Raw genomic sequence first — 101,735 nt, 5'->3', positions numbered from 1 at the left:
CCATATGACCCGAAACTTGCGCTTGCCCGGTGAGGCTCAAGACGGTATCTACAGGTTCCGTGTCGCGCCGTGATATTGCGGCATACACCGCCCCGGTAGGAGCTGCCGCATGCTGCGATCTTTTCAGGGCTTGCGGGTGAGCCGGGTCAGAATCCGGTCCAGCGCATTGGCAAACGCCTGCTTCTCACGCTCGCCAAAGGGTGCCGGGCCGCCGCTCATCTGGCCCTGCTCCCTGAGATCGGTGAACAGATTCCGCACCGCCAGCCGCTCGCCCATGTTCTGCGCATCGAACTCCTTGCCGCGCGGATCCAGTGCCGTCACGCCCTTCTTCACCAGCCGATCGGCCAGCGGAATATCGCTGCAGATCACAAGTTCGCCCGGCACGGCGTGCTCGACCAGATAATCATCCGCGGCATCCGGCCCGCTCGGCACCACAATCAATTTGACGATCGCCAGCCCCGGTTTGATCTGCGGCTGCCCGGCTACCAGCACCACTTCGAACTGGCGCTTTAACGCGAACTTCACCACCAGATCCTTCGCCGCCCGCGGACAGGCGTCGGCATCGATCCATACACGCATGTTCTTGCCTCCAAAAAATTCGCGAGCAGGCTCGCCCCCACAGGATACATACCGAACCTGTGGGAGCGAGCCTGCTCGCGAATAGGAGCGCAGCGAATGCCTTTATGCAGCCGACACCCGACGCTTCTCCGCCACCCAACTGCGCCCATACAGCACAGCAATCGCCACAATCGCCACCACCTGCGCGGTCAGCGAATAGGCGTCGGCATGGATTCCCAGCCAGTCGAATTCAAAGAACGCCACTGGCCGTGTGCCGAAGATCCCGGCTTCCTGCAGGGCCTTGACGCCATGCCCGGCAAACACCACCGACAACGCGCACAGCAGCGCGGCGTTGATACTGAAGAACAAGGTCAGCGGCAGTTTCGCCGAGCCGCGCAGGATCACCCAGGCCAGACCGACCAGCAGCACCAGCGCCGTCGCACCGCCGGCCAACACGGCGTTGTGCCCGGCAGGCCCGGCCTGCAGCCACAGGGTTTCGTAGAACAGGATCACTTCAAACAACTCGCGATAGACCGAGAAGAACGCCAGGATCGCAAAACCGAAACGACCACCGCCGCCGACCAGGCTGCTCTTGATGTAATCCTGCCAAGCCGCCGCGTGACGGCGGTCATGCATCCACACGCCGAGCCACAACACCATGACGCTGGCAAACAGCGCGGTGGCGCCTTCCAGCAACTCACGCTGCGAACCACTGACGTCGATCACATACGCCGCCAGCGCCCAGGTGCCCAAGCCCGCCAGCAAGGCCAGGCCCCAGCCAACGTTGACACTGCGCACCGCTGACTGCTGGCCGGTGTTGCGCAAGAAGGCGAGGATCGCCGCCAGCACCAGAATCGCTTCCAGGCCTTCGCGCAGCAGAATCAGCAGGCCGGAAATGTAGCTCAGCGACCAGCTCAGGCCGTCGCTGCCCAGCAGGCCGGCGGATTCCTTGAGTTTGGCCTTGGCCGCGTCGAGACGCTGTTCGGCCTGTTCGACCGGCAGACCGTCCTGCAGCGACTGCCGGTAAGCCATCAGCGATTTTTCGGTGTCCTTGCGCACGTTGGCATCGACGTTGTCCAGCGAGCTTTCGACCAGCTCGAAGCCTTCCAGATACGCCGCTACCGACAGGTCATAGGCCTGATCATGTTCCCCGGCGCGGTAGGCCGCGAGGCTCTTGTCCAGCGTGGCGGCAGTGTAATCGAGCAACTGCGCCGGCCCGCGCTTGACCTGCGGCGGTTGTGCGCGCTGGGCACGGAACGTCGCCGCGACCTCTGCGCCCTCCGCCGCCTGTACTTCGGCCGGGGTCTGCCGGGCCAGGTCGGCGATGTTGTAGACCTTGTCGGACTTGGCGGCCGCCGCATCGGCACTGAAGCCGGCGATGTAGGTGGCCAGATCCCAGCGCTGGCGATCATCGAGCTGATCGGCAAACGCCGGCATGTCGGTGCCTTCGACACCCTGGCCGAGGGTGCTGTAGATCGCGTACAGACTCAGGTGATCCATGCGCACAGCGTCGCGCAGGTTGGCTGGCGCGGGAGTCAGACCTAGGCCGGCCGGGCCGTCGCCGGCACCTGTATCGCCGTGGCACACCGAGCAGTTCTGCGCATACAACGGCGCACCGCGTGTCGGGTCCGGGGTGATGATCGGCGCCTGGCTGACTTCATAAGCCACCGCCAGTTTGGCCCCCAGCTGTCGGGCCTGACGGGCGACATCAACACCGTCATGCTTCGCAGCGATGGCGGCGTGCAAAGACTCGACGCCCTGTTCCAGCGCGGCTTTTTCCGGTTTGGCCGGTAATGCAGTGATCAAGCCTTGCAGAACCTGGGTGAATTCCAGCTGCTCGCGGTATTCGCCATCGTCGATGACTTTGCCTGCCGCGACCGTTGGCGGGTAATCGGCACTGATGTAATCGAGCAGGTGCAACGCTTGCGGCGCGCCTTCCACGGTATCGGCCAGCAGCGGCAGGCTGCTCAGGGACAATAACGGGAACAGCAGCCAGGCCAGCAATCGGGACGAGGCAGTCATGAACGAATCTCAAATGGAAATGCGAAGTTACATATTGTTCACTTCGAAGACATTTCTCTCAAGCTTTGTCGGCGTTTCGCTTTGATTGGCAGGAAATACCCGGCAGACGGCATCAGCGTTTGTCGCCGAGTATTGCCGCACTGCCCGCTGCCGATTGAGCCTCGACAGGTTCGATCAAGATCGCAGCCATTTGCCATCATCCACTTTATACTGCCCGCCCCAGAGCATTTGCGCGCAAGGAATCAACCTCAATGCGGAGTCTTCCGTTCGTTTTGCTGCTTTGCGTTGCTGTTCAGTTGAGCGGTTGTGCCGCCTATCGCAACTACGATCTTGAAATGCAGCAGACCACCGAGCAAATGACCCGGGGCAATCTGACCGGGGCTCTGGCACTGGTGGAAATGAACAACCCGTGGGAAGACAAGGATCTGCTGTATTACCTGGAAAAGGGCGCGATCCTCAGCGCTGGCAGTGCCCTGCCCGACAGCCAGGACGCCTGGCGCAATGCCGACCGGATGATCTTCCAGCGCGAGGAAGCCAACCCGTCCGGCGCGATGAAATTACTGGCGCGTTTCGGTGATGAAATGGGCACGATGCTGGTCAACGACAAGCTGCGGCGCTATGAAGGCTACGATTACGAAAAGGTCATGTTGACTACGCAAATGGCCTTGAACCAGCTATCCGTCAATGACTTTGCCGGCGCCCGCGCAGACATCAAGAAAACCCACGAACGCGAAGCATTGATCGCCCGCCAGCGTGAAAAGCAATACGAAGCGGCCGAGGAACAGGCAAAAGCTCAGGGCAAAATTCTCCATTACAAAGAACTGGAAGGCTACCCGGTCGCCTTGCTTGATGCGCCGCAGGTCGTTGAGCTGAAAAACGGCTACCAAAGTGCGTTCAGCCACTATCTGGCCGGATTCACCTATGAAGCCCTCGGCGAGCGCGCCCTCGCGGCGGCCGGTTATCGTCAGGCGATCGAACTGCGGCCGGACATGCCCTTGCTGCAAAAGGCCCTGAGCAATCTCGACAAACCGCCAGCGAAAGCCGATGAAAGCGATGTGTTGCTGATTATCCAGAGTGGCCTGGCTCCGGCTCGCAGCTCAGTGCAAGTGCCGATCCCGGTTCGTCTGAACGAAACGCTGGTCATCATAGCGCCCATTTCATTCCCGGTGATGGTGCCGGACGCAGTTACGCCCAACTTCAGCCATATCACCGTAGACGGTCGCAAACAGCCGCTGGTGGTGATTAATAGCGTGACCGATATGTCCATGCGCACACTGCGCGACGACATGCCGCAAATCATCTCGCGGGCGATGTTCCGCGCCAACATGGCCGCCATCGGTCAAGCGCAGGAAAACGAGCGCAACCCGGCGAAAGCCTCGTTGATCGTCACTCAGCATGATCCGTTCGAAGAAGCCGACACCCGCACATGGCGAGCGTTGCCGGACAAGACTCTGGTCGCCCGCCTGCGCTTGAAGAAAGGCCTGCATACCTTCCGTTTTGCGCCTGCGTCCATCGACCACCCTTTTGAAATGCGCGTCGACCAGGACCGCCAGATTCTGCACCTGCGGGTATTCCGGGATCAGGTCTATACCGTCGGATCAGCCTTTGTACCGAATCAAAAACCCGCTTCGGATAAACCCGCTTCTGCGGAGAAGTGATGGCACCGCATCTGAAAATGCACCCAAAAAGCTATTACATAGCCATCACTCCACGTTTATAATGCCGCGCCCTCGCCCAGCGAGCCGGCATCAAAAGCTCCTCACCCATGAGGAATTGGCAGGAGGCCAGCGCCGCCGTCGATAGGTCACACCAGCCCGACCAGCACACGCGGCTGCAAGTTTTGTTACTCAGGGAAGAAGTACCCATGGCATTCCGCGCTCCCATGCTGCTCGCGCTCAGCGCTGTCACGCTGTTGTCCGGCTGCGCAGCGTTTCGCAACTACGATTCCGAACTGGCCCAGACCAATCAGCAACTGGCATCCGGCAACGTCGACGCGGCGCTGACCCTGCTGGAAAAGAACAACACCGGCACCGACAAAGACCTGCTCTATTACTTCGAGAAAGGTGAACTGCTGCGCGCCAAGGGCGACCTGTCGGGCAGCCAGAACGCCTGGGGCAGTGCCGATCAGGTGGTCGGTCAGTGGGAAGACGCGGTCAAGCTCGACTCGGCCAAGTACCTGGCACAGTTCGGCAGCTTCATCGTCAACGACAAGGTGCGTCGCTACGAAGGCTATGACTACGAAAAAGTCATGCTGACCACGCAGATGGCCCTGAACCTGTTGGCGGTCAACGATTTCGATGGCGCCCGCACGGCGATCAAAAAGACCCACGAACGCGAAGCAGTGATCGCCGATCTGCGCGACAAGGAATACCTCAAGAGCGAAGAAGAGGCCGAGAAAGAAGGCATCAAGACCCAGTACAAGGATTTGCAGGGTTATCCGGTGGCCAGCCTCGACGCGCCGGAAGTGGTCGGCCTGAAGAACAGCTACCAGAGTGCGTTCAGCCATTACCTGGCCGGTTTCGTTTACGAAGCCCTGGGCGAGAAGGATCTGGCCGCGCCGGGTTATCGCAAGGCTGCCGAACTGCGCCCGAACACGCCGCTGCTCGAGCAGGCGCTGGTCAATCTCGACAAGCCTTCCAAATCCGATGACAGCGACATTCTCATCGTCGTGCAGAGCGGTCTGGCCCCGGCCCGCGACTCGATTCGCGTGCCGCTGCCGCTGCCGATTTCCAACAACGTGGTGATCACTCCGCTGTCGTTCCCGATCATCAAACCGGACACCTCCACCGCGCCGTTTGCGCAGATCGGTGTCGACGGCAAGCAAGTCGACCTGACCGCACTGAACAGCACCACCGCCATGTCCCGCCGCGCTCTGCGCGATGACATGCCGGGGATCATCGTGCGCACCACCGTGCGCGCAATCACCAAAGGCGTGGCGCAAAAGCAGATCAACGAAACCAACCCGCTGGCCGGTCTCGCCGTGGGGATTTCTTCAGCGGTGCTCGAAGGTGCCGATACCCGTACATGGCGCACCCTGCCGGACAACACCCAAGTGGTGCGTCTGCGCCTGAAAAAAGGTGAGCATCAGGTTACCCTGCCGAGCGCCGTCGGCGGCTCGGTGGTCAAGGTCACTGTCGACCAGCGCTACCAAGTGATCAGCCTGCGTGCCGTGGGCAACCAGGTATTCGCTGGCGGCATCGCTGCTCACGTAATGCCGAGCGCTGCCGCGACCAACGTCGCCAGCCTCAAACAACCTTAAGAACGGAGTCTTTGCAATGCGCTTGAAGATCATCGCCGTTGCCGCCCTCGCCTTGCTGGCAGGCTGCGCCACCCCGCCACCGCCGGAGCCGGGCAGCGCCGCGAGCAAAGTCGTGGCCATGGGCCCGCAGAAACACATCGTCGTCGGCGCCATGCGCGTGGCTCGTGAAAACGGCTTCATGACCGTCAACGTGCAGTTGAGCAATACCCTCAACAGCAACAAGATTTTCTACTACCGCTTCGCCTGGCTTGGTGCCGAAGGTTTCCCGGTTGCCGAAGAAGAAGTGTGGAAAAGCCAGATGATGTACGGCGCCCAGACCAGCTTCATTCAGGCCATCGCGCCGACCCCGAAAGCCGTGGATTTCCGTCTGGAAATCAAGACGCCTTAAGCCCGCCACCCTATTTCTGATTGAGAGAGCTTTCTCATGTTTGCACGCTTTTCCTGCATCGCCGTCATCGCCCTGCTCGCCTCCGGTTGCGCCAACACCTCGCCGACCCTGGGCAGCAAGAACATCAGCTACGGCGACACCAAAGCGGTTGAAACCGTGACCAACGAATTCGGTTCGACCGACCTGCAAATGATCGCCGAGTCGATGACCCGCTCGCTGGCCCAGTCCGGCATTCTGCAGGGCCGTCCGGTGGTTCAGGTCTACGATGTGAAGAACAAGACCAGCGAGTACATCGACACCCGCGAAATCACCACCAGCATCAAGACTCAGTTGATGAAGACCGGTGTTGCGCGCTTCGCCAGCGACAACAATGCGATGCAGAGTCAGGTTGACCAGCTCAAGCTGCAAAACCAGAGCGGCCTGTACAAGAAAAGCACCGTGGCCAAGACCGGCAACATGGTTGCCGCCAAGTACCGCATCGAAGGCTCGATCAGCTCGATCGTCAAGCGCAGCAGCGACTACAAGGACGTCTTCTACAAATTCAGCCTGCAGTTGATCGACGTCGAAAGCGGTCTGGCCGAGTGGATGGATGAAAAAGAGATCCGCAAAACCACGGAGCGTTGATCGATGCGCACATGGATTGGCATGATGGCCCTGGCTTGCGCGTTCAGCGCGCAGGCGGCCCCGAAAGTCGCGGTGACGGATCTGGCGTATCAGGAGCGCGTGGAGCAATACATCCACATCGTTTCGGCGCAGAGCAATCACCGCGAGAGTTACTACAGCGCCAGCGGTTCTTCGAGCTACAACGAGATCGAAGCGACCACCAGCTATATCGAACAGGGCGAGTTGCGCAAATTCACCGGCGACATCAAGGGTGAAATCCTGCGTACCGGCATGTTTCAGCTGGTGCAGGGCACGCCTTATACCGCCTCATCCAAAGGCGATGTGTATGACGTGATCAAGCGCATCAAGGCCGGCAACTTCAAAGGCGCCGACTACGTGCTGTTCGGTACCGTGTCCGACATCGACTTCACCCAGGACATCAACGAGCTGGCGCACACCGACAGCTACTCGGCGGTGCTGGGCCTGACGCTGGTGGCGGATTTCAGCCTGATCAACACCAAGACCTACGAGATCACCTCGGCCTTCACGGCGATGGGCGAAGCGCAGGACACCAAACTGGTGAACCATCGCGACATCAAGATCTCGCTGAACCGTCCGCGGGTGGTGCGTGAGGTGTCGAAGGCGTTGGGCGAGGACGTGGCCGGGCAACTGAGCATGCAGCTCGGTGGCGGTGACGGTTATGAGCAGCCGCGTGAAGCGCCGCAGCGCAATAATCTGCCGCGTGATACGGCGCCGGTGATTTTACGCTGAGCCGGATCTGAGGACTTTTGTGGCGAAGGGCTCTGTGGCGAGGGATTTATCCCCGTTGGGTCGCGAAGCGGCCCTCGCTATTGATTCAAGAAAAGCTCGCTTGCCCCGATGTCTCGGTAGAAATGAAAAAGGCGACCTCTTGAGGTCGCCTTTTTTGTGCCCGAGCGTTTTACGCCGCCGCTTTGCGCAATGTCGCCATGAACGCCGCCGCGCCAATGAATAACCCGGCAAAGGTGCGGTTCATGCGTTTCTGCTGCTTGGGCGTGCGCAACAGGCGCAGCACCTTCGACGCCAGTCCGGTGTAACCGGCCATGACAATCAGGTCGACGAACACCATGGTCACGCCGATCACCAGATACTGAATCAGCAGCGGCGCATGGGGATTGATGAACTGAGGCAACACCGCGAGCATGAACACCAACGCCTTGGGGTTGCTGATGTTCACCAGAAAGCCGCGAAACACCAGGGCCAGTGGCTTGCCGATCGGCCGAACCGCGGCGTCATCGCTCATGTCCATGGGCAGCGCGCGCCATTGCTTGATCGCCAGATAAACCAGATAGGCGACACCGAACCATTTGATCGCATGGAATGCCGTGGCCGAAGCGGTGAGCACAGCGCCAACACCCGCGCCGACAATCGCGATCTGCACCGCCAGACCGATCTGCAGGCCCAGTGCATTCCAGTAGCCGCGCCAGAATCCGTACTGCAGACCGCTGGACATCGACGCGATGGCGCCCGCGCCCGGGGACAGGCTGATCACCCAGCAGGCGGCAAAAAATGCCAGCCATGTTTGAAGCTCCATCGCACACCTCGGCTGATGCTTGTGACAAGTCGTCAAAACTAATGCTGTTTGGGGCTAAAAGCAAAAGATCGCAGCCTTCGGCAGCTCCTACAGGGATCGTATTCCAAATGTAGGAGCTGCCGAAGACTGCGATCTTGCTGAAAAAGCTACTTCTCGAACCCGCTCGACGGCAACACATCGGTCCCGCGCCAACGCCGCACCGATCGCTGGAAGAACAGGCTGTTCGGCACCTGCACCATGGCGCTGCCGGTGCCGAGTTCTTCGGCCTCGACCAGCGTGGTGTAGAGCAGATTGATCGCGATCACCCGGCCTTTGACGCCAGGCTTGTCGGTGGTGTCGACCAGCTCGACCACGTCGCCGAGGCGGAACGGCCCGACGGTGAAGATCAGAATCGCGCAGAGCAAATTCGACAGCACACTCCACATCGCAAAGAACGCGACCGCTGCCACCGCGACAAATCCCGACAGCGCCGTCCACAGCACCGTGGCCGAAACGCCGAGGCGCTCGAGCACGAAGAGCAGCGCGCTGCCCATGATCAGCCAGCGCAACACGCCACGCAGCGGCATCAGCAACTGCGGTGGGAACGGATAGCGCTCACCCAGGCGAGTTAGGCCTTTGGCGACGAAACGCTGGGTCAGGTAACCGGCCAGCAGAATCAGCAGAATCTGCGCGGTGAACCACAGCGGTTCGACCCACACCGCCGCAAAGGGCAGCTTGAAGGCTTCCATCAGGACAACGCCTCCAGCTCCGCCTGCATGCTTTCCAGGGTTTCCAGCGCTTCCATCCAGGCTTCTTCCAGCTCGGCTTCACGCACCTTCAATTTCGCCTGTTCGGCGAGCAGATCACGCAATTCATTCTTGCGCGCCGGCTCGTAGACATCGCTGTCACCCAGGCTGGCATCGACCTTGGCCAGTTTCTCGTGCAGCTTGCCCAGTTCGGCTTCAAGCTTGTCCGCCTCGCGCTTGTGCGGCGCCAGTTGCTGACGCAACGCTGCAGCCGCTTGGCGCTGAGCTTTCTTGTCGGTCTTGTCCGGGTTGACCGGCGTGTTGCTGACCGGCGCATTGCGCTGACGGTATTCCACCAGCCAACGTGCGTAGTCTTCGAGATCGCCGTCGAACTCTTCGACCTTGCCGTCGGCGACCAGATAGAAGTTATCGGTGGTGCTCTTGAGCAAGTGCCGATCGTGAGAAACCACCAGCACCGCACCGCTGAATTCCTGCAGGGCCATGGTCAGCGCCAGACGCATTTCCAGGTCGAGGTGGTTGGTCGGTTCGTCGAGCAGCAACAGGTTCGGCCGCTCCCAGGCGATCAGCGCGAGGGCCAGACGGGCCTTCTCGCCACCGGAGAAATTCAGCACCGGCTCATCGATGCGTGCGCCCCGGAAGTCGAAGCCGCCGAGGAAGTCGCGCAGGGTCTGCTCGCGCTCACCCGGCGCCAGACGCTGCAAATGCAGCAATGGGCTGGCCTTGGAGTCGAGCGAGTCGAGCTGATGCTGAGCGAAGTAGCCGACCACGGTATTTTCGCCACGGGTCAGGCGCCCGGCCAGCGGTTCGAGCTCGCCGGCGAGGTTCTTGATCAGCGTCGATTTACCCGCACCGTTCGGCCCAAGCAGACCGATCCGCGCACCCGGGGTCAGTTGCAGCTTGACCTTCTCGAGGATGGTCTTGTCGCCATAACCCAGGCGCGCATCGGACAGGTCGATCAGTGGGCTGGAGATCTTGGTCGACTCGCGGAAGACGAAGTCGAACGGCGAATCGACGTGGGCCGCCGACAATTCTTCCATGCGCTCCAGCGCCTTGATCCGGCTCTGCGCCTGACGGGCCTTGGTCGCTTGCGCCTTGAAGCGGGCGATGTAGCTTTCCATGTGCGCACGCTGCGCCTGCTGCTTCTCGTAGGCTTGTTGCTGCTGGGCCAGACGCTCGGCGCGGGCGCGTTCGAACGCGGTGTATCCGCCGCGGTAGAGGGTCAGTTTGCGCTGATCGACATGGGCGACGTGATCGACCACTTCGTCGAGGAAATCCCGGTCGTGGGAAATCAGCAGCAAGGTGCCCGGATAACTCTTCAGCCACTCTTCGAGCCAGATGATCGCGTCGAGATCCAAGTGGTTGGTCGGTTCGTCGAGCAGCAGCAGATCCGACGGGCACATCAGTGCCTGCGCCAGATTCAGACGCATCCGCCAGCCACCGGAGAAATCGCCTACTTGACGATCCATCTGCTCATTGGTGAACCCAAGACCGGCGAGCAGCTTGCGCGCCCGCGCATCGGCGGTGTAGCCGTCGGCGCTGTCGAGTTCGGCGTGCAGGCGCGCCAGTGCGGTGCCGTCATGGGCCTCTTCGGCAGCGGCAAGCTCGCGTTGCACCTCGCGCAGACGCAGGTCGCCATCGAGCACATAATCGACCGCCAGGCGTTCGAGCGTGTCGACCTCCTGGCGCATGTGCGCGATGCGCCAGTCGGCCGGCAGCAGGCAGTCGCCCGAATCCGGGTGCAACTCGCCGCGCAGCAACGCGAACAGGCTGGATTTGCCGGCACCGTTGGCGCCGATAAGGCCGGCTTTGTGGCCGGCGTGCAGGGTCAGCTCGGCGTCTTCTAGCAGACGTTGCGGGCCACGCTGTAAAGTCAGGTTCTGAAGTCGGATCATAATGGCGGCGGAGTCTACCAGCTTCGCTCACAACTGGCGCGAGTAGCACGATGTCCTCTGACCTGTGGAGCTTTGCCCTTGATGTCTACGCCCGGCCGGGCGTGGAAGATGCCTGCCTGCAATTGCAAACGGCGGGCGCCAATGTCTGCCTGCTGCTCTGCGGTTTATGGCTGGAGCAGCGCGCGGTGGCGTGCGATGAACCGCGCGTACGTCTGCTCAAGGCCTTGACCGCGCCGTGGGATATCGAAGTGGTGCAGCCGCTGCGAACCCTGCGCATGCAATGGAAAGCGCGGGCCGTCGACGATGCGGTGGTGGCCGGCATGCGCGAGCAGATCAAATCACTGGAGCTTGAAGCTGAGCGCACCTTGCTGTCACGGCTCGAAGGTGTGGCGCAGGAGTGGACGCGCAACGATGCAGGTTCGGTGACCTGGCTGGAAGACCTGGCCGGCAATGCCGCCAGCCTGAACCGCGGCGCGCTGCAAGTGCTGCGCGTCGCGGCAACCGGCACTTAGGAAGCGCTGGTCGGGGTGCTGCTGACGTTCGACGAAGCGGCTGGCGCTGGCGTAGTCGAAGGGGTCGAGTGAGTGGCGGACGACGGTGCCGAGGCAGCTGGGGCAGCCGGGGTCGCCACAGGTGCAGGCTTGGCTGCTGGAGCGGCAGCCGGTTTGGTCGCGGCTGGCTTGGCAGCTGCAGGCTTTTTCACCGCTGGTTTTGCGGCTGGCTTGGCGGCCGGCTTTGCAGCAGCGGTCGCAGGCTTGGCAGCAGCGGGTTTCGCAGCTGGCTTGGCGGCCGGTTTCGCAGCGGTTTTTGCCGCAGGTTTTGCTGCCGATGTTGCGGCTGGTTTGGCAGCCGGTTTTACCGCCACTTTCGCAGCAGGTTTGGCGGCGGCCGGCTTGGCCGCAGTCTTGGCAGCAGGCTTCGCAGCGGCGGTCTTGGCAGCAGGTTTCGCTGCAGGTTTTGCCGCTGCTTTGGCAGCAGGTTTGGCGGCTGCGGTTTTCGCCGGTGCAGCTTTGCTCGCGGCCGGTTTTGCAGCGGCTTTGGCAGGGGTGGCTTTCACTGCTGGCTTGGCTGCAGCAGGTTTGGCTGCGGTGGTTTTAGCCGCCGGTTTTGCCGCGCTCGCCGCCGGCTTCTTCGCTGCAGTTTTCGCCGCTGGTTTGGCAGCCGCTTTCACTGGCGCCTTGGCCGCTGGTTTGGCGGCGGTTTTCGCGACAGCAGGTTTCGCCGCAGCGGTCTTCGCCGGGGCTTTGCTTGCAGCAGGTTTGGCAGCGACTTTCTTCGCTGGTGCTGCTGCCGGTTTGGCCGAACGCGACGACAGAACCTTGCCCACTGCTTCCTGCACGCGGCCAACACCCTGGGCCAGTTTCAGGCTTTCCTGGGCATCGCGCTTGAGTTGCAAAATGTAGCTGCGGGTTTCGGACTGACGATCTTTCAAAGCGTCGAGCAGGTCTTCGAGTTCTTTCACGGCAGCCTTGGCTTTGTTCTGTGCCTTGGCTTTGCCGGCGGTGGCGGCGTCCTGCAATTTGGTGCGCGATTTATGCAGTTTTTCCTGCGCCTTGCCGCGTTGCTTTTCCAGCTTGGCGAGCAGTTTTTCAGCATCAGCCAAGGCTTGCGAGCAAGCGTTTTCCAAATGCTCGAGCAGGCTGCCCGACAACTGTTGGAGTAAGTGCAACGGAGTATTTACAGGCTTCTTGGTGGCCGACATGGTTTACCTCCTGGCTGACGTGAGTGCGGCTCATACTAGACCTCTGCTGATACCGCCGCTAGCGCATGTTGACAGTATCTGCACCGTTGCGTTGCACCGAAGCCGAAATGTTGTGCACGCAGGAAAAAGCAGTTCACCGATGCAGACGTTTGCACTGGCATAATCCCCCGCATCCCAGGTCGGAGAGTGCCCATGTCGCGCTACTTTATTTTGTCCCTCTGCGTGTTTTTTTCGACGGCGCATGCCGATGAAAAAAACACAGCGAACGATGCTCATGATCTGGCTTACAGCCTCGGTGCCAGCCTCGGTGAACGGCTGCGCCAAGAGGTGCCGCAGTTGCAAATCCATGCGCTGATCGAAGGTCTGCAACAGGCGTATCAGGGCAAGCCGCTGGCGCTGAGTGAAGCGCGTATCGAACAGATTCTGGCCGACCACGAATCGCGCAATGCCGAGCAGGCATCACGGCAGTCGAGCGACGCGGCGATGGAAAACGAGCAACGCTTTCTCAGTGCGGAAAAAGCCAAACCGGGGGTGAAGGAACTGGCCGACGGCATCCTTCTGACTGAACTGGTTCCGGGCACTGGCGCCAAGGCCGGCCCGGACGGCAAAGTGCAGGTGCTGTATGTCGGCAAGCTGCCGGATGGCACCGTGTTCGATCAGAACACCCAGCCGCAATGGTTCAACCTCGACAGCGTGATCGCCGGTTGGCGCACCGCCTTGCAGAACATGCCGGTGGGGGCGAAATGGCGGCTGGTGATTCCATCGGATCAAGCCTATGGTGCCGACGGTGCCGGCGACCTGATCGCGCCGTTCACCCCTCTGGTTTTCGAAGTGGAATTGCGTGGCGCGACGAGCTGATCAGGCATAAAAAAACGGTGCGCTTTCGGGCGCACCGTTTTTTCATGAAGGACGTGGATCAGGCCTGAACCGGATCTTCTGCCTTGTGTGCCGTGTGCAGCACTTCGATCAGGCAGTCTTCAAGTTCGAAGCGCTCATGCAGCAAGCCGCCCAATTCCTTGAATTTCTCCGCAACGCATTTGCCTTCATCGCACAGGTCGTTGAACGCGAGCAGCTTCTCGGTAATGACGTCGATGCGCGGGTAGATGGTCTCGGCGAGTTCCAGACCGCGCTTGTCGTTGAACGCCTTGGCTTCGCCAGTCAGCTGTTCATAGATTTCGAAGTGCCCCGCCGATACGTAATCGACCAGCACGCCGCAGAATTCCTGCAAAGGCTTGCGGCTCTCGGACAGCGACTCAGGCTGCGCACCGAGCTTGTCGTAGGCGCCGATCAGCTCTTCACGCTCCTGCAACCAGCGGTCGATCAGCAGATGAACCCCACCCCAACGTTCCTGAGCATTCTGACAACTTTCGAGCATGGCGATCTCTCTTCCCTTGTGGGTCATGCTGCTCTACACCCGCGCCCCTGTTCTGATTTGACTGGAGGACGATCGGGCAGAGCGTCATCGAGCAACATAAATCCAATGACACGTGCCGGCCAGATTATGCCCGCACGCCTATGGCTTCAAGGTACGCAGGAGATAAAGTTCATACAAGTGTTTAATCCCTGACCAGCTGGTGGTGCGACGCTTCGTCGCTGACCGGTCGTTGCAGAGCGCTCCAGATCAGACGCAACAACTGATAAACCGCAAGGATCGACACGCCGACAAAAAACAGCAGGCTCCATTCCGGGATGCTCAAATCGAACAGTGTCCAGGAGATGTCCGCACAATCGGCGCCGCCGTTGAACATCCGTTGCAAGGCGCAGATCCACGGCAGGTCGCTGAACAGTGACTCCACGGTCGGCGAGCATTTGACCAGTTGCAGCATCGAGTCACTCTGGATCAACACCTGCCGCCACGCAGCGGTGGTTCCCCCCAGACTGGCGCCGAGCGCAAACAGCCAGTACCACCATAATCCAACGCGCCGGGGGCCATGCACCGCCGCCACGCCGCAGCCAATGCACAGCAATGTGAGGAACAATCGCTGCACCAGGCACAGACTGCAAGGCGTCAGGCCGACCGCGTATTCGAGGTAATAGGAAGCTCCCAGAGCAAAGGCCCCCGCAATGAAAGCCATGAAGAACAAGGAGCGTGAGCAGGCCAACGACATGGCTTTTCCGTAACAGTAGAGACAGACGGTTACGGTAGAGGAAAGCGTGTCAGCCTTTCAAGGCAAGGGCCTGCCGACAGTTCACCGCAGGTGTAGGGAAAACCCGACAGGCTCGATAGGAAACGGTGAAGAGCTCTGTAGGACTTTGTCTCCAGCGCGCGAAGAAGGCGAATTTTCGGTCATCGAAGTTCGCGAGGGAGCAAACTCCCTCGCCATTCAGACCTTCGCCGCAACCGGCAAAGGCGCCGCGAGCAGGCGTTCATCCAGCAGCCCCAGACCTTCCTGGAACAACTGATTGCTGCGCTCGGTATCGCCAAGCTGTGCAAGCAGACGGGCCAACTCCGCACAGGTCTCCGGATTGCGCTGCACGCGCAGACTGCTTTCCAGATAGTCGCGAGCCTTGCCCCACAGGCTGGTTTGCAGACACAAGCGTCCAAGGGTCAGCAGCAGACTCGGATCGGCCGGGTGCTCCTTGAGCCAGCCTTCGGCAATCTGCAACTGACGCGCAGGATCACTGCCACGAACCAGACCATAAAGCCGCGCCAGATGGCTGTCGTACTTGCGCTTGAGCGCTGTTCGCAGGACCTCTTCGGCCTCGACCTGAGCACCAAGCTGGCGCAATTGCTCGGCATAGGCCAGCACCAAAGGTGCTTCCTGACGCTGCGCCGAAGTCAGCTGTTCCCACGCCCGCTTGAGCGATTGCAGACCCACCGTACCGTCTTCTTCGCGATGCGCTGCCAAGGACAGGTTCTCACCCCAGGCGCGGCGCTCGAGTTCGGCCAGTTCCGCCGGCGGCAGGACCTTGTCCTTGCGCAACTCTGGCAGCAGACGAATCACCGCCGCCCATTCGCCACGCTGCTGATGCAGACGTTGCAATTGACGCAATGTCTGCGCGCTGCGCGGATGCCGTTCATGCATTGCCTGCAAGGTCACCAGCGCACCGTCGGTGTCGCCACGATCAGTCTGCAATTGTGCGTGACTCAGGGCGATCGCCAATTCGGCTTGCGGCTGACGCTCCAGCGCGCGTTCGAGCAAACGATCACTTTCTTCGTACTGACCTTGCTCGTTCGCCGCACGGGCGGCGCCGAGGTAATACAGCAGTGGCTGACGCTCGGCTTCCGCTGCGCGGGTCAGATGCCGTTGCGCGCTGGCCCAGCGACCTTCGGCCAGATCCAACTGGCCGTGTTCGATCGCCACTTGTACGCGGCGGCTGCGATTGCGTCGCGACCACGGATTGACCACGCCGGTGGAGGTCATCACCAGCTCGACCAGCACCTTGATGCCCCAGAACAGCAGCCACAGCACCGCGATCACCGCCAGGGTCGCCCACAGGCTCGATTCGTAGCGGAAGCTCTTGTACGCCACCAGCACGTAACCGGAATGCTCGGCAATCGCCAGGCCCAGCGCTGCCGTCGCGGCGATGACCAGAAACACGATTACATAGAGGCGCTTCATGGGGTCGCCTCCTGCGCAGCATTGGCGGCAGGCTTGGCGAACGGTTTCACCGATTCCTCGGCATTGACGTTACGTCGCTCCAGATATCCCTGCACCGCACTCAAGGTGCCGGCCAGATCCGGCGTCTTGACGGTGACCGGTTCCTTGCTCAGCTCGGCGACCTGTTCCAGCATGACTTTGCTTTGCGGATTGTCCGGGTTGAAATTGCCTTTGAGCACATCGCGTGCCTCGGCCAGCGCCTGGGTGTACACCGCCGCCTGACCGTTGAGCGCGGCCCACTGCGCCTGCTCCAGCGCCAGGCTCAGGGCCAGGCGCACCTGGCTCAGGCTCTGTCCGGCCAGCAGCGGTTTGACGTTCTTGTCAGCGTTGAAGTCGATGCGGATATAGCGCGATACCTTGTCCCACCAAAGTGCCCAGCGACTGGCGCCATCGCCATCGCTGGTCAGGCCCAACAGCGACTCGCCGCGATCCTTGTACTCCGGCGCCAGCTCAGTCAGGTCGATGACCTGATCGCGCAGCGCGCCGAGACGCAGGAACAGCCCGGTGCGATCCGGCTGTTCGGTGCTGCGCAAGGCGACCAGGGTTTTCGCCACTTGCTCGCGCGCGGCGAAGGAACCCGGATCGTTCTGTTCACGGAGAATTTCATCGGCGCCCTGCACCAATGCCTGGGCGCTGCTGATGTCCTGCAACGCTGAAAGGCGCAGGCTGGCCAGACGCAGCAAGTGTTCGGCCTCGGCCAGACGCCAGTCCTTGCGGCTGGCGCCGAGGACGGTTTCCAGACGTTGATTCAGGCGCTGTTGATCGCCCTGCAGTTGCGTGACCAGACGCTGGCGCTCGGCGAGCTCGTCAGCACCGGGCAACTGCGCCAGGCGCTCGGTCAGACGCTGTTCGTTGAGCTTCAGACTCTGCGCCTGATCGTTCAAAGCCTGCACCTGACTCGACTGTTGCTGCGTGTTGTTCTGCAGGTGGCGCACCTGCCAGACACCCCAACCACCGATGGCGACACCGGCGGCGCCGAGCAGCAGGGCGACAATTGCCAGTCCATTGCCTCGGCGCGGCTCTTGGGCCGGTGGTGGAGTTTCAACCTGGGCATCGAGCGCAGGCTGGACGTCATCTTTTGGCAAGGCTGTTTCGCTCACGTATCCATCCTTTGCATTAGAAAACGGCATGGGACATTCCCGTAACGCCGTCAGCAAAGCCGCGGCACTTGCGCCGCGGCAATCCACAACTGTTTGAGCCCCGGCGGCACGTGCCAGCTCGGCGACCCTCGGGCTTGGAACAAACAACGGCAACTGCGCGATCTTCGGCCAGGCATCGCCGGCCATCTGCCGCAGGTGCTCGAAACCCTGTCCACTGCTGACCACCAGCCCGTTCAAGCGTTCCGCTTCGATCCGCCGTGGCAGCTCGTTTGGCGGGTAGGCTGGCAGGTCGCGGCGATACAACTCCAGATACTCGACACTAGCACCAAGCGCGCGCAGGCGCTCGGCGAGCAGTTCACGACCGCCCTCGCCGCGCAGGATCATCACCTGCGCGCCGGACTGGTCGAGCGCCTCGCGCAGACGCGGCAATTGCAGCAGGGCTTCACTGTCATCGCCGTCAGCCGGGAAGCTGACATCGAGACCATGCTCGCGAAGAATGCCTGCGGTCGCCGCGCCGACGCTGAACCACGGCATGCTCAATGGCGCCGTGCCTTGGGACTTGAGCAGATCCACCGCAATCCGCGCCGCCGGTTTGCTGACCACAATCACCGCGCTGCAAGCGGGCAATCGCGAAATCGCCTGGCGAATAGTGTCAGAGAGCGGCAGCGGAACAATGTCCAGAAGCGGCAGGCAACTGCTGAAAATCCCGTGCCCGGCCAACTGTTCGGCCAGCGCCGCGCAGTCGTCTGCCGGGCGCGTCAGCAGCAGGCGCCAGGCCGTCACTCGTGCCCCGCCTCGCCGTACACCGCTTTGAGAATGTCGTCGGCGCCTTGCTTGAGCAGGTCTTCAGCGACCTGCACACCCAAGGTTTCCGCGTCGGCACGCGGCGCCCGGGCTTCGGCGCTGAGCAGCTTGCCACCACTCGGCTCGCCGACCAGACCGCGCAACCACAACTGCTCGCCTTCAAGCACGGCGTAGCAGGCGATCGGCACTTGGCAGCCGCCGTTCAAATGTTTGTTGAGGGCGCGTTCGGCGGTCACCCGCGAAGCGGTATCGGCGTGATGCAAAGGCGCGAGCAAGGCGTGGATTTCTTGGTCGGCGCTGCGGCATTCGATGCCGACCGCGCCCTGGCCACCGGCCGGCAGGCTGTCATCGACACTGATCGCCGATGTGATGCGTTCTTCGAAACCCAGGCGGATCAGACCGGCCGCGGCGAGGATGATCGCGTCGTACTCGCCGGCGTCGAGCTTGGCCAGACGGGTGTTGACGTTGCCGCGCAGGAAACGGATCTGCAGATCGGGACGCCGCGCCAGCAATTGCGTCTGCCGACGCAGGCTCGAAGTGCCGACGATGGCCCCGGCAGGCAGCGCTTCAAGACTGGCGTAGGTGTTGGAGACGAATGCATCGCGCGGGTCTTCACGCTCACAGATGCAGAACAGACCCAGGCCTTGCGGGAAGTCCATCGGCACGTCTTTCATCGAATGCACGGCGATATCGGCCTGGTTTTCCAGCAGCGCGGTTTCCAGTTCCTTGACGAACAGGCCCTTGCCGCCGATCTTCGACAGTGGCGAGTCGAGCAGCTTGTCACCGCGACTGACCATGGGCACCAGCGTCACCAGCAGGCCCGGGTGGGCCGCCTCGAGACGGGCTTTGACGTATTCGGCCTGCCAGAGGGCCAGCGCACTTTTACGGGTGGCGATGCGGATTTCGCGAGGGGACATGGAACAATCCGTACTGAATAGATACGGCGGATAATAACAGCTCAGTCAATTTCGCTTTGACCTGAATCAGAACCGGCGCGGCCTCCCTGGCCTGCCATGCCGGATAAAAGAACTCGAAAAGGCCGGTGAGGACCGGGTCAAAGCCCCTGCATCATCTTGCGCACACCGGCAACGTGCCGCCGGCTGACAATCAGTGCATCGCCATTGAGGCCTTTGAGGAACAACTGGAAATGTCCCAATGGCGTGCGTTGCAATCGCTCGATGCGATCACGAGCGACCAGCGCATTGCGGTGGATACGCACAAAGCGTTCGCCAAATTCGTCTTCAAGGGCTTTGAGGGGTTCGTCGAGCAGCACCTCGCCGGCTTCGTGACGCAGGGTCACGTACTTGTGGTCGGCGATGAAGTAGACCACCTGATCCAGCGGAATCAGCTCGATGCCTTTACGGGTCCGTGCGCTGATGTGGCTGCGTGGGCCGTTGCCACTTTCGGCAGCGGGACGGGTCAGGGCCGAGAGTTGCGCCCGGCTGGGACGTTCAGCCCGCTTCAGGGCTTCATTCAAGTGTTCGGTTCGCACAGGTTTCACCACATAGCCCACGGCGCTGGCCTGCAGGGCTTCCACGGCAAATTCATCGGGACTGGTGCAAAACACCACGGCCGGCGGCGTCTCTCGTTCGCACAGTCGGGCAGCAACCTGCAGGCCATCGAGGCCCGGCATGCGGATATCGAGCAGCACGATATCCGGCTTGTGGCTGTCGATCAGCGCTAACGCCTCCTCGCCATTCGTGGCACTGGGCTCCAGGACTGTGTAACCCTCGAGCTCGCTCACCATACGGCTTAGGCGCTCGCGAGCCAGGGGTTCGTCATCAACGATCAGGACATTCATATTGCGCTGGATTCCTGCGTGAGTCTCGCACAAGGATAGCGTAGACAGGTGTAGTGACCTCCGTCACCGCGATCCACGCTAAGACTAGCCCGAGCGCCAAAAAGTGCCGTACGTCGGCCAGCAATATTTGCCAGCGTCCGGGTCGTACCGCTCGGAGCCCAGTGTTTCCTGCGTTTCTCACGGTGGGTGACCGTTGTACAACTCACCCGCCCCCTCTTCTTATAGCCAGTGGCCGGACCTTTGCATGATCCGCATTCGCACCGACCCTTATGTCCACTGTAGACGTTCGTCGGAACGATATTGCTCAATCAAAAAATATCCTTTTGTAAATTCCTTGCAGACCGCGCCGGACACGCCTGACACATCCGCGAAAAAACGTATCGACCGGTGTCAGCGACAGGATTGGCAACCCTGTTATTATCCGCGCCAGCGTTTCACGCCATTTCTTCAAGCCGATACGAGCGAATTCATGAGCACTGACAAGACCAATCAGTCCTGGGGCGGCCGCTTCAGTGAACCCGTCGACGCCTTCGTCGCCCGCTTCACCGCCTCCGTCACTTTCGACCAGCGCCTGTATCGCCACGACATCATGGGCTCGATCGCCCACGCCACCATGCTGGCCAAGGTCGGCGTGCTGACCGATGCCGAGCGCGACAGCATCATCGATGGCCTGAAGACCATTCAGGGCGAAATCGAGGCCGGCCAGTTCGACTGGCGCGTCGACCTCGAAGACGTGCACATGAACATCGAAGCACGCCTGACCGACCGCATCGGCGTCACCGGTAAAAAGCTCCACACCGGGCGCAGCCGCAACGACCAGGTCGCCACCGATATCCGCCTGTGGCTGCGCGATGAAATCGACCTGATCCTCGCCGAGATCACCCGCCTGCAAAAAGGCCTGCTGGAGCAGGCCGAGCGTGAGGCCGCGAGCATCATGCCGGGCTTCACCCACTTGCAGACCGCGCAGCCTGTGACCTTCGGGCACCACATGCTGGCCTGGTTCGAAATGCTCAGCCGCGACTACGAGCGTCTGGTCGACTGCCGCAAGCGCACTAACCGCATGCCGCTGGGCAGCGCCGCGCTGGCCGGCACGACCTACCCGATCGACCGCGAATACACCGCGCAACTGCTCGGCTTCGACGCCGTCGGCGGCAACTCGCTGGACAACGTTTCCGATCGCGACTTCGCCATCGAATTCTGCTCGGCCGCGAGCATCGCGATGATGCACCTGTCGCGTTTCTCCGAAGAGCTGGTGCTGTGGACCAGCGCGCAGTTCCAGTTCATCGATCTACCAGACCGGTTCTGCACCGGCAGCTCGATCATGCCGCAAAAGAAAAACCCCGACGTGCCCGAACTGGTGCGCGGCAAGACCGGCCGTGTGTTCGGCGCGCTGATGGGCCTGCTGACCCTGATGAAAGGCCAGCCACTGGCCTACAACAAGGACAACCAGGAAGACAAGGAACCGCTGTTCGACGCCGCCGACACCCTGCGCGATTCGCTGCGCGCGTTTGCCGACATGATCCCGGCGATCAAGCCGAAACACGCGATCATGCGTGAAGCGGCACTGCGCGGTTTCTCCACCGCGACTGACCTGGCGGATTACCTGGTGCGCCGTGGCCTGCCGTTCCGCGACTGCCATGAAATCGTTGGCCACGCGGTGAAATACGGCGTCGACACGGGTAAGGATCTGGCCGAGATGAGCCTGGAAGAACTGCGTCAGTTCAGCGATCAGATCGAGCAGGACGTGTTTGCCGTGCTGACCCTCGAAGGCTCGGTGAATGCCCGCGACCATATCGGCGGGACTGCGCCGGCGCAGGTCAGGGCTGCGGTGGCGCGCGGTCAGGCCCTAATCGCCAGCCGCTAAAAGCCAAGAGCTTCGCGAGCAGGCTCGCTCCCACAGGGATTCTGGATGTTCACAAAATTTGTGTTCACCACCGGCTCAATGTGGGAGCGAGCCTGCTCGCGAAGGCATCCTTCAGAGCGCTACAAAATTCACTTCTTGGCAGCAATCATCGCCAAAAACGCCGGCATCGCCGCGTCCTTGTCCGCCGCGATCTTCTGCACATGCGGATTTTGCTCAAGCCGCTCCAGCAGCGCTTTCGCCTGCGGCATCTCGGCCAGCAGATCAATCCCGAACAGCTTCTGCCCGACCGCACAGGCCAGCGGCACGCTGTAGAGGAAATACAAATCGGCAATGCTCAGGCTGTCACCCGCCACGTACGGGGCGAACTTGCCATGACGGCCCAGCGCGGCGAAGCCCAGCAGCAGCTCGGTCCGGGTCTTCTCTTTGATCGGCTCCGGCAATGTCATACCGAAAAACGCCTCGCCATAGCAGGCACGTCCCGGCAACTCGATGTACAACTCGATCTCCTTGGCAATTGCCAATACCTGCGCGCGCTCGAACGGGTCGCTGGGCAGGAGCGGCGTGCCCTTTTGTGCTTGTTCGAGGTATTCGAGGATGATCGCGGTTTCGTTGATATAACCGGCGTCGACACCCAGCACCGGGACCTTGCCACGCGGACTGATGGCCAGTGACTCCGGGGTCTGCGTCGGGTAGTAGGTCACCTCTTCGAAGGGCAGGCCTTTTTCCAGCAGCGCCAGTTTGACCATGTTGTAGTAGTTGCTGACAGCAAATCCGTAGAGCTTGAACATCACAGAGCCTCCAGGCCGTGCGGGGTGGGCAGTGCCTGTTTATAGATCGCCGCGGCGTTTCCCGCCAGCAGCATCACGCCGCTGAATGCGGGTAAACTGGCGCCTTTCCCTGAGGAGCCTGCCATGAGCGAGCCGACAGATATCGTCAACGATGACGACGAAGAAGCATTCACCGAAGCGACGCTGATCGAAGCCATCGAGAACCAGATTGAAAGCGACAACCCGCCGGCGGCCAAGGCGACGTTGAACAAGCTGACTTTGGTCGGCATGGACCGTGAGGAGATCCTCAATCTGATGGCCCACGTGCTGGCTTTTGAAATTGACGCGATGCTCGATGAAGATCGCCCGTTCGACACCCAGTGGTACGAAGCGGCACTGCGCGCTTTGCCAGAGCTGCCACCGGAAAAGCAGTAACCACATTGCTCCTGTGGGAGCGAGCAGGCTCGCTCCCACAAGGTTTGTTACGCATCCATCCAGCCATCTGCTGCCGCCCGACTACACTGGAATTCGCCTCAAGACAAAATCCCCTGATCCGAGCACTGGACATGCTGCACCAGCGGGTTCACCTTAGAGGCGCTGTCGTCCAATTCCTAGAAAGTCTGGAGTCCTTATGTCGCTTACCCCTGAGTTGGTTGCCGAACTGGAAGTCCTTGCACTCTTCAACCTGGACAGTTCCCAGGAAGGTCTGAAAATTCACCAGACCGCTGCCCCGAAACATATCGCTGCCGCCCAGCGCCTCTTTGAAAAAGAACTCACCGACCAGCCCGATGGCGGTTATCTGACCAGCCTCGGTCGCGATGCCGCGCAAAACGTGCAGACCGTACTGACGATTTTGAAAGAACAGCAAACCGCCTGATTTCTCTGACTTTGCCCACGGGAACTCCTGCCACGGGATTTCCGCGGGCCCGCCCGCTCGCTGTCGATAAAAAACTGACGTCAAAAAACAAATTCAGCTTAAACGTCCTGCCGCGCAGCGGCTAAACTGCGGCCATTCCGAGACCCTCTACGTCCGAGCCTGCAAGCCGGTTTGAGCTGACATGACCCGCACCCACGAAATCCGCCCCGACCTGGACGAAGGCATCGACCGCAAGGTACTCAGCCAACTGCGCGCACGTTTTCTCAAACTCAATGAAGGCCGCCTCGGCCGCGCTCTCGAAGGCTTGTCGACGCGCCAGCAAAGCGTGTTGACGCTGTTGCCGCTGTTCTTTCACGTCAATCATCCGTTGCTGCCCGGCTATGTCTCGGGCAGTACGCCGGCGGGGCTTTCGAATTATGAGCCGGACGCCAATGCGCTGACCGAGGCGCAGCGCCTGACTCGCTCGTTCTCTTACAGGCCGCGCCACGGCAGCAACCCGCCGCGACCGATCCACGGCCTGTTCCTGATGGGCAGCCTCGGCACGCTGGCCCAGGCCGATCAGAGCGATATGGACGTGTGGGTCTGCCATGGGCCGGATCTGAGCGAAAGCGAGCTCGCCGAGCTGAGCAAGAAGTGCCAATTGCTGGAAGCCTGGGCTGCGAGCCAGGGTGCCGAAGCGCATTTCTTCCTGATCGACCCGGCGCGCTTCGTCAAAGGCGAACGCGATTCAAGGCTCAGTTCGGACAACTGCGGCAGCACCCAGCACTATCTGCTGCTCGACGAGTTTTATCGCACGGCGATCTGGCTGGCCGGGCGCACGCCGATCTGGTGGTTGGTGCCGGTCTATGAAGAAACAGCCTACGACGCCTACACCTACACCCTGCTGTCCAAACGCTTCATTCGCGCCGACGAAACCCTGGATCTCGGGCCGATGGCGACCATTCCGCCCGGGGAATTCATCGGCGCCGGATTGTGGCAGTTGTTCAAAGGCATCGAATCGCCCTACAAGTCAGTGCTCAAACTGCTGCTGACCGAGGTGTACGCCAGCGAACATCCGCACGTGCAGTGCCTGAGCCTGCGCTTCAAGAAAGCCGTGTTCGCCAATCAGCTCGATCTCGATGAGCTGGACCCGTACATGGTGGTGTACCGGCGTATCGAGGAATACCTGCTCGCCCGGAACGAGCCGGAACGTCTTGAGCTGGTGCGCCGCGCGCTGTATCTGAAGGTCAACCGCAAGCTCACCGGCAACAGCCGCAGCCAGGGCTGGCAACGCACACTGCTCGAACGCCTGGCTGGCGAGTGGCACTGGGATCAACGGCAACTGGCGCTGCTCGACAGCCGCAGTCAGTGGAAAGTCCGCCAGGTCAGCGCCGAGCGCCGCGCGCTGGTCAATGAACTCAATTACAGCTATCGCTTCCTGACCCAGTTCGCCCGCAGCGAACAGACTGTCAGCCTGATCAACAAGCGCGACCTCAATGTCCTCGGCCGGCGCCTGTACGCAGCGTTCGAGCGCAAGGCCGACAAGGTCGAGTTCATCAATCCGGGCATTGCCCCGGATCTGGCCGAAGACACCCTGACCCTGGTGCAGTCGCCGAACAAAAAGGAGCCGGGGCAGACCCAGTGGGGCCTGTACAACGGCAGCCTGACGGCACTGGAGTGGGAACACTTCGCACCGATCAAGCGCAGTCGCGAGCTGCTTGAACTGCTGACCTGGTGCCACCGCAACGGCGTGATCGACAGCAGCACCCGCCTGGCCCTGCATCCGGGCACCAGCGACTTGAGCGAGTTCGAGCTGTTCAACCTGCTTGGCAGCCTGCAGCAGTGCATCGCCCTGCCCTTGCCCACCGTGGCCGAAGAGGCGTTGCTGCGCGCCGCCGTGCCCAGCGAAGTGCTGCTGCTGATCAACGTCGGCGTCGACCCGCTCAAGCATCACCGTGATCTGAACATCCTGATGACCACCGAACGCACCGACTCGCTGAGCTATGCCGGTGTGCGCGAGAACCTGGTGCTGACCCTCGATCAGGTCACGCTCAACAGCTGGAACGAAGTGCTGGTCAATCGTTTCGACGGCCAGCATGCGCTGCTCGACTGCCTGCGCGATTACCTCAACAACCTGCCGCGCGGCCCTGTGCAGCCGTCGCTGAAAGTGCGCTGCTTCTGCCACAACCGCGCGCAATTCATTGCCCGCCGCGTCGAGGAAATCGTCGACACCGCGCAGACCCTGTTGCTCAGCGAGTTGAATCACCGCTACCTGATTCAGGTGCAGCAGCACTATCACGTGCTGGAGCTGGTGCCGGGTCAGGTCAACCATGTCGCCCTCGCCACTCTGCCGGCACTGCTCGATTATCTGGGCAAAGAACAACCGCGCTACAGCCCGCTGCACCTCGACCCGATGGCGCTGGAGGACCATGACCTCGCGCTGATCCTGCCGATGGGTCAGCCGGAGTGCATTCAGGTGTTCTACCGCATCAGCGAACAGCAGGCCGAGCTGTACGTGCTGGATGAATTCAATGCGCTGTGGCAGCAGCAACTGCCGTACCACGACGAGCAGAGTCTGCTGGTACCGCTGCAGCGTTTTCTGCAATCGATCCAGTACCGCCGTGAAGCGCAATTGCCGATGGACGGTGGCCCTGCAGGCAGCCCCGAGACTTTGTATTACCAGCTGTTGCCGTCAGGCCCGGGGCGCTCGCGCAGGGTCGAAACCCGGCCGGCACCGCAGACCCCGGTGAACAAACCGTTCTATGACGTACAGGCGATCATCGGTAAAGCCGCGCCCGGCGAAGTGCAGGTCACCCTGTATTGCAATCAGCGCGAATTCAGCGAGCTGGAGCATGGCGACCAGTTGTTCAGCGTGGTCGCCCGAGAGATCGTCGAGCAGCGCCGCGAGACCGAACGCTATCGCTGCTACATCACCGACCTCGACCTGTCGGGGCTGCTCGGTGACGGGCACAGTTCAAGCAATCTGTATCTGCGCTACAAGGCAGACCTGGAGCGCTCGTTGAATGAAGCGCTCGAACAGGTTTGAAGCGGGAATTTATTCGGGAAAGGCGCCGCCGTTGACCGGTTGCGATTCCACTTCCAGCAAGGTCAGTTTCAGCGACTTGCCACCCGGGGCCGGCCAATCGATGTGCTGACCGACCTTCAGACCCAGCAGCGCACTGCCGACCGGCGCCAGAATGGAAATCTTGCCTTCATCGGCGTTGGCGTCCTTGGGATAGACCAGCGTCAGGTGGTAATCCTTGCCGCTGCCTTCTTCGCGGCAATGCACGCGGGAATTCATGGTCACGACATCGGCGGGCACTTCATCGTGGCCGACCACGGTATCGGCGCGGTCCAGCTCGGTTTGCAGCGCAATCACGCCCGGCGCTGCCTGGTCTTTATCGATCAGGTTGTCGATCAGGCGCTGCAGACGTTGCACGTCCAGACGGGTAAGGGTGATGGAAGGTGCGGTCATGATCCAGGCAGACTCCTTTCTTCTGCACAAAAAAAGCAAAACCCCGCCAAAAAAGACGGGGTTTTCACCGTGCCTCGGTGGTTTGAGGCGTTCGCGGACACTATCACAGCTCAAAAAATATACAAGTCACGCCCTTTTTTGCCTGGGTGAAACCCTTGTGGCGAGGGGATTTATCCCCGTTCGGCTGCGCAGCAGCCGTATAGATTTTGGGGCCGCTACGCGACCCAACGGGGATAAATCCCCTCGCCACAATGGGGTATCAAACAGAATTTTGGCGGGCAGCAGCCTGCTGGCAAATCACCCGGCGCCGTTGATCATCGGCCGAGCGCCATTCGCGAATATCTTCAACGTGGCGCGCGCAGCCGAGACAGACTTTCTGTTCGTCCAATCGGCATACGCCCGTGCACGGCGAAGGCACCGCCGGGCTGACGTTGCTGTAGAGCGGTTTCGGCGGGCGAACAGGCGCGGTATCCGTCACAAATCACAGACCTTCGAAATCGAATTCGGCGCCAGCCTGCTGCTTGACGAGGCGCTGAAGCATTTCGCCCAATTGCTCTTCGCTCTTGTCGCACATCCAGCGCTCGCTTTCTTCGTCATAATCGAAGTGGAAACCACCGGACACGGCCGCCAGCCACAGCTGACGCAATGGCTCCTGGCGGCTGAAGATCAGCTGCGAGCCGTTTTCGAACTTGACGGTCAAGACACCTGCCGAGCTTTCCAGATCGATGTCCAGATCGCTTTCGTCAAATATGTCTTCCAGTTTTTCCTGGGTTTCATCGACCAGATCGTGGAAACGGGCTTCGGACAAACTCATTGCGGCAACCTCAAAAATGTCTGATCAGGCTCAAGCGCCGAAAGATACGGACGCTGCCGGCCGATTGCAAAGATTAACGACCAAGCACCTGTCGGCCCATCCAACACCGCCCCCGTGGGAGCGAGCTTGCTCGCGAAAGCGGTGTGTCAGGCAACAAACATATCGAATGTGACGACCTCTTCGCGAGCAAGCTCGCTCCCACAGGTATTGCAGGTATCCATCCGGTATCCAGCAAGCCCCGCCGGACGGGAACCCCCTCGCATAGGCAAGCTGCCGGGTGGCCGGTATACTCCGGCGCAATTAACGCATTTTCAAGGATTTCGCCATGAAGCGCCTGATCTCTTCCCTTGCTGCGCTCGTCGCGGTTGCCTGCCTGGTTTCGGCCTGTGGTCAAAAAGGCCCGTTGTACCTGCCCGATGACGACCAGGACCCGGCCGAACAAGCCCAGTCTTCGCAGAAGCAGCCATCCAAGGCTCACAAGCACGACGTTTACTAAGGGATCGCCATGGACGCTTTTAACTACCGTGGCGGGGAGCTGTTCGCGGAAGGTGTGCCGCTGTCCGCCATCGCCGACCGCTTCGGCACGCCCACCTATGTCTACTCGCGCGCCCACATCGAAGCGCAGTATCTGGCCTACGCCGATGCGCTGGCCGGCATGCCGCATCTGGTCTGCTTCGCGGTCAAAGCCAACTCCAACCTCGGTGTACTGAATGTCCTGGCCCGTCTCGGCGCCGGTTTCGACATCGTTTCCCGTGGCGAGCTGGAACGTGTACTGGCCGCTGGTGGCAGCGCCGACAAGATCGTTTTCTCCGGCGTCGGCAAGACCCGTGACGACATGCGCCGCGCCCTCGAAGTCGGCGTGCACTGCTTCAACGTCGAATCCACCGACGAGCTCGAGCGCCTGCAAGTGGTCGCCGCCGAGCTGGGTGTTCGCGCCCCGGTTTCGCTGCGCGTGAACCCGGACGTCGATGCCGGCACCCATCCGTACATTTCCACCGGTCTGAAAGAGAACAAGTTCGGCATCGCCATTGCCGATGCCGAAGACGTGTACGTGCGCGCCGCGCATCTGCCGAACCTGGAAGTGGTCGGTGTCGACTGCCACATCGGTTCGCAACTGACCACCCTGCCGCCGTTCATCGATGCACTGGATCGCTTGCTCGATCTGGTCGACCGCTTGGGCGATTGCGGCATTCACCTGCGCCACATCGATCTTGGTGGTGGCCTGGGCGTGCGTTATCGCGATGAGGAGCCGCCGCTGGCTGCCGACTACATCAAAGCCGTGCGCGAGCGTCTCGACGGGCGTGATCTGGCGCTGGTGTTCGAACCGGGTCGCTTCATCGTTGCCAATGGCGGCGTGCTGCTGACCCAGGTCGAGTACCTCAAGCACACCGAGCACAAGGATTTCGCCATCGTCGACGCGGCGATGAACGACCTGATCCGTCCGGCGCTGTATCAGGCGTGGATGGACGTCACCGCGGTGAAACCGCGCGACAGCGCTGCACGCAAGTACGACATCGTCGGCCCGATCTGCGAAACCGGCGACTTCCTCGCCAAGGACCGCGAGCTGGCGCTGGAAGAGGGCGACTTGCTGGCAGTGCATTCGGCCGGTGCCTACGGTTTCGTCATGAGCTCCAACTACAACACCCGTGGCCGTGCCGCTGAGGTGTTGGTTGATGGTGATCAGGTTTTTGAAGTGCGTCGCCGCGAAACCGTGGCCGAGCTGTTTGCCGGCGAAAGCCTGCTGCCGGAGTAACCCATGCTGCTGCGTTTTACCAAAATGCACGGCCTGGGCAACGACTTCATGGTCCTCGACCTGGTCAGCCAGCACGCGCACATTCAGCCCAAACACGCCAAGCAATGGGGCGACCGCCACACCGGGATCGGTTTCGACCAGTTGCTGATCGTCGAAGCGCCGAGCAACCCGGATGTGGATTTCCGCTACCGGATCTTCAACTCCGACGGTTCGGAAGTGGAGCAGTGCGGCAACGGTGCGCGCTGCTTCGCCCGCTTCGTGCTCGACAAGCGTCTGACCGCCAAACGGCAGATCCGCGTCGAGACCAAGGGCGGCATCATCGAACTGGACGTGCGTAACGACGGCCAGATCGGCGTGAACATGGGCGCGCCGCGGCTGGTGCCGGCGGACATTCCATTCCAGGCGCCAGCGCAGGCCAGCAGCTATTCGCTGGACGTCGATGGCACCACGGTCGAACTGGCCGCCGTGTCGATGGGCAATCCCCATGCGGTCATTCGCGTGGACGACATCAACAGCGCACCGGTGCATGAACTGGGGCCGAAGATCGAGCACCATCCGCGCTTTCCGGCGCGGGTCAATGTCGGCTTCCTTCAGGTCATCGACCGCCATCGCGCGCAACTGCGTGTTTGGGAACGCGGCGCCGGGGAAACCCAGGCCTGCGGCACCGGCGCCTGTGCGGCGGCGGTGGCAGCCATCAGTCAGGGGTGGATGGATTCGCCGCTGTTGATCGACCTGCCCGGCGGGCGTCTGTCCATCGAGTGGGCCGGCCCGGGCGAACCGGTGTTGATGACCGGTCCGGCAGTGCGTGTATACGAAGGACAAGTGCGTCTTTGAGCGAGCAGAAATCATGACCGACAAGCCACAGGTACCCGCCCGACCAGTCGACGAATCAGCGTCAGAGAGCCTTGAGGCGGCCGCGGTTGCCGCCTACCTGGAGGCTCATCCGGACTTCTTCGTCGAGCACGAAGAGCTGCTGCCGTCGCTGCGCATTCCGCACCGACGTGGCGACACCGTGTCGCTGGTCGAGCGGCAGATGACCATCCTGCGCGACCGCAATATCGAGATGCGCCATCGCCTTTCGCATCTGATGGACGTGGCCCGCGACAACGATCGCCTGTTTGAAAAAACCCGCCGCCTGATCCTAGCGCTGATGGATGCATCGACCCTGGAAGACGTGGTCATCAGCGTTGAAGACAGCCTGCGTCAGGATTTCCAGGTGCCCTTCGTCAGCCTGATCCTGCTCGGCGACAACCCGGCCCCGGTCGGCCGCTGGGTAACCCACGCCGATGCGCAAACCGCGATTGGCGGCCTGCTCACCGAAGGCAAAAGCGTCAGCGGCAGCCTGCGTGAACATGAGCTGGACTTCCTCTTCGGCGAAGAACAGCGCCAGCAGATCGGCTCGACCGCCGTGGTTGCCGTCAGCCATCAGGGCATTCACGGCATCCTGGCCATCGCCAGCCGTGACCCGCAGCATTACAAGAGTTCGGTCGGCACCCTGTTCCTGAGCTACATCGCCGAGGTCATGGGCCGCGTGCTGCCACGGGTCAACAGCTCGCTGCGCTCGGTACGCTGACCATGGAACGACAACTGGACGCTTACTGCGAACATCTGCGCAGTGAGCGACAGGTGTCGCCGCACACCCTGTCGGCTTATCGCCGCGACCTCGATAAAGTCCTCGGCTGGTGCATCAAGCAGAACATCGGCAGTTGGGCCGCGCTGGACATCCAGCGTCTGCGCAGCCTGATCGCCCGGTTGCATGCGCAAGGCCAGTCCTCGCGCAGCCTCGCCCGCCTGCTCTCAGCGGTGCGCGGGCTCTATCACTACTTGAACCGCGAAGGCCTGTGCGACCACGACCCGGCCACCGGCCTGGCCCCGCCGAAAGGCGAACGGCGCCTGCCGAAAACCCTTGATACCGACCGCGCATTGCAGCTGCTTGAAGGTGCGGTCGAGGACGATTTTCTCGCCCGGCGCGATCAGGCGATTCTCGAGCTGTTCTATTCCTCTGGCCTGCGCCTGTCCGAGCTGACCGGGCTCAATCTCGATCAACTCGACCTCGCCGACGGCATGGTTCAGGTGCTCGGCAAGGGCAGCAAGACCCGGCTGTTGCCGGTTGGCACCAAGGCCCGCGAAGCCTTGGAACACTGGTTGCCGCTTAGAGCCATGACCAACCCGGCGGACGATGCGGTTTTTGTCAGCCAGCAAGGTCGGCGTCTCGGCCCCCGGGCGATTCAGGTGCGGGTCAAACTGGCTGGCGAGCGCGAGCTGGGGCAGAACCTGCATCCGCACATGCTGCGGCACTCGTTCGCGAGCCATTTGCTCGAGTCTTCACAGGATCTGCGCGCGGTGCAGGAATTGCTCGGTCACTCTGATATCAAAACCACGCAGATCTATACCCACCTCGACTTCCAGCATCTGGCGGCGGTCTACGACAGCGCCCATCCCCGGGCCAAACGCATGAAAGGCGATGATTCATGAGCATTCAGTTGATCACCTTCGACCTCGACGACACTCTGTGGGACACCGCGCCGGTGATCGCCAGCGCCGAAACCGTGTTGCGCGAATGGCTGAGCGAGCATGCGTCGAACCTGGGCGCGGTGCCGGTGGAGCATTTGTGGTCGATTCGCGAGCGAGTGCTGGCGGGCGAACCGGGCCTCAAACACCGCATCAGCGCGCTGCGCCGACGTGTGCTGTTCCATGCGCTGGAAGAAGCCGGGTATGCCCACGGCGAAGCGTCGGAGCTGGCTGACAAGGCTTTTGAAGTGTTCCTGCATGCGCGGCATCAGATCGAAGTGTTCCCGGAAGTCGAGCCGCTGCTGGAGCTGCTCGCCAATCACTATGCCCTCGGCGTGGTCACCAATGGCAATGCCGACGTGCGTCGGCTGGGGCTGGCGGATTACTTCAAGTTCGCCTTGTGCGCCGAAGACATCGGCATCGCCAAACCGGATGCGCGGCTGTTTCATGAAGCGTTGCAGCGCGGCGGTGTAAGCCCCGCAGCGGCGGTGCATGTCGGCGATCATCCTGGCGATGACATTGCCGGCGCTCAGCAGGCAGGCTTGCGCGCGGTGTGGTTCAACCCGACGGGCAAGGTCTGGGAAGCGGAGCGCTTGCCGGATGCGGAAATTCGCAGCCTCACTGAACTGCCAGCCGTCCTCTCCCGCTGGAATGCTTCCTCGAACTGATCTACAGCCCTGTGGGAGCGAGCCTGCTCGCGAATGCGGTGTGTCATCCAACATGTATGTCGGCTGACATGCCCTCTTCGCGAGCAGGCTCGCTCCCACAGGGGACTGCATTTGTTTTCAACGGATTTATTTCAGGCATGAAAAAGCCCGCAGCGACGGCGGGCTTTTTCAGCAAGCGAGCGACGCGCCTCAGATAGGGCGGCTGCCGTACTTGTTATCCGGCTTCTTGGGCGGATCGGCGACCACGTTGGCCTCCACTTCCTGCACCTTGCCGCCGCGCGCAAGGAATTCTTCCATGGCCTTGGCCAGGGCGTCACGCTCCTTGTTCTTGGCTTCGATGCTCGGCAACTCGTCGACCGATACCGCAGCCTTGGCTTTGCCTTTGGCAGCCGGGGCCGGCGTGTCGTCACCGCCATCATCTTCGGCAACGTCTTCCGCTGCCGCTTCCAGGCCTTCCTCGGCCTCGTCTTCGTCGCCTACTTCGAGGTCGTCGTTTTCCAGATCATCGTCGCTCATGTTCTACCTCATGACTTGCCAAAAGCAGATTAGTTATAGACCAGCTTTGGCGACTGTCGAAGCCGCCGTTGAAAAATCTTCTGCCGCTGCCCGGCAGCGGCTCATGCCTGTTCACCGTGCAAGGTGGCGAGGACTTTACGGGCACCGCCATGATCACGGTGCTCGCCCAGATAAATCCCTTGCCAGGTACCCAGGGCCAGCCGTCCAGCCGCAACCGGCAGACTGATCTGGCAACCCAGCACGCTGGCCTTGAAGTGCGCCGGGAGATCATCCGGGCCTTCGTCGTTGTGCTCGTAGCCGTCCGTTCCTTGTGGGATCAGACGATTGAAAAATCGTTCGAAGTCGCGACGAACTGCCGGATCGGCGTTCTCGTTGATGGTCAACGACGCCGACGTGTGCTGCAGCCACAAATGCAACAGACCGACCCGACAGGCCTTGAGTTCAGGCAAGCCTGCGAGCAACTCGTCCGTCACCAGATGAAAGCCCCGGGGCCTTGCCCGCAGGGTTATCAGAGTCTGTTGCCACATACAGTTCTCCGCTCGTTCGGGGCGCATTCTAGCGTGCTCTGAAAAAAAACAAAGGCCCTAATATTCCTGCAGCGATGTAAGCGATTGCCCGCAGAAAAAGCCTCGTCGTAAAGACGACCAAAGCCGTAAGAAAAATCCTTTCAGCCGCTCCCTGAATGACAAATCCCGGACAAAAAAATGCCCGGCGAACCGGGCAATTTTTTTATCGCGCGTACTTACAGGTTGTAGCCGCGTTCGTTGTGTTGTGCCAGATCGAGGCCGACCGACTCTTCTTCCTCGGTTACGCGCAGACCCATGACGGCGTCCAGCACCTTGAGGATGATGAAGGTGACGATCGCGGTGTAGATCACCGTGAAGCCGACGCCTTTGATCTGAATCCAGACCTGCGCGCCAATGTCAGTCACGGTGCCGAAGCCGCCCAGTGCCGGTGCGGCAAACACACCGGTGAGGATCGCGCCGAGGATACCGCCGATACCGTGCACGCCGAAGGCATCCAGGGAGTCGTCATAGCCGAGTTTGCGTTTCAGGGTGGTGGCGCAGAAGAAGCACACCACGCCTGCGGCCAGACCGATCACCAGTGCACCCATCGGGCCCACGGTGCCAGCGGCCGGAGTGATCGCGACCAGACCGGCGACCACACCCGAAGCAATACCCAGTGCGCTTGGCTTGCCGTGGGTGACCCACTCGGCAAACATCCAGCCCAGTGCCGCAGCGGCAGTGGCGATCTGGGTAACCAGCATGGCCATACCGGCAGTGCCGTTGGCAGCAGCAGCGGAACCGGCGTTGAAGCCGAACCAGCCGACCCACAGCATCGCCGCGCCCATCAGGGTGTAGCCGAGGTTATGCGGAGCCATTGGTGTGGTCGGGAAGCCTTTGCGCTTGCCCAGTACCAGGCACGCGACCAGACCGGCGATACCGGCGTTGATGTGCACCACGGTGCCGCCAGCGAAGTCGAGCACGCCCCAGTCCCACATCAGGCCGCCGTTACCGGACCAGACCATGTGCGCGATCGGTGCATAAACCAGAGTGAACCAGATACCCATGAAGATCAGCATCGCGGAGAATTTCATGCGCTCGGCGAACGCACCGACGATCAGCGCCGGGGTGATGATCGCGAAGGTCATCTGGAAGGTGATGAACACCGCCTCAGGGAACAGCGCCGCCGGGCCGGTGATGCTCGAAGGCGTGACACCGGCGAGGAACGCCTTGCCCATGCCGCCGAAGAACGAATTGAAGTTGACGACGCCCTGCTCCATGCCGGTGGTGTCGAAGGCAATGCTGTAGCCATAAATGACCCACAGGATGCTGATCAGACCGGTAATGGCGAAGCACTGCATCAGCACGGAAAGAATGTTTTTCGAGCGAACCATACCGCCGTAGAACAGCGCCAGACCGGGGATGGTCATGAACAGCACGAGCGCTGTCGAGGTGAGCATCCAGGCGGTGTCGCCGGAATTGAGGACTGGCGCTGCCACTTCGTCTGCCGCCATGGCGATGCCGGGCATTACGATGGACAACAGGGCGCCTAGCCCTGCGAATTTACGCAGAGTCATATTGTTTTCTCCTGGGGCGTTGGGTTTGTGGCGGCGCTTAGATCGCGTCGGTATCGGTTTCGCCGGTACGGATGCGGATCGCCTGTTCCAGATTGACCACGAAGATCTTGCCGTCACCGATCTTGCCGGTGTTGGCCGCTTTGGTTATCGCCTCGATAACCCGATCCAGATCCTTGTCGTCGATGGCCACGTCGATTTTCACCTTGGGCAGAAAATCGACCACATATTCCGCGCCGCGATACAGCTCGGTGTGACCCTTCTGCCGGCCGAAGCCTTTGACTTCAGTGACGGTAATGCCCTGCACGCCGATTTCGGACAGCGACTCGCGCACGTCGTCCAACTTGAACGGCTTGATGATGGCAGTGACTAGCTTCATGAAACTCTCTCCCGAATTGGTGGACTTGCCCCAGGAAAACAAACCCGTCTCAAGTCTAAGCGCAGTGCCTGGCTTTGTAACGCATCGTTGACGCCAGCTAACCGCATCAGACGAAACTCCCCGCTTCGTCTGCCGCACTGCATTCGTCACAGCGACTGCATCAGTGCATGGGTCGAGGGTGACTAAGCAGAAACCTTGCCAGCTCGGCAAAAACCCTGCATTTCAATCGCTTGGCCCCCGTTGCACGCGCTCGGGCAGAAAAGCTTTTGCCGATACGCACAACAACGGTGCGCCACCGTCCGTCCCCCTGCGCGAAAAGCGTGCATCCGTGCAACGGGATTGACTATAGACACTGCGTGATACACTGCCGGCCATTGTTTCCAGGACATTCCCCATGCTCGCGCCCAAAGACTTCCTCGACGCCCTGAGCGGCACCGCCTCCCGCCTGTTCAGCGGCGATACCCCGCTGCCGAAAGCCGAAATCGAAAGCCAGTTCAAAATGCTGCTGCAAAGTGCCTTCAGCAAACTCGATCTGGTCAGCCGGGAAGAGTTTGATAGTCAGATGGTGGTGTTGGCTCGCACGCGGGCACGGCTTGAGAGTCTTGAAGCGAAGGTGGCGGAGATGGAGGCGAAACTGAATCCGCCGGCTGAATAGCACCACTACTGACAGTGAAGGTTGGGCACGCTCTTCAGCTTTAAAGGCGTCGAAAAAAAACCTTCAAGCGTTTTCCTTCAAGCAGCCTTCAGCTCCACTGCCTAGATTCACTATCAAGCGCAATGTGCCAGCCGCTCGACCTGATCACGGATTGCAGCTCCTCTTTCAATTTCGGCTTTTCGCAGATCGTAGGTCGATTGGAGGTTCAGCCAAAACTCAGGAGTGGTGTCCAGACAGATTGAAAGTCTTAAAGCCATGTCAGCGCTGATGCCCCGGCGCTGTAGAACGATATCGTTCACCGTCGGAGTAGACACGCTCAATGCTCTCGCCAACGCAGCGGCTGTAAGGCTCAAAGGCTCCAGATACTCCTCTTTGAGGATCTCGCCGGGATGGACCGGACGCATACCATTCTTGGTCATATTCACCTCAGTGATAATCGACGATTTCAACATCCTCGGGCCCATTCAGGCCCCAGACGAAGCAAATTCGCCATTGGGCGTTGATACGAATACTGCATTGCCCCTTCCGATCGCCTCCCAGAGACTCGAGCCGATTTCCGGGAGGAGATCGGAGATCAGCCAACGCAGCTGCCGCATCAAGCATCGTCAGCTTACGTTCCGCGACACTCAATATGGCTGACCAGAAACGGGTTTTACCACTTCGGAACAGGTATTCGGTTTCAGGACATCTGAAGCTAACGATCATAGTTTAAAGCTTAACGTTATGCATTAACGCTGAGTTTATTCGTGAAAATCATTAGCGCAAACGGATGATCTTGCGATTTGGGTGTTCTCTCAGGACTTTCAGAAACGGACTACGCATGCTTGCTGGTTCTTACTGAACCCGTTGCTATCTCCTACACAAACTCTCCCCTATTCCCGTTTGCCATGCCCTGGCGAGTTCCTGGCATTTCTTGCGGCAACATCCTGCGAAATTTTTGCGCTCCACTCACCCCACTAAAATGGCATCGCCCTACTACCCTTCAAAAACCCGCAGGAAGCGGCTCCCCGATTCAGCTCAAGGAACGACCATGTCCCTCTCCATTGTCCACAGTCGCGCCCAGATTGGCGTGGAAGCCCCCGCTGTCACCGTCGAAGTCCATCTGGCCAACGGTCTGCCGTCGCTGACCATGGTCGGCCTGCCCGAGGCGGCGGTGAAGGAGAGCAAGGATCGGGTGCGCAGTGCGATCATCAATTCCGGGCTGCAATTTCCGGCGCGGCGGATCACCTTGAATCTGGCGCCGGCGGATCTGCCCAAGGATGGCGGGCGCTTCGATCTGGCAATTGCCTTGGGGATTTTGTCGGCCAGCGTGCAGGTGCCGTGTCTGACGCTGGACGAGGTGGAATGTCTGGGTGAATTGGCATTGTCCGGTGCCGTGCGACCAGTGCGTGGCGTGCTGCCGGCGGCACTGGCGGCGCGCAAGGCCGGGCGGGCGTTGGTGGTGCCTCGAGCTAATGCGGAAGAGGCGTGCCTGGCTTCGGGGCTGAAAGTGTTCGCAGTCGATCACTTGCTGGAAGCGGTGGCGCATTTCAATGGGCATACGCCGGTCGAGCCTTACGTATCCGATGGTTTGATGCACGCGGCCAAACCCTATCCCGACCTCAACGAGGTGCAGGGTCAGACAGCCGCCAAACGCGCACTGCTGATTGCCGCAGCAGGCGCGCACAATTTGTTGTTCAGCGGGCCACCGGGGACGGGCAAGACATTACTGGCCAGCCGTCTGCCGGGCCTGCTGCCACCGCTTTCCGAATGTGAGGCGCTGGAAGTGGCAGCGATTCAATCGGTCGCCAGCGGGGTGCCTCTGACTCACTGGCCGCAACGCCCCTTCCGCCAACCGCACCATTCCGCTTCCGGGCCGGCGCTGGTCGGTGGCAGTTCGAAACCGCAACCCGGCGAAATCACCCTCGCCCATCACGGCGTGCTGTTTCTCGATGAGTTGCCGGAGTTTGATCGCAAGGTTCTGGAAGTCCTGCGCGAGCCGTTGGAGTCCGGGCATATCGTCATCGCCCGGGCCAAGGATCGCGTGCGTTTCCCCGCACGGTTTCAATTGGTGGCAGCGATGAATCCATGTCCGTGTGGATATCTTGGCGAGCCCAGCGGCAAATGCTCGTGCACACCGGACATGGTCCAGCGCTATCGCAACAAGCTGTCAGGGCCGCTGCTGGATCGGATTGATCTGCACCTGACCGTGGCGCGGGAGGCAACCGCATTGAATCCGGCAGCCAAGCCAGGCGAAAACAGCGCCAGCGCTGCGGCGTTGGTGGCGGAAGCGCGGGAGCGCCAGCAGAAACGTCAGGGCTGTGCCAATGCGTTTCTCGATCTGCCGGGGCTCAAGCGTCACTGCAAGTTATCCACAGCCGATGAAAAATGGCTGGAAGCGGCCTGCGAGCGATTGATCCTGTCGCTGCGCTCGGCGCATCGCCTGCTCAAGGTCGCGCGCACGCTGGCGGATCTTGAACAGGCCGATGCGATTACCCGCGAGCATCTGGCCGAGGCACTGCAATACCGGCCGGCGACACCTTAATGCTCAGTCAGATCAACCAGCGGTGCCTGACGCACTTCAGTGTCGCGCCCGGCCTGAATCTCGGTCACGCGCTTGAGGGCCTTGTCCACCGCCCCTTTGTCGGCCAGCAGGCTGTAGCTGATCTGGAACTGTTTATGTTCTTTTGGGGCAATGGTCGGCACCAGATTCAACGGCCGCTGATAGCGACGGTTGTAGGAGAAACTGGTTCCCGGCTCCAGCCCGGTGACGTAGCCCTGCCCTTGGGTGTCGGTGTTTTTCCACAGCGAAAACACTGGCAACTGCTGAATATTGAAGCCAACGGATACGCCGAGGCTACCGGCCTTGTTGTGCAGCACGGTGAGGGTGTCACCCTTGGCGTCCGCATACGGCACGACGTTGTAGACAGTTTCGTCGTAGTCCTTGGTTGGCCCGCGATAGGTCTGCCAGTCGGGCAGATCGCCCTTGGCCTTGTCGTTGAACGGCGACACCTGCTTCACCGGCGCAGCGAATTTTGCCCCTTGCTCAAGAAACGGCGTGCTGAAGTTGCTGTGATACAGCGCCTGATATTCCTTCGCATAGTCGCCGTTGTTGGTCAGGGTGTCGTTGAGGGCGAAGCTGGCGCTGCCCGGTTCGGTGACAAGTTCGGTCGCTACCGAGAAATCGACTTTCTTGAATGCCTGCTCTTTCAGCTCGCCACGCAGCGTGATGGCATACGGCGGCTTCTCGTCGATGTGCAAAGTGACGGTGCTGGCCGGGATGTTGGCGGCGCGACCGTGCAAGGTCAGCAATTCGCCGTTGTCCATGCCGGGATGGCCAACCCACTCGTAACCGCAACGGGTGACCAGTTCATTGAAACCTTCGAGCCAGCCCAGGCCACCGCGACCGTTGAGTTCGATGAACGCCGGGTTGACCACGTCCTTGACCGGCGAATCCCAGCCCATCCGCACGTCGCCCACCGAAGCCTGCAACACGTTCATGCCACGGGTCGGCACTACCGAGAGTTTCATCGTGCCGTTATCGATATCGACAATGCTGACGCCCTCCTGACGACCGCCATGCAGGGTACGCAGGGTCACGGAGAACGGTTTGGCGGTTTTTACGCCAAGTTGCTCGCTGGTGATCGTCCAGTTTTTTGCCGGAGTGTTGGCGTCGAGCAGGACATAGTCCCAGGCCATGGCGTGGGAAGCGGCAGAGAACGCGCCGAGGGCGACGAGGAGTTTGAGCGGGGTCATGGCAGCAGCCTTTATTGGAGTTGTGCCATTTTTATAGCGCTGCGGAAACGTTTCAGCAAGTCCAAAGAAGCTGTCGGTGATAGGCGTTCGCGAGCAGGCTCGCTCCCACAGGGATTTCGGGCCTTCACAATATTTGTGAATTACGCCGACTACTGTGGGAGTGAGCCTGCTCGCGATAGCTGTTTCAAAGATGCATCAACGGAAGCGGTCAACCTCGGAACGCAGATCCGCCGCCAGCTTCTCCAGCTCTTTAGCGGTGACAGCCAGGTTTGACACCACCTCACGCTGCTCGCTGTTGGCCAAGGCGATGCTTTGCAAATTGCTGCTCAGCAACGTCGCAGTGCTGCTTTGTTCCTGAGTGGCGGTGGTGATCGCGGCGAACTGCTGGCCTGCCGAACGGCTCTGCTCATCGATCCGCGCCAGTGCCGAGGCGACATTGGCGTTGCGCGACAGGCCTTCCTGCATCAGCACATTGCCCTGCTCCATGGTGCTGATCGCGTTGCCGGTTTCCTGCTGAATGCTGTGGATCATGCTGGAAATTTCATCGGTCGCCTGACGGGTACGCGAGGCGAGGCTGCGCACTTCGTCCGCGACCACGGCAAAACCGCGCCCCTGCTCACCAGCACGGGCAGCTTCGATTGCTGCGTTAAGTGCCAGAAGGTTGGTCTGCTCGGCGATGGAGGTGATCACACCCACGATGCCGCCGATTTCCTGCGAGCGCTGCCCCAGCGTGTTGATCACGCTGGCGGTGCTGTTCAGCGCGCCAGCGATCTGCTCCAGCGACGACGACGCTTCTTCCATCGAGCTGCGGCCGATCTGGGTCTGCTGAGCGTTTTCCTGCGCCAGGCGCTGGGTCGCACCCATGTTGTCGGCAATGTTCAGCGAGGTGGCGCTGAACTCTTCCACGGCACCGGCCATGCTGGTGATTTCGCCCGACTGCTGCTCCATGCCTTCGTAAGCACCACCGGACAAACCGGACAGCGCCTGCGCACGGCTGTTGACCTCTTCCGAAGCGCGGCGGATGTGCTCGACCATGGTCGACAGCGCCTGGCTCATCTGGTTGAACGCGCGGGACAGCTGACCGATTTCATCGTGGCTCGATACGTTCAGCCGCACACTCAGATCACCCGCGCCCAAGGCTTCGGCCTGACGCACCAGATCGCCCAGCGGTGCGAGTTTGCTGCGCAGCAGCCAGACCACGGAACCGACCGCGAGCAACATCGCCAGCAGGCTGCCGATCGCCAGTTGCGTACCGACGCTCCAGGTCACCGCGCGGATCTCGGCTTTCGGCATGCTCGCCACCACCGACCACGGGCCACCTTCGAACGGCACGGCGATGCTGTAGAAGTCCTCGCCCTTGTCGCTCCAGAACTCACCCTTGCCCGGGGTTTTCACCAGGTTGTTGATGGTCGGGGCGGCTTGATCCAGGTTTTCGACGCCGGCAATCGGCACCAGCCATTTGTTCTGCTCGTCGAGCAGCGCCAGCGAGCCGGTCTTGCCAATGCGGAAGCGCTTGAGATTGGCGAACTGCGCGTTCTGCGCATCGGTGTAGTCGAAGCCGACGTACAGCACGGCGATTATCTTGCCGCCCGCATCGCGCACCGGGGTGTACTGCGACATGTAGTAGCGCTCGAACAGCAACGAGCGGCCGACATAACTCTGCCCCGCCATCAACTTCGCGTACGCCGGGTTGGCATGATCGAGCACGGTGCCAATGGCACGGGTGCCGTCCTGCTTGCTGACGTTGGTGCTGACGCGAATGAAGTCTTCGCCGCTGCGCACGAATACCGTGGCCACACCAGCGGTCATCTGCTTGAACTCGTCAACTTCCTTGAAGTTGTTGTTCAGCACCTCGTTGCCCAGATGCAGGCCCGGAGTCTGCACGCCGGCCACGGTCACTGGCTGATCGGGGTGCACACTCAAACCACTGCCGAAGCGCTTTTCGAACAGCCCGCTCAGGCGCAGGGTGCTTTCACGCAGCGTACCGTGAAAGGTACTCAGTTGATCGGCCAGCAGCCGGGCCTCACTGGCCAGATGCTCTTCACGGGTGGCGAGGTTGGCGGAATCCAGCGAACGCAAGGCGAACACCGTACTGCCGCTGATGACTATCGCCAGTATCACAGCAAGGGCAAGGCCCAGCTGCGAGGCGATCCGAGCACGAGGTTGAGACATGAACAGCTCCTGGCCGAGCCACCGAATCCTCCTTGATCGCGGTAATTGCCCGGAAAATATTCTAATAATGGGGGTAGCGCGGAACCGGCACGACGGTTCCACATGCTCGTAGTCGGCGGAAAATCCGAATACTTGAGCGGATTGCGTGGGTATGGCGCAGTAGTGGCATTGTGCCGGCTCGAACGTTTCAGCTCAAGCGCTCTACCGCCGGCAATTGCATAGCGCGTACTTCGCCTTGGAGAAAATCGCTGAGACGGCGCAAACGTTCACCTCCCGGACGCGGTTTCGGCCACACCAGGTAATAATTCAGGCCACTGGCGACGGCGGTCGGCCACGGCAGGCTCAAGCGTCCTTGCGCAACGTCTTCGGCGACCATCAACAGATCACCCATCGAAACGCCATAGCCGCGCGCCGCGGCGATCATGCCCAGCTCCAGCGTATCGAACACTTGCCCGCCCTTGAGCGATACCTGATCGGACAGCCCCATGCGCTCCAGCCAACTGCGCCAATCGCGGCGATCCGGGGTCGGGTGCAGCAGTTCAGCAGCCGCCAGACGCGCTACGTCCCAAGGTTGGTCATTGAGCAGGTTCGGCGCGCCGACCGGAATCAATTCCTCGGGAAACAGCAGGCTCGCTTCCCAGTCCGGTGGGAAATGCCCGTCACTGAGCAACACCGCGCAATCGAACGGTTCATTGTTGAAGTCCACCGAATCGATATCCATCCATGCGCTGGTCAGTTGCACCTCATTGCCCGGCTGCAAATGGCGGAAGCGACTCAACCGCGCCAGCAGCCAACGCATGGTCAGGGTCGATGGCGCTTTCATGCGCAGGATGTCGTCCTCGGCACGCAAGGTATTGCAGGCGCGCTCAAGGGCGGCAAAGCCTTCGCGGATACCGGGTAACAGCAGCCGCGCCGATTCGGTCAGTTGCAGGTTGCGCCCGCTGCGATGAAACAGCCGGCAGGCGAAATGTTCTTCAAGAGTGCGCATGTGCCGACTGACCGCGCTCTGGGTGATCGACAGTTCTTCCGCCGCGCGGGTGAACGAGCTGTGTCGCGCTGCCGCTTCGAATGCGCGCAGGGCATACAACGGCGGAAGGCGTCGGGACATACACAAAGCTCCAATAGCGGGGATACAGCCAATTCGGCAGGACGATTCAGGATGAGTATTAATCATGCCACCCATCCTTTTTATCCCTTTGTGCAAAGCCTGCCAAGCGCCGAGAATCGACGCTCTTCTGCTTCCTCTGATATTTGGGTGGTGATGACCATGCAGCATCCTGTGCGTACCGAACTCTGGGCCATTCTGCGGCTGGCGGGGCCGCTGATTGCTTCGCAGTTGGCGCACATGCTGATGGTACTGACCGACACCCTGATGATGGCGCGCCTCAGTCCCGAGGCGCTGGCCGGTGGCGGCCTCGGTGCCGCGAGCTACTCGTTCGTGTCGATTTTCTGCATCGGCGTGATTGCAGCGGTCGGCACACTGGTGGCAATCCGTCAGGGTGCTGGCGACATCATCGGTGCCGCGCGCCTGACCCAGGCCGGACTGTGGCTGGCCTGGCTGATGGCCCTCGGCGCCGGGCTGTTGTTGTGGAACCTCAAACCGGTGTTGCTGCTGTTCGGCCAAACCGAAACCAACGTCAACGCCGCCGGGCAATTTCTCATCGCCCTGCCCTTCGCCCTGCCCGGTTACCTGAGCTTCATGGCCCTGCGCGGTTTTACCAGTGCGATTGGCCGGGCGACGCCAGTGATGGTCATCAGCCTCGCCGGTACGGTGGCCAACTTCCTGCTCAACTACGCGCTGATCACCGGCATGTTCGGCCTGCCGCAGCTGGGTCTGACCGGCATCGGTCTGGTCACGGCGATTGTCGCCAACTGCATGGCACTGGCGCTGGCCTGGCATATCCGCCGGCATCCGGCGTATGACGCTTATCCGTTGCGCGCCGGCCTGTCGCGGCCGAACCGGCAATACCTGAAAGAACTGTGGCGTCTGGGCCTGCCGATTGGCGGCACCTATGCGGTGGAAGTCGGGCTGTTTGCCTTTGCCGCGTTGTGCATGGGCACCATGGGCAGTACGCAGATGGGCGCGCATCAAATCGCCCTGCAGATCGTGTCGGTGGCGTTCATGGTCCCGGCCGGGATGTCCTATGCCATCACCATGCGCGTCGGCCAACACTACGGCGCCGGGCAACTGGTCGATGCGCGCATGTCCGGGCGTGTCGGCATCGCCTTCGGCGCCGTGGTGATGCTCGGCTTTGCCTTGGTGTTCTGGCTGTGGCCGAACCAGTTGGTCGGCCTGTTCCTTGACCACAACGATCCGGCGTTTGCCGAGGTGATCCGTCTGGCGGTGAGCCTGCTGGCCGTAGCGGCGTGGTTCGAGCTGTTCGACGGCACGCAGACGATTGCCATGGGCTGTATTCGTGGGCTCAAGGATGCCAAGACTACGTTTCTCGTGGGGCTCGCTTGCTATTGGCTGATTGGCGCGCCGGCGGCGTGGTGGATGGCGTTCCATCTCAATTGGGGGCCGACGGGCGTCTGGTGGGGTCTGGCGTTGGGCCTGGCGTGCGCGGCGGTGAGCCTGACGCTGGCGTTTGAATGGAAGATGCAGCGGATGATTCGGCGCGAGCCGCAAGCTCAAGGTTTCAACATCCCCCAGGCCGAATGAGGGTTTCCTTTGTGTGCGAGCCTGCTCGCGAAGACCGAGTGTCAGGCCCAGATCATTCAGCTGACATAACGCCTTCGCGAGCAGGCTCGCTCCCACGGGGATTTTTGCCGGCCGCAACAATCGTGATCAACCGACGATTTCCAAAGCCGGCTGCTGGTTCGATCCAGACGCCAGATATTCCACCAACTCATCCAACGGCAGCGGTCGGCTGATCAGGTAACCCTGCACCTGATCGCAGCCGAACCCGCGCAGCAACTCCAGTTGCTCCGGCGTCTCGACCCCTTCGGCAACTACTTCCAGGTGCAGGTTGTGCGCAAGGTTGATCATCGCGTGCACCAGTTTGCGGTTCTCTTCGCGCTGTTCCATGCCGCCGACAAAACTCTTGTCGATCTTCAACAAGGTGATCGGCAGGCTGTTGAGGTGCACGAACGACGAAAACCCGGTGCCGAAATCGTCCAGCGAGAAGCGCACACCGAGGCGCCCGAGGGCGTCCATAGTCTGTTTGACCAGATCGCTGCGCCGCATCACGGCGGTTTCGGTCAGTTCGAATTCCAGCCACTGCGCCTCGACGCCGCGCTCGGCGATCAGGCGGCTAAGTGTCGGCAGCAACTGGCTGTCCTGAAACTGGCGGAACGACAGATTGATCGCCATGTGCAGCGCCGGCAGCCCCTGCTCGCGCAAGGCCTGCATATCACGCAAGGCGCGGGAAATCACCCAGTAGCCCAGCGGCACGATCAGACCGCTCTGCTCGGCCAGCGGCACAAATTCACTCGGTGGCAGCAGACCGCGCTCACCGTGGCGCCAGCGCACCAGCGCTTCGAGGCCGACAATCTGGCCGTCTTCAAGATTCAGGCGTGGCTGGTAATGCAGTTCCAGCTCATCGCGGCGCAAGGCCCGGCGCAGTTCACTTTCGAGGTCGGCCATGCTGCGCGCGTTGCGGTTGATGCGTTCGTTGAAGATATGAAAGGTGCAGCCCTGCGTGCTCTTGGCCTGCTGCATCGCGATGTGCGCGTGCCACATCAAAGGATCGGCACCGCCATTGGCACGGGCATGGGCGATGCCAAGGCTGGAGCCGATCAGCAGGCTCTCGCCGTCGACCCAATAAGGTTCGGCCAACGCCTCAGTGATGCGTTCGGCCATCCACTCGGCGCGTTGCGGCGCGCGGCGGGTATCGATCAGCAGAGCGAATTCATCGCTGCCCAGCCGTGCCAGTTGATCGCCGGCCTCCAGCTGACTTTTCAGCCGCGCGACAACTTGCAGGATCAAGCGATCGCCGGCCTGATGACCAAGGGCATCGTTGGCATGGCGGAAGTTGTCGAGATCGAGATGGCCGAGGGCGAGACCGCGACCGTCGCCTTCGGCAAGGCGCGCGGTGAGCAGAGTCTGGAAGCCCTGACGGTTGGCGATACCGGTCAGCGGGTCCTGTTCGGCGAGGCGCTGAAGAGTGTTTTCCAGCACGCCGCGCTCGCGCACATGGCGCAGGCAACGCTGGAGCATGCCGGCGTCGAGGGCGTCGAACACCAGCCAGTCGCTGACACCGACCGGCGCGGTGGCCGGCTCGTGCTCCAGCAGCAGAACGGTCGGCAGGCTGCAACGCCCGGGCGGCGGCTGCAACGCTGGCAGGGTCAGCAGTACCGCGTGGCGGTTGTCTTCGAACAGGCGGCTGACCGAATCCCAGTTCGGCGCGCTGATCAGCACCGCCGCGCTCCCCATCGGAGCCAGACACTCACGCAACAACGCTGTCCACGCTGGCTCTTCGGCCAGTAGCAGCAAACGCAAGGGTTCGACAGGCGTAGACAAGCTGACTCCCTAGACTCTGCAATGATGTAGGCGGGGCATTATGCCGGTGTGCTGAACAATGACCAATGCGTTGTCTGATGACAACGGCATCGAAACGTTATTTTGTGTCACGAATGAGAACATTAGCCGCAAAATCCCCGCGTATCCTGCGTGAAAGTAACAAAACCGGCAAATTTGAATCGCGTGTTGCGTCACAAGTCGGACAGAGCAGCACAAATCGCTGAGCCTGTTAAAATGCCGGCCCATTTCGTCAACGACTCCCGAATTTTCGTATGTCCCGACTCAATCCCCGGCAGCAAGAAGCCGTGAACTACGTCGGCGGCCCTCTATTGGTGCTCGCCGGTGCTGGCTCCGGCAAGACCAGCGTGATCACGCGCAAGATCGCGCACCTGATCCAGAACTGCGGCATCCGCGCCCAGTACATCGTCGCCATGACCTTTACCAACAAGGCCGCGCGCGAGATGAAAGAGCGGGTCGGCACCCTGTTGCGTGCCGGCGAAGGGCGTGGCCTGACCGTCTGCACCTTCCACAACCTGGGCCTGAACATCATCCGCAAGGAGCATGCGCGGCTGGGCTACAAACCCGGTTTCTCGATCTTCGACGAGACCGACGTCAAAGCCCTGATGACCGACATCATGCAGAAGGAATACGCAGGCGACGACGGCGTCGACGAGATCAAGAACATGATCGGCGCCTGGAAAAACGACCTGATCCTGCCCGCCCAGGCCCTGGAAAACGCGCGCAACCCGAAGGAGCAGACCGCCGCCATCGTCTACACCCACTATCAGCGCACGCTCAAGGCGTTCAACGCGGTGGACTTCGATGACCTGATCCTGCTGCCGGTAAAGCTCTTCGAAGAACACGCCGACATTCTCGAAAAATGGCAGAACAAGGTCCGTTACCTGCTCGTCGACGAATACCAGGACACCAACGCCAGCCAGTATCTGTTGGTGAAGATGCTCATCGGCAAGCGCAACCAGTTCACCGTGGTCGGCGACGACGACCAGTCGATCTACGCCTGGCGTGGCGCGCGCCCGGAAAACCTGATGCTGCTCAAGGACGACTATCCGTCCTTGAAAGTGGTCATGCTCGAGCAGAACTACCGCTCCACCAGCCGCATCCTGCGCTGCGCCAACGTGCTGATCTCGAATAACCCGCACGAATTCGAAAAACAGTTGTGGAGCGAGATGGGCCACGGCGACGAGATCCGCGTGATTCGCTGCCGCAACGAGGACGCCGAAGCCGAGCGCGTGGCCATGGAAATCCTCAGCCTGCACTTGCGCACCGACCGCCCGTACAGCGATTTTGCGATTCTCTATCGCGGTAACTACCAGGCCAAGCTGATCGAATTGAAGCTGCAACACCATCAGGTGCCGTATCGCCTGAGCGGCGGCAACAGCTTCTTCGGTCGCCAGGAAGTGAAGGACCTGATGGCCTACTTCCGCCTGATCGTCAACCCGGATGACGACAACGCCTTCCTGCGCGTGATCAACGTGCCGCGTCGCGAGATCGGCTCGACCACCCTGGAAAAGCTCGGCAACTACGCCACCGAGCGCAAGATCTCGATGTACGCCGCCACCGACGAAATTGGCCTCGGCGAACATCTCGACAGCCGCTTCACTGATCGCCTGGCGCGCTTCAAGCGCTTCATGGACAAGGTCCGCGAGCAGTGCGCCGGCGAAGATCCGATCTCGGCGCTGCGCAGCATGGTCATGGACATCGACTACGAGAACTGGCTGCGTACCAACAGCTCCAGCGACAAGGCGGCGGACTACCGCATGGGCAACGTCTGGTTCCTGATCGAGGCGTTGAAAAACACCCTCGAGAAAGACGAAGACGGCGAAATGACCGTCGAAGACGCCATCGGCAAACTGGTGCTGCGTGACATGCTCGAGCGCCAGCAGGAAGAAGAGGACGGTGCCGAAGGTGTGCAGATGATGACGCTGCACGCCTCCAAAGGGCTGGAATTTCCCTACGTGTTCATCATGGGCATGGAAGAGGAAATCCTCCCGCACCGTTCCAGCATCGAAGCCGACACCATCGAAGAAGAACGCCGCCTGGCCTATGTGGGCATCACCCGCGCCCGTCAGACCCTGGCCTTCACCTTCGCAGCCAAGCGCAAGCAGTACGGTGAAATCATCGACTGCGCGCCGAGTCGCTTTCTGGATGAGCTGCCGCCGGACGATCTGGCCTGGGAAGGCAACGACGACACCCCGACTGAAGTCAAAGCCGTGCGTGGCAATAGCGCATTGGCCGACATACGCGCGATGTTAAAGCGCTAGAATCGACTACTTTTTAATCTACCTTCGGCGCCCATCGCGCCAACAGAGGAAGCTGTTGTGGAAGCACTGCACAAAAAAATCCGCGAAGAAGGCATCGTGCTTTCCGATCAGGTCCTGAAAGTCGACGCTTTCCTGAACCACCAGATCGACCCGGCCCTGATGAAGCTGATCGGTGACGAATTCGCCGCGCTGTTCAAGGATTCCGGGATCACCAAGATCGTTACCATCGAAGCCTCGGGCATCGCCCCGGCGATCATGACCGGTCTGAACCTCGGCGTGCCGGTGATCTTCGCCCGCAAGCAACAGTCACTGACCCTGACTGAGAACCTGCTCTCGGCGACCGTCTACTCGTTCACCAAGAAGACCGAAAGCACCGTGGCCATCTCCCCGCGCCACCTGACCAGCAGCGACCGCGTGCTGATCATCGACGACTTCCTGGCCAACGGTAAGGCGTCGCAAGCGCTGATCTCGATCATCAAACAGGCCGGCGCCACCGTTGCCGGTCTGGGCATCGTCATCGAGAAGTCGTTCCAGGGCGGCCGCGCCGAACTGGACTCGCAGGGCTACCGCGTCGAGTCGCTGGCTCGCGTGCAATCGCTGAAGGATGGCGTCGTCACCTTCATCGAGTAACCAGCGGCACCGAGTTATACCCTGTGGGAGCGAGCATGCTCGCGACGGCATTGTGTCAGTCATCCTGTTAAGTGAATGACACACCGCTTTCGCGAGCAGGCTCGCTCCCACAGTGGGTTCTCGGCTGGTCAGTTATTGCGCGGTAGCTTTGAGGCCTGTGAGCAGCAGGCGTTGGAAAAGGTCCTCCTTCAAGCCTTCCGGATTCGTCAGCTGCATCCGCTCAAGATGTTCCGGGAACACTGAGGCCTCCGGCGCATCCAGCGCTGCCTTGCCCAAGTCGAGAATCTCGGTCAGCTTGAACTTGCTCTTCAGCCAGTTCAGCGCCCGCAGCAGATCCCGTTCGATGGCGGTGAAATCACAGCCCAGCGGATACTCCGGAAACAGGTTCGGATGCCGTGCGGCAATCGCCTGCAAGCGTTGCGGTGTGTTGTCGGCAAATCGTGGATCGAGACGGAAGTCCTTCGGCAGCTTGCCGACTGTCTGCGCCTGTTCGATCAGTCCCGGCTGAAACCGCGAGTCGCTGATATTGAGCAACGCTTCGATCACCGCCGCGTCGGGTTTGCCGCGCAGATCAGCGATGCCGTACTCGGTGACGACGATGTCGCGCAGGTGCCGCGGGATCGTGCAGTGGCCGTAGTCCCAGACGATATTGGAGCTGACCTCGCCGCCGGACTCACGCCAGCTGCGCAGGATCAACATCGATCGCGCGCCTTCCAGCGCGTGGCCCTGAGCAACAAAGTTGTACTGCCCACCGACACCGCTGAGCACGCGTCCGTCCGCCAATTGATCAGCCACCCCGGCGCCGAGCAGAGTCATGGTGAACACGGTGTTGATGAAGCGCGCATCGATGCGCTGCAAGCGCTTGAGCTCTTCTTGGCCGTACAGCTCGTTGATGTAGCTGATGCGGGTCATGTTGAATTCCAGCAGCTTGCTTTGCGGCAACTCGCGCAGCCGCTCATAAAAACTGCGCGGGCCAAGGAAGAAGCCGCCGTGCACCGAGATACCGTCGGGCTGCGCGGCTTCGTCGAGGGTACCGGCGTTGGCCTGCTCCTGAGTCGGCACATCCGGATAGACCTTGCGCCGAATGATCCCGGCATCCGCCAATACCAACAGCCCGTTGACGAACATCTCGCTGCAACCGTAAAGGCCTTTGGCAAATGGCGCGGTGCCGCCCTCGCGCTGGATCAATTGCGCCCATTGGCTGAGGTTGATGTCATCGAGCAACGCCTGATAACCGGCGTTATCGGCCTGACGGGCAAGTAGCGCAGCAGTCAACGCATCCCCCATCGAGCCGATACCAATTTGCAATGTGCCGCCATCGCGCACCAGCGTACTGGCGTGCAAGCCAATGAAATGATCCTGAAAGCCCACCGGCATGTTCGGCGTGGAAAACAGCGTGCTGCTGTCCTTTTCGTCGATCAGCAAATCAAACGTGTCGATATCGACTTCCGCATCGCCGGGCATGTACGGCAGATCCGTATGCACCTGGCCGACCAGCACAATGGTCTCCCCCGCCTCGCGGCGCTTGGCGATCATCGGCAACAGGTCGAGGGTGATGTCCGGGTTGCAGCTCAGGCTCAGACGATCGGGATGCTCACTGTTGCTGGCCAGCAGTTGCGCCACAAGGTTCAGGCCCGCCGCATTGATGTCGCGAGCGGCATGGCTGTAATTGCTGCTGACGTAATCCTGCTGCGCCGGCGCGCTGTTGAGCAGACTGCCAGGCTGCATGAAAAACTGCTGGATACGGATGTTGGCGGGCAGGCTGTCGCGCTGCAGATCGGCGAGTAAATCGAACTCCGGATAATCACCAAACACGCGCTCGACGAAGGGCTCGATAAAGCGCTTCTGCAAGCCATCGCCCAGATTCGGCCGACCGAGGCACAGCGCGGTATAGATCGTCAGCTGCCGCTCGGGCAGCTCCCTGATCCGCCGGTACAGCGCGTTGACGAAGTGATTCGGCTTGCCCAACCCCAGCGGCAGGCCCATGTGGATGTGCGCAGGCAAACGCGCCAATACGTCGTCCACCGCCTGTTCGATCGAACACAACTGCACCATCTGAAGCCTCCCGCCCGTTCCGTTGATAGGGGTAGACCGAGATTGCCGGGGAATTACTTCAGAGGGAAGGTGATTAAAAAGAAAAACCGCGAAATTTCTTGATGGGTCGAACCTCAAGTTAGGTTGCAAATACCTACAAAAAATATATAGCAATAACAATGAATTGTCCGCGCCCAATGAATCACCTCACAAACTTCTAGGTATTTTTCCTACATCGAACCGAATTTAATCATGCATGACTACAGGAAGCGTCTGAATTGAAGTTATTTCAATCCTCGCTAGGATTCATAACGTAACACTCCAGAAACTTATGCCATCAAGGCAAACACTAATTCACGTCAAGGCTCAATTATGGAAATCGACTTCTTAGCAATCCGTCGTGCCCGAGCACGCGTTCTAAACTCAACGACACCAATCTCAACTTTGGCGATTCAAGCATTCAGTAACTTGAGCGCAGCAAGCAGCGGTTCACGACCATGCACTAGCTGCTGTTCACAGTGTTGGCAAGGATGCTGCTACGCGACCTATATGTAAATAAAATTGGGTGGCACTCGAACCGAGTGGCCGCCCTCACTATTTAAGGATAAGACAATGAAAAATCCTAAAGATTTTTTAAGCGGAACAACGCCCATGAAACGCGGCTACGCTACTGACTGTCCAGTCTGGCCATACCTGTCTTATTACATCTTCCATATCGAAAAACAATTTCCGAAATCATGTAAAAACAACGAAGCATTGAAATCAACGGTCATCAATGGCTTTGTAACCAACCTTGCAGCACGACTTACTAACGCGGCAAATAATGTCTTGATAACGGAAAAAATAGTGTTTGAAAAGACCATCAGCAGCAAAATGGAGACTTCTGCATATTTCAAATTGGTTGGTGAAAATAGGAACTACCTCCTCGACATTATTAGCGCCTACCCTGAAATGGATCGAGTCCTGACCAAACTTTCAAATAATTTTATCGAATTCACGATACAGTTAGTCCTCGCTCTCATCGAAGACAGACAAGATATAAACAAACAATTCGATATACCGACCGGATCCACACTTTCCTCCGTTGATGTTTCATCCAGCGAAACTCACATTGGATCTAGGACCGTTTGTATACTTTCTTTTGGTTCCATTAAGATAATTTACAAACCGAGAAATTTGGAACTTGAAGCCGAAGCATCTGATTTACTACTGCATTTGAGCAATGCTGCCGGAGATGATTACGAAAACTGGAAATTACCAAGGTATCTTGTAAAAAAAGAACACGGCTGGTCAGAGCACACACCTCAAACTCAGGCAGAAAACGAAGCCGAAGTTTCTTCTTACTTTAAAAGAGCTGGATTTCTTTTAGGCTACTGCACCACTTTTATGGCCGCCGATATTACCTCTGACAATTTGATTGCACATGGCGCAAGCCCTATCCCAATTGATCTCGAAACCATTTTCTATAGCACCCTTAATATTGAAACCATTCCAAAAGAAGTACGCTGGAATGTCACCCAAACAAGCATACTTCCAAACTGGACGTGGAAAGGCACCGACGGCATAGGTGTAGACCTGAGTGCGTTAGGTGGACTATCGGAGCAATATGTCAGCTTAAATCTGTATCAACATCTGGAAGACGAGAGTGGACAGAGCCAGTTTGGCATGGACGGAGTGAAAATATTTCCAAACCAAAACGTTTTGTATATCGATGGAAAAGCGGCGCAGCCGTGGCACTACGAAAAAGAAATCATTGAAGGCCTGAACAAATTGTTCTCCATTGTGAATAGTAATCAGGCTTCAATCATCGAAATTATTGGTTCTCTCCGAGGAAGAAGAAATAGGTATATTCCGAGGCCGACCGCCACATATCACTACGCTATCCAATGCTCCTTGCATGCGACTTTAATGCGATGCACTAAAAAACGTAGAGCCTTCCTAGAGAACATTCTCAATAACGACACCGCCCCTGCCATAGGCTTTCTCAAGGCAGAGATCGCCGCTTGCTTGGATTTAGACGTACCTTTTGCTCAAGGACAAACTGGGGCCCTTGAATTCTTTGAACCAAGATACGATGGCAATGGCCACCTAGATAGCAATGACTATATAAACGGAATCGATAACAGCCTCCAATACGTTCAAACCATGAGCAAGAACAGAATCGCATTTGAAGAAAAACTGACTGCGAATACTTTATTAGCAATGAAAAATATGTATGAACATGGTGATAAGCTGACGGACCACACATTCAGACAATACGACGACCTGAACGACCCTCGGTATTCAAACGTAGATGAGATCATTAACAAACTCAGGTCATCATCAGAGGTCAATGCGAAGTTGATCAATGAGATGTTAGGCAGTGAAATTTCCAGCAATGGACTTTGGTTGGGATTTCATTCATCACCTGGCGGTTACATGGAGTTCTCAGAGTTAGGGGACGATTTCTACTACGGCCTGTCCGGCATTCTCTACGGGTGCGTGGTCGCTACTAGCCGCAGCAGCGCTATAGATAAAAAGCTGGTAAGCCAACTGCTAAATATTTGTTACAGCAGAGTGATCCAAAAACTTTCGAATAAAGGTACGCATTTAGGTGGTTTTCACTTCGGCTTATCCTCCGCAATTATACCGCTATTGATAAGCCTAGACTATTTTGATGATGAAAGGGAACACGAACTACTACAACTCTACAAGAGATATGTTGAAGAGGCACTCATTGAGCCTTGGTGGCAAAAATACTTTTGGGGCTCGGACTTTCTATCAGGTATGTTCGGAACTTTAAACGTACTGACTCATCTCTTCAGCCTCACGAAAGACAAATGCTTTTCTGATTTAGCGAAATCCTTATACGATAAGTTAAAAACAGAACTCACGCCTATAGCCGGCCGCAAACTAGCGACATTTGATAATGCAGTCACTACTAGAAGCGATGCTCTATTGAGCGGATTGTCCCATGGCATTATGGGGTGCGCATATTCGTTATTTTATTTCAACGATCTGATCGCAAAAGACGACTCAATCAAGAATTTATTCTTAGGATTTCTATCTTGGGAGCTCGACCAATATGATGGAACGATTGAAAACTGGCATGACTATAGAAAACGTTCAGCATCAAGTGCGGGCGAGTTTTCATGGAGCCATGGCTTACCAGGAAACTTCTTGGCAATAGATTATTTTGCTAGAAAGGGAGTGAGACTGGCAACAGAGTTCTTGGAGAAACATCCGTCTAAGACTGCATTTTCTTACTACGATCTAGAAAAAAGAAAGCGCCCTATTAACGACTCTTTATGTCATGGCGCTTTTGGAATTCTTAATATAATTAAAAAGCTTTCACCAGATTCGCTAAGTAACCCTAAGATATTTCTATGGTCAAACATCATCAACCTCAGTGAGCAAAGCAGTCGAAACCTTAGAACAAAGACTGCAGATCCTTTGGGTTTGTGGATTGGAAGAGTGGGATCGCTAATCGGCTCAATTGGGCTAATCGAGCATGACTATGAATTTCCATTCCTCCCCCACCAAATGGGGTTTCTAGAATCATGAAGGATAATCTAAAACTCTGCTGCTTTGGTGTAGGCATTGCGATTCTTACAAGCGCATCACCCTATTTAATAGGCAACTCAATCAATCTATACTTGGCAAGTGACAGTTTATATTTATACGCGCTCGCGGGCGCTTCGTTCTCCCTCATCGCCACGCCCCCATTAAAGCTGGCAGCCAACATCTATCTACAAAAAACCGCGTCCAAAACAAGATTTATTCTGAAGAAGGCAATCCTGAATCACCTACTAGACAGAAGCTTCGAGCATACGCAAAAACCAGGCGAGCGGATCGAACTCATCGATGGCGACGTTGATGGCTCGATATATTTGTATCACTCAATTTATCTGGATGTATCGCTGAACTGCAGCATCATTATCGCTGCTCTCCTGGTGACTGCCCACTATCATCCACTTCTGGCACTCGCACCACTTACCGGCCTCGTTTATGCTATTGCGGCATACCTTATAACTCGAAAAAATAGCAACTCACTGTTTGCTGAGTACGTTCAAGAAAACACCGTAACAATAGGCGCCATCTGTGAGCTTTTGCTTAATGCAAAGCCATACACCAACAGGATCAAGATCGATATAAAAAATATCGAGCGCCTCGCTTTTCGCTCAAGTCTCAAAGCCACAACATTCGAATCAATGTCAGGCACATGTTATCCGGTAGCGATAGTGGTTTTATTATTGGTATCGGCCCATCTGCTAAGCGTTGGCGAAACGAATATAGGCTCAATTTTTGCCTCAGCCATCTATCTTGAACGCGTTCTGAGCCCCACGATGTCACTGATATCTATCTACTACTCGAGCAGAGAGGCATCTTATAGACGTAGTCGAATTCGTAGCTACGAACTGCAGCACGAGGGGCATTGAACTATGTTTATATGCTTGCGAAATAACCTGACCGTTTTTCTGCTTTCGGTTATTTGCCTTACCGTAGCAAGTATATGTCAATTGTTAATACCATCAGTCATCGCAAAGAGCCTGTCGGCTCTTACTACTGGCTCCATTAAGGCTGAATTTTATTTCACTCTTATCGCTGTTTTTCTAACCAAGCTATCAAGCCAAGCTCTGGGCAATTCCTTGGCAACGCTCATAGAAGCAAGATCCCGCTTTCTACTTATCAACTTCATTGTGCATGATAAACGCCCCTCTCCATTATGTTATCGGGTGACATTGATAAAAGAAGACGCGGAAAAAATTGCTTCCGTCATTCATGACACAATCCACCTCATGGGCTCTTGCATTTTGACGGTTTCCGCAGCCTATATTCTGCTCCGGGAAAACATCTATTTCTTCCTGCCCATCGCTTTAATTATTGTGTTGACGTGTGTGCAATTAAGATTTGCCAAGCCTGTAATCCAGCGGTTATATGCAGCAGAAATGTCGAAGGAAGATTTGTACAAAGAGTCGCTTATCAGCGCCTTCAACGTTTCCAGCGATGGCAAGCAAAGTAAAATGCAACTCATCAGAAGCTATGGATATTTGAAGGACACGGTAAGAGCACGCTACAAGTATCTGAAAGCAAGCGCCATACAATCCTTCTGGCCGGAAATGGCTATATCGGCGGGGACGGTATCGGTTATTTTCTTCAGCGCCGCTGCCACGCCGGAATTATTTGGCGAGCGTCTTATTGCCTGTCTCGGTTATATCGGAATTTTTACCATGGCCAGCACTGGTTCGATAAGACTCGGCATAACGATGATTGGCGTGAAGGTATCCGTCGATAGAATCTTCAGAGGGCATCGATATGAATGATCTGTTTATCCAGCAAATACGCCTGAAGCCAGACATGACGGTGGGTGACCGGCTACAAAACCTCTTCCCGCTTGAGCTCAGCAACTCGATAACGGTTTTTATCGGCGAAAATGGTGCTGGGAAATCCACATTACTTGAAGCTATTGCCATCAAGTCAGGCTGCAATCCAGAAGGCGGTGGGAAGAATTTCAATTTCTCGACTGAGAATACTCATTCAAAACTGTACGAAAGCCTGACGCTCTCAAAAGGCTACCGAAGGGAGAAGGACGTTTTTTTCTACAGGGCAGAAACCTTCTACAACTTGAATACTGCAATTCGCAAGCTTGATGCAGAGGCGAGCTTTGATCCCGAAATAAAGAGCTACTACGGCGGCGTGGATATGCATTGCCTGTCGCACGGTGAAGCCATGGAGGCGTTGTTTCAACATCGATTCAAAGCCCAAGGTCTGTATGTGCTCGACGAGCCGGAAGCATCGTTATCCCCGTTGAGGCAATTGGTTTTTATCAACCGGATAATGGAGCTGTCGCGCGGCGGCGCGCAGTTCATCATCGCTACTCACTCTCCCCTCATCATGTCGATCCCGGGATGTGATCTTAGGCAGATATCAGGAGGGCGCTGCGAGCAAATAGCGCCTGAAGATACCGATGCTTACGCCGTGTACAAAGCGGTGCTCAATTCTGCCGGCGCCTACATCACGAAAAACATGCAGTGAGATTGCAGGCACAAAAAAACCGTCCGAAGACGGTTTTTTTCAAAGCCGGCGCTGATTACAGACCGGACATCTCTTTGATCGCGCCCTTGAGCTCTTCATCGGTGCAATCGGCGCAGGTGCCTTTTGGCGGCATGGCGTTGATGCCGGTGATGGCCTTGGCAAGGATGCCATCCAGACCACCCTGGTGATCGGCCCGCTCCTTCCAGGCTGCGGTGTCACCGATCTTCGGCGCGCCAAGCAGGCCCGTACCGTGGCAAGCGTTACAGTGCTTAGCGATCACGTCTTTAGGGGCTTTCGCCCCGCCACCACCGCCAGCGGTAGCAGCCACTTCCATACCTTTGCATTCCTGCCCTTGAACACACACCTGGCCGACGGGCTCGAGGCGTTTGGCGATGTCGTCATTTGTCGCAGCTTGAGCGCTGACAGCCCAGAGGGCCAGTACGGTTGCTGGTGCAGCCAGCATTTTCATAATTAGGTTCACGCGTTCACCCTCAATGGTGGCTATTCACGCCTGCGGCCACGGTTCGCAGGCGGGCGCAAGTATAGCGGGTAGGCCGCTGTACTGAAACAACCCCATGGTTAGAGGGGTCTTGTTGCCCATCGGTAAAACGGTTCTGGGGCCTTTGCCGTATTGGCCTGGCGCCTTCTGCTTAGAAATTCGCCGGCGTGGCTGCGCTGATTAGTCGCGCCGGCACGTCGAACGGGTTACGGAAGCGATGCGGCTTGGTACTTTCAAAATAGTAGCTGTCGCCGGCTTCGAGGATAAAAGTTTCCAGACCCACCACCAGTTCGAGGCGACCTTCCACCAGAATCCCGGTTTCCTCGCCCTCATGGGTGAGCATTTCTTCGCCGGTGTCGGCGCCCGGCGGGTAGATTTCGTTGAGGAAGGCGATGGCGCGGCTCGGGTGCGCGCGGCCGACCAGTTTCATGGTCACGGCGCCGTCGGAGATGTCGATCAGCTCATTGGCCTTGTAGACGATCTGGGTCGGTTGGTCCTGCAGGATCTCTTCGGAAAAGAACTCGACCATTGACATGGGAATGCCGCCGAGCACCTTTCTCAGCGAACTGATCGAAGGGCTGACGCTGTTCTTTTCGATCATCGAAATGGTGCTGTTGGTGACGCCCGCACGTTTGGCGAGTTCACGCTGGGAAAGCCCTTTGAGCTTGCGGATCGATTGCAGTCGTTCACCGACGTCCAAGGCGGGAGCCTCCTGATGTTGTAAGAATATTGAGCGTTATCATGGCGACAGCGTTCAGTATTTACAACAGCTGGCCCCCGCAGCGGCGTCAACCCTCGGAATAGAGCCTTGGCACCCGTTTCAGGTTGCAGAAGATCTGATACGGGATGGTATCGGCCCACTTTGCCACGTCGCTGGCGAGGATGTTTTTACCCCACAGCTCGACAGTTGAACCAAGCCCCGCTTCCGCTACGTCGGTCAGATCGATGCAGAGCATGTCCATCGACACGCGCCCTAGCAGGCGGCTGGGTTTGCCCGCCACCAGCACGGGTGTGCCGGTCGGTGCCTGGCGCGGGTAGCCGTCGGCGTAACCCATAGCGACCACGCCGATGCGCATCGGCTTGTCGGTGATGAACCTGGCGCCATAACCGATCGGCTCGCCGGCCGGCAATTCACGCACACTGATGACTTTCGATTCGAGGGTCATCACCGGTTGCAGGCGTTCAGCGACGGCGTTGGCTTCTTCGAACGGGGTCGCGCCGTAGAGCATGATGCCCGGGCGGACCCAATCGCTTTGGATTTCTGGCCAACCGAGCACGGCTGGCGAGTTGCGCAAGCTGACTTCCGCCGCCAGCCCCTGACGCGCCGCTTCGAACACCGCGACCTGCTCGGCGCTGCTCTGCGCATGGAGTTCATCAGCGCGGGCGAAATGGCTCATCAACACGATTTTCGCCACCTTGCCGCTGGCCAGCAGACGTTGATAGGCCGCTGGATAATCCTTCGCATGCAGGCCGACGCGGTGCATGCCGGAATCGAGCTTGAGCCATACCGTGAGCGGTTTGCTCAGGACTGCCTGCTCGATCGCTTCGAGCTGCCACAGCGAATGCACCACGCACCAGAAATCATGCTCGACGATCAACGCCAGCTCATCAGCTTCGAAGAAGCCTTCCAGCAGCAGTACCGGCGCGCGAATCCCGGCGGAACGCAGCTCCAGTGCTTCTTCGATACAAGCCACGGCAAAACCATCCGCCTCGGCTTCCAGCGCCTGGGCGCAACGCACCGCGCCATGGCCATACGCGTCCGCCTTGATCACCGCGAGCGCCTTGGCGCCGGTGACTTCGCGGGCAATTCGGTAGTTGTGACGCAGGGCTTGAAGGTCGATCAGGGCACGGGCAGGACGCATGGCGGCAGACTTCTGGGCGGTCATGGGAAGAAAAACCGGCGCTGACTGACGACGTGAACCGCCAACAGCACCGGGAGAGGGATCTTGGGAACGTTATGGCAGCGCGGCGACGATGGAGATCTCCACCAGAATGCTCGGCTTGGCCATCTTCGCTTCGACGGTGGCGCGGGCCGGCGCGGCGCCTTTGGGCAGCCACTGGTCCCACACCGCGTTCATTCCGGCGAAGTGCGCTTCGATGTCATTCAAATAGATCGTTGCCGACAACAGATGCTGTTTGTCCGTCCCGGCCAGATCGAGCAGACGTTCGATATTGGCGAGCACGTCGCGGGTCTGCTGTTCAATTCCGGCGTCGAAGTCGTCGCCGACCTGCCCGGCCAGATACACGGTGCCGTTGTGGCTGACGATCTGACTCATGCGCTCATTGGTGAGCTGGCGCTGGATTGACATGTTTTGCGGACTCCTGGGTCTGGTTGCCGTAACGGGAAATATCGAGGCCTTCAGCGCTGATCTGCGGCTTTTTCTTCGCCATCAGGTCGGCGAGCAAACGGCCGGAACCACAGGCCATGGTCCAGCCGAGCGTACCGTGACCGGTGTTGAGAAACAGATTCTTGAACGGCGTGGCGCCAACGATCGGCGTACCGTCCGGCGTGGTCGGACGCAGGCCGGTCCAGAAACTCGCTTCGGCCAGATTGCCGCCCTGAGGATAAAGGTCGTTGACGATCATCTCCAGGGTTTCGCGCCGACGCGGGTTCAGCGACAGATCAAAACCGGCGATCTCGGCCATGCCGCCGACGCGGATGCGGTTGTCGAAACGGGTGATCGCGACCTTGTAGGTCTCGTCGAGAATGGTCGACGTCGGCGCCATGTCCGGGTTGGTGATCGGCACGGTCAGCGAGTAGCCCTTGAGCGGATACACCGGGGCCTTGATGCCCAACGGCTTGAGCAGCTGCGGCGAGTAACTGCCGAGCGCCAGCACGTAGCGGTCAGCGGTTTCCAGCTTGCCGTCAATCCACACGCCGTTGATTCGATCACCGGCGTAGTCGAGTTTCTGGATGTCCTGGCCGAAACGGAATTCCACGCCGAGCTTGCGCGCCATTTCAGCGAGACGGGTGGTGAACATCTGGCAGTCGCCGGTCTGGTCATTGGGCAGACGCAGCGCGCCAGCGAGAATGTCAGTCACGCCTGCCAGCGCCGGTTCGACGCGGGCGATGCCGGCGCGGTCGAGGACTTCAAACGGCACACCGGATTCTTTCAGCACGGCGATGTCCTTGGCGGCGTTATCCAGTTGCGCCTGAGTACGGAACAACTGCGTGGTGCCGAGGCTGCGGCCTTCGTAGGCGATTCCGGTTTCGGCGCGCAATTCATCGAGGCAGTCACGGCTGTACTCGGACAGACGCACCATGCGCTCCTTGTTCACCGCGTAACGGCTGGCGGTGCAGTTGCGCAGCATTTGCGCCATCCACAGGTATTGGTCGATATCGGCGGTGGCCTTGATCGCCAATGGCGCATGGCGTTGCAGCAACCACTTGATGGCCTTGAGCGGCACGCCCGGCGCGGCCCACGGCGAGGCGTAACCCGGCGAGACCTGGCCGGCGTTGGCGAAACTGGTCTCCATGGCCGCAGCAGGCTGCCGGTCGACCACCACCACTTCAAACCCGGCACGGGCCAGATAGTAAGCACTGGCGGTACCGATGACGCCGCTACCCAAGACCATGACGCGCATTTTCAATCCCTCATCGCGGCTTTTCGCCGAACTGTTTGTTAGAGCAATGATGGGCGCAGTGTAAAAAAGAAATGCCAGTGCTTTTCACTATATAAGCGCCTATATTTGGCGACAATTCTCGGCAAAAACCCTTTTCACGGAGGCGCATCCCCTATGCGTACCAACACTCAGACCAAACGTGAGCTGGACAAGATCGACCGCAATATCCTGCGCATCCTCCAGGCGGACGGGCGGATTTCCTTCACCGAACTGGGGGAAAAGGTCGGCCTCTCGACCACGCCGTGCACCGAGCGCGTGCGGCGTCTGGAGCGCGAAGGGATCATCATGGGCTACAACGCCCGGCTCAATCCGCAGCATTTGAAGGGTAGCCTGCTGGTGTTTGTCGAGATCAGCCTCGACTACAAATCCGGCGACACATTCGAAGAATTCAGACGCGCGGTGCTGAAGCTGCCGCATGTGCTGGAGTGCCATTTGGTTTCAGGGGATTTCGACTATCTGGTGAAGGCGCGGATTTCCGAGATGGCCTCGTATCGCAAACTGCTCGGCGACATTCTGTTGAAGCTGCCGCATGTGCGTGAATCGAAGAGCTATATCGTCATGGAAGAGGTGAAAGAGAGCCTGTGCCTGCCGATTCCGGATTGATCACCGCAATGATCGTTCCCATGCTCTGCGTGGGAATGCAGCCCGGGACGCTCTGCGTCCCAAAGGCCGAACGCGGAGCGTCCGAAGAGGCATTCCCACGCAGAGCGTGGGAACGATCGCTTACACCAACACCTGCCGATTCGCCGCCATGCACTCGAATATCTGCTTCTCCACCCGCGGATGAATCAGCTCCACCGGCCGCCGCTCGTTCGGGCATGGCAGCGTCTTGGTCGTACCAAACAATCGACAGATCAGCGGTCGCTCTTCATACACCGTGCAGCCATCCGGCCCCAGGTGCACACAGTTGAGTTCTTCCAGCGCGGCATCCTGCTCGGCGCGGGTCTTGCGCGGCAGCCGGGCCATTTCCTCGGGCGAGGTGGTCACCGGCCCGCAGCAGTCGTGGCAGCCCGGCACGCAGTCGAACGCGGGGATCTGCTGACGCAGGTTGCGGATTTTCTGGCTGTTGCAGCTCATCGAAACGGTGACCAAAGTGGCGGGATAACGATTGTGCCGCAAAAGCCCGGATCCAGACACCGCCGGCCGACCGATGTTGCCCACGTTCGGGCGTGCGGCTTATGCTCCGTCAAATTTTCTCGACACTCAGCCGTTGGATGATGCCCATGACCGCCCGCGCCCAGACCACCGCGAGCCAACCCCACGTTGCCTCTTATTACGCCGCCAGCAGCCTGCCGCAGCCTGACCATCCCGTGCTGCAAGGCGAGGTGGTGGCGGATGTCTGCGTGGTCGGTGGCGGCTTTTCCGGGCTGAACACGGCGCTGGAACTCGCCGAACGCGGTTTCAGCGTGGTGTTGCTGGAAGCGCACCGGATCGGCTGGGGCGCCAGCGGTCGCAACGGCGGGCAGTTGATTCGCGGTGTCGGTCACGGCCTTGATCAGTTCGCCAATGTCATCGGTGCCGAAGGCGTGCGCGAGATGAAACTCATGGGCCTGGAAGCGGTGGAGATTGTCCGCCGGCGCGTCGAGCGTTTCGCCATTGCCTGCGACCTGACCTGGGGCTACTGCGACCTCGCCAACAAGCCTTCCGATCTCGACGGTTTTGCCGAAGATGCCGAAGAGTTGCGCGGCCTCGGTTACCGCTACGAAACCCGCTTGCTGCAAGCGAACGAAATGCACACCGTGGTCGGTTCCAAGCGCTATGTCGGCGGCTTGATCGACATGGGCTCCGGACATCTGCATCCGCTGAATCTGGCACTGGGCGAAGCGGCAGCGGCGCAGCAACTGGGCGTGCAGCTGTTCGAGCGTTCGGCAGTGACGCGCATCGATTACGGCCCCGAAGTAAAGGTGCACACCGCGCAAGGCTCGGTGCGGGCGAAGACCCTGGTGCTGGGCTGCAATGCCTATCTCAATGACTTGAACCCGCAACTGAGCGGCAAGGTCCTGCCCGCCGGCAGTTACATCATCGCCACCGAACCGCTGAGCGCAGAGCAGGCGCACAACCTGCTGCCGCAGAACATGGCGGTCTGCGACCAGCGGGTGGCGCTGGATTACTACCGGCTCTCGGCGGATCGACGTTTGCTGTTCGGCGGCGCGTGTCATTACTCGGGACGCGATCCGAAAGACATCGGCGCCTATATGCAGCCGAAGATGCTTGAAGTGTTCCCGCAACTGGCCGGGGTGAAAATCGATTATCAGTGGGGCGGAATGATCGGCATCGGTGCCAACCGCCTGCCGCAGATTGGCCGGCTCGCCGAGCAGCCGAACGTGTATTACGCCCAGGCGTATTCCGGACATGGCGTGAATGCCACACACCTGGCCGGCAAGCTGCTTGCCGAAGCAATCAGCGGGCAGCACAGCGGCGGCTTTGATCTGTTCGCCAAGGTGCCGCACATCACCTTCCCGGGCGGCAAGCATTTGCGCTCGCCGTTGTTGGCGTTGGGGATGTTGTGGCATCGGCTGAAAGAGTTGGTCTGACGAATCAGGATCGTTCCCACGCTCCGCGTGGGAATGCATCCAGTGACGCTCTGCGTCACAGCGGACGCAGAGCGTCCGGGGCGGCGTTCCCACGCAGAGCGTGGGAACGCTCTGTGGTATTCATATCCGCCAAAACGGCTTCAATCCCTCCTCCCTTGCCTGCTCCAGCGTCAGCCCGACATCCTTGAGCTGCTCCGGCGTCAGTCCCAACAACGCCTTGCGCGTGTGCAGACGATGCCAGAACAGACCCCAGCGACTGAGGCCGGACGGTGCGTTACGCAGCAGATTGCGCGCGCTGTCCTTCTGCCCTGCCGCCAGTTCCTGACTGTGTAACGTCAGCCGCACATCGCTCAAGCCGTTCATTTTCGTTGCTCCTGTTTACTTGGGTAGCCAGAGATTCCATGATGCGCGGGCGAGCAAAACCATTACAGACTCAAAGAACCTGTATTAACTCCATACAGATTTGCCGATTCACCGACTGAATGACTGATTTTTGCCGCATCTGTACTGGTTTCCACCAAGACGCACCGAGGCCACCATGACTCTGTATGTAAATCTCGCCGAATTGCTCGGCACCCGCATCGAACAAGGCTTCTATCGTCCTGGCGATCGCTTGCCGTCGGTTCGAGCCTTGAGCGTCGAGCACGGAGTCAGTTTGAGCACGGTGCAGCAGGCCTATCGCGTGCTTGAAGACAGCGGTCTGGCCACGCCGAAACCGAAGTCTGGCTACTTTGTGCCAGTCGGCCGCGAATTGCCGGAGCTGCCCGCCGTAGGCCGCCCCGCGCAACGGCCGGTAGAGATTTCGCAATGGGATCAGGTGCTGGAACTCATTCGCGCGGTACCGCGCAAGGACGTTGTGCAATTGGGCCGTGGCATGCCCGATGTTGGCTCACCTACCATGAAGCCGCTGCTGCGCGGACTGGCGCGAATCAGCCGGCGGCAGGACATGCCCGGTCTGTATTACGACAACATCCACGGCAACCTCGAACTGCGTGAACAGATCGCACGGCTGATGCTCGATTCCGGCTGCCAGTTGAGCGCCAGCGATCTCGTGATTACCACTGGCTGCCACGAAGCGCTGTCCACCAGCATCCACGCGATCTGCGAGCCGGGTGACATCGTCGCGGTGGACTCGCCGAGCTTCCACGGCGCCATGCAGACCCTCAAAGGCCTGGGCATGAAAGCCCTGGAAATCCCCACCGATCCGCTCACCGGGATCAGCCTCGACGCCTTGGAACTGGCGCTGGAACAGTGGCCGATCAAGGCCATTCAGCTCACCCCCAACTGCAACAACCCCCTCGGATACGTCATGCCCGAGTCGCGCAAACGCGCGCTGTTGACGTTGGCCCAGCGTTTCGACGTGGCGATCATTGAAGACGATGTGTATGGCGAACTGGCCTATACCTACCCGCGCCCGCGCACGATCAAATCCTTCGATGAAGACGGCCGCGTGTTGCTCTGCAGCTCGTTCTCCAAAACCTTGGCGCCGGGGCTGCGCATCGGCTGGGTGGCGCCGGGCCGATATCTGGAGCGAGTGCTGCACATGAAATACATCAGCACCGGCTCCACCGCACCACAACCGCAGATCGCCATCGCCGAATTCATCAAGGCCGGCCATTTCGAGCCGCACTTGCGGCGTATGCGCATGCAGTACCAACGCAATCGTGACGCGATGATCGACTGGGTGACGCGCTACTTTCCCGCTGGCACCCGCGCGAGTCGCCCGCAGGGCAGCTTCATGCTCTGGGTGGAACTGCCGGAGGGCTTCGACACGCTGAAACTGAATCGCGCGCTGCACGATCAGGGCGTACAGATTGCCGTTGGCAGCATCTTTTCCGCCTCGGGCAAGTACCGCAATTGTTTACGGATGAACTACGCTGCCAAACCAACAGCGCAGATCGAAGAAGCGGTGCGTAAAGTCGGCGCTGCGGCAATCAAACTACTCGCTGAGACCGACTGACCTTTTTTGCGCGCCCGGCGTCCAAATTGCCGACCTCAGCCGCCAACCGGAACGACCCTACGTGAGCTTCAGACAGCCCTTACTCGCTTCACTGATACTCGCCTCGTTCCTCAGCGGCTGCGCCAGCCTCGATGTGCCGCGCGAACCAAGCCAGGCCCTGCCGGCGTCGGACTCCAGCTTCGGCCGCTCGATCCAGGCTCAGGCCGCACCCTACAAAGGGCAATCGGGGTTTCGTCTGCTCTCGGACAGCGGTGAGGCCTTTACCGCCCGGGCCGAGCTGATTCGCCATGCCCAGGTCAGCCTCGATTTGCAGTACTACATCGTCCACGACGGCATCAGCACGCGGATGTTGGTGGAGGAAGTGCTCAAGGCGGCCGACCGTGGCGTGCGCGTGCGCATCCTGCTCGACGACACCACCAGCGACGGCCTCGACCAGATCATCGCGACGCTGGCGGCACATCCGCAGATCCAGATTCGTTTGTTCAATCCTTTGCACCTGGGGCGCAGCACCGGCGTAACGCGCGCGGCCGGGCGACTGTTCAATCTGTCCGTGCAGCATCGGCGCATGCACAACAAGTTGTGGCTGGCGGACAACAGCGCGGCCATCGTCGGCGGGCGCAATCTGGGCGATGAATATTTCGACGCCGAACCCAACCTGAATTTCACCGACATCGACATGCTCAGCATCGGCCCGGTGGCCGAACAGCTCGGACACAGTTTCGACCAGTACTGGAACAGCGCGCTGAGCAAGCCGATCGACGAATTCCTCTCCAGCCAGCCGACCGCCGCTGACCTGGAAAACACGCGCACGCGCCTGGAAGAATCACTGGAAGAAACTCGCAAGCAGAACCACGCGCTCTATCAACAGTTGATGAAGTTCACAACCGACCCGCGCATGGACATCTGGCGTAAAGAGCTGATCTGGGCCTGGAACCAGGCCTTGTGGGACGCGCCGAGCAAGGTCCTGTCCAAGGGCGAACCGGATCCGCATCTGCTGCTGACCACGCAGCTGGCGCCGGAACTGACCGGCGTCAGCAAAGAGCTGATCATGATTTCCGCCTACTTCGTGCCCGGCCAGCCGGGGCTGGTCTACCTGACCGGGCGCGCCGATGCCGGGGTCTCCGTGAGCCTGCTGACCAATTCACTGGAGGCCACCGACGTGCCGGCGGTGCATGGCGGTTATGCGCCCTATCGCAAGGCGTTGCTTGAACACGGGGTGAAACTCTATGAACTGCGCCGCCAGCCTGGGGATAACTATGGCAGCGGGCCGCGGGTGTTCTACAGCAAGTCGTTTCGCGGTTCGGATTCGAGTTTGCACAGCAAGGCGATGATCTTCGACCGGCGCAAGTCGTTTATCGGCTCGTTCAATTTCGACCCGCGCTCGGTGCTGTGGAACACCGAAGTCGGCGTCCTGGTCGATAGCCCGGAACTGGCCGAGCACGTGCGCGCACTGGCGCTGCAAGGCATGGCGCCGACCTTGAGTTATCAGGCGAAACTCGAGGACGGCAAGGTCGTCTGGGTCACCGAGGACAACGGCCAGATGCACACTCTGACCAAGGAGCCGGGGAGCTGGTGGCGGCGCTTCAACTCGTGGTTCAGCACCAGCGTCGGCCTGGAGCGGATGTTGTAATCCTTTGTGGGAGCGAGCCTGCTCGCGAAAACGGTTTCACATCCAGCAAATGAGCTGACTGATGCACCGCTTTCGCGAGCAGGCTCGCTCCCACAGGAATGCGCTCAGGCAGCTTCTGCCGTTGTGCCAAAGGCGCCTTGGCGCAACAACAAAAGCACCAGACCAAACGCCCCAGCCGCCATCAACAGCGGCAACGCATGACCATTGATCCACTGACTGCCCGCCCCTGCCGCCAACGGCCCGACCAGACAACCGACACCCCACAACTGCGCGATATGCGCATTGGCGCGAACCAGCGCATCGTCTCGATAACGCTCGCCAATCAGAATCAGCGACAGGGTGAACAAGCCGCCGGCACTGGCGCCGAACAGCACCCACAACGGCCAGATCAGCAGCGTGTCGAGCAACATCGGAATGGCCAGACTCGACAGCATCAACACCACCGCGCATCCGGCGAACAGCGTGCGCCGCGACAGGTAATCGGCCAACGCGCCGATCGGTAATTGCAGCAGCGCATCGCCGACCACCACGGTGCTGACCATGGCCAGCGCGATTTCGGCGGTGAACCCTTGTTGCAGGCAGTACACCGGCAGCAGCGTCAGAATCATCGCCTCGAACGCGGCGAACAACGACACCGCCCAGGCAATCGCCGGCAACTCACGGGCGAAGCCCCATAGATCGCCAAACGTGACGCTGTTGGCTTCACTGCTCGGCGCCCCGCTGCGCCCCAGCAGCAGAAAGGGCGAGAGCGTCAGCAGACCGACCCCGACCCAGAAACCGTAATCATGCTCGGTACCGAGCGCACCCAGCAGCAACGGACCGGACAGTTGGCTCAGCGCATAGCTGCTGCCATACAGCGCTACCAGACGCCCGCGCCACTGCTCGACCACCAATTGATTGATCCAGCTCTCGCCGAGGATGAACACGATGGTCAGGATCACCCCGATCAGCAGGCGCAGCAGCAACCAGATCGGATAACTCGGCAGCAGTGCCAGCAGGCCGATCGACAATGCCCCGGCCCACAGGCACAGACGCATCAGGTTCGCCGTGCCGAAATACGCGGCGAGATGGCTGGAAATCTTCGCCCCCAGCAGCACGCCGATTGCCGGCATGGCTGCCATCACACCGATGGCGAACGAGCCGTAGCCCCAGCCCTCCAGACGCAACGACACCAGCGGCATGCTGACCCCCAGGGCCAGGCCGACACTCAAGACAGACGCCAACACGGCGAAATACGTCGCCCACCGCATGTTCCACGCTCCTGTGGATATTTTTATATGCACCACAAAATCACTGTGGGAGCGAGCCCCCGTGGCGAGGGGATTTATCCCCGTTGGGTCGCGCAGCGGCCCCAAAACCTGCAACCACGATGTACCAAGTACACCGCGTGCAAGGGTTTAGCGACTGCTTCGCAGCCGAACGGGGATAAATCCCCTCTCCACAGAGGCTCGCTCCCACAGGGGATCTCTGTTTGGTCTGGAAGCCCGGAGTGAGCGGGCTCCCTTCAGCGGCTTACAGCTTGATCCACGTCGCCTTCAACTCGGTGTACTTGTCGAAGGCATGCAGCGATTTGTCGCGACCGTTGCCCGACTGTTTGAAGCCACCGAACGGCGCGGTCATGTCGCCGCCATCGTACTGGTTGACCCACACGCTACCGGCGCGCAAGGCCTTGGCGGTCAGGTGCGCCTTGGAGATGTCCTGGGTCCACACCGCTGCGGCCAGACCGTATGGCGTGTCGTTGGCAATCTGGATGGCTTCTTCGGCGCTGTCGAAAGCGATCACCGACAACACTGGGCCGAAAATCTCTTCCTGGGCAATCTTCATCGCGTTGCTCACACCATCGAAAATGGTTGGCTCGACGTAAGTGCCACCGGTCTCCTGGAGGATGCGCTTGCCGCCGGCGACCAGTTTAGCGCCATCGCTATGGCCGGATTCGATGTACGACAGCACGGTGTTCATCTGCTGGGTATCGACCAGCGCACCGACGTTGGTCGCCGGGTCCAGCGGATTGCCCGGCTTCCAGGCTTTCAGCGCCTCGATCACCATTGGCAGGAATTTGTCCTTGATCGAACGCTCGACCAGCAGGCGCGAACCGGCGGTGCACACTTCGCCCTGGTTGAAGGCGATGGCGCTGGCGGCGGATTCAGCGGCGGCCTGCAGATCCGGCGCATCGGCGAAGACGATGTTCGGGCTCTTGCCACCGGCTTCCAGCCAGACGCGCTTCATGTTCGATTCGCCGGCATAGACCATGAGTTGCTTGGCAATCTTGGTCGAACCAGTGAACACCAGCGTGTCGACGTCATTGTGCAGACCCAGCGCCTTGCCGACGGTGTGGCCATAGCCCGGCAGCACGTTGAGCACGCCTTTCGGAATTCCGGCTTCAATGGCCAGCGCAGCGATGCGGATGGCGGTCAGCGGCGACTTTTCCGACGGCTTGAGGATCACCGAGTTACCGGTCGACAGCGCCGGGCCGAGTTTCCAGCAGGCCATCATCAGCGGGAAGTTCCACGGCACGATAGCGCCGACCACGCCCACCGGCTCACGGGTTACCAGACCTAGTTGGTCATGCGGGGTGGCGGCAACTTCGTCGTAGATCTTGTCGATCGCTTCACCGCTCCAGCTCAAAGCCTGCGCCGCACCCGGTACGTCGATGTACAGCGAATCGCTGATCGGCTTGCCCATGTCGAGGGTTTCCAGCAGCGCCAGTTCTTCAGCGTGCTGTTTCAGGAGGCTGGCGAAGCGGATCATGGTGGCTTTGCGTTTGGTCGGCGCCAGGCGCGACCAGACGCCGGAATTGAAAGTAGCGCGGGCGTTTTCTACAGCACGGTCGGCGTCGGCGGCGTCACAGCTGGCGATCTTGCCGAGCAGGCGGCCATCGACCGGGCTGATGCATTCGAAGGTTTCGCCGGAGACGGCGTCGGTGTATTCGCCATTCAGGAAGGCGCGGCCTTCGATTTTCAGATCGCGGGCGCGTTGTTCCCAGTCGGCACGAGTCAGGGTGGTCATTCGGGTGTCCTCCTCTTATTGAATACGAGCACCGCAAGCGCTGCGGCGCTGTTCAAGAATTCTGCCCGGCCAGCCTGCACTTTCGGCCCGAGGCACCCGCCACCCTAAACCAGCGACCGGGTTTGTTTCAATATATTTGACATAAGCTGGCTATACGGCCTTGCGGTGTTCATTTTAATAAACATAGACTTTGGCCCATTCCAGCCCACGCGCCGTCATTAGCGGAGAAAACAACAATGAACATCCAGAACGTCGTCGACATCAGCCTCGCCAGCAGCGAAGCCGAGCGCTATAGCCCGGACCCGGCGAAGGTGCTCAAGGGCGATCCTGAGCAGGCGGTGTTTCACCAATACGACAGCCCTTGTGGGCAAATGGGCGTGGGTGTGTGGGAAGGCGCGGTGGGTCAGTGGACGGTTAATTACACCGAGCATGAGTACTGCGAGATTCTGCAGGGGGTTTCGGTATTGCGTGACAGCGATGGCAATGCCAAGACCTTGCGCGTTGGCGATCGCTTCGTGATTCCGGCGGGGTTTCGCGGCACCTGGGAAGTGCTGGAGGCTTGCCGCAAGGTTTATGTGATCTTTGAACAGAAGGCTTGAGTCTTTGCGCTGATTTCACCGCCCTCTTCGCGAGCAGGCTCGCTCCCACATTCGAACGTATTCCATTGTGGGAGTGCAGGACAGGCAACACCAAATGCAAGGCAAACAAAAAAGGCCCGTATCTCACGATACGGGCCTTTTTCGCAGTCAGGAAAAATCAATTACTTGATTTTGCCTTCCTTGTACATCACGTGCTTGCGAACAACCGGATCATATTTCTTGATCTCGATTTTGTCCGGGGTAGTACGCTTGTTCTTGTCGGTAGTGTAGAAGTGACCAGTACCGGCGCTCGAGATCAAACGAATCAATTCACGCATGATTAGCTCCCTTAAATCTTGCCATCGCGGCGAAGTTCGGCGAGCACGACAGTGATGCCACGCTTGTCGATGATACGCATGCCTTTGGCAGATACGCGCAGACGCACAAAACGTTTCTCTTCTTCAACCCAGAAGCGGTGATGCTGCAGGTTCGGCAGGAAACGACGACGGGTTTTGTTGTTTGCGTGGGAAATGTTATTCCCAGTCACCGGACCCTTACCGGTAACTTGACATACTCTCGACATGCCTCAGCCCTCTAAAACCACATGCCCAACCCGGCATGGGTTGGCCGCTTAATCTCTCAGTCATTTGGCGCCAGGCGCCGCGTTTCTTTAGAGGTCTTACCGGCTACACCTACAGTGAAGGAACCGGGCCCCTAGAAAAGAGCGCTGCTTTATACCAGAAAGACCGGGGTGCAACAACAATCGGTGTGCAATCAATCGGCAAAAGGGCGATTTTTTCCGCCGCAGACGCCTTGGACAAAGGCTGCGGCCAGTTTTGACCACTCGTCGCAGAAATCCCGCCCTACAGCCGATTCAGACTTTTCATCTGGCTGCCCACGCTCGAAACCGCGCAAGAGTGCGCCTGAAAATGCAAAAAGGGGATAGTCATTTGCAATTCAGAGCTCTAGGGTAGGACTTTTCCAGACTGCACTTGCAGATGGGCCTTCGATCTGTAAAGGAAACCGACCATGCGCCTCGCTGCCCTACCCCTGTTACTCGCTCCGCTGTTGCTGAGCCCCCTCGCCCAGGCCGCCGCGTTGAGCGTGTGTACCGAGGCCAGTCCCGAAGGGTTCGACGTGGTGCAGTACAACTCGCTGACCACCACCAATGCTTCGGCTGACGTACTGATGAACCGCTTGGTGGATTTCGACACCGCCAGTGGCAAGGTCATCCCGAGCCTGGCCGACAGCTGGGAAGTCAGCACCGACGGCCTCACCTATGTGTTCAAACTGCACCCGCAGGTGAAATTTCATACAACCGACTACTTCAAACCGAGCCGCGAGCTGAGCGCTGAAGACGTCAAGTTCAGCTTCGACCGCATGCTCGACCCGGCCAACCCGTGGCACAAGGTCGCCCAGAGCGGCTTCCCCCATGCGCAGTCGATGCAACTGCCGACCCTGATCAAGAAGATCGACGCCCTCGACCCGCTGACCGTGCGTTTTACCCTCGACCATCCGGATTCGACCTTCCTCGCGACGCTGAGCATGGGTTTCGCCTCGATCTATTCCGCCGAATATGCCGACAAACTGATGAAGGCCGGCGCCACCGACAAACTCAACAGCCAGCCGATCGGCACCGGCCCGTTCGTGTTCAATCGCTTCCAGAAAGACGCGGCGATTCGCTACAAGGCCAATCCGGACTATTTCCGTGGCAAGCCTGCGGTCGACCCGTTGATCTTCGCCATCACGCCGGACGCCAACGTGCGCCTGCAAAAGCTGCGACGCAATGAATGCCAGATCGCCCTGTCGCCAAAACCACTGGACGTACAGGCTGCGCTGAAGGAGCCGACGCTGAAAGTCGAAAAGACTGACGCGTTCATGACCGCTTTCGTGGGCATCAACAGCCAGCATCCGCCACTGGACAAACCGGAAGTGCGCCAGGCGATCAACCTCGCTTTCGACAAGGCCAACTACATCAAAGCCGTGTTCGAAGACACCGCCGAAGCGGCCAACGGCCCGTACCCGCCGAACACCTGGAGCTACGCCAAGAACCTGCCGGGCTATCCGCACGACGTGGCCAAAGCCAAGGCGCTGCTGGCCAAGGCCGGCTTGAAGGATGGCTTCCAGACCACAATCTGGACGCGTCCATCAGGCAGCCTGCTCAACCCAAACCCAAGTCTCGGCGCGCAGATGTTGCAGTCGGATCTGGCCGAGATCGGCATCCAGGCGGAGATCCGCGTGATCGAGTGGGGCGAACTGATTCGCCGCGCCAAGGCCGGCGAACACGACCTGCTGTTCATGGGCTGGGCCGGCGACAACGGCGACCCGGACAACTTCCTCACCCCGCAGTTTTCCTGCGCGGCGGTGAAATCCGGGACCAACTTCGCGCGGTACTGCAACGCCGATCTGGACAAGCTGATCAGCGCCGGCAAGACCACCAGCGAGCAAGGCGTGCGCACCAAGCTGTATGAACAGGCACAGGCACAGATCCAGCAGCAGGCGTTGTGGCTGCCACTGGCGCACCCAACGGCCTACGCTTTGACGCGCAAGGATGTTCAGGGTTATTCCGTCAGCCCGTTCGGCCGGCAGGATTATTCCAAGATCAGCCTCAAATAACCTGTCTGACACAAACCGGTGGATGTAAACAATCTGTGGGAGCGAGCCTGCTCGCGAAAGCGGTCTGTCAGCAAACAATGATGCTGACTGATAAAACGCCTTCGCGAGCAGGCTCGCTCCCACAAGGTCCAGAATTGGCGCCGAGAACTACATCCAGCCACACTCCGCCATCGACAGCGGTTCGCCGTCTCCGACGATGAAGTGATCGAGCACTCGCACGTCAATCAGCTCCAGCGCTTTCTGCAGGCGCTTGGTCAGCAGCCGATCGGCCTGACTCGGATCGGTGTTGCCGGACGGATGGTTGTGACACAGGATCACCGCTGCGGCGTTATTGGCCAGCGCGCGCTTCACCACCTCCCTAGGGTGCACGCTGGTATTGTCGATCGAGCCGCGAAACAGCGCCTCGAAATTCAGCACCTGATGCTTTGAATCGAGAAACAGGCAGCCGAACACCTCGTGCGGCTCATGCCGCAGCATCGCCTTGAGGTAATCGCGGACGACTTGGGGGTTCTCCAGTGCCGGCTTCTGTCGTGAGCGCTCGGCCAGATGGCGCTTGCTCATTTCCTGCGCGGCTTGCAGCTGGGCGAACTTGGCCGGGCCGAGGCCCATTTGTTTGCTGAATGCGTCCTGATCGGCCTCAAGCAACAAACGCAGGCCACCGAATTGCGTCAGCAGATGTCTGGCAAGGTCGACTGCGCTTTTTCCGGGCAATCCGGTGCGCAGAAAAATCGCCAACAGCTCAGCGTCCGAAAGACTCCCTGCGCCGTGTTCCAACAGCCTTTCCCGCGGCCGTTCCGCCGCCGGCCAATCGCGAATACTCATAGCACCTCCTTGTCTGTGGGCGCCGCTGTTCCGTAGCGGTCGCTGTGATATCGTAGCCCATCTTTTTGGCGGTCGATTCAACCCTGGGGAGGGGCATCGCACCGCAGTCATCAACGAAATGAAAGGCAGACCTATGCAGCGGCTGTATCGGAAACGCATCGTTCTGGGCGTCGGCGGCGGCATTGCGGCCTACAAGAGCGCCGATCTGGTTCGCCGCCTGATCGACCAGGGTGCCGAAGTGCGCGTGGTCATGACCCATGGCGGCGCCGAATTCATTACCCCGCTGACCATGCAGGCCCTGTCGGGCCACCCGGTTCACCTCGACTTGCTCGACCCTGCCGCCGAAGCCGCCATGGGCCATATCGAGCTGGCGAAATGGGCCGATCTGGTACTGATCGCCCCGGCCACCGCCGACCTGATCGCCCGCCTGGCCCAAGGCATTGCCAACGATCTGCTGACCACGCTGGTGCTGGCCACCGACGCTGTGGTTGCTGTCGCGCCAGCGATGAACCAGGCGATGTGGCGCGACCCGGCGACCCAGACCAACCTGCAACTGTTGGAGAGCCGTGGCCTGAAGACTTTCGGCCCGGCCTCGGGCAGCCAGGCCTGCGGCGACGTCGGCATGGGCCGCATGATGGAGGCCACCGATCTGGCGCTGCTCGCCGCCGATTGCTTCCAGCGCCAGGCCCTGACCGGCAAGCATGTGGTGATCACCGCCGGCCCGACTCAGGAAAACATCGACCCGGTGCGCTACATCACCAACCACAGCTCCGGCAAAATGGGTTTTGCCCTCGCCGAAGCAGCCGTGGAAGCCGGCGCCCGTGTCACTTTGATCAGCGGCCCGGTGCACTTGCCGACGCCTGATCGCGTGACGCGGATCGATGTGGTCAGCGCCCGCGACATGCTCGCCGCCTGCGAATCGGCCATGCCTTGCGACGTGTTCATCTCGTCGGCAGCGGTGGCGGACTACCGCCCGGAAGTAGTAGCTCCGCATAAACTCAAGAAAGATCCTACGAGCGGCGACGGCTTCGTCCTGCAAATGGTGCGCAACCCGGACATCCTTGCCACCATCGCGACCCGTCCCGACCGTCCGTTCAGTGTCGGCTTCGCCGCCGAAACCGAACACCTGCTCGACTACGCTGCACGCAAGCTGAAGGACAAGAATCTCGATCTGATCGTCGCCAACGACGTCGCCAACCCGAGCATCGGTTTCAACAGCGAAGAAAACGCCTGCAGCGTCATCGACCGTGAGCTGCACGCCACGGTTTTCGCCCAGACCAGCAAGAGCAAGATCGCTCGTCAACTGGTCACTTTTATCGCCGAACGTCCGAACCAGGTTTAATTTACATGCACGCTTTGCAAGCCAAGATCCTCGATCCACGCATCGGCACCGAATTCCCGCTGCCGCAATACGCCACTCCGGGCTCCGCCGGCCTCGACCTGCGCGCCATGCTGGAACAGGACATCGTGATCAAACCGGGTGAAACCGTGCTGATCCCCACCGGCCTGTCGGTCTATATCGGCGACCCGAATCTCGCCGCGCTGATCCTGCCGCGCTCGGGCATGGGCCACAAACATGGCATCGTGCTGGGCAATCTGGTCGGCCTGATCGACTCCGACTACCAGGGCCCGCTGATGGTCTCCTGCTGGAACCGCGGCCAGAGCGACTTCACCATGACCGTCGGCGAACGTCTGGCGCAATTGGTGCTCGTGCCGGTGGTGCAGGCGCATTTCGAAATGGTTGAAGAGTTTGTCGAGACCGAGCGCGGTACCGGTGGTTTTGGCCATACCGGCACCAAATAACCGGATAAAAATTATTGTGGTGAGGGGGTTTATCCCCTCACCACAAAAAATGCGCTACATCGGCAGCAGGTTTTAACACCGTAAATCAAGGTTTTGCCGGCCGAAAGCCACGCCAGCCGGGGCGTCATGGCCCTTTCATAGCACGAACTCTCTGTGGAAAACGCCGTCATACCCTTCAGTTTGAGCCTGCCGTCGAACATTTCGCCGGTCTGTCCCGCCCTTTTCGAGATGGAGCATGTCCACAGATGAGCACCCCCGCCAAGATCGCCCCGAAGCTGCCTGACAGTATTTTCCGCGCCTACGACATTCGCGGCACTGTGCCGGAATTCCTCAACGGCGAAACCGCCTACTGGATCGGCCGTGCCATCGGCTCGCAGAGCCTGGCCCAGGGCGAACCGAATGTTTCGGTCGGTCGCGACGGTCGCCTGTCCGGCCCGGAGCTGGTCGCGGAACTCATTCGCGGCATCGCCGAGAGCGGTTGCCACGTCAGCGATGTCGGCCTGGTGCCAACGCCAGCGCTGTATTACGCCGCCAACGTACTGGCCGGCAAGTCCGGGGTGATGCTCACCGGTAGCCACAATCCGTCGAACTACAACGGTTTCAAAATCGTCATCGCCGGCGACACCCTCGCCAACGAGCAGATTCAGGTGCTGCACGAACGCATCAAGAACAACGACCTGAGCACTGGCCAGGGCAGCGTCACCCAGGTCGAAATCCTCGACCGCTACAACACCGAAATCGTCCAGGACATCAAACTGGCCCGTCGCCTGAAAGTCGTGGTCGACTGCGGCAACGGCGCGGCCGGCGTGATCGCCCCGCAACTGATCGAAGCGCTGAACTGCGAAGTCATCCCGCTGTTCTGCGAAGTCGACGGCAACTTCCCTAACCATCACCCGGATCCGGGCAAACCGGAAAACCTTGTCGACCTGATCGCCAAGGTCAAGGAAACCAACGCCGATATCGGCCTGGCCTTCGACGGTGACGGCGACCGCGTCGGCGTGGTGACCAACACCGGCAGTATCGTCTACCCGGACCGTCTGCTGATGCTGTTCGCTCGCGACGTAGTGGCGCGCAACCCGGACGCGGAAATCATCTTCGACGTCAAATGCACTCGCCGTTTGGTGCCGCTGATCAAGGAATACGGCGGTCGGCCGCTAATGTGGAAGACCGGTCACTCGTTGATCAAAAAGAAAATGAAACAATCCGGCGCGCTGTTGGCCGGCGAAATGAGCGGGCACATCTTCTTCAAGGAGCGCTGGTTCGGTTTCGACGACGGCATCTACAGCGCCGCACGTCTGCTGGAGATCCTCAGCAAGGAAAAATCCACCGCGGAAGAGCTGTTTGCGACCTTCCCGAACGATATTTCCACGCCGGAAATCAATATCCATGTGACCGAAGAGAGCAAATTCAGCATCATTGATGCACTGCACGATGCTCAGTGGGGCGAAGGCGCCGACCTGACCACCATCGACGGCGTGCGGGTCGATTACGCCAAAGGCTGGGGCCTGGTGCGCGCGTCCAACACCACACCGGTGCTGGTGCTGCGCTTCGAGGCCGATGACGAGGCTGAATTGCAGCGCATCAAGGATGTGTTCCACGCCCAACTGAAACGCGTTGCACCTGATCTCCAACTACCGTTCTGATCCACCCGGAGCCCTGAATGACCCTCGAACGCGAAGCCGCCGCCAACACTGCCAAGGTCCTGTCCGAAGCGCTGCCTTACATCCGACGCTATGTCGGCAAGACCCTGGTGATCAAATACGGCGGCAACGCGATGGAAAGCGAGGAGCTGAAAACCGGCTTCGCCCGCGACATCGTGCTGATGAAAGCCGTGGGCATCAACCCGGTGGTCGTGCACGGCGGCGGCCCGCAGATCGGTGACCTGCTCAAGCGCCTGTCGATCGAAAGCCATTTCGTCGACGGCATGCGCGTCACCGACGCGGCGACCATGGACGTGGTGGAAATGGTCCTTGGCGGTCAGGTCAACAAAAGCATCGTCAACCTGATCAACCGCCATGGCGGCAGCGCCATCGGCCTGACCGGTAAGGATGCCGGGCTGATTCGCGCGAAGAAGCTCACCGTCTCCCGTCAGACCCCGGAGATGACCCAGCCGGAAATCATCGACATCGGCCACGTTGGCGAAGTCGTCGGCATCAATACCGAGCTGCTGAACCTGCTGGTCAAAGGCAACTTCATCCCGGTCATCGCACCGATTGGCGTCGGTGAAAACGGTGAGTCGTACAACATCAACGCCGACCTGGTGGCGGGCAAGGTTGCCGAAGCGCTGAAAGCTGAAAAGCTGATGCTGCTGACCAACATTGCCGGCCTGATGGACAAGTCGGGCACCGTGTTGACCGGCCTGAGCACGCAGCAGGTCGACGACCTGATCGCTGACGGCACGATCTACGGCGGCATGCTGCCGAAGATCCGCTGCGCACTGGAAGCGGTTCAGGGTGGGGTTGGCAGTTCGTTGATCATCGACGGTCGTGTACCGAACGCGATTCTGCTGGAAATCTTCACTGATACCGGTGTGGGTACGCTGATCAGTAATCGCAAGCGTCCTTGATGGCTGATCGCTGAAAGCAAAAGATCGCAGCCTTCAACAGCTCCTACAGGGATTTCGCACACGCGAGAATCCGCTTTTGTAGGAACTGACGAAGGCTGCGATCTTTTTATGCGCGCAGGAAAAGCCTGACTCCACACAGCGAAACGTCCGACATCCCTTCAGAATAAATCTCCATAGGATCTTCCCCTCATCCAACGGAGATCTTCCCATGCAAAAAAACAGCGTTCCTTACGGCAGTGACATTTCGGCTGGCACTTACGCCTGCGTGGACTGCGGCCGAGAATATTCAGCCCCTTCGCAGACTTCGATGCCGCCCTGCCCTGACTTCACCGAAGCCTCTCACCCACTCAAGGGCTGGAAAGTGCTCACCGGCCAAGGAGATGCACCCCAGGATCCCTACCCAGCCGCCAGCGACAAATAACCGGAGCGGCGACTCATGCAGATCTCGTTCACGATCGACGCCGACGCTTTCGAGCAGGAACAGAAGGAACCGGTGAAAAAGACCTTGCGCATCGGCGACGCTGAAATCGCCCATGCGCTGGAGCGCATCGCCAAAGCCAGCCTGACCGAATACCTGAAAATGCTGGTCGAGGGCGGCATGCCCAGCCGGGCCGACGAAGCCAAGCAGGATCGCCTGCTGTATCTGATTCAGAGTTACTTCGGGCAAACCCTGCCGACCGAATCGCAGATCTCGACGATCTTTCAGCTGACCCAGAGCCAAAGCAAAACCCTGTTGAAAAACACCGTTTCGCGTTTTCGCAATCAGCTCGACGACATCCTGCAGCACAGCATGCGCGCAGTAATCCAGTCCGCCGAGCATGCGCAAAACGTGTTTCTGGTGGTGATCAGCTCGGACGTGATCCGCGATGAATTGAACATGCTCATCACCCAGAACGAGCCGACCTTCAAACCCATCACCAAACGCAAGGGCAGCGCCGGGCAGTTCGAGATCAGCGAAGATTCCCACGCATTGCTCTGTGCAACGCTGGGTCTGAATGCCGTTCAGTGACATCGTCGCGGTCAGTGGCTTGCTGCTGACCCTGACCACGTTCATGTTCAATCTGGCGTGGCCGGCGCTCAATGAAGCGCTGGCTGAGGATGAATTTCAAAAAGGTTCGCAGGGCCGCAAGCGCAGTCGAGACAAGGTGATGGCTGCTTTCTACTGGCGAGCATTGCCATTGACGTGCGCTTTCGTGGCGCTGTTTTACGTTAACTTGCCGGCAGCAGTCGGGATCATGCGCAGCAGCACGCTGGACCTGTGGGATTTCGATGTGGATCGCACGTTGTACGTGATGGTGGTTGTTGCGCTGCTGGTGTTTGCGCTAGTGAACGCTGCATTGGCGCTGAGACTGCTGATGAAATGGCGAAATCTGCGTTGATCGCCAACAAAAAAAGGCCCGGTTGAGCCTGCCTGAACCGGGTCTTTTTTCTGTGGGAGCGAGCCTGCTCGCAAACGCCTAATGTGCCTCACATCGCTGACAGGTGACGGCCATTCGCGAGCAGGCTCGCTCCCACATTGGTCACACGCCAAACTGCGCGCGGTACGCTTCCACGGCTGGCAAATGCTGTTTGAGCTGCGGATCGTCGGCGAGGAACTCCAGCACCTGATTCAGCGAGACAATGCTGATCACCGGGATGCCGAAGTCGCGCTCGACTTCCTGGATTGCCGACAACTCGCCGTTGCCACGCTCCTGACGGTTCAGTGCGATCAGCACACCGGCGGCCTTGGCGCCGTCCTGGGAAGCGATGATCTGCATCACTTCACGAATCGCGGTGCCGGCGGTGATTACGTCGTCGATGATCAAGACTTCGCCAGTCAGCGGTGCGCCAACCAGGCTGCCGCCCTCGCCGTGGGCCTTGGCTTCCTTGCGGTTGAAGCACCATGGCAGGTCACGGCCGTGATGTTCGGCCAGCGCAACGGCGGTCGTGGCCGCCAGCGGAATGCCTTTATAAGCTGGGCCAAACAGGACGTCGAAGGAGATGCCGCTTTCGGCGATGGCGGCGGCGTAGAAACGCCCCAGCTGCGCCAGGGCCGAACCGGAGTTGAACAGGCCGGCATTGAAGAAGTAGGGACTGGTGCGCCCGGACTTCAGGGTGAACTCACCGAAGCGCAAAACGCCGCGATCGATGGCAAAACGAATGAAATCGCGCTGATACGCTTGCATGAAAAAAACCCCAAATACCACGGATTTAGCTAATTAGCTTGACGCCGTGTATCATACACGCACGCGATTTTTGGGGCCATTTATGCGGATCATCAGTGTGAACGTCAATGGTATTCAGGCGGCAGTCGAGCGCGGTTTGCTCAGTTGGCTGCAAGCCCAGAATGCCGACGTCATCTGCCTGCAGGACACCCGTGCCTCCGCCTTTGAACTGGATGACCCAGCCTTCCAACTGGATGGCTACTTCCTTTATGCCTGCGATGCTGAAGTCCCTGCCCAAGGCGGCGTGGCTTTGTATTCGCGGTTGCAACCGAAGGCTGTCATCAGCGGTCTCGGTTTCGAGACGGCCGACCGCTACGGGCGCTACCTGCAAGCAGATTTCGACAAAGTCAGTATTGCCACCTTGCTGTTTCCTTCGGGGATGAACGGCGATGAAGACTTGAACCAGAAGTTCAAGCTCATGGACGATTTCGGCAAGTACCTGGACAAACAGCGACGCAAACGTCGCGAGTACATTTATTGTGGCTCGCTGTACGTTGCGCAGCAGAAACTCGACATCAAGAACTGGCGAGACAGCCAGCAATCTCCAGGCTTCCTGGCGCCGGAGCGCGCCTGGATGGACGAGATTGTCGGCAACATGGGCTATGTCGATGCGCTGCGCGAAGTCAGCCGCGAAGGCGACCAGTACAGCTGGTGGCCGGATAACGAACAGGCCGAGATGCTCAATCTGGGCTGGCGTTTCGATTATCAGATCCTGACCCCGGGCCTGCGTCGCTCGGTGCGCAGTGCACGCCTGCCGCGTCAGCCACGGTTCTCGCAGCACGCGCCGCTGATCGTCGACTACGACTGGACGCTGACCATCTAAGCGTCCTCGCAGCCAAAAAAATGCCCGCATCGTGAGATGCGGGCATTTTTTATGCGCCATGCTTTCTAGACGGCAGCGAAGAATGGCAAGGCCAGGTACAGCTTGATCACGATGACGTTAACGATATCGATGAAGAACGCTCCTACCATCGGCACTACCAGAAACGCGATCTGCGATGGCCCATAGCGCTGCGTCACCGCTTGCATGTTGGCAATCGCCGTCGGCGTGGCGCCCAGACCGAAGCCACAATGTCCCGCAGCCAGCACTGCGGCATCGTAGTTGCTGCCCATCACCCGGAACGTCACGAAAATAGCGAACAGCGCCATGACCAGCGCCTGCACGGCCAGAATGATAAAGATCGGCAATGCCAACGCCGCCAGATCCCAAAGCTTCAGCGACATCAGCGCGATCGCCAGAAACAGCGAGAGGCTGACATTGCCGAGCACGGAAACTTCACGCTCGAACACCTGATACAAGCCAAGTGCTGACAGACTGTTGCGCAACACCACACCTACAAACAGCACGCAAACAAACGTCGGCAGTTCGAACGCAGTGCCATGCAGCAAGCCATTCAGAAGGTTGCCAGCGAGCAGGCTGACGGCAATTAGCGCCAGCGTCTCGACGAACGAAAACGGCGTGATCGAGCGTTCCTTGTTTGGCTGTTCAAAGCCTTTCGGCAGTCGCGGCGCTTGCTGGGGACTGCAGCCCGGCACTTCCACGCGCTTGATCAGCAACCGCGCGACGGGCCCACCGATCAGCCCACCGAGCACCAGACCGAACGTCGCTGAGGCCAGCGCCAGCTCTGAAGCCGACGCCAGGCCATATTTCTCGCTGAATACCGCGCCCCATGCGGCGCCAGTACCGTGGCCGCCGGCCAATGTGATCGAACCCGTCAGCAAGCCCATCAAAGGATCGAGTCCGAGCAAGGTTGCCAATCCGATGCCCATGGCGTTCTGCACCACCAGCAAGCCAATGACCGCCAGCAGGAAGATGCCGACGATGCGCCCGCCCTTTTTCAGGCTGGCAAGGTCGGCACTCAAGCCAATCGTGGCAAAGAACGCCAACATCAACGGTGTTTGCAATGATGTATCGAAGCGAACTTCAATATCGAACGTACGCAATATCAACAGGAGCACAGCAACCACCAGGCCACCCGCTACCGGTTCAGGAATATTGTAACTTCGCAGAAAGCCGACACGCGCAACAAGTCCGCGTCCGAGCAGTAGTACTAAAGAAGCGGCCACGAGCGTGCCGTAGAAATCGAGCTCAATCATGTGGATTATTCTTGGCTAAGTATTCACGAGGCGAGCGTTTACCTGGGCTCGACGGGTGAACCGGCTGATTTTATCAACACTGATTACTGGGGAATTCAAGTGCCATCGATGGCTTGAACATATCGAAATGTTTCAATCGAAACATTGCATCGGGCAACTTTAACAACCCGCTCGCGTCAATAACAAGAACGAGAATAAGCACGTGGTCGATCAGTTGTGACCAAACATGTAATAGAGAAATATCAGCAAATAAATGCCAAACCGCACATCGTTAAAAGACTAGTCCTACAACAAAAACCAATTATTGAGTTGCACAAATAAAAATGCCCGATAAGCCGGGGCATTTCCATATTGCGATACAAGAGACTGTTACTTGATCAGTCGCCAAGTGAACGGATATCTGTACGGGAAACCTTCGTTGGCTTTGACCCCTGCAATGATCGTCAGGACCAATGCCGCGATTGCAAGCAAACCAAAGAGGAAGAAACCAATGATCAGCAGCATGAGCAGGAAGCAGATCATTGAGGCTATCGCCACCGTGATCTGAAAATTCAGCGCCTCTTTACCCTGCGCATCGATGAACGGGTCCTTCTCGCGCTTCATCTGCCAAAGGATCAGCGGCCCGATCAGATTGCCGAACGGAATCCAGATCCCCAGCAAGGCGGACAAGTGACAGAACATCGCCCACTGGCGAACCTCCTGGCTCGGTTTGGGCAGCAACTCTTGCTCGTCACTCATCACGTCCTCCTTGTGGTCAAAATCTCAGTCGGCCAGCGCAGCCTTCTGCAATTCGAAGATTTCGTTCATGCCCTGCTTGGCCAGTTCCAGCATGGCATTGAGCTCATCAGGCTGGAACGGCGCGCCTTCAGCGGTGCCCTGCACTTCGATGAAGCCGCCGGTGCTGGTCATCACCACGTTCAGGTCGGTTTCAGCTGCAGAATCTTCAAGATAGTCCAGATCCAGCACCGGCTCGCCCTGGTACATGCCGACCGAGACCGCACCGATCATCTGCTTGAGCGGGTCACCGCCTTTCAGGCCGCCGCGCTTCTTGATCACTTTCAGGGCATCGACCAGCGCAACCATGGCGCCGGTGATGGACGCGGTGCGAGTACCGCCATCGGCCTGGATCACGTCGCAATCGACGTACAGGGTCACGTCGCCGAGCTTGGACATATCCAGTGCCGCGCGCAGGGAGCGGCCGATCAGGCGCTGGATTTCCAGAGTACGACCGCCCTGCTTGCCACGACTGGCTTCACGCTGGTTACGCTCGCCGGTGGCGCGCGGCAGCATGCCGTACTCGGCAGTCAACCAGCCCTGGCCCTGACCTTTGAGGAAACGCGGCACGCCGTTTTCGACGCTGACGGTGCAGATGACTTTGGTATCACCGAATTCGACCAGTACGGATCCCTCGGCGTGTTTGGTGTAGTTGCGGGTGATGCGGATCGAGCGGAGCTGATCGGCAGCGCGACCACTTGGACGTTTCATAGGGATACCTGTACTGAGGACGGAAAACTGCCGAGCATTATAGAGCGCTGCACCGCGAGTGGGCACTGGTTAAAACCGCCGGCCGACGACCGAAGCCCCTCAAGCGCGCATAACCGACGGGCTGCAGCGCTTTGTCACACCGTGTGTTTGGGCGCATTCGCCGCACTGCGCTACAATCCTGCGCCTTTGCTGCCAGTCGGCTTAAATTCATTGAAATCGCGCCTGCGAAACAGCGTTTCGCGCCGATCTGCATTGCGAGGTCACCGCCATGGTGCACAGCATGACCGCCTTCGCCCGCGTCGAGAAAGCCGGCGTTCAGGGCACCCTGAGCTGGGAACTGCGCTCGGTCAACAGCCGCTATCTGGAACCGCATCTGCGTTTGCCCGAATCGTTCCGCGACCTCGAAGGCGCCGTGCGTGAAGCGCTGCGTCAGGGCCTGTCGCGAGGCAAACTGGAGTGCACGCTGCGCTTCACCGAAGAAAGCACCGGCAAACCGCTGCAAGTGGACCGCGAGCGCGCCGCGCAACTGGTGGCCGCTGCGGAAACCGTTGCCGGGCTGATCAAGAATCCGGCTGCGCTGAATCCGCTGGAAGTGCTGGCCTGGCCCGGCGTGCTGGTGGCCGATGCGACCGACCCGCAAGCGCTGAACGCCGAAGCGCTGGCGCTGTTCAATCAGGGCTTGAAGGATCTGAAGGCTGGCCGCGAGCGCGAAGGCGCGGAGCTGGCTCGCTTGATCAACGACCGCCTGACGTCCATCGAAGAAGACGTGGTGACCCTGCGAGAACTGGTGCCGCAGATGCTCGCCACCCAGCGCCAGAAGGTCCTCGACCGCTTCGCCGACATGAAGGCCGAGCTCGACCCGCAGCGCCTGGAACAGGAAATGGTCATCCTCGCGCAAAAAAGCGACGTGGCCGAAGAACTGGATCGCCTGAGCACTCACATCATCGAAGTTCGCCGGGTGCTCAAGTCCGGTGGTGCCGCCGGGCGGCGTCTGGACTTCCTGATGCAGGAGCTCAACCGCGAGGCCAACACACTGGGCTCCAAAGCCTTCGACCCGCGCAGCACCCAGGCCGCCGTCAACCTCAAGGTGTTGATCGAGCAGATGCGCGAACAAGTGCAGAATATTGAGTAAGGCTACCTGACATGACCCAACACACCGGCACCCTGTACATCATTTCCGCGCCATCGGGCGCGGGCAAGAGCAGTCTGGTCAAGGCGTTGACCGACGCCGATCCGGAGATTCGCGTTTCCGTTTCGCACACCACCCGCGCCATGCGCCCGGGCGAAGTGGATGGCGTGAACTACCACTTCGTGACCCGCGAAGAGTTCGTGAAGATGGGCGAGCACGGCGACTTTCTTGAGCGCGCCGAAGTCTTCGGCAACTTCTACGGCACCTCGCAAAGCCGCCTGCAGCAGACCCTGGACGAAGGTCACGACCTGATTTTGGAAATCGACTGGCAAGGCGCCGAGCAAGTGCGCAAGCTGATGCCGCAGGCGCGCTCGATCTTCATCCTGCCGCCATCGCTGCAAGCCCTGCACCAGCGCCTGACCAACCGTGGCCAGGACAGCGACGAGATCATCGACGGCCGCATGCGCGAAGCAGTCAGCGAGATGAGCCATTACGTCGACTACGATTACCTGATCATCAACGACGATTTCGCCCACGCGCTGGACGATCTGAAAGCGATTTTCCGCGCCAATCAGCTGCAACAGAAACGCCAGCAAGTGCGTTTCGGCAAATTGCTGGCTGAATTGCTCGGCTGAAACAGCACTTCCCAAAATGCCTGCAAGCGCTTTACATTGGTGCTTGCAGCGCGTTGAAGGGTCTGGTCAAAAAATCAGCGCTTCCCTAATCGCTGGTGATTTTTTAAACTGCTCAGTCCGCTCGCCCAACCGGGCAGCGCGCATATTGCATTCGCTCCGAGGAATACCATGGCCCGCGTAACCGTTGAAGACTGCCTAGAACACGTGGAAAACCGCTTTGAGCTGGTCATGCTCTCTACCAAGCGTGCCCGTCAACTGGCCACCGGCGGCAAAGAGCCATTGGTGCAGTGGGAAAACGACAAGCCGACCGTTGTCGCGCTGCGTGAAATTGCTGAAGGCCTGATGAGCTACGAGTTCATCGCCGAGCAGGAAATCGTCCAGGATGAACCGCTGTTCGCAGCGTTCGAGGACGAGTCGAACGAGGCCGTCTAAGCCTATGCCTGGTCGACGTAGCACGGCGCGGGGTCACAGCTTTCGGCAGGATTCATCATGCCGAGCATAGACGCCCTCGCCGATCGCTTATCGACCTACCTCGGCAACGACCAGGTCAACCTGGTCCGCCGAGCGTATTTCTACGCCGAACAAGCCCATGACGGTCAACGCCGTCGCAGCGGCGAGGCGTATGTCACGCATCCTCTTGCCGTGGCCAATATTCTTGCCGACATGCACATGGACCATCAGAGCCTGATGGCCGCGATGCTGCATGACGTGATCGAAGACACCGGTATCGCCAAGGAAGCGCTGCAAGCGCAGTTCGGTGAAACCGTGGCCGAACTGGTCGACGGGGTCAGCAAACTGACCCAGATGAACTTCGAGACCAAGGCCGAAGCCCAGGCGGAAAACTTCCAGAAAATGGCCATGGCCATGGCGCGCGACATCCGGGTGATCCTGGTCAAGCTCGCCGACCGTCTGCACAACATGCGCACGCTGGAAGTGCTGTCCGGCGAAAAGCGCCGACGCATCGCCAAGGAAACCCTCGAAATCTACGCGCCCATTGCCAACCGGCTGGGGATGCACGCGATCCGCATCGAGTTCGAAGACCTCGGCTTCAAGGCAATGCACCCGATGCGTTCCGCGCGGATCTACCAGGCGGTCAAGCGCGCCCGGGGCAACCGCAAGGAAATCGTCAACAAGATCGAAGAGTCCCTCGGTCACTGCCTCGCCATCGACGGCATCCAGGGCGAAGTCAGCGGTCGGCAGAAACACCTCTACGGCATCTACAAGAAAATGCGCGGCAAGCGACGGGCCTTCAACGAGATCATGGACGTTTACGCGTTCCGGATCATCGTCGACAAGGTCGATACCTGCTACCGCGTATTGGGTGCTGTGCATAATTTGTACAAACCGTTGCCAGGGCGTTTCAAGGATTACATCGCGATCCCCAAGGCCAACGGCTATCAGTCGCTGCACACCACGCTGTTCGGCATGCACGGTGTACCGATCGAGATCCAGATCCGCACCCGCGAAATGGAAGAGATGGCCAACAACGGCATCGCCGCCCATTGGCTGTACAAATCCAGCGGCGACGAGCAGCCGAAAGGCACGCACGCCCGCGCCCGCCAGTGGGTCAAAGGCGTGCTGGAAATGCAGCAACGCGCCGGCAACTCGCTGGAATTCATCGAAAGCGTGAAGATCGACCTGTTCCCGGACGAGGTCTACGTGTTCACGCCCAAAGGCCGAATCATGGAGCTGCCAAAAGGCTCCACGGCGGTCGATTTTGCCTACGCGGTACATACCGACGTCGGCAACAGCTGCATCGCCTGCCGCATCAACCGTCGTCTCGCGCCGCTGTCCGAACCGCTGCAAAGCGGCTCCACGGTCGAGATCGTCAGCGCCCCCGGCGCCCGGCCGAACCCGGCGTGGCTCAACTTCGTCGTTACTGGCAAGGCGCGCACGCACATTCGTCATGCGCTGAAACTGCAGCGCCGCTCCGAGTCCATCAGCCTCGGCGAACGCCTGCTGAACAAGGTCCTCAACGGTTTCGACAGCTCCCTGGAGAAGATCCCGGCAGAGCGCGTCAAGGCAATGCTTACCGAGTACCGCCTCGAACTGATCGAAGACCTGCTCGAAGACATTGGCCTGGGCAACCGCATGGCCTACGTGGTCGCCCGTCGCCTGCTTGGCGAAGGCGAGCAGCTGCCGAGCCCGGAAGGTCCGCTGGCGATTCGCGGCACCGAAGGCCTGGTGCTCAGCTACGCCAAGTGCTGCACGCCGATCCCCGGCGACCCGATTGTCGGGCACCTGTCGGCGGGCAAAGGCATGGTCGTGCACCTGGATAACTGCCGCAACATCAGTGAAATCAGGCACAACCCGGAAAAATGCATCCAGCTCTCGTGGGCCAAGGATGTCACCGGCGAATTCAACGTCGAGCTGCGCGTCGAGCTGGAACACCAGCGCGGTCTGATCGCCCTGCTGGCCAGCAGCGTCAACGCGGCCGACGGCAATATCGAGAAAATCAGCATGGACGAACGCGATGGTCGCATCAGCGTCGTGCAGTTGGTGGTCAGCGTTCACGACCGTGTGCACCTGGCCCGCGTGATCAAGAAACTGCGCGCTTTGACCGGGGTGATCCGCATCACCCGCATGCGTGCATAACCTGCCTATTACAAGGAGTCCTACATGACCAAAACCGTCATCACCAGCGACAAGGCCCCGGCCGCCATCGGCACTTACTCCCAGGCGATCAAGGCAGGCAACACCGTTTACATGTCGGGCCAGATTCCTCTGGACCCGAAAACCATGGAACTGGTTGAGGGCTTCGAAGCCCAGACCGTCCAGGTCTTCGAGAACCTCAAAGCCGTGGCCGAAGCCGCCGGCGGTTCGTTCAAGGACATCGTCAAACTGAACATCTTCCTCACCGACCTGAGCCACTTCGCCAAGGTCAACGAGATCATGGGCAAGTACTTCGACCAGCCATACCCTGCCCGCGCCGCCATTGGCGTGGCCGCCCTGCCGAAGGGTGCGCAGGTTGAAATGGATGCCATTCTGGTCATCGAGTGATGCGCACGGCGCGGCCTCCACGCCGCGCCGACTGCCGCAAGAAAAGGTTTTGAAAGGATTCCACCATGCGCAAAGCGCTAGCTCTCTCGCTGCTCGCCCTGTTTCTCGGCGGCTGCGCCAGCGACCCTGCCGACCGTGACATCAGCGGCACCTGGATCAATCAGGTGGCAATCGATGCCGCCGCCAAGGGCGGTCCCCTGCGTGAAGCGCTGCAGGCTTACGGCCCGAATCTGGAATGGGACGTCAACACCAAGGCCGGTCAGGCCCGCTACACCAACGGTTTTGAGAACGTCGAAGGACGGCTGCTGGGCGAAGAGTCCGGCGCCTGGAAAGTCGACTTCTATGGCAGCTCCGCCAGCGAACTGAAACGCGACGGCGGACGTTTGCAGCAAGCTGCCAGTGACAACGAACCCGAACAAGTTTTCGATCGCGCACAGATCCCGGTGCCGGAAGGCGCTCCAATCGGTGCGAGCTTCGAACGTGCGCTGTATTCAGCGTATCTGGGCGGCAACTGGACCATCGCCAGCGGCCAGGGTGAAGGCGGCACCGTGCAGTTCCAGGCCGACGGTCAGGTGACCGGCCTGCCGGGCGTTGATCGTTATGCCTTGTGCCTGGCGGGCGATTGCGCATCGATGAGCAATGGCAATGACAGCATGTGGCTGCAACTCAATGGCCAGGGCAACAACTGGATCTTTGTGCGCAAGGGCAAGGAGCTGGAGATTCTGCAGGCAGTGAACGCTGCGCTAGCGGATGAGCAACCGCAGTTCGCCGCGGGCGAGCGCAAGTGGTTGCTGGAAAAGCAGTAACCCGCTGAAAAGATCGCAGCCTTCGGCAGCTCCTACTTTGGAATGCATTTTCCTGTAGGAGCTGCCGAAGGCTGCGATCTTTTGCTTTTAGCGACCTTCCAGGATCGCTGCATAGCCTTCGCGGTAGCTGGGATATTTCGGCACCCACCCCAACGCTTTCGCCCGCGCATTGCTGCAACGCTTGCTGCCGGTGCGCCGCACGCTGGCGTCTTCCGCCCATTCAGTCACACCCAGATATTCGCGCAACCAGCCCACCACTTCGGCCAACGGCGCCGGCGCGTCATCCACACCGATATAGAGCTGGTCCAGCTTGACGCCCTCGCGGTCTTTTTCCAGCAAGAACGCCAGCAGCCCCGCTGCATCATCGGCATGAATACGATTGCCATACAGCGGTGGCTCCGTAGCCACGCGATACCCGCGACGCACCTGGGTCAGCAGCCACTCGCGGCCCGGGCCGTAAATGCCGGTCAGGCGCAGCACGCTAGCCGGGATGCCGCTATTGAGCGCGACCTGCTCGGCTTCGAGCATCAAGCGACCTGAATATCCGGCCGCGACCGTCTCGGAGGTCTCATCCACCCATGCTCCGTCCTGCTGGCCGTACACGCTGCTGCTGGACACGAAGATCAGTCGCTCGGGCACTTGCCCATAGTCGTTCAGCCAGCTCAGCACGTTCTGCAAGCCTTGCACGTAGGCCTTGCGATAGCCCTCTTCGTCGTGATCGGTGGCCGCAGCGCAATACACCAGATAATCGACAGCACCTACCGGCCAGGTCGCCGGGCATTCTTCGTTGAACAGATCGCCGGCGACGCCGATGACACCCTCCGGCAGCTTGGAAACGTCGCGGCGCAGGCCATGGACTTGCCAGCCAGCCGCCAGCAGTTGCGTGGCCAGACGACTGCCGACATCACCACAACCGGCAATCAAAACAGAAGGCGCGGACATCAGAAAACTCCCATCAGAAAGGCACAGACTAGCTCTGGCCCAGGACGAACGGCTAGCAATGAAGGAAAAAAAGTTACTCTATTACTTTTGTTAACAAGAATTACTTGCAATAATGCATGCCACTTTTGTTCTCGGCCTCACGAGGCCTGGAAGAGCAACAACGTTTTTCTATCTCAGGTCCGGCCAGCATGACACGTAATCAAACTCCCGCTTCGCCAACCACTCGACCTCGCGCCTGGAGCGCTGTCGCGGCTCTGTTGCTCAGCCTGATGCTGGCACCGACCGCCGCCTTCGCCGACGCTCAAGCGCCCGCCACCCCAGCCGCCACCGAGCAGAGCGCAACCGCTGCCGCTCCGGCTGCACCGGCCGCCACCGATCCGGTGCAGGCTGTCGACGCGGCCGACGCACCTGAAGTCCTCGAAGCCGACAACACCTTGGGCATGGCCCACGACCTGTCGCCGTGGGGCATGTATCAGAACGCCGACATCATCGTGAAAATCGTGATGATCGGTCTGGCCATCGCATCGATCATCACCTGGACCATCTGGATCGCCAAAGGCTTCGAGCTGATGGGCGCCAAGCGTCGTCTGCGTGGCGAAATCGCCGCACTGAAAAAAGCCACCACACTCAAGGAAGCCAGCGCCACCGCTGGTAAAGAAGGCACCCTCGCCAACCTGCTGGTGCACGACGCGCTCGAAGAGATGCGCCTGTCGGTCAACAGCCGCGAGAAAGAAGGCATCAAGGAGCGCGTCAGCTTCCGCCTTGAGCGCCTCGTAGCGGCCTGCGGTCGCAACATGAGCAGCGGCACCGGCGTCCTCGCCACCATCGGTTCGACCGCACCGTTCGTCGGTCTCTTCGGTACCGTGTGGGGCATCATGAACTCGTTCATCGGCATCGCCAAAACCCAGACCACCAACCTCGCCGTTGTCGCACCGGGTATCGCTGAAGCCCTGCTGGCCACTGCACTGGGTCTGGTTGCGGCGATTCCTGCGGTAGTGATCTACAACGTCTTCGCCCGCTCCATCGCCGGTTACAAGGCGCAGGTCTCCGATGCCTCGGCAGAAGTCCTGCTGCTGGTCAGCCGCGATCTCGACCACCAGCCTGAGCGCAGCTCGCAGCCGCACATGGTTAAAGTGGGGTAATCGGCCATGGGCCTGCATTTGAAAGAAGGCGCAGACGACGATCTGGCCGAGAACCACGAAATCAACGTCACGCCGTTCATCGACGTGATGCTGGTGCTGTTGATCATCTTCATGGTGGCCGCGCCGTTGGCCACTGTGGACATCAAAGTCGACCTGCCCGCCTCGACCGCCAAACCGGCGCCGCGGCCAGAGAAACCGGTGTTCCTCAGTGTGAAAGCTGACCAGCGCCTGTTCCTCGGTGACGACGAAGTGAAAGCCGAAACCCTCGGCGCTACCCTCGACGCCAAGACCCAGGGCAAGAAAGACACCACCATCTTCTTCCAGGCCGACAAAGGCGTGGATTACGGCGACCTGATGAGCGTGATGGACAGCCTGCGCGCCGCCGGTTACCTGAAGGTCGGTCTGGTAGGTCTCGAGACGGCAGCCAAGAAATGATCACGACGCGCCATAAGCTGACGCGTTACAGCGGTAGCCTGGCCGTGGTGCTGGGTGTGCATGCGCTGGCCATCGCGCTGGCGCTGAACTGGACTGCCCGCCCGCCCATCGAATTGCCGCCGCAGGCAATGATGGTCGAGCTGGCCCCGTTGCCTGCCCCGCCACCGCCGGCTCCGCCGAAAGTCGTCACACCGCCGCAGCCACCGGCTCCGGTGGAAGAATTGCCGATTCCGAAACTGGCTGAAGCACCAAAAGCGGAAATCGCGGTACCCAAACCCAAGCCGAAGCCCAAGCCGAAACCGCCGAAGCCGGTCGAGAAAAAGCTGCCCGAGCCGCCGAAGGAAAAACCTTCTGAGGAGAAACCGGCCGATACTCAACCGACCCAGGCACCGACGGAGAAATCCGCCCAGCCTGCACCAGGTCCGTCGCCGGCTCAGTTGGCGGCCAAGGCCAGTTGGCAAGGCACCCTGCTCGCGCATCTGCAGAAGTACAAGAAGTACCCGCAGAGTGCGCAATCGCGTGGCAAGGAAGGCTTGAATCGTCTGCGCTTCGTGGTTGATGGCGAAGGTAATGTGCTGTCGTTCGAACTGGTGGGCCGCTCTGGCAACGCTGATCTGGACCGGGCCACCCTGGACATGATCCGCCGCGCCCAACCGCTGCCAAAGCCGCCGGCCGACATGCTCAACAACGGCTCGATCGAAATTGTTGCGCCGTTTGTTTATTCGCTCGAACGCCGCCGCTAAGCAACACCGCAATACCTGTGGGAGCTGGCTTGCTCGCGAAGGCGCCAGGTCAGTCAGAGCAGTTTCGTCTGACATACCGCATTCGCGAGCAAGCTCGCTCCCACAAAGTGATGCGCTAACCAGTAGATCCAGCCAAGAGGCACCGAAAGGTGCCTTTTGCGTATCTGCCAGCGGCAAACCGTCCTCGACCGGTGTCGCACTCAGCCCGCAGTCTGATAACGTGCGTCTATCGATTGCAGCCGGTATGCTTGGCGCGCATCTTCATGGACGCTTGCTATGACCCTCACAGAATTACGCTACATCGTTACCCTCGCCCAAGAGCAGCACTTCGGCCATGCCGCCGAGCGCTGCCACGTCAGTCAGCCGACGCTGTCGGTGGGCGTGAAAAAACTTGAAGACGAACTCGGTGTGCTGATTTTCGAGCGCAGCAAAAGCGCCGTGCGCCTGACCCCGGTCGGCGAAGGCATCGTCGCCCAGGCGCAGAAGGTCCTGGAACAGGCCCAAGGCATTCGCGAACTGGCCCAGGCCGGCAAGAATCAGCTGACCGCGCCGCTGAAAGTCGGCGCCATCTACACCGTCGGCCCGTACCTGTTCCCGCACCTGATCCCACAACTGCACCGGGTTGCCCCGCAGATGCCGTTGTACATCGAAGAAAACTTCACCCACGTGCTGCGCGACAAACTGCGCAACGGCGAACTCGACGCGATCATCATCGCCCTGCCGTTCAACGAAGCCGACGTGCTGACCCTGCCGCTGTACGACGAGCCGTTCTACGTCCTGATGCCGGCCCAGCACCCGTGGACCAAGAAAGAGTCCATCGACGCCGGCCTGCTCAATGACAAGAGCCTGCTGCTGCTCGGTGAAGGCCACTGCTTCCGCGATCAGGTGCTCGAAGCCTGCCCGACCCTGACCAAGGGCAACGACGGCGCCAAGCACACCACGGTCGAATCCAGCTCGCTGGAAACCATTCGCCACATGGTCGCGTCCGGCCTGGGCATCTCGATCCTGCCGCTGTCGGCGGTGGACAGCCATCACTACGCCCCGGGCGTGATCGAAGTGCGTCCACTGACCGCGCCGGTGCCGTTCCGCACCGTTGCGATCGCTTGGCGCGCGAGCTTCCCACGGCCGAAAGCCATCGAGATCCTCGCCGACTCCATTCGCCTGTGTTCGGTGGCCAAGCCTGCCGCGCCGGTTACGGCCGGTTAAGCGAGCGTCATGACGGAGCTGTCGCAAGTGTCGGTGACGGCACTCAAGGGTGTCGGCGAGGCCATGGCCGAGAAACTGGCAAAGGTCGGCCTCGAGAATCTGCAGGACGTGCTGTTCCACCTGCCGCTGCGTTATCAGGATCGCACCCGCGTGGTGCCGATCGGTGCGTTGCGGCCGGGACAGGACGCCGTGGTCGAAGGCACCGTCAGCGGCGCCGACGTGGTCATGGGCCGCCGGCGCAGCCTGGTCGTGCGCTTGCAGGACGGCACCGGCGGGCTGAGCCTGCGCTTCTACCATTTCAGCAACGCGCAGAAAGAAGGGCTCAAGCGCGGCACGCGGGTGCGCTGTTACGGCGAAGCCCGGCCCGGCGCCTCAGGCCTGGAAATCTATCATCCGGAATACCGCGCGATCACCGGTGATGAACCACCGCCAGTGGACGAAACCCTGACCCCGGTCTATCCGCTCACCGAAGGCCTGACCCAACAGCGCCTGCGCCAGTTGTGCATGCAGACTCTGACGCTGCTCAAGCCAAGCACCCTGCCCGACTGGTTGCCGACTGAGCTGGCCCGCGACTATCAATTGGCACCGCTGGCCGATGCGATCCGCTACCTGCACAACCCGCCCGCCGATGCTGACGTCGACGAACTCGCCCTTGGCCATCACTGGGCGCAGCATCGCCTGGCTTTCGAAGAACTGCTCACCCATCAACTGTCGCAACAGCGTCTGCGCGAAAGCATGCGTTCCCTGCGCGCGCCAGCGATGCCGAAAGCCACCAGGCTGCCGCCGAAATACCTGAAGAACCTCGGCTTCAGCCCAACCGGTGCTCAGCAGCGCGTCGGCAATGAAATTGCCTACGACCTCAGTCAGCACGAACCGATGTTGCGCCTGATTCAGGGTGACGTTGGTGCGGGGAAGACCGTGGTCGCCGCCCTCGCTGCACTGCAAGCGCTGGAGGCCGGTTATCAGGTCGCGCTGATGGCGCCGACCGAGATTCTCGCCGAACAGCACTTCATCACCTTCAAGCGCTGGCTCGAGCCGCTGGGCATTGAAGTCGCGTGGCTGGCCGGCAAGCTCAAGGGCAAGAACCGCGTCGCCGCTCTGGAGCAGATCGCCAGCGGAACACCAATGGTGGTCGGCACCCACGCGCTGTTTCAGGACGAAGTTCAGTTCAAGAACCTCGCATTGGTGATCATCGACGAACAGCACCGCTTCGGCGTGCAACAGCGTCTGGCGCTGCGGCAGAAAGGCGTCGGCGGGCGCATGTGCCCGCACCAACTGATCATGACCGCCACGCCGATTCCACGCACATTGGCGATGAGTGCCTACGCCGACCTCGACACCTCGATCCTCGATGAATTGCCGCCCGGCCGAACCCCGGTCAACACCGTGCTGGTCACCGACACCCGCCGCGTCGAAGTCATCGAACGGGTGCGCAGCGCCTGCGCCGAAGGACGTCAGGCCTATTGGGTCTGCACCTTGATTGAAGAATCCGAAGAGCTGACCTGCCAGGCCGCCGAAACCACGTTTGAAGACCTCACCGCCGCCCTCGGCGAATTGAAAGTCGGGCTGATTCACGGGCGCATGAAGCCGGCCGAGAAAGCCGCAGTGATGGCCGAGTTCAAGGCCGGCAACCTGCAACTGCTGGTCGCCACCACCGTGATCGAAGTCGGCGTCGACGTGCCCAACGCCAGCCTGATGATCATCGAAAACCCCGAGCGGCTCGGCCTCGCGCAACTGCACCAGTTGCGCGGTCGGGTTGGTCGGGGCAGCGCGGCCAGCCATTGTGTGCTGCTCTACCACCCGCCGCTGTCGCAGATCGGCCGTCAGCGTTTGGGCATCATGCGCGAGACCAACGACGGTTTCGTCATCGCCGAAAAAGACCTCGAACTGCGCGGCCCTGGGGAAATGCTCGGCACCCGTCAGACCGGCCTGCTGCAATTCAAGGTCGCCGACCTGATGCGCGACGCCGACCTGCTGCCCGCCGTGCGCGACGCCGCCCAGGCTTTGCTGGAGCGCTGGCCGACCCACGTCAGCCCACTGCTTGACCGTTGGCTGCGCCATGGGCAGCAATACGGCCAAGTGTGAGCACCGTCGCAGTTTGTGCAGGATCGTTCCTACAGAGCTGGTTATACTCCTGCCATTGTTTCAAAAACGGATACAGACCATGACCGAAGCTGCTCTCGTCCCCGAATCTCCGCAAGCTCCGTCTGTTATTCGGCTGCTGCTCAACAAGCTGGGCGTTGCCTACGAAGAAGTGCTCGACCACCACGGCCTCAATGCCTCGCGCAAGGTGCAGGCCGTGTTGCTGGACGACGCCGTGGGCGCGTTGATGGTGCTGTTTCCACAGAGCCAGTTGCTGGATCTCAATCGCCTCGCCGAACTCACTGGTCGCCGCCTCACAGCCGTGTCCACCGAGCGCCTGGAAAAGATGCTCGGCAAACACAATCTGAGCCTGCTGCCGGGCCTGCCGGCGCTGACCAGTTCGCCGTGCCTCTACGAAGAAAGCCTGCTGCGCGAGCCGAAGCTGCTGATCAACTCCGGCGAGCCGGGCCTGCTGCTGGAAATCAGCAGCGAAGACTTCAAATCGATGCTGACCAAAGCCAGCGCCGCCAACTTCGGCGAAGCCCTGAGCAGCATCCGCCCGAACCTCGACCGCCCGGACGATGACCGCGAGGAAATCACCCAGGCTGTGCAGGCGTTCACCGCGCGGCGCATTCAGCAACGTCTGGAAGCGACCATCGAGATTCCACCGCTGGCCGAAACCGCGCAAAAAATCATCAAGCTGCGCGTCGACCCCAACGCCACCATCGACGACATCACCGGCGTAGTCGAAACCGACCCGGCGCTGGCCGCGCAAGTGGTGAGCTGGGCGGCGTCGCCGTACTACGCCTCGCCGGGCAAGATTCGCTCGGTGGAAGACGCAATCGTTCGCGTGCTGGGTTTTGATCTGGTAATCAACCTCGCGCTGGGCCTGGCCCTCGGCAAGACCCTGAGCCTGCCGAAAGACCACCCGCAACACACCACGCCGTACTGGCAGCAGTCGATCTACACCGCCGCCGTCATCGAAGGCCTGACCCGCGCCATGCCCCGCGCCCAGCGCCCGGAAGCCGGCCTGACCTACCTCGCCGGTCTGCTGCACAACTTCGGTTACCTGTTGCTGGCCCACGTCTTTCCGCCGCACTTCTCACTGATCTGCCGCCACCTGGAGGTCAATCCGCATCTGTGCCACAGCTATATCGAGCAACACCTGCTGGGTATCAGCCGCGAACAGATCGGCTCGTGGCTGATGCGCTACTGGGACATGCCCGATGAACTGGCCACCGCCCTGCGCTTCCAGCACGACCCAAGCTACGACGGCGCCTACGCCGAATACCCGAACCTCGTCTGCCTGGCCGTACGCCTGCTGCGCAGCCGCGGGATCGGCTCCGGGCCGGATGAAGACATTCCGGATGCCCTGCTTGAACGCGTCGGCCTGAGCCGTGACAAAGCCAACGATGTCGTCAGCAAAGTGCTTGAGGCTGAAGTGCTGTTGCGTGAACTGGCTTCGCAGTTCAGCCAGGGCTGAAAAGCTCGCGGGCAAGCCCGCTCCCACAAGATCGATGCGATCCCCAGGAGCGGGTGTGTTGCGGCCAACTGTTGATTGGCGTAATCAACCTCGGTACCGAATCACCCAGCCCTGCGGATTCGGGAAGCTTCCAATGAAATACCCTCCCACTACAATTCGGCCGTCCGTCAAAAGCGCCATGTCATGAAGAGCTTCCAGGACGCCGTCCTCGTCGAAAATACTGAACCCTGTGCCATTGAATGACAGGTCTGGTGTTCCGTCTGCCAAAAACTTCGCCGTGATCGCACTCGGATCATCGTCAGTTACTCCGATCCCGGTATCGCCGCTGACGACGATTGAACCGTCAAGTCGCGCCACACAGTGCAACCACCTCAAGCCTTGCGGGACGAAGTCGGAGAACAATGGTTTACCGTCATTGAATACGAGATTGTAGGAGCCTTTGGACGTGAGGACCGCAATCACTCCACGCATGGCACCGTCCCTTACGGCAGACCCTGCAAGAACAATTTTGCCATCCACAATTGAAATGGCGGACAGGTGGATATCGTCCTCTCCAGAGATGATCACGACGCCGTTACCGTTCTCGCCAAATTCCCTGTCGATCTGGCCGTTAGCGTCGAATCGAATGACGTAAGCGCCCGAAGAGGGTCCGCTGTAGCTGCCACCAACCACTACACCGCCGTCAGGTTGATGCGCGACCACCTGCGCAGAACTGTGCTGGTGTGCAATGCCAGCGAGTTCGACAAACGCGAATCCCGCACCATTGAATGTGATGTCGTTCAAGCCATCCGGATTGAGCCGCATGACGATGCCACTCAAACGGCCAGTGCCGTCTTCGACGGAGCTGACCAGAAGAATTTTCTCGTCCTGCCGCAAGACAGCGTCGCCGGTATGACCCGCGCTCCCCATCTGCGCATAAGGAAGGTAACGCACACCCTGTTCAGCAAAGTCCTGATCCAGCCGCCCGTCTTGGTCTTGTTTCACAACAACCAGCCCAGCAGAAACAACAGGCCCATTGCTCTGGTACTCGGCGCGAACGAGCCAACCACCATCCGGGAACGGCGTCAGCTCTAGCATCGAGTGCATATATAGACCGTCCTTGAGTGAGATTTCGACGAATCCGGTCCTTTCTTCACCAAACTCAAGGTCCAGTTGGCCGTTCTCCAAAAGCCGGGCGATCAGCGTTTCCAGGCCATCCTTGCGTCGACGGACAGCCACCAGCAACTTGTTGTCGGGCAGCGCCAGCAGCGCTCTTACGTCAAACTCAGACAGTCCTCCAAGGGGAAATCTGACGATGCCGCTGTCACCAAAAGACGGATCAAAATCAAGCGTGCCACCCGTCAGGTTTGCGCTGAGATAGCGAGTGATCCAGCCATCCACCCGTGAAGGATCAGAAAGGCTGGTGTGGGTCATGGACACCACTATTCGGCCGTCCTCCATGATTGCCAGATCCCGAGGAAACACTGGCCCCGCGACGTCATCGAAGAGCGTATAGCCAATACCGTTGAAGGCCGTGTCCAGTTTGCCGTCAGCAAGAAAGCGCGCGGTCATTACCGCTGAATCCCCGGCACCAACGACAATGATCGAACCGTCGAGCTGTGATGTATGCCACCACGTCAATACGTCTGGCAGTAACGGGGAAAACAGAGGCTGGCCATTATTGAATACAAGATTGGATGCTCCACTGGCGTTCAGCACAACCACTAACCCGCCGTGGACGTTTTCTTGCCAGGCATCACCGACCGCAACGATCCGGCCATCACTTCCGCGCACCGAAATGGCTTTCAGAGAGCGCTCGCCATCCTCGTTGAAAATCAGCTTCGCTTGTCCGTTGTTGAATTCCCTATCCAACTTCCCCGCTGCGTCCAAACGTGCCAGAAAAACTCCGGAGCCTGTCTCACCATTCTGAAAGGATCCGCAAACCAACACCTTGCCATCGGCTTGAACAGCGATAGCGCTGGCGGTGCTCGAGGTGGCACCAACATCCACCGAGACGTAGCCCGCGCCGTTAAATGATTGATCGAGCGAGCCGTTCGACAAAAGACGTATCACCACGGGTGATGGCGAAGGTTCATCGACCAGCAGGAAATGGAGCAGGACGATTTTACCATCGACCTGCTGAGCTACCGAGCCGGTAGAACCATTTGCAGAGGAGGACATTCGGTTCAACTCTGCCCCTGCCGACGACGCAAGCGGGGAGCCCGGAATCTCATAATAGGAAAGTAGACTGATGCCGTGATCGCCGAACGAATCGTCCAGCTCACCGCTGTCTTGCAGGCGAATCAGTGCCTGGCCAGCGTCGACGGCCTTCTGTGTGAAGTATTGAACGCGCACCAGCCAACCGCCGTCCTGCAACGCATCGAGCCCAAACACGGCGCTGATGCGAGCGTTGACTAAAGATATCTCGACGAAACCTGTCTCATGACTTCCGAAGGACTTGTCGAGCGTCCCGTCTTCGTTCAATCGTGCGATGGCAAGCGGCGCATCATTTCCTTCCTGAGGAAGGGCGACCAGCAACTTCCTGTCGGGGAGTGCCAAAACGGCCGCAGCCTCATGGCTCGCAATGCCCGGTATCGGCAACTTCAATAAACCATTCAGGGCAAAAGAGGGATCGGGGGTACCTGGGGTTATAAAGACCTGAGCGTGAGCCTGAGTCATGTTCTTGCTCCATCAAGTGCGTTGCGTCCTTTACGGGACCAGAGCTTGAGTAGAGCATCGCGAAGATGAGCAAAGCACCTGACAGAAATGACAGTTCGACTGTCTTTACAGGCCTAAACAGCAACCCTGCGAGCCAGCGAGCACACCATTCTTCGATGCGCTTCGCTTGGAGCCAACCAGGAGAATCTCAAGCTTTGGCCTTTGCCTTCCTCGGCACCAAATACTTCATCAACCCCTGAAACCACATCACCAGCGCCGGGTTGCCCTTGAGCTGGATCGACTTGTCCTGAATTCCCTGCATAAATGCCAACTGCTTGTTCTTTGCCTGCATCGTG

General features: G+C 59.8%; 96 protein-coding genes and 3 pseudogenes (1 of these 99 only partly in view). 51 read left to right on the top strand and 48 right to left on the bottom strand.

The window, feature by feature from the left end; genetic code table 11:
• Positions 1-123 precede the first annotated feature (123 nt).
• Together D8U82_RS07535 and D8U82_RS07530 are read right to left on the bottom strand one after the other, a co-directional pair.
• A complete protein-coding gene (locus tag D8U82_RS07535; protein ID WP_130901961.1) occupies positions 124-579 on the bottom strand; it encodes a YaiI/YqxD family protein in 456 nt (151 codons plus the stop codon).
• Between the two features lie 102 nt (positions 580-681).
• Positions 682-2,580, bottom strand: coding sequence for an FTR1 family protein (locus D8U82_RS07530; protein WP_125925388.1), 1,899 nt, complete (start codon positions 2,578-2,580; stop codon positions 682-684).
• A 251-nt stretch (positions 2,581-2,831) separates the two neighbouring features.
• Here D8U82_RS07530 and D8U82_RS07525 point away from each other — a divergent pair, with 251 nt between their 5' ends.
• The 5 genes from D8U82_RS07525 to D8U82_RS07505 all read left to right on the top strand — a co-directional run bounded on the left by D8U82_RS07525 (position 2,832) and on the right by D8U82_RS07505 (position 7,601).
• The gene (locus D8U82_RS07525; protein ID WP_024014757.1) at positions 2,832-4,238 is read left to right on the top strand and encodes a hypothetical protein; all 1,407 of its coding nucleotides are present in this window, start codon (positions 2,832-2,834) and stop codon (positions 4,236-4,238) included.
• A gap of 206 nt (positions 4,239-4,444) precedes the next feature.
• A complete protein-coding gene (locus D8U82_RS07520; protein WP_016772612.1) occupies positions 4,445-5,839 on the top strand; it encodes a hypothetical protein in 1,395 nt (464 codons plus the stop codon).
• A 16-nt stretch (positions 5,840-5,855) separates the two neighbouring features.
• Positions 5,856-6,227: a YcfL family protein gene (locus D8U82_RS07515; RefSeq protein ID WP_016772611.1), complete on the top strand. Its 372-nt coding sequence runs from the start codon at positions 5,856-5,858 to the stop codon at positions 6,225-6,227.
• Between the two features lie 36 nt (positions 6,228-6,263).
• Positions 6,264-6,851, top strand: a complete 588-nt coding sequence (gene lpoB, locus D8U82_RS07510; protein WP_016772610.1) for a penicillin-binding protein activator LpoB — start codon at positions 6,264-6,266, stop codon at positions 6,849-6,851.
• Positions 6,852-6,854: 3 nt separating this feature from the next.
• Positions 6,855-7,601: a hypothetical protein gene (locus tag D8U82_RS07505; protein ID WP_016772609.1), complete on the top strand. Its 747-nt coding sequence runs from the start codon at positions 6,855-6,857 to the stop codon at positions 7,599-7,601.
• Between the two features lie 169 nt (positions 7,602-7,770).
• Here the strand turns inward: D8U82_RS07505 and rhtB are convergent, their stop codons facing one another.
• From rhtB to D8U82_RS07490, 3 genes are all read right to left on the bottom strand, one after another.
• Positions 7,771-8,403 (bottom strand): homoserine/homoserine lactone efflux protein, encoded by a 633-nt coding sequence (gene rhtB, locus D8U82_RS07500; protein ID WP_016772608.1) that lies wholly within the window; start codon positions 8,401-8,403, stop codon positions 7,771-7,773.
• A gap of 146 nt (positions 8,404-8,549) precedes the next feature.
• Complete coding sequence (locus tag D8U82_RS07495) at positions 8,550-9,131, bottom strand: mechanosensitive ion channel family protein (protein ID WP_101161538.1); 582 nt, start codon at positions 9,129-9,131, stop codon at positions 8,550-8,552.
• Positions 9,131-11,041 carry an ATP-binding cassette domain-containing protein gene (locus D8U82_RS07490; protein ID WP_122751198.1) on the bottom strand — a complete coding sequence of 637 codons (1,911 nt, stop codon included), beginning with the start codon at positions 11,039-11,041 and terminating at the stop codon, positions 9,131-9,133. The genes D8U82_RS07495 and D8U82_RS07490 overlap by 1 nt, the downstream gene beginning before the upstream one ends.
• Positions 11,042-11,091: 50 nt before the next feature.
• On the opposite strand from D8U82_RS07490, the gene D8U82_RS07485 reads away from it, so the two are divergent.
• Positions 11,092-11,553, top strand: coding sequence for a TIGR02444 family protein (locus D8U82_RS07485; protein WP_130901960.1), 462 nt, complete (start codon positions 11,092-11,094; stop codon positions 11,551-11,553).
• On the opposite strand, the gene D8U82_RS07480 is transcribed toward D8U82_RS07485, so the two are convergent.
• The gene (locus tag D8U82_RS07480) at positions 11,550-12,743 is read right to left on the bottom strand and encodes an AlgP family protein (RefSeq protein ID WP_130901959.1); all 1,194 of its coding nucleotides are present in this window, start codon (positions 12,741-12,743) and stop codon (positions 11,550-11,552) included. The genes D8U82_RS07485 and D8U82_RS07480 overlap by 4 nt on opposite strands.
• Before the next feature lie 192 nt (positions 12,744-12,935).
• Here D8U82_RS07480 and D8U82_RS07475 point away from each other — a divergent pair, with 192 nt between their 5' ends.
• Positions 12,936-13,601 carry an FKBP-type peptidyl-prolyl cis-trans isomerase gene (locus tag D8U82_RS07475; RefSeq protein ID WP_130901958.1) on the top strand — a complete coding sequence of 222 codons (666 nt, stop codon included), beginning with the start codon at positions 12,936-12,938 and terminating at the stop codon, positions 13,599-13,601.
• Positions 13,602-13,659: 58 nt separating this feature from the next.
• Here D8U82_RS07475 and D8U82_RS07470 read toward each other — a convergent pair whose 3' ends face one another.
• The 8 genes and pseudogenes from D8U82_RS07470 to D8U82_RS28400 form a co-directional block, all read right to left on the bottom strand.
• Positions 13,660-14,118, bottom strand: coding sequence for an Rsd/AlgQ family anti-sigma factor (locus tag D8U82_RS07470; RefSeq protein ID WP_016772602.1), 459 nt, complete (start codon positions 14,116-14,118; stop codon positions 13,660-13,662).
• Between the two features lie 181 nt (positions 14,119-14,299).
• Positions 14,300-14,851: a disulfide bond formation protein B gene (locus tag D8U82_RS07465; RefSeq protein ID WP_130900315.1), complete on the bottom strand. Its 552-nt coding sequence runs from the start codon at positions 14,849-14,851 to the stop codon at positions 14,300-14,302.
• Positions 14,852-15,067: 216 nt separating this feature from the next.
• The gene (locus D8U82_RS07460; RefSeq protein WP_130889077.1) at positions 15,068-16,306 is read right to left on the bottom strand and encodes a heme biosynthesis protein HemY; all 1,239 of its coding nucleotides are present in this window, start codon (positions 16,304-16,306) and stop codon (positions 15,068-15,070) included.
• Positions 16,303-17,445 carry a uroporphyrinogen-III C-methyltransferase gene (locus D8U82_RS28410; protein ID WP_241664263.1) on the bottom strand — a complete coding sequence of 381 codons (1,143 nt, stop codon included), beginning with the start codon at positions 17,443-17,445 and terminating at the stop codon, positions 16,303-16,305. The genes D8U82_RS07460 and D8U82_RS28410 overlap by 4 nt, the downstream gene beginning before the upstream one ends.
• 36 nt (positions 17,446-17,481) lie before the next feature.
• A pseudogene (locus D8U82_RS28405) lies at positions 17,482-18,228 on the bottom strand (uroporphyrinogen-III synthase); the annotation flags it as partial.
• On the bottom strand, positions 18,225-19,166 hold the full coding sequence (hemC, locus tag D8U82_RS07450) for a hydroxymethylbilane synthase (RefSeq protein WP_125925382.1): 942 nt from the start codon (positions 19,164-19,166) through the stop codon (positions 18,225-18,227). The pseudogene D8U82_RS28405 and the gene hemC, both read right to left, overlap by 4 nt.
• Positions 19,167-19,303: 137 nt before the next feature.
• The gene (locus tag D8U82_RS07445) at positions 19,304-20,050 is read right to left on the bottom strand and encodes a LytTR family DNA-binding domain-containing protein (RefSeq protein WP_130889075.1); all 747 of its coding nucleotides are present in this window, start codon (positions 20,048-20,050) and stop codon (positions 19,304-19,306) included.
• Positions 20,047-20,208: pseudogene (locus D8U82_RS28400) on the bottom strand (sensor histidine kinase); the annotation flags it as partial. The pseudogene D8U82_RS28400 and the gene D8U82_RS07445, both read right to left, overlap by 4 nt.
• A gap of 311 nt (positions 20,209-20,519) precedes the next feature.
• On the opposite strand from D8U82_RS28400, the gene argH reads away from it, so the two are divergent.
• On the top strand, positions 20,520-21,914 hold the full coding sequence (argH, locus tag D8U82_RS07435) for an argininosuccinate lyase (protein ID WP_130901957.1): 1,395 nt from the start codon (positions 20,520-20,522) through the stop codon (positions 21,912-21,914).
• A 128-nt stretch (positions 21,915-22,042) separates the two neighbouring features.
• Here the strand turns inward: argH and D8U82_RS07430 are convergent, their stop codons facing one another.
• Positions 22,043-22,702, bottom strand: a complete 660-nt coding sequence (locus tag D8U82_RS07430) for a glutathione S-transferase (protein WP_130901956.1) — start codon at positions 22,700-22,702, stop codon at positions 22,043-22,045.
• A 123-nt stretch (positions 22,703-22,825) separates the two neighbouring features.
• Here D8U82_RS07430 and D8U82_RS07425 point away from each other — a divergent pair, with 123 nt between their 5' ends.
• The 3 genes from D8U82_RS07425 (at position 22,826) to D8U82_RS07415 (ending at position 26,583) form a co-directional block, all read left to right on the top strand.
• Positions 22,826-23,116, top strand: a complete 291-nt coding sequence (locus D8U82_RS07425) for a hypothetical protein (RefSeq protein WP_122698690.1) — start codon at positions 22,826-22,828, stop codon at positions 23,114-23,116.
• Between the two features lie 196 nt (positions 23,117-23,312).
• Positions 23,313-23,558, top strand: a complete 246-nt coding sequence (locus D8U82_RS07420) for a TIGR02647 family protein (protein WP_007951883.1) — start codon at positions 23,313-23,315, stop codon at positions 23,556-23,558.
• 181 nt (positions 23,559-23,739) lie between these two features.
• Positions 23,740-26,583: a class I adenylate cyclase gene (locus D8U82_RS07415; RefSeq protein ID WP_130901955.1), complete on the top strand. Its 2,844-nt coding sequence runs from the start codon at positions 23,740-23,742 to the stop codon at positions 26,581-26,583.
• Positions 26,584-26,592: 9 nt separating this feature from the next.
• On the opposite strand, the gene rnk is transcribed toward D8U82_RS07415, so the two are convergent.
• From rnk to cyaY, 3 genes are all read right to left on the bottom strand, one after another.
• Entirely contained in the window at positions 26,593-27,012 is a 420-nt protein-coding gene (gene rnk, locus D8U82_RS07410) for a nucleoside diphosphate kinase regulator (protein WP_110644490.1), read from the bottom strand.
• A 259-nt stretch (positions 27,013-27,271) separates the two neighbouring features.
• The gene (locus D8U82_RS07405; RefSeq protein WP_122612293.1) at positions 27,272-27,490 is read right to left on the bottom strand and encodes a DUF1289 domain-containing protein; all 219 of its coding nucleotides are present in this window, start codon (positions 27,488-27,490) and stop codon (positions 27,272-27,274) included.
• Positions 27,491-27,493: 3 nt separating this feature from the next.
• Positions 27,494-27,826, bottom strand: a complete 333-nt coding sequence (gene cyaY, locus D8U82_RS07400) for an iron donor protein CyaY (protein WP_041476930.1) — start codon at positions 27,824-27,826, stop codon at positions 27,494-27,496.
• Positions 27,827-28,151: 325 nt separating this feature from the next.
• Here cyaY and D8U82_RS07395 point away from each other — a divergent pair, with 325 nt between their 5' ends.
• The 6 genes from D8U82_RS07395 to D8U82_RS07370 are packed head-to-tail and all read left to right on the top strand — an operon-like array spanning position 28,152 to position 32,758.
• Positions 28,152-28,322: a lipoprotein gene (locus D8U82_RS07395; protein WP_016772589.1), complete on the top strand. Its 171-nt coding sequence runs from the start codon at positions 28,152-28,154 to the stop codon at positions 28,320-28,322.
• A gap of 9 nt (positions 28,323-28,331) precedes the next feature.
• The gene (gene lysA / locus D8U82_RS07390) at positions 28,332-29,579 is read left to right on the top strand and encodes a diaminopimelate decarboxylase (protein ID WP_130889073.1); all 1,248 of its coding nucleotides are present in this window, start codon (positions 28,332-28,334) and stop codon (positions 29,577-29,579) included.
• A gap of 3 nt (positions 29,580-29,582) precedes the next feature.
• Complete coding sequence (gene dapF / locus D8U82_RS07385) at positions 29,583-30,413, top strand: diaminopimelate epimerase (protein ID WP_016772587.1); 831 nt, start codon at positions 29,583-29,585, stop codon at positions 30,411-30,413.
• A gap of 13 nt (positions 30,414-30,426) precedes the next feature.
• Positions 30,427-31,152, top strand: coding sequence for a DUF484 family protein (locus tag D8U82_RS07380; protein WP_024014772.1), 726 nt, complete (start codon positions 30,427-30,429; stop codon positions 31,150-31,152).
• Positions 31,153-31,154: 2 nt separating this feature from the next.
• Entirely contained in the window at positions 31,155-32,054 is a 900-nt protein-coding gene (xerC, locus tag D8U82_RS07375; protein WP_024014773.1) for a tyrosine recombinase XerC, read from the top strand.
• Complete coding sequence (locus tag D8U82_RS07370; protein ID WP_122698695.1) at positions 32,051-32,758, top strand: HAD family hydrolase; 708 nt, start codon at positions 32,051-32,053, stop codon at positions 32,756-32,758. Before xerC ends, D8U82_RS07370 begins: the two co-directional genes overlap by 4 nt.
• A gap of 189 nt (positions 32,759-32,947) precedes the next feature.
• On the opposite strand, the gene sutA is transcribed toward D8U82_RS07370, so the two are convergent.
• From sutA to glnK, 4 genes are all read right to left on the bottom strand, one after another.
• Positions 32,948-33,274, bottom strand: coding sequence for a transcriptional regulator SutA (gene sutA / locus D8U82_RS07360; protein ID WP_016772583.1), 327 nt, complete (start codon positions 33,272-33,274; stop codon positions 32,948-32,950).
• Positions 33,275-33,375: 101 nt separating this feature from the next.
• Positions 33,376-33,801 carry a secondary thiamine-phosphate synthase enzyme YjbQ gene (locus D8U82_RS07355; RefSeq protein ID WP_016772582.1) on the bottom strand — a complete coding sequence of 142 codons (426 nt, stop codon included), beginning with the start codon at positions 33,799-33,801 and terminating at the stop codon, positions 33,376-33,378.
• A gap of 215 nt (positions 33,802-34,016) precedes the next feature.
• Positions 34,017-35,354 carry an ammonium transporter gene (locus D8U82_RS07350; RefSeq protein WP_041476939.1) on the bottom strand — a complete coding sequence of 446 codons (1,338 nt, stop codon included), beginning with the start codon at positions 35,352-35,354 and terminating at the stop codon, positions 34,017-34,019.
• A gap of 37 nt (positions 35,355-35,391) precedes the next feature.
• Complete coding sequence (glnK, locus tag D8U82_RS07345) at positions 35,392-35,730, bottom strand: P-II family nitrogen regulator (protein ID WP_002555808.1); 339 nt, start codon at positions 35,728-35,730, stop codon at positions 35,392-35,394.
• Positions 35,731-36,124: 394 nt separating this feature from the next.
• On the opposite strand from glnK, the gene D8U82_RS07340 reads away from it, so the two are divergent.
• Positions 36,125-36,385, top strand: a complete 261-nt coding sequence (locus tag D8U82_RS07340) for an accessory factor UbiK family protein (protein ID WP_016772581.1) — start codon at positions 36,125-36,127, stop codon at positions 36,383-36,385.
• Positions 36,386-36,498: 113 nt separating this feature from the next.
• Here D8U82_RS07340 and D8U82_RS07335 read toward each other — a convergent pair whose 3' ends face one another.
• The gene (locus D8U82_RS07335) at positions 36,499-36,804 is read right to left on the bottom strand and encodes a HigA family addiction module antitoxin (RefSeq protein WP_039757791.1); all 306 of its coding nucleotides are present in this window, start codon (positions 36,802-36,804) and stop codon (positions 36,499-36,501) included.
• Positions 36,805-36,811: 7 nt separating this feature from the next.
• Positions 36,812-37,090 (bottom strand): type II toxin-antitoxin system RelE/ParE family toxin, encoded by a 279-nt coding sequence (locus D8U82_RS07330; RefSeq protein WP_082228595.1) that lies wholly within the window; start codon positions 37,088-37,090, stop codon positions 36,812-36,814.
• Positions 37,091-37,415: 325 nt separating this feature from the next.
• Between D8U82_RS07330 and D8U82_RS07325 the strand changes: the two genes are divergently transcribed.
• Complete coding sequence (locus D8U82_RS07325) at positions 37,416-38,909, top strand: YifB family Mg chelatase-like AAA ATPase (RefSeq protein WP_071172128.1); 1,494 nt, start codon at positions 37,416-37,418, stop codon at positions 38,907-38,909.
• Here D8U82_RS07325 and D8U82_RS07320 read toward each other — a convergent pair.
• The 3 genes from D8U82_RS07320 to D8U82_RS07310 all read right to left on the bottom strand — a co-directional run bounded on the left by D8U82_RS07320 (position 38,906) and on the right by D8U82_RS07310 (position 43,400).
• Positions 38,906-40,120 carry an aldose 1-epimerase family protein gene (locus D8U82_RS07320; protein WP_130889072.1) on the bottom strand — a complete coding sequence of 405 codons (1,215 nt, stop codon included), beginning with the start codon at positions 40,118-40,120 and terminating at the stop codon, positions 38,906-38,908. The genes D8U82_RS07325 and D8U82_RS07320 overlap by 4 nt on opposite strands.
• A gap of 195 nt (positions 40,121-40,315) precedes the next feature.
• Positions 40,316-42,292: a methyl-accepting chemotaxis protein gene (locus tag D8U82_RS07315; RefSeq protein ID WP_016772578.1), complete on the bottom strand. Its 1,977-nt coding sequence runs from the start codon at positions 42,290-42,292 to the stop codon at positions 40,316-40,318.
• Positions 42,293-42,479: 187 nt separating this feature from the next.
• Positions 42,480-43,400, bottom strand: coding sequence for a LysR substrate-binding domain-containing protein (locus D8U82_RS07310; protein ID WP_016772577.1), 921 nt, complete (start codon positions 43,398-43,400; stop codon positions 42,480-42,482).
• 159 nt (positions 43,401-43,559) lie between these two features.
• On the opposite strand from D8U82_RS07310, the gene D8U82_RS07305 reads away from it, so the two are divergent.
• Positions 43,560-44,954 (top strand): NorM family multidrug efflux MATE transporter, encoded by a 1,395-nt coding sequence (locus D8U82_RS07305; RefSeq protein ID WP_056791616.1) that lies wholly within the window; start codon positions 43,560-43,562, stop codon positions 44,952-44,954.
• A 126-nt stretch (positions 44,955-45,080) separates the two neighbouring features.
• Here the strand turns inward: D8U82_RS07305 and D8U82_RS07300 are convergent, their stop codons facing one another.
• The gene (locus D8U82_RS07300; protein WP_024014783.1) at positions 45,081-46,754 is read right to left on the bottom strand and encodes a bifunctional diguanylate cyclase/phosphodiesterase; all 1,674 of its coding nucleotides are present in this window, start codon (positions 46,752-46,754) and stop codon (positions 45,081-45,083) included.
• Positions 46,755-47,026: 272 nt separating this feature from the next.
• On the opposite strand from D8U82_RS07300, the gene rep reads away from it, so the two are divergent.
• Both rep and D8U82_RS07290 read left to right on the top strand, forming a co-directional pair.
• Positions 47,027-49,036, top strand: coding sequence for a DNA helicase Rep (rep, locus tag D8U82_RS07295; RefSeq protein WP_016772574.1), 2,010 nt, complete (start codon positions 47,027-47,029; stop codon positions 49,034-49,036).
• A 57-nt stretch (positions 49,037-49,093) separates the two neighbouring features.
• Entirely contained in the window at positions 49,094-49,666 is a 573-nt protein-coding gene (locus D8U82_RS07290) for a xanthine phosphoribosyltransferase (protein WP_016772573.1), read from the top strand.
• Positions 49,667-49,798: 132 nt separating this feature from the next.
• Here the strand turns inward: D8U82_RS07290 and D8U82_RS07285 are convergent, their stop codons facing one another.
• Positions 49,799-51,721: an acetyl-CoA hydrolase/transferase C-terminal domain-containing protein gene (locus D8U82_RS07285; protein ID WP_130901954.1), complete on the bottom strand. Its 1,923-nt coding sequence runs from the start codon at positions 51,719-51,721 to the stop codon at positions 49,799-49,801.
• 591 nt (positions 51,722-52,312) lie between these two features.
• On the opposite strand from D8U82_RS07285, the gene lanM reads away from it, so the two are divergent.
• Genes lanM through D8U82_RS07265 form a run of 4 tightly spaced genes read left to right on the top strand, consistent with a single transcriptional unit; the run spans position 52,313 to position 57,715 of the window.
• Positions 52,313-55,243 carry a type 2 lanthipeptide synthetase LanM gene (gene lanM / locus D8U82_RS07280; protein WP_125925373.1) on the top strand — a complete coding sequence of 977 codons (2,931 nt, stop codon included), beginning with the start codon at positions 52,313-52,315 and terminating at the stop codon, positions 55,241-55,243.
• Positions 55,240-56,118 carry an ABC transporter transmembrane domain-containing protein gene (locus D8U82_RS07275; RefSeq protein ID WP_125916825.1) on the top strand — a complete coding sequence of 293 codons (879 nt, stop codon included), beginning with the start codon at positions 55,240-55,242 and terminating at the stop codon, positions 56,116-56,118. The genes lanM and D8U82_RS07275 overlap by 4 nt, the downstream gene beginning before the upstream one ends.
• 3 nt (positions 56,119-56,121) lie before the next feature.
• The gene (locus D8U82_RS07270; RefSeq protein ID WP_130901953.1) at positions 56,122-57,003 is read left to right on the top strand and encodes an ABC transporter ATP-binding protein/permease; all 882 of its coding nucleotides are present in this window, start codon (positions 56,122-56,124) and stop codon (positions 57,001-57,003) included.
• On the top strand, positions 56,996-57,715 hold the full coding sequence (locus D8U82_RS07265) for an AAA family ATPase (RefSeq protein WP_125916829.1): 720 nt from the start codon (positions 56,996-56,998) through the stop codon (positions 57,713-57,715). Before D8U82_RS07270 ends, D8U82_RS07265 begins: the two co-directional genes overlap by 8 nt.
• Before the next feature lie 55 nt (positions 57,716-57,770).
• Here the strand turns inward: D8U82_RS07265 and D8U82_RS07260 are convergent, their stop codons facing one another.
• From D8U82_RS07260 to dadA, 5 genes are all read right to left on the bottom strand, one after another.
• Positions 57,771-58,184 (bottom strand): c-type cytochrome, encoded by a 414-nt coding sequence (locus D8U82_RS07260; protein WP_130901966.1) that lies wholly within the window; start codon positions 58,182-58,184, stop codon positions 57,771-57,773.
• 181 nt (positions 58,185-58,365) lie between these two features.
• Positions 58,366-58,914: a cupin domain-containing protein gene (locus tag D8U82_RS07255; RefSeq protein WP_016772566.1), complete on the bottom strand. Its 549-nt coding sequence runs from the start codon at positions 58,912-58,914 to the stop codon at positions 58,366-58,368.
• Positions 58,915-59,002: 88 nt separating this feature from the next.
• The gene (gene alr / locus D8U82_RS07250) at positions 59,003-60,076 is read right to left on the bottom strand and encodes an alanine racemase (protein ID WP_130901952.1); all 1,074 of its coding nucleotides are present in this window, start codon (positions 60,074-60,076) and stop codon (positions 59,003-59,005) included.
• Positions 60,077-60,169: 93 nt separating this feature from the next.
• Complete coding sequence (locus tag D8U82_RS07245) at positions 60,170-60,523, bottom strand: RidA family protein (RefSeq protein WP_016772564.1); 354 nt, start codon at positions 60,521-60,523, stop codon at positions 60,170-60,172.
• The gene (gene dadA, locus D8U82_RS07240) at positions 60,495-61,799 is read right to left on the bottom strand and encodes a D-amino acid dehydrogenase (protein ID WP_122506211.1); all 1,305 of its coding nucleotides are present in this window, start codon (positions 61,797-61,799) and stop codon (positions 60,495-60,497) included. The genes D8U82_RS07245 and dadA overlap by 29 nt, the downstream gene beginning before the upstream one ends.
• A 153-nt stretch (positions 61,800-61,952) precedes the next feature.
• Here dadA and D8U82_RS07235 point away from each other — a divergent pair, with 153 nt between their 5' ends.
• A complete protein-coding gene (locus tag D8U82_RS07235; RefSeq protein ID WP_010465173.1) occupies positions 61,953-62,441 on the top strand; it encodes an Lrp/AsnC ligand binding domain-containing protein in 489 nt (162 codons plus the stop codon).
• 120 nt (positions 62,442-62,561) lie between these two features.
• Here D8U82_RS07235 and D8U82_RS07230 read toward each other — a convergent pair whose 3' ends face one another.
• Positions 62,562-62,915 (bottom strand): YkgJ family cysteine cluster protein, encoded by a 354-nt coding sequence (locus D8U82_RS07230; protein ID WP_130901965.1) that lies wholly within the window; start codon positions 62,913-62,915, stop codon positions 62,562-62,564.
• A 146-nt stretch (positions 62,916-63,061) separates the two neighbouring features.
• Between D8U82_RS07230 and D8U82_RS07225 the strand changes: the two genes are divergently transcribed.
• Positions 63,062-64,372, top strand: a complete 1,311-nt coding sequence (locus D8U82_RS07225) for an FAD-binding oxidoreductase (RefSeq protein WP_130901951.1) — start codon at positions 63,062-63,064, stop codon at positions 64,370-64,372.
• Positions 64,373-64,492: 120 nt separating this feature from the next.
• Here the strand turns inward: D8U82_RS07225 and D8U82_RS07220 are convergent, their stop codons facing one another.
• Positions 64,493-64,735, bottom strand: a complete 243-nt coding sequence (locus D8U82_RS07220; RefSeq protein ID WP_016772560.1) for a DUF1127 domain-containing protein — start codon at positions 64,733-64,735, stop codon at positions 64,493-64,495.
• 175 nt (positions 64,736-64,910) lie between these two features.
• On the opposite strand from D8U82_RS07220, the gene D8U82_RS07215 reads away from it, so the two are divergent.
• Positions 64,911-66,332 carry a PLP-dependent aminotransferase family protein gene (locus D8U82_RS07215; RefSeq protein ID WP_041476641.1) on the top strand — a complete coding sequence of 474 codons (1,422 nt, stop codon included), beginning with the start codon at positions 64,911-64,913 and terminating at the stop codon, positions 66,330-66,332.
• Between the two features lie 61 nt (positions 66,333-66,393).
• Positions 66,394-67,962 carry a phospholipase D family protein gene (locus tag D8U82_RS07210; protein WP_024014795.1) on the top strand — a complete coding sequence of 523 codons (1,569 nt, stop codon included), beginning with the start codon at positions 66,394-66,396 and terminating at the stop codon, positions 67,960-67,962.
• Between the two features lie 104 nt (positions 67,963-68,066).
• Here the strand turns inward: D8U82_RS07210 and D8U82_RS07205 are convergent, their stop codons facing one another.
• Positions 68,067-69,212 carry an MFS transporter gene (locus D8U82_RS07205; protein ID WP_016772557.1) on the bottom strand — a complete coding sequence of 382 codons (1,146 nt, stop codon included), beginning with the start codon at positions 69,210-69,212 and terminating at the stop codon, positions 68,067-68,069.
• A gap of 262 nt (positions 69,213-69,474) precedes the next feature.
• On the bottom strand, positions 69,475-70,968 hold the full coding sequence (locus tag D8U82_RS07200; RefSeq protein WP_016772556.1) for an aldehyde dehydrogenase: 1,494 nt from the start codon (positions 70,966-70,968) through the stop codon (positions 69,475-69,477).
• A gap of 236 nt (positions 70,969-71,204) precedes the next feature.
• Here D8U82_RS07200 and D8U82_RS07195 point away from each other — a divergent pair, with 236 nt between their 5' ends.
• On the top strand, positions 71,205-71,567 hold the full coding sequence (locus tag D8U82_RS07195) for a cupin domain-containing protein (protein ID WP_130901950.1): 363 nt from the start codon (positions 71,205-71,207) through the stop codon (positions 71,565-71,567).
• Between the two features lie 161 nt (positions 71,568-71,728).
• Here the strand turns inward: D8U82_RS07195 and rpmG are convergent, their stop codons facing one another.
• Positions 71,729-71,884 (bottom strand): 50S ribosomal protein L33, encoded by a 156-nt coding sequence (rpmG, locus tag D8U82_RS07190; RefSeq protein ID WP_016772554.1) that lies wholly within the window; start codon positions 71,882-71,884, stop codon positions 71,729-71,731.
• A gap of 11 nt (positions 71,885-71,895) precedes the next feature.
• Positions 71,896-72,129: a 50S ribosomal protein L28 gene (gene rpmB, locus D8U82_RS07185; protein ID WP_007920377.1), complete on the bottom strand. Its 234-nt coding sequence runs from the start codon at positions 72,127-72,129 to the stop codon at positions 71,896-71,898.
• A 446-nt stretch (positions 72,130-72,575) separates the two neighbouring features.
• Here rpmB and D8U82_RS07180 point away from each other — a divergent pair, with 446 nt between their 5' ends.
• Positions 72,576-74,162 (top strand): ABC transporter substrate-binding protein, encoded by a 1,587-nt coding sequence (locus D8U82_RS07180; protein ID WP_130901949.1) that lies wholly within the window; start codon positions 72,576-72,578, stop codon positions 74,160-74,162.
• A gap of 147 nt (positions 74,163-74,309) precedes the next feature.
• Here the strand turns inward: D8U82_RS07180 and radC are convergent, their stop codons facing one another.
• On the bottom strand, positions 74,310-74,984 hold the full coding sequence (radC, locus tag D8U82_RS07175) for a DNA repair protein RadC (RefSeq protein WP_016772552.1): 675 nt from the start codon (positions 74,982-74,984) through the stop codon (positions 74,310-74,312).
• Positions 74,985-75,117: 133 nt separating this feature from the next.
• Between radC and coaBC the strand changes: the two genes are divergently transcribed.
• The 6 genes and pseudogenes from coaBC to D8U82_RS07140 all read left to right on the top strand — a co-directional run bounded on the left by coaBC (position 75,118) and on the right by D8U82_RS07140 (position 80,732).
• Positions 75,118-76,326: a bifunctional phosphopantothenoylcysteine decarboxylase/phosphopantothenate--cysteine ligase CoaBC gene (coaBC, locus tag D8U82_RS07170; RefSeq protein WP_130901964.1), complete on the top strand. Its 1,209-nt coding sequence runs from the start codon at positions 75,118-75,120 to the stop codon at positions 76,324-76,326.
• 5 nt (positions 76,327-76,331) lie between these two features.
• On the top strand, positions 76,332-76,787 hold the full coding sequence (gene dut, locus D8U82_RS07165; RefSeq protein ID WP_016772550.1) for a dUTP diphosphatase: 456 nt from the start codon (positions 76,332-76,334) through the stop codon (positions 76,785-76,787).
• A 239-nt stretch (positions 76,788-77,026) separates the two neighbouring features.
• Positions 77,027-78,430, top strand: a pseudogene (locus D8U82_RS07160) (phosphomannomutase/phosphoglucomutase); the annotation flags it as partial.
• Positions 78,431-78,447: 17 nt separating this feature from the next.
• A complete protein-coding gene (argB, locus tag D8U82_RS07155; protein WP_016772548.1) occupies positions 78,448-79,353 on the top strand; it encodes an acetylglutamate kinase in 906 nt (301 codons plus the stop codon).
• Positions 79,354-79,789: 436 nt separating this feature from the next.
• A complete protein-coding gene (locus tag D8U82_RS07145) occupies positions 79,790-80,362 on the top strand; it encodes a hypothetical protein (protein ID WP_016772546.1) in 573 nt (190 codons plus the stop codon).
• The gene (locus tag D8U82_RS07140; protein ID WP_016772545.1) at positions 80,349-80,732 is read left to right on the top strand and encodes a hypothetical protein; all 384 of its coding nucleotides are present in this window, start codon (positions 80,349-80,351) and stop codon (positions 80,730-80,732) included. The genes D8U82_RS07145 and D8U82_RS07140 overlap by 14 nt, the downstream gene beginning before the upstream one ends.
• A 141-nt stretch (positions 80,733-80,873) precedes the next feature.
• Here D8U82_RS07140 and pyrE read toward each other — a convergent pair whose 3' ends face one another.
• A complete protein-coding gene (pyrE, locus tag D8U82_RS07135; RefSeq protein ID WP_016772544.1) occupies positions 80,874-81,518 on the bottom strand; it encodes an orotate phosphoribosyltransferase in 645 nt (214 codons plus the stop codon).
• Between the two features lie 82 nt (positions 81,519-81,600).
• Here pyrE and D8U82_RS07130 point away from each other — a divergent pair, with 82 nt between their 5' ends.
• Complete coding sequence (locus tag D8U82_RS07130) at positions 81,601-82,380, top strand: exodeoxyribonuclease III (RefSeq protein ID WP_016772543.1); 780 nt, start codon at positions 81,601-81,603, stop codon at positions 82,378-82,380.
• A 65-nt stretch (positions 82,381-82,445) separates the two neighbouring features.
• Here D8U82_RS07130 and gltS read toward each other — a convergent pair whose 3' ends face one another.
• The 3 genes from gltS to rph all read right to left on the bottom strand — a co-directional run bounded on the left by gltS (position 82,446) and on the right by rph (position 85,139).
• The gene (gene gltS, locus D8U82_RS07125; protein ID WP_024014798.1) at positions 82,446-83,654 is read right to left on the bottom strand and encodes a sodium/glutamate symporter; all 1,209 of its coding nucleotides are present in this window, start codon (positions 83,652-83,654) and stop codon (positions 82,446-82,448) included.
• A 369-nt stretch (positions 83,655-84,023) separates the two neighbouring features.
• Positions 84,024-84,392 (bottom strand): DUF4870 domain-containing protein, encoded by a 369-nt coding sequence (locus D8U82_RS07120; protein ID WP_016772541.1) that lies wholly within the window; start codon positions 84,390-84,392, stop codon positions 84,024-84,026.
• A gap of 24 nt (positions 84,393-84,416) precedes the next feature.
• Positions 84,417-85,139, bottom strand: a complete 723-nt coding sequence (gene rph, locus D8U82_RS07115) for a ribonuclease PH (protein ID WP_024014799.1) — start codon at positions 85,137-85,139, stop codon at positions 84,417-84,419.
• Between the two features lie 268 nt (positions 85,140-85,407).
• Between rph and D8U82_RS07110 the strand changes: the two genes are divergently transcribed.
• From D8U82_RS07110 to D8U82_RS07085, 6 genes are all read left to right on the top strand, one after another.
• Complete coding sequence (locus D8U82_RS07110) at positions 85,408-86,271, top strand: YicC/YloC family endoribonuclease (protein ID WP_016770639.1); 864 nt, start codon at positions 85,408-85,410, stop codon at positions 86,269-86,271.
• Positions 86,272-86,282: 11 nt separating this feature from the next.
• A complete protein-coding gene (gene gmk / locus D8U82_RS07105; protein WP_039757364.1) occupies positions 86,283-86,903 on the top strand; it encodes a guanylate kinase in 621 nt (206 codons plus the stop codon).
• 168 nt (positions 86,904-87,071) lie between these two features.
• Positions 87,072-87,335, top strand: a complete 264-nt coding sequence (gene rpoZ / locus D8U82_RS07100; protein WP_008030604.1) for a DNA-directed RNA polymerase subunit omega — start codon at positions 87,072-87,074, stop codon at positions 87,333-87,335.
• Positions 87,336-87,392: 57 nt separating this feature from the next.
• A complete protein-coding gene (gene spoT / locus D8U82_RS07095; protein WP_007920338.1) occupies positions 87,393-89,498 on the top strand; it encodes a bifunctional GTP diphosphokinase/guanosine-3',5'-bis pyrophosphate 3'-pyrophosphohydrolase in 2,106 nt (701 codons plus the stop codon).
• A gap of 24 nt (positions 89,499-89,522) precedes the next feature.
• Positions 89,523-89,903 carry a RidA family protein gene (locus D8U82_RS07090; protein WP_014340863.1) on the top strand — a complete coding sequence of 127 codons (381 nt, stop codon included), beginning with the start codon at positions 89,523-89,525 and terminating at the stop codon, positions 89,901-89,903.
• 65 nt (positions 89,904-89,968) lie between these two features.
• Positions 89,969-90,709, top strand: a complete 741-nt coding sequence (locus tag D8U82_RS07085; protein ID WP_024014801.1) for a hypothetical protein — start codon at positions 89,969-89,971, stop codon at positions 90,707-90,709.
• Positions 90,710-90,796: 87 nt separating this feature from the next.
• Here the strand turns inward: D8U82_RS07085 and D8U82_RS07080 are convergent, their stop codons facing one another.
• A complete protein-coding gene (locus D8U82_RS07080; RefSeq protein ID WP_130901948.1) occupies positions 90,797-91,651 on the bottom strand; it encodes an SDR family oxidoreductase in 855 nt (284 codons plus the stop codon).
• Between the two features lie 188 nt (positions 91,652-91,839).
• Here D8U82_RS07080 and exbB point away from each other — a divergent pair, with 188 nt between their 5' ends.
• The 6 genes from exbB to D8U82_RS07050 all read left to right on the top strand — a co-directional run bounded on the left by exbB (position 91,840) and on the right by D8U82_RS07050 (position 98,742).
• Complete coding sequence (gene exbB, locus D8U82_RS07075) at positions 91,840-92,793, top strand: tonB-system energizer ExbB (RefSeq protein ID WP_130901947.1); 954 nt, start codon at positions 91,840-91,842, stop codon at positions 92,791-92,793.
• Between the two features lie 6 nt (positions 92,794-92,799).
• Entirely contained in the window at positions 92,800-93,228 is a 429-nt protein-coding gene (exbD, locus tag D8U82_RS07070) for a TonB system transport protein ExbD (RefSeq protein ID WP_016772535.1), read from the top strand.
• Positions 93,225-93,971: an energy transducer TonB gene (locus D8U82_RS07065; protein ID WP_042608108.1), complete on the top strand. Its 747-nt coding sequence runs from the start codon at positions 93,225-93,227 to the stop codon at positions 93,969-93,971. The genes exbD and D8U82_RS07065 overlap by 4 nt, the downstream gene beginning before the upstream one ends.
• Before the next feature lie 276 nt (positions 93,972-94,247).
• Positions 94,248-95,177 carry a hydrogen peroxide-inducible genes activator gene (locus D8U82_RS07060; protein ID WP_024014805.1) on the top strand — a complete coding sequence of 310 codons (930 nt, stop codon included), beginning with the start codon at positions 94,248-94,250 and terminating at the stop codon, positions 95,175-95,177.
• 9 nt (positions 95,178-95,186) lie between these two features.
• Positions 95,187-97,262: an ATP-dependent DNA helicase RecG gene (gene recG / locus D8U82_RS07055; protein WP_016772532.1), complete on the top strand. Its 2,076-nt coding sequence runs from the start codon at positions 95,187-95,189 to the stop codon at positions 97,260-97,262.
• A gap of 79 nt (positions 97,263-97,341) precedes the next feature.
• Positions 97,342-98,742 carry an aminoacyl-tRNA deacylase and HDOD domain-containing protein gene (locus tag D8U82_RS07050; RefSeq protein ID WP_073470910.1) on the top strand — a complete coding sequence of 467 codons (1,401 nt, stop codon included), beginning with the start codon at positions 97,342-97,344 and terminating at the stop codon, positions 98,740-98,742.
• A gap of 84 nt (positions 98,743-98,826) precedes the next feature.
• Here the strand turns inward: D8U82_RS07050 and D8U82_RS07045 are convergent, their stop codons facing one another.
• Positions 98,827-101,400 carry a hypothetical protein gene (locus D8U82_RS07045; protein ID WP_130901946.1) on the bottom strand — a complete coding sequence of 858 codons (2,574 nt, stop codon included), beginning with the start codon at positions 101,398-101,400 and terminating at the stop codon, positions 98,827-98,829.
• A gap of 187 nt (positions 101,401-101,587) precedes the next feature.
• A protein-coding gene (locus tag D8U82_RS07040; RefSeq protein WP_130889055.1) for a helicase crosses the window boundary here: on the bottom strand, positions 101,588-101,735 show its final stretch. 236 nt of this gene lie beyond the right edge of the window; 148 of the gene's 384 nt are visible here — the last part of the coding sequence; its start codon lies off the right edge, out of view; it ends in the stop codon at positions 101,588-101,590.

It is taken from the genome of Pseudomonas sp. Sample_23, assembly GCF_004307595.1.
GTDB lineage: Bacteria > Pseudomonadota > Gammaproteobacteria > Pseudomonadales > Pseudomonadaceae > Aquipseudomonas > Aquipseudomonas atacamensis.
This window is presented reverse-complemented; position numbering and strand designations above follow the sequence as displayed.

Bases quoted from the DNA above. Each gene is read 5' to 3' on its own strand.
- D8U82_RS07535 (WP_130901961.1), bottom strand. From the start codon at position 579: ATGCGTGTATGGATCGATGCCGACGCCTGTCCGCGGGCGGCGAAGGAT.
- D8U82_RS07530 (WP_125925388.1), bottom strand. From the start codon at position 2,580: ATGACTGCCTCGTCCCGATTGCTGGCCTGGCTGCTGTTCCCGTTATTG.
- D8U82_RS07525 (WP_024014757.1), top strand. From the start codon at position 2,832: ATGCGGAGTCTTCCGTTCGTTTTGCTGCTTTGCGTTGCTGTTCAGTTG.
- D8U82_RS07520 (WP_016772612.1), top strand. From the start codon at position 4,445: ATGGCATTCCGCGCTCCCATGCTGCTCGCGCTCAGCGCTGTCACGCTG.
- D8U82_RS07515 (WP_016772611.1), top strand. From the start codon at position 5,856: ATGCGCTTGAAGATCATCGCCGTTGCCGCCCTCGCCTTGCTGGCAGGC.
- lpoB (WP_016772610.1), top strand. From the start codon at position 6,264: ATGTTTGCACGCTTTTCCTGCATCGCCGTCATCGCCCTGCTCGCCTCC.
- D8U82_RS07505 (WP_016772609.1), top strand. From the start codon at position 6,855: ATGCGCACATGGATTGGCATGATGGCCCTGGCTTGCGCGTTCAGCGCG.
- rhtB (WP_016772608.1), bottom strand. From the start codon at position 8,403: ATGGAGCTTCAAACATGGCTGGCATTTTTTGCCGCCTGCTGGGTGATC.
- D8U82_RS07495 (WP_101161538.1), bottom strand. From the start codon at position 9,131: ATGGAAGCCTTCAAGCTGCCCTTTGCGGCGGTGTGGGTCGAACCGCTG.
- D8U82_RS07490 (WP_122751198.1), bottom strand. From the start codon at position 11,041: ATGATCCGACTTCAGAACCTGACTTTACAGCGTGGCCCGCAACGTCTG.
- D8U82_RS07485 (WP_130901960.1), top strand. From the start codon at position 11,092: ATGTCCTCTGACCTGTGGAGCTTTGCCCTTGATGTCTACGCCCGGCCG.
- D8U82_RS07480 (WP_130901959.1), bottom strand. From the start codon at position 12,743: ATGTCGGCCACCAAGAAGCCTGTAAATACTCCGTTGCACTTACTCCAA.
- D8U82_RS07475 (WP_130901958.1), top strand. From the start codon at position 12,936: ATGTCGCGCTACTTTATTTTGTCCCTCTGCGTGTTTTTTTCGACGGCG.
- D8U82_RS07470 (WP_016772602.1), bottom strand. From the start codon at position 14,118: ATGCTCGAAAGTTGTCAGAATGCTCAGGAACGTTGGGGTGGGGTTCAT.
- D8U82_RS07465 (WP_130900315.1), bottom strand. From the start codon at position 14,851: ATGTCGTTGGCCTGCTCACGCTCCTTGTTCTTCATGGCTTTCATTGCG.
- D8U82_RS07460 (WP_130889077.1), bottom strand. From the start codon at position 16,306: ATGAAGCGCCTCTATGTAATCGTGTTTCTGGTCATCGCCGCGACGGCA.
- hemC (WP_125925382.1), bottom strand. From the start codon at position 19,166: ATGTCCCCTCGCGAAATCCGCATCGCCACCCGTAAAAGTGCGCTGGCC.
- D8U82_RS07445 (WP_130889075.1), bottom strand. From the start codon at position 20,050: ATGAATGTCCTGATCGTTGATGACGAACCCCTGGCTCGCGAGCGCCTA.
- argH (WP_130901957.1), top strand. From the start codon at position 20,520: ATGAGCACTGACAAGACCAATCAGTCCTGGGGCGGCCGCTTCAGTGAA.
- D8U82_RS07430 (WP_130901956.1), bottom strand. From the start codon at position 22,702: ATGTTCAAGCTCTACGGATTTGCTGTCAGCAACTACTACAACATGGTC.
- D8U82_RS07425 (WP_122698690.1), top strand. From the start codon at position 22,826: ATGAGCGAGCCGACAGATATCGTCAACGATGACGACGAAGAAGCATTC.
- D8U82_RS07420 (WP_007951883.1), top strand. From the start codon at position 23,313: ATGTCGCTTACCCCTGAGTTGGTTGCCGAACTGGAAGTCCTTGCACTC.
- D8U82_RS07415 (WP_130901955.1), top strand. From the start codon at position 23,740: ATGACCCGCACCCACGAAATCCGCCCCGACCTGGACGAAGGCATCGAC.
- rnk (WP_110644490.1), bottom strand. From the start codon at position 27,012: ATGACCGCACCTTCCATCACCCTTACCCGTCTGGACGTGCAACGTCTG.
- cyaY (WP_041476930.1), bottom strand. From the start codon at position 27,826: ATGAGTTTGTCCGAAGCCCGTTTCCACGATCTGGTCGATGAAACCCAG.
- D8U82_RS07395 (WP_016772589.1), top strand. From the start codon at position 28,152: ATGAAGCGCCTGATCTCTTCCCTTGCTGCGCTCGTCGCGGTTGCCTGC.
- lysA (WP_130889073.1), top strand. From the start codon at position 28,332: ATGGACGCTTTTAACTACCGTGGCGGGGAGCTGTTCGCGGAAGGTGTG.
- dapF (WP_016772587.1), top strand. From the start codon at position 29,583: ATGCTGCTGCGTTTTACCAAAATGCACGGCCTGGGCAACGACTTCATG.
- D8U82_RS07380 (WP_024014772.1), top strand. From the start codon at position 30,427: ATGACCGACAAGCCACAGGTACCCGCCCGACCAGTCGACGAATCAGCG.
- xerC (WP_024014773.1), top strand. From the start codon at position 31,155: ATGGAACGACAACTGGACGCTTACTGCGAACATCTGCGCAGTGAGCGA.
- D8U82_RS07370 (WP_122698695.1), top strand. From the start codon at position 32,051: ATGAGCATTCAGTTGATCACCTTCGACCTCGACGACACTCTGTGGGAC.
- sutA (WP_016772583.1), bottom strand. From the start codon at position 33,274: ATGAGCGACGATGATCTGGAAAACGACGACCTCGAAGTAGGCGACGAA.
- D8U82_RS07355 (WP_016772582.1), bottom strand. From the start codon at position 33,801: ATGTGGCAACAGACTCTGATAACCCTGCGGGCAAGGCCCCGGGGCTTT.
- D8U82_RS07350 (WP_041476939.1), bottom strand. From the start codon at position 35,354: ATGACTCTGCGTAAATTCGCAGGGCTAGGCGCCCTGTTGTCCATCGTA.
- glnK (WP_002555808.1), bottom strand. From the start codon at position 35,730: ATGAAGCTAGTCACTGCCATCATCAAGCCGTTCAAGTTGGACGACGTG.
- D8U82_RS07340 (WP_016772581.1), top strand. From the start codon at position 36,125: ATGCTCGCGCCCAAAGACTTCCTCGACGCCCTGAGCGGCACCGCCTCC.
- D8U82_RS07335 (WP_039757791.1), bottom strand. From the start codon at position 36,804: ATGACCAAGAATGGTATGCGTCCGGTCCATCCCGGCGAGATCCTCAAA.
- D8U82_RS07330 (WP_082228595.1), bottom strand. From the start codon at position 37,090: ATGATCGTTAGCTTCAGATGTCCTGAAACCGAATACCTGTTCCGAAGT.
- D8U82_RS07325 (WP_071172128.1), top strand. From the start codon at position 37,416: ATGTCCCTCTCCATTGTCCACAGTCGCGCCCAGATTGGCGTGGAAGCC.
- D8U82_RS07320 (WP_130889072.1), bottom strand. From the start codon at position 40,120: ATGACCCCGCTCAAACTCCTCGTCGCCCTCGGCGCGTTCTCTGCCGCT.
- D8U82_RS07315 (WP_016772578.1), bottom strand. From the start codon at position 42,292: ATGTCTCAACCTCGTGCTCGGATCGCCTCGCAGCTGGGCCTTGCCCTT.
- D8U82_RS07310 (WP_016772577.1), bottom strand. From the start codon at position 43,400: ATGTCCCGACGCCTTCCGCCGTTGTATGCCCTGCGCGCATTCGAAGCG.
- D8U82_RS07305 (WP_056791616.1), top strand. From the start codon at position 43,560: ATGCAGCATCCTGTGCGTACCGAACTCTGGGCCATTCTGCGGCTGGCG.
- rep (WP_016772574.1), top strand. From the start codon at position 47,027: ATGTCCCGACTCAATCCCCGGCAGCAAGAAGCCGTGAACTACGTCGGC.
- D8U82_RS07285 (WP_130901954.1), bottom strand. From the start codon at position 51,721: ATGGTGCAGTTGTGTTCGATCGAACAGGCGGTGGACGACGTATTGGCG.
- lanM (WP_125925373.1), top strand. From the start codon at position 52,313: ATGAAAAATCCTAAAGATTTTTTAAGCGGAACAACGCCCATGAAACGC.
- D8U82_RS07275 (WP_125916825.1), top strand. From the start codon at position 55,240: ATGAAGGATAATCTAAAACTCTGCTGCTTTGGTGTAGGCATTGCGATT.
- D8U82_RS07270 (WP_130901953.1), top strand. From the start codon at position 56,122: ATGTTTATATGCTTGCGAAATAACCTGACCGTTTTTCTGCTTTCGGTT.
- D8U82_RS07265 (WP_125916829.1), top strand. From the start codon at position 56,996: ATGAATGATCTGTTTATCCAGCAAATACGCCTGAAGCCAGACATGACG.
- D8U82_RS07260 (WP_130901966.1), bottom strand. From the start codon at position 58,184: ATGAAAATGCTGGCTGCACCAGCAACCGTACTGGCCCTCTGGGCTGTC.
- alr (WP_130901952.1), bottom strand. From the start codon at position 60,076: ATGCGTCCTGCCCGTGCCCTGATCGACCTTCAAGCCCTGCGTCACAAC.
- D8U82_RS07245 (WP_016772564.1), bottom strand. From the start codon at position 60,523: ATGTCAATCCAGCGCCAGCTCACCAATGAGCGCATGAGTCAGATCGTC.
- dadA (WP_122506211.1), bottom strand. From the start codon at position 61,799: ATGCGCGTCATGGTCTTGGGTAGCGGCGTCATCGGTACCGCCAGTGCT.
- D8U82_RS07235 (WP_010465173.1), top strand. From the start codon at position 61,953: ATGCGTACCAACACTCAGACCAAACGTGAGCTGGACAAGATCGACCGC.
- D8U82_RS07230 (WP_130901965.1), bottom strand. From the start codon at position 62,915: ATGAGCTGCAACAGCCAGAAAATCCGCAACCTGCGTCAGCAGATCCCC.
- D8U82_RS07225 (WP_130901951.1), top strand. From the start codon at position 63,062: ATGACCGCCCGCGCCCAGACCACCGCGAGCCAACCCCACGTTGCCTCT.
- D8U82_RS07220 (WP_016772560.1), bottom strand. From the start codon at position 64,735: ATGAACGGCTTGAGCGATGTGCGGCTGACGTTACACAGTCAGGAACTG.
- D8U82_RS07215 (WP_041476641.1), top strand. From the start codon at position 64,911: ATGACTCTGTATGTAAATCTCGCCGAATTGCTCGGCACCCGCATCGAA.
- D8U82_RS07205 (WP_016772557.1), bottom strand. From the start codon at position 69,212: ATGCGGTGGGCGACGTATTTCGCCGTGTTGGCGTCTGTCTTGAGTGTC.
- D8U82_RS07200 (WP_016772556.1), bottom strand. From the start codon at position 70,968: ATGACCACCCTGACTCGTGCCGACTGGGAACAACGCGCCCGCGATCTG.
- D8U82_RS07195 (WP_130901950.1), top strand. From the start codon at position 71,205: ATGAACATCCAGAACGTCGTCGACATCAGCCTCGCCAGCAGCGAAGCC.
- rpmG (WP_016772554.1), bottom strand. From the start codon at position 71,884: ATGCGTGAATTGATTCGTTTGATCTCGAGCGCCGGTACTGGTCACTTC.
- rpmB (WP_007920377.1), bottom strand. From the start codon at position 72,129: ATGTCGAGAGTATGTCAAGTTACCGGTAAGGGTCCGGTGACTGGGAAT.
- D8U82_RS07180 (WP_130901949.1), top strand. From the start codon at position 72,576: ATGCGCCTCGCTGCCCTACCCCTGTTACTCGCTCCGCTGTTGCTGAGC.
- radC (WP_016772552.1), bottom strand. From the start codon at position 74,984: ATGAGTATTCGCGATTGGCCGGCGGCGGAACGGCCGCGGGAAAGGCTG.
- coaBC (WP_130901964.1), top strand. From the start codon at position 75,118: ATGCAGCGGCTGTATCGGAAACGCATCGTTCTGGGCGTCGGCGGCGGC.
- dut (WP_016772550.1), top strand. From the start codon at position 76,332: ATGCACGCTTTGCAAGCCAAGATCCTCGATCCACGCATCGGCACCGAA.
- argB (WP_016772548.1), top strand. From the start codon at position 78,448: ATGACCCTCGAACGCGAAGCCGCCGCCAACACTGCCAAGGTCCTGTCC.
- D8U82_RS07145 (WP_016772546.1), top strand. From the start codon at position 79,790: ATGCAGATCTCGTTCACGATCGACGCCGACGCTTTCGAGCAGGAACAG.
- D8U82_RS07140 (WP_016772545.1), top strand. From the start codon at position 80,349: ATGCCGTTCAGTGACATCGTCGCGGTCAGTGGCTTGCTGCTGACCCTG.
- pyrE (WP_016772544.1), bottom strand. From the start codon at position 81,518: ATGCAAGCGTATCAGCGCGATTTCATTCGTTTTGCCATCGATCGCGGC.
- D8U82_RS07130 (WP_016772543.1), top strand. From the start codon at position 81,601: ATGCGGATCATCAGTGTGAACGTCAATGGTATTCAGGCGGCAGTCGAG.
- gltS (WP_024014798.1), bottom strand. From the start codon at position 83,654: ATGATTGAGCTCGATTTCTACGGCACGCTCGTGGCCGCTTCTTTAGTA.
- D8U82_RS07120 (WP_016772541.1), bottom strand. From the start codon at position 84,392: ATGAGTGACGAGCAAGAGTTGCTGCCCAAACCGAGCCAGGAGGTTCGC.
- rph (WP_024014799.1), bottom strand. From the start codon at position 85,139: ATGAAACGTCCAAGTGGTCGCGCTGCCGATCAGCTCCGCTCGATCCGC.
- D8U82_RS07110 (WP_016770639.1), top strand. From the start codon at position 85,408: ATGGTGCACAGCATGACCGCCTTCGCCCGCGTCGAGAAAGCCGGCGTT.
- gmk (WP_039757364.1), top strand. From the start codon at position 86,283: ATGACCCAACACACCGGCACCCTGTACATCATTTCCGCGCCATCGGGC.
- rpoZ (WP_008030604.1), top strand. From the start codon at position 87,072: ATGGCCCGCGTAACCGTTGAAGACTGCCTAGAACACGTGGAAAACCGC.
- spoT (WP_007920338.1), top strand. From the start codon at position 87,393: ATGCCGAGCATAGACGCCCTCGCCGATCGCTTATCGACCTACCTCGGC.
- D8U82_RS07090 (WP_014340863.1), top strand. From the start codon at position 89,523: ATGACCAAAACCGTCATCACCAGCGACAAGGCCCCGGCCGCCATCGGC.
- D8U82_RS07085 (WP_024014801.1), top strand. From the start codon at position 89,969: ATGCGCAAAGCGCTAGCTCTCTCGCTGCTCGCCCTGTTTCTCGGCGGC.
- D8U82_RS07080 (WP_130901948.1), bottom strand. From the start codon at position 91,651: ATGTCCGCGCCTTCTGTTTTGATTGCCGGTTGTGGTGATGTCGGCAGT.
- exbB (WP_130901947.1), top strand. From the start codon at position 91,840: ATGACACGTAATCAAACTCCCGCTTCGCCAACCACTCGACCTCGCGCC.
- exbD (WP_016772535.1), top strand. From the start codon at position 92,800: ATGGGCCTGCATTTGAAAGAAGGCGCAGACGACGATCTGGCCGAGAAC.
- D8U82_RS07065 (WP_042608108.1), top strand. From the start codon at position 93,225: ATGATCACGACGCGCCATAAGCTGACGCGTTACAGCGGTAGCCTGGCC.
- D8U82_RS07060 (WP_024014805.1), top strand. From the start codon at position 94,248: ATGACCCTCACAGAATTACGCTACATCGTTACCCTCGCCCAAGAGCAG.
- recG (WP_016772532.1), top strand. From the start codon at position 95,187: ATGACGGAGCTGTCGCAAGTGTCGGTGACGGCACTCAAGGGTGTCGGC.
- D8U82_RS07050 (WP_073470910.1), top strand. From the start codon at position 97,342: ATGACCGAAGCTGCTCTCGTCCCCGAATCTCCGCAAGCTCCGTCTGTT.
- D8U82_RS07045 (WP_130901946.1), bottom strand. From the start codon at position 101,400: ATGACTCAGGCTCACGCTCAGGTCTTTATAACCCCAGGTACCCCCGAT.